Genomic DNA, 115,343 nt, shown 5'->3' with positions numbered 1-115,343 from the left:
GCGAAGACAGCGCCACGCTGCGTCTGCCGTTTTCTGGCGAACTGCGGCATTCGGGCGGCGTGATCTGCGGGCAGGTTTTCATGGCAGCCGCCGATACCGCGATGGTCGTCGCCATTTCGGCTGCGCTCGGCGGCTTCAAGCCGATGACTACCGTCTCGCTCAACATCAGCTTCATGAAGGCGGTCCGCAAGGGCGACGTGCTCATTACCGCGCGGGTGCTGCGCCTCGGCCGCAATCTCGTATTCGGCGAAGTCGAACTGCTCGACGAAGACGGTCGGCTGGCCGTCCATGCCACCACAACCTACGCGCTGCTCGACTGAACCGGGCCGCGCAGTATTCATGACGCGTCGCGGTCGGGGCGGCGCACTGAGGGAAACACTCACGATGTTCGATCAGGTCGTATTCGCAGGCGGCGGAAATCGCTGCTGGTGGCAGGCGGGTTTCTGGGACGTCGTCCAGCCCGAACTGCACATCAAACCGCGCGTGATCGCCGGCATTTCGGCGGGCGCAGCCACGGCGTGCATGCTCTATACGAACGAATCCGACTGGGTGATGCGCTACTACGAGCACGCGCTGCGCGAAAACACGAAGAACGCATACTGGGGCAACCTGCTGCGCGGGCAATCGGTGTTTCCGCACTACCGCATCTACCGGCAGGCGCTGCTCGATATCTATGGCGAGCGTTTCGCGGCGCTCGCGAAAGCGCCCGAAATTCGCATCGGCGTGTCGCATCTGCCGCGCTGGCTGGGCGCGCGGAGCGCCGTCGCGGCGGGACTGATCGCGTACAACATCGAAAAATACGTCCGCAAGACGCTGCATCCGACGCTCGGTCAGACGCTCGGCTTCCATCCGGAATTCGTGCGCGCGCAGGATTGCGCGACCGTCGAGGATCTTGCCGACCTGATCCTGCAATCGTCGAGTACGCCTCCGTTCACGCCGGTTTTGCGACGCAACGGCCGCCCGGTGCTGGACGGTGGAATGGTCGATAACGTGCCGGTCGGCGCGCTCGATGAAACGCCCGGCATGGTGCTCGTGATGGTGACGCGGCTCTACCCGCGGCCGCAGATGTTCGTCGTGCCGCATGGCACGCAGCAGCGTCTATACGTGCAACCGTCGCGCAAGGTGCCGATTTCGAGCTGGGATTACACCAGCCCGTCGCAAATGCAGCACGCATACAACCTCGGTCGCGTCGACGGCGAGCAGTTCCTGCAGCGCATGCCCGAACTGCTGAGCGCCGCCGCTCACGAATGACGCGCGACGTGCCCGAATCCGGACACGTGTTGCGAGTAAAAGCGGGCGGCCCGCTTATCGGCGCCGTCCGCCCTGCAGCGCTTCCGGATTCGCGACGCTCGACGTGTCGCCTCCATCGAATGCGAGGATGTTCTTGAACGCCGCGCCGAAGTACAGCTCGTAGCTCTCGCGTTCGACATAACCGATGTGCGGCGTGCAGATCACGTTCTCCATCCGCAGCAGGCTGTAGCCCTGCAGGATCGGCTCGCTTTCGTACACGTCGATTGCCACCATGCCCGGCCGGTTGTGCGAAAGCGCGCCCATCAGCGCATTTTCTTCCAGCAGCTCGGCGCGGCTTGTGTTCACGAAGAGCGCAGTCGGCTTCATGCGCATCAGGTCGTGCTGCGTGACGATGCCGCGCGTGTCGTCGTGCAGGCGCAGATGCAGCGACAGTACGTCGCTCTGCTCGAACAGCGCTTCACGGCTTTCGGCGACGTTGTAGCCATCTTCCTTCGCCGCCTCGCGCGAATGTTCGCGCCCCCAGATCAGGACGTTCATGCCGAATGCCTTGCCGTAGCCGGCCAGCAGCCGGCCAATCTTGCCGTAGCCCCAGATTCCGAGCGTCTGGCCGCGCAAAACGGTGCCGAGCCCGAAATTCGGCGGCAGTGCCGAGGTCTTGAGACCCGACTGCTGCCAGGCCCCTTGCTTAAGGTTTGCTACGTATTGCGGAATGCGTCGCTGGGCGGCCATGATGAGTGCCCACGTCAGCTCGGCGGGCGCGATCGGTGAACCGCTGCCTTCCAGCACGGCGATGCCGCGTTCGGTACACGCGGCCATGTCGATGTGGCTCGATGCCTTGCCCGTCTGGCTGATCATGCGCAGATGCGGCAATTTATCGAGGAGTTGCGAGCTGATGCGCGTACGTTCGCGAATCAGGACCAATGCGTCGACTTCGGCCAGACGGCTTGCAAGCTGGCCCAGACCGCGAACGGTATTGTTGAAAACCTTGACTTCATGGTCGGCCAGCAACTGGAAGCAATTGAGCTTGCGAACGGCGTCCTGGTAATCGTCGAGGATGGCAATCTTCATGGCGTTGTGTTTTGCGGCGCACCTAATGGGCGCGGAACGGAGTGATAAGCTGAATGTCCCAACATGTGATTCGCACGCATGCTGGTACTGCGGATTGAAGCCCTGTCGAACGGGGGCCGGAACATAGGCCCATTTCAGGCAGGCAGGATTCACCCCTGTTTTTAACAGTTTGTTGCTAAACGATGCAAGCCGCTTTACAGACGGTTTCGAACAACAGGCTGGCGGGCCCACGACGTCATGCACAATCAGGCGGGCCGGAACATCGGCGAAGCTGGGTTGGACGCCTCTCGCGAGCAGCGTTGCTGGGCTGGTTACCGTTTTTCTTTTAATAACAGAACGGAGACAGCTCGATGAATCATCCCGCATTTAATGGTCAGGCAGCCGTCGAGGCACCGGCCTGGATCCGACACCGAAAACTCATCGACTGGGTTCAGCGCGTGGCCGCGCTGACGAAGCCGGAGCGTGTTGTGTGGTGCGACGGCTCGCAGGAAGAGTATGACCGTCTGTGCGCGCAGATGGTCGCGGCCGGCACGCTTACGCAGCTCAATCCGGCAAAGCGCCCGAACTCGTATCTCGCATGCTCAGACCCGTCCGATGTGGCGCGCGTCGAAGACCGCACGTTCATCTGCTCGCAGCGCGAAGAAGACGCCGGCCCGACGAACAACTGGATTGCACCGGCGGAAATGCGCTCGACGCTCGACGGTCTTTTCGACGGCGCGATGCGCGGCCGCACGATGTACGTCGTGCCGTTTTCGATGGGGCCGCTCGGTTCGCCGATTGCGCACATCGGCGTCGAACTCAGCGACAGCCCGTACGTGGTGACAAACATGCGCATCATGACGCGCATGGGCCGCCAGGTGTACGACGTGCTTGGCGAGGACGGCGACTTCGTGCCGTGCGTGCACTCGGTCGGCGCGCCGCTTGCCGCCGGCGCGAAAGACGTGCCGTGGCCCTGCAACGACACGAAATACATCGTCCATTTCCCCGAATTGCGCGAAATCTGGAGCTACGGCTCGGGCTACGGCGGCAACGCGCTGCTGGGCAAGAAATGCTTCGCGCTGCGAATCGCATCGACAATGGGCCGCGACGAAGGCTGGCTCGCCGAACACATGCTGATTCTTGGCGTGACGTCGCCGGAAGGGCGCAAGTATCACGTCGCAGCGGCGTTTCCGTCGGCGTGCGGCAAGACGAACTTCGCGATGCTGATTCCGCCAGAAGGCATGAACGGCTGGCGCATCTCCACCATCGGCGACGATATCGCGTGGATCAAGCCGGGCAACGACGGACGCCTGTACGCAATCAATCCAGAAGCGGGCTACTTTGGCGTCGCGCCGGGCACGAGCGAAAAGACCAACTTCAACGCGATGGCGACGCTGAAGGAAAACGTCATTTTCACGAACGTCGCGCTGACGGACGACGGCGACGTCTGGTGGGAAGGCATGACCGACGAACCGCCCGCGCACCTGATCGGCTGGCAGGGCGAGGACTGGACACCTGCGATCGCGAAGGAAACCGGGCGCAAGGCGGCGCACCCGAACGCCCGCTTTACGGCGCCGGCGTCGCAATGCCCATCGATCGATGCCGACTGGGAGAACCCGGCTGGCGTGGCGATCGACGCGTTCATCTTCGGTGGCCGCCGTTCGACCACCGTGCCGCTCGTCACCGAAGCCCGCAACTGGGTCGAGGGCGTCTACATGGCCGCGACGATGGGTTCCGAAACCACGGCCGCAGCCGCCGGCCAGCAGGGCGTGGTGCGCCGCGACCCGTTCGCGATGCTGCCGTTTTGCGGCTACAACATGAGCGATTACTTCGGCCACTGGCTGCGGACCGGCGAGCGCCTCGCGCGCCTGAACGTGCAGATGCCGAAGATATTCTGCGTGAACTGGTTCCGCAAAGGCGCCGACGGCAAGTTCGCGTGGCCGGGTTTCGGCGAGAACATGCGCGTACTGCGCTGGATGGTCGGCCGGATCGAAGGCAAGGCGAAGGGCGCGGAACACGCGTTCGGCGTTTCGCCGGCCTACGAGGACATCGACTGGAGCGGCCTGGAATTCACGCGCGACCAATACGACGAGGTGATTTCAGTCGACGACGTCGCCTGGCGCGAGGAGCTCGATCTGCACGCGCAACTGTTCGATACGCTGGAGCGGGGCCTGCCGCCCGCGTTGCAGGAGACGCAGACAGCGCTACGTAACCGGCTCGCCGCGTGACAGTGTGAGCACCCGCTTCGCTTTGGAAGCCGCCTTCCGGCGGCTTTTTTGTGTCCACGGTTTGGGAAAATTCTTGCTGCTTTCGGGGCACTTTCGGCAGTTGCGCAATGGCTTTCGGCATTTTGCGCAACGATTGTTTCAGCAGCCACTTACCTTGCATTGTTTCCATCTTGGGAACAATTGAGCAGGGCACTTCCCACTAAAGGGCACAATCGCACAAATTTTTATCTAATCGCCAAGTTTCCAGGCAACTTCTGCAGGATTTCCGGAGTCGGAGGAGAATTCGCCATTCGCAGTTCGCTTCGCCTCTACGGGAAGAAAAAAGCTGTAACACGCAGGAGTTGTCTTATGGATCATTTGCAGTCGATGCGGGTTTTCGTCAAGGTGGCGGATCTCGGTAGCTTTGCCCGCGCAGCCGGTGCGATGGATATCTCGAATGCTGTCGCGACCCGGCATGTGGCCGACCTTGAAGGTCGGCTTGGCACACGGCTTCTCAACCGGACAACCCGTAGCCTCTCGCTGACCGAGTCCGGTCAGGTTTATCTCGAACGCGCGCGCCAGATTCTCGACGAGCTGGAAGACGTCGAACAGATGGTGGTGGCGCGCAATCACGAACCCGTCGGCACGCTGCGCATCGTCGCGCCCGTGGTGTTCGGGCTTCACAACCTCGCGCCGGTGCTGCAGACGTACGCCGAGCGCTATCCGAAAGTGATCCCCGACGTTACGCTGGTCGACCGGCAGGTCGATCTCGTCGAAGAGGGATTCGATGTCGGCGTCGTGATCGCGCGTCATATGCGCAGTGCGAGCATCGTGACGCGGCGCCTGACCACCGGCTGCATGACTGTGTGCGCGACGCCGGCGTACCTGGAAAAGCACGGCACGCCGACGCGTCCCGAGCATCTCGCCGAACATCCGTGTCTCTCGCTGCCCTCCGAATACTGGGGCGACGAGCGCGTCTTCACGGGGCCGGACGGCGAAGTGCGCGTGCGTCCAACGAACGTGATCGTCGCGAACAACACAGAGATGCTGCGCCAGTTCGCGATGCTCGGCATGGGCATCGCGATCCTGCCAAGCTATCTGATTGGCCGGGATACGACACGCGGCAAGCTGGTACGGCTTCTCAGCGATTACCGTTTGCCGCAGGTCGAAATCAACATCGCGTATCCGAGCCGTCGACATCTGCCGGCCAAGGTGCGCACGTTCATCGATCACCTGGTCGAGCACTTCAACCAGACGCCGAACAGCCAGCTTGGCGAGCAATGGGTCAAGGACGGCCTTGTGCGCCCGTCAGCGCCAGCGATGGCGCCTTCGTCGGACCGTATGCCGCCCGAGGCGTTCGACGGCGCTGAGCCTCTGTCAAGCCTGCTGGACAGCGAAGTTCCGGCGGCCAAGCCGATCAAGTCCAGTTTGCGGCCGCGCCCGACGGCGCTATCTCCGCTTTGAGTCGGCGGCCGATGACGTAAAAAAAGCGCAGCCATCAGGCTGCGCTTTTTCATTGCTGCGCGCTGCGTCGAGCCGGCGCGCGCCGTAATGCCTACGAGCCGGTCTTGCGCGCGACAGCCTTCTTCGCCGGCGCTTTCTTTGCGGCTGCGGTTTTGGTTGCGGCGGTCCTGGTCGCGGTCGTTTTGGCCGCCGTTTTCCGTGCCGGCGCAGCCTTGGCCGTAGCGCCTTCTTCCTGCGCTTCGGTTTCCGCGTCGCCGCCAGCACTTGCGGCCTTTTTGGCAGCCGTCTTCGCCGCGGTTTTCGCCGACGGCTCCTTCTTCTCGAACTCGAAGCCAATCTTGCCGTCGCTCTGCTTCACGAGGAACGCCTTGAAGTTGCGACCCGTACGCGACGACTTGAAGTTCGTCAGCAGATCCGTGCGCCCTTCTTCGAGCAACTTCGACATCTGTTCGCGGCTGATTTCCTGCTGAAGGATGACCTTGCCCGAACGGAAGTCGCAGGTTTTCGGATTCGCCACCGAGTTCTCGCAGACGAAGCTCATGCCATGCTCAAAGACGCGCGCCTTGCATTTCGGACAGGCGCCGACCGGTTCCTGCGCGGAGAAATCAGGCGCTTCGCCGTCTTCGCCGCCTGAATCCTGACCGAAATCAAACTCGAGCTTGTAGTTCTTCGTTTCGTCATCGAACGAGAGCTTGAGGATCGCTGAAAACGGGCGCCCCATCTTGCTGCGAAAGCCCGAGAGCGGACCGATCGTCTTGTTCTGCAGCAGTTCTTCGACTTCGGGAATCTCGAACTGACGGCCGCCCGGAATTTTCGAAATCGAGAATTCGCATTTGGAACACGCGAAGCGCCGGTAGTTCTCCTTGACCTGGCCGCCGCAATTTGGACACGGGGTTTCAAGCGTGGCGTAGTCGCCGGGAATCGTGTCCGAGTCGTATTCCTTTGCGCGCTTGACGATGGTTTGCGTCATGCGGGCAATTTCCTGCATGAACTCGTCGCGCTTGAGGTTGCCGCGCTCCATCTGCGCGAGCTTGTGTTCCCACTCGCCCGTGAGTTCTGGCGCAGTGAGTTCCTCGACGCCAAGACCGCGCAGCAGCGTGGTCAGCTGGAACGCCTTGGCAGTCGGAATCAGATCGCGGCCTTCGCGGATCAGATACTTTTCGCCCAGCAGACCTTCGATGATGGCGGCGCGTGTGGCCGGCGTGCCGAGCCCCTTGGCCGCCATCGCCTCGCGCAGTTCGTCATCTTCGACGAGCTTGCCCGCGCCTTCCATCGCCGACAGCAGCGTGGCTTCGTTGTAGCGTGCCGGCGGTTTGGTGACGAGCTGTTGAGCCGCGACCTTGTCGGTCTTGACCTTCTCGTCCTTCTTCACGGGCACGAGGTTCGCGTCTTCGCCGCTGATTTCGCGGCCGTAGATCTGCAGCCAGCCGGGCTCGACCAGCACCTTGCCTTCGGTCTTGAAGTGATGACCGACGACTTCTGTGATGCGCGTCGTCACCTTGAACTCGGCAGCCGGGAAGAACACCGCGAGGAAGCGCTTCACGACGAGGTCGTACAGCTTCTGCTCCGGCTCGGACAGCGCCTTCGGCGCCTGCAATGTCGGGATGATTGCAAAGTGGTCGCTGATCTTCGAATTGTCGAAGATGCGCTTGTTCGGTTTCACCCACCCCTTGTCGAGTACCTGCTTTGCGAACGGCAGGTAGTTGTTGCTCTCCTTCAGCATATCGAGCGTGCTCTTCACGGTCTCGATATAGTCTTCCGGCAGCGCGCGCGCATCGGTACGCGGGTACGTCAGCACCTTGTGCTTTTCGTACAGCGCCTGGGCGAGACCGAGCGTGTTCTTCGCCGAAAAGCCGAAGCGGCCGTTGGCTTCACGCTGAAGGCTCGTCAGGTCGAAGAGCGCGGGCGAGAGTTGCGTCGACGGCTTCGATTCTTCCGTCACCGTGCCGATCTGGCCGCGGCACGCGGCGACAATCGTTTCGGCAGCCGGCAGGCTCCAGAGACGCGAATCGCGTTTTTCCGGATCGAACTCGTCTTTCCTGAATTTCGGGTCGTACCAGCGGCCTTCATAAAAGCCCGCCGAACAGACGAACTCCGCCTTCACTTCCCAATAGTCACGCGGCACAAAGCGGCGAATCTTCTCTTCCCGCTCGACGACGATCGACAGCGTTGGCGTCTGCACGCGCCCGACGGTTGTCAGGAAGAAGCCGCCGCCCTTGCTGTTGAACGCGGTCATTGCCCGCGTGCCGTTGATGCCGACAAGCCAGTCGGCTTCGGACCGGCAGCGCGCTGCATCGGCGAGCGGCTGCATTTCCTCGTCGCTACGCAGACGGGCGAAGCCGTCGCGGATCGCGGCCGGCGTCATCGATTGCAGCCAGAGGCGCTGCACGGGTTGCTTCGCCTTCGCGTGCTGCGCGATCAGACGGAAAATCAGCTCGCCTTCGCGCCCCGCGTCGCATGCGTTCACGAGCCGGTCGATGTCCTTGCGCTTGAGCAGCTTCGTCAGCACCTTCAGCCGCGACTCGCTTTTTGCGATCGGATTCAGATCGAAATGCAGCGGGATGACCGGCAGATTGGCGAAACTCCATTTTCCGCGCTTGACTTCGTATTCCTCGGGCGCCGCGATCTCGAGCAAATGCCCGACCGCCGACGAAAGGACGTAGTCATCGCTTTCGAAGTATTCGTCATGCTTGGTAAAGCCGCCCAAAGCGCGCGCGATGTCGTTCGCGACGGAAGGCTTTTCGGCGATGATCAGTGCTTTGGACATGACTGGGATGTGAGTATGTGGATCGGGTTTGTGGCCCTTTAACGACCGCTTTATAGCACACGCCACTGAAACGGCGATTCTCGTGCTTCAAAAAAGCGGCTCATCATAATGGGGTGTCCGCCAGTCCGGCAAGCGGGGCTCCCGCACCTGCGTGAGATCTGGCAGCCTTGCTGGCTGTGCGTTCTGGCGCCTGGCGCGGCCTCGCTCAGCCCGCCGGCGACCTGCCGTAACGCGTCTTCGCACGGCGCAATTGCTCAACAGTCTCGCCGGCTGGCGATGCTTTCAGGCAACAGCCAGCGCCGGCCGGATTTTTGGCGCGCCTGTGATGCCCGGCAGCGCCGTGGACTCGGCCAGCATGCGCTCGACGATGCCCGCTTGCGGAAGCACGGTGCCGAAAAAGCGCGTGGTATGGGCGTCTTCGATCAGGATCGTCGGAAAATTTTCCACGTCCAGATCGTCGAAACGGTCCGCGTGGGTTTCGATATCGATCCACGCAAAGCAGATATCGGGATGACGGTCCGCCAGCTGGTTGAACGCGTCACGATACTCGCGGCACGTTCCGCACCACTCCGCACACAGACACGCGACAAACAACGTGTCGCGATCATTGATGCGCTCGGCGATCCGGTCCTGATCGGTGTCGAGATTCAGCGCGGGCATGGCAATTCCTTGCGTATTTATGTCAGGTGCTTTGGCGCGAATGTAGCATGGCGCGCCGTCAGGTGTGGCTCGCCCGGACGAAGCGGCCGCCCGGCAATACGCTCAGGTGGCCTGCCAGTTCCAGTTGCAGGAGCGTGGCTTGCAGCGTGGTCCCATCCATTTCGGTGCGTGTGGCGAGAATTTCAAGCGTGGCCGGCGAATGGCCGAGCGCATCGAGCAGCCGTCGGGCTTCCGGGGCGAGCGAAGCCGCGATATCCGGGGCCGCACGGTGCGACGGCGCTGCTGCGGGAATCTCGAACCCGAGTTCTTCGAGGACGTCTTCGGGTGTTTCGACCAGCTTCGCGCCCTGCTTGATCATGCGGTGACAGCCACGCGCGAGCGGCGCGTGAATCGAGCCGGGAATGGCGAACACGTCGCGTCCCATTTCATTCGCGAGACGGGCGGTGATCAGCGATCCGGAGCGCATGGCCGCCTCGACGATGAGCACGCCGCTCGACAGCCCCGCAATGAGCCGGTTGCGTTGGGGAAAGTGAGCGGAGCGGGCCGGCGTGCCGAGCGGCCATTCCGACACGATGACGCCCGACGCTGCGATCTGGTGCGCAAGCTGATGGTTCGCGGACGGATACACCACGTCCGCGCCCGTTCCGATGACCGCGACAGTGCTGCCAGACCCGGCGAGCGCGCTGCGATGCGCGGCGGCGTCGATTCCCAGCGCGAGCCCGGATACGACGGCGAGCCCCGCGTCCGACAGCGCCCGCGAAAAGCGCCCGGCATCTTCGACACCTTGCGGCGTCGCGCTGCGGCTACCGACGACGGCGATACTGCGCGCGTGGAGCAGTTCCAGCCTCCCCTTTACATATAGCAGCGGAGGTGGATCGGGCATCCTCAGCAGAGACGGTGGATATGCCGGATCGCCTAGCGTCAGCACCTGGTTGCCCGACGCTTCACGCCACGCGAGGACGGCGGCGAGTTGCTCGTCGAATCCAGGCGCGGGCGGCGCGAGCACGGCCCGCGCGCACGCTTCGTTACTTGCTGCGGCGATCGCGGCGAAGGACTGGCCCAGCAGTGCCTCGGGAAGCCCGAATGCATCGAGAAGCGTGCGCAATACAGCCGGTTTGAGCCCTCGCGCCAGCGAAAGCCGCAGCCATGCGGCGAGTTCAGTGTCAGTCATCGGCAGGGTGCGCATTGCGTGTCAATCCTTTGCGGGCAGCGGCCGGGCGGTCGCCATGCTAAAATTTTCATCATCCGGAATAAAAGCAGCGCCGCGCCCGCCCGCGCGTGCCTTTCAGTCGTGCGTCCAGCCCTGTGTTGAATCGAACTGGTTCGACCGCATATCCTCCGTATAACCCGATGGGCCCACAAGCTGGCCAGATGGCCATGTATGGGGCCCGGCCCGGTATCAGGCTGGAAGCGGCCGTGACGCGCAGCGCTCACTCACTCTCATCAGAACCATGGCTTTACTGAACATCCTCAACTATCCCGACAAGCGCTTGCACAAGATCGCGAAGCCCGTGGAAGTGGTCAACGACCGCATCCGCCGGCTCGTCTCCGATATGGCCGAAACGATGTACGCGGCACCGGGCGTCGGCCTTGCGGCAACGCAGGTCGACGTACACGAACGCGTGATCGTGATCGACGTGTCCGAAACCCATGACGAACTGCAGGCGTTCATCAACCCGGAAATCATCTGGTCGAGCAACGAGAAGAAGCTTTCCGAAGAAGGCTGCCTGTCGGTGCCCGGAATCTACGACAACGTCGAACGCGCCGAGAAGGTGCGCGTGCGGGCGCTGAACGAAAAGGGCGAGACGTTCGAACTCGACTGCGAGGGGCTCCTCGCGGTGTGCATCCAGCACGAGATGGATCACCTGATGGGCCGCGTGTTCGTCGAATACCTGTCATCGCTCAAGCAGACGCGCATCAAGAACAAGATGAAAAAGCTCGCACACGCGATGTAACGCCTTTCCATCCTGCCAAAGCCCCAGTACATGAGCCATTCGCTGCGCGTCATTTTTGCCGGTACGCCGGAATTCGCCGCCGGGGCGCTTGCCGCGATTCACGCGGCCGGTTTTCCGGTGCCACTCGTTCTGACGCAGCCCGATCGTCCTGCCGGCCGCGGCATGAAATTGCAGGCGAGCCCGGTAAAGCGCTTCGCGCTGGAACATGGCCTCGACGTAGCACAGCCGCCTTCACTGCGCCGAAACGGCAAATATCCGGCCGAGGCCGCCGCCGCCATCGACCAGTTGCGCGCGACGCCGCACGACGTCATGGTCGTGGCCGCGTACGGACTGCTGCTGCCGCAGGAAGTGCTCGATATCCCGCCGCATGGCTGCATCAATATTCATGCATCGCTGCTGCCGCGCTGGCGTGGCGCTGCGCCTATCCACCGTGCGATTGAAGCCGGCGACGCCGAAACTGGCATCACACTGATGCAGATGGACGTCGGCCTCGATACAGGCGCGATGCTTACTGATGCCCGCACGCCCATCCATCCCGACGACACCACGGCAACCCTGCACGACCGGCTCGCGCAGGCGGGCGCCAGGTTGATCGTCGAGGCGCTGGTGGAACTCGAGCGCTCGGGCAAGCTCGCGTCCACGCCGCAACCCGCAGACGGCGCGACGTACGCCGAAAAGATCGCCAAACACGAAGCGGCGCTCGACTGGCGGCGTCCCGCCGTTGAGCTTGCGCGCCAGGTTCGCGCGTTCGACCCGTTCCCGGGCGGCGTAGCGACGCTCGAAGACGGCACCGCGCTGAAGATCTGGGCCGCGGCAGCAGTCGATGTTGCCGCTCCGGCAGGCGAAGCTGCGCCTGGCACGATCGTCGAGGTTTCGCCGGAAGGCGTGGTTGTCGCGAGCGGCAGCGGCGCGTTGCGCCTCACGCAACTGCAGAAACCCGGCGGCAAGCGCCTGCCTGTGCGCGAGTTTCTTGCTGGCGCGACCCTCGAGGCCGGGCAGCGTTTCAAGTTGCCGGAAGCGCAGTAATAGAAGCGCCTGCCAGCGCTCGCGCCCCGGTTTTCCGTCTTTCAAGCAGGATCGTAAGGCGATCGAAGTCGTCGCACCCTATGCCGTTCGGCCAGATCGCGCCGCCTCCTCGCGGCGCGTTAGAATCGTTCGTGCATTCCCCACGCGCCCGAGGTTTCAATGTTTGCCATCACCCATTTCGCTTTTTTCGTCGTCGCCGTTTTTCTGCTGAACGTCACGCCTGGTCCGGACACGGCTTATATCGTCGGGCGCAGCGTTGCGCAGGGGCGCGGCGCGGGGCTGATGTCTGCGCTTGGCATATCGGCCGGGTGCTGCGTGCATTCGCTGGCCTGCGCGTTCGGTCTGACCGCGCTGCTGGCCGCGTCGGCCACGGCGTTCACCGTCATCAAGTTCGTCGGCGCGATCTATCTGATCTATCTCGGGGTACGCCTGATCCTCGCGAAGCCGGCGGCAGAGGTGCCCAATGTGGCGACGAGCGTCCCGTCGCGCGCGCCCGGCGCGCCGAAATCGCTGCGTCAGCTTTTCCTGCAGGGTTTCTGGACAAACGTCCTGAACCCGAAGGTCGTGCTGTTCTTCGTATCGTTCTTTCCGCAGTTCGTTACTGCCGATAGCGAGCACAAAACCCTGGCGTTCCTGGCGCTTGGCGTGGTGTTCGTCTTGATGAGCATGGTCTGGAACAGCTTCGTCGCGTGGATCGCTGGCAGCGTGACGCAGCGTTTCTCCGGAAAGCCCGGCGTGAAAAAGTGGCTCGACCGCGGCGTGGGTAGCGCGTTCGTCGGTCTCGGCATCAAACTCGCCACCGCATCACGCTGATTGAATTTTCCTCGCGCGCCCATATCTAACAAATCGCTTACAATCAGCCGCCGCATTGGGCGGCTTCATAGGTGAACCGCATTCGGGCAAGGAGTACAGGAAATGTTTAACTGGGTGAAAACCGCGATGCTGATGGCCGCGATTACGGCCCTTTTCATCGTGATTGGCGGCATGATCGGCGGCTCGCGGGGCATGATGCTCGCGTTCCTGATCGCCATCGGCATGAATTTCTTCTCGTACTGGTTCTCGGACAAGATGGTGCTGCGCATGTACAACGCGCAGGAAGTCGACGAAACCAGCGCGCCGCAGTTTTACCGGATGGTCCGCGAACTCGCCACGCGCGCCAATCTGCCGATGCCCAAGGTGTACCTGATCAACGAAGACGCGCCGAACGCCTTCGCGACGGGCCGCAATCCTGAGCACGCGGCTGTCGCGGCAACGACGGGCATCCTGCGGGTGTTGTCGGAGCGCGAAATGCGCGGCGTGATGGCGCATGAACTGGCACACGTGAAGCACCGCGACATCCTGATTTCGACGGTGTCGGCGACCATGGCGGGCGCGATTTCGGCGCTGGCGAACTTCGCGATGTTCTTTGGCGGGCGCGACGAGAACGGTCGCGCGTCGAATCCGGTTGCCAGCATTGCCGTGGCGATTCTGGCGCCGATTGCGGGCGCGCTGATCCAGATGGCAATTTCGCGTGCGCGCGAGTTCGAAGCGGATCGTGGCGGTGCGCAGATTTCGGGCGACCCGCAGGCGCTGGCGTCGGCGCTCGACAAGATTCATCGCTATGCGAGCGGAATTCCGTTTGCAACCGCCGAGGCTCATCCGGCAACGGCGCAGATGATGATCATGAACCCGCTCGCCGGCGGCGGCATTGCGAACCTGTTTTCGACGCACCCGGCCACAGAGGAACGCGTCGCGCGCCTGATGGAGATGGCGCGCACCGGGCGCTTCGAATGAGATAACGCGAAGGTGCTTCTCCGGATGAAATGAACCGAAGACAAATACGCGCAGGAAGGCATTCGCGTTCCGCAGCCCGAAGGGCGAGCCAGCAGGCTCGCCCTTTTTGTTTCCCCGCAGGCGTAACGGCGGGCGCGGCCAAAAGCTCAATCGCAAACCCAACCGCCCAGCCAAAAACCTCGACGTAACCAAGCGGTCCTCCTGTCAGCTCGCCCCCACCCCAGGGAACTTCCAAACCCACTCAGACCACACCCACACCATGGGTCCGGCCCCGGCCCGGCGGCGCGCCACGCTACAATGTCTCTTTTGCGCCACGCCGCCCGCGTGGCCCGCCTCTGTCTGATCCATGACTGCCAAGCCTTCCGAGCGATCCGTTTCAAAATCCCCGCGCCCGCGAGAATCGCGTCTGTCGACGTTGCATCTCGCGCCCGAGTCGCTGGGCTTTGCGCTCGATTGCGCGGCGCAGGCCATCGGCGCTGTGCGCCTCGGCGCGGCGCTGCCGGCGGCATTGCAAAGCGTTTTTGTCTCCGCGCCCGAAGGCGCGGCAGCGCGCGGCGCGGTGCAGGACATCGCGTACCGCACGATGCGCCGTCTCGCCACCGCCGAGGCGCTCATCGCGCAACTCGTGCGCAAGGCGCCGCCGCCGCACGTCGGTCATGTGCTTGCATGCGCGCTCGCCTTGCTTGTCGATGACGAAGCGTCGGCCGCGTACACCCAGTTCACCGTGGTCGATCAGGCCGTCAACGCAATCAGCGCACGACGCGAATTCGCGTTCGCAAAGGGGCTCGTCAACGCGGTTCTGCGCCGCTTCCTGCGCGAGCGCGAGGGCCTGCTTGCCACGGTGCAGGCCGACGACGTCGCCCACTGGAACTATCCGCAGTGGTGGATCGACGCCGTTCGCAGCGCGTGGCCGGACAACTGGGAGGCGATCCTCGCCTCCGGCAAGGAACAGGGACCGCTGACGCTGCGCGTGAATGCGCGCCGCTCAACCGTCGCCGACTATCTAAAGGGGCTGGACGAGCATCACATCGCGGCGCGTGCGGCCGGCGAGCATGCGGTACGTCTTGATACGCCGATGCCTGTCGACCGCATTCCGGGTTTCGATGATGGCGTCGTCTCCGTGCAGGACGCGGGCGCGCAGCTCGCCGCGCAGTCTCTCGGCGTGACGGACGGCATGCGCGTGCTCGACGCGTGCGCCGCGCCAGGCGGCAAGACCGGGCATCTGCTGGAACTTGCCGACATCGAACTGATCGCGCTCGAAAGCGACGCGTCGCGTGCGCGGCGCATCGGCGAAAACCTTCAGCGCCTGAATCTCGAAGCCGAAGTGCGCATCGGCGACGCCGGCAATCCGGCGAAGTGGCATGACGGCCAGCCCTTCGACCGGATCCTCGCCGACGTGCCGTGTTCTGCGTCGGGCATCGTGCGGCGTCATCCGGATATTCGCTGGCTGCGTCGCGCGAGCGATATTCCCGCGCTGGTCGCCGAGCAGCGGCGGATTCTCGAAGCGCTCTGGCCGCTCGTCAAACCCGGCGGCGAACTGCTTTATGTGACGTGCTCGATCTTCCCCGAAGAGGGCGAGTTGCAGGCGCAGTGGTTTGGAGGCATCCATCAAGATGCGGTACGATTGGACGCGCCGGGGCAGCTGTTGCCCAAGGTCGCCCGCGCGCCGGCCAGTTCGCCAGGCGCGCCGCGTACCGGGCAGGACACCGACTCGAATTCAGACCACGACGGATTTTTCTACGCGCGCTTTCAGAAACGGTGACCATCAAACGCTTCTTCCCGCTTCGGCTCGCGGCCGTGCTCTGGTTTGCGCTGGCCGTCTGGCTGGGCACCGCCGGATCCGCGTACGCCGACTCGATCGCCGTGCAGCGTGCATCATTGCAGGCCGACGGCAATGGCTGGAATCTCGACGCGCGTTTTGACTTCGACCTGAACAGCAATCTCGAAGACGCGGTCAACAAAGGCATCCCGCTCTACTTCACCACCGATTTCGAATTGAGTCGCCCGCGCTGGTACTGGTTCGACGAGCAGCCGGTCAGCGTTTCGCAAAGCATCCGTCTGTCGTTCCAGCCGCTCACGCGTGAATATCGCGTGTCGTCGGGTGGTCTTCAACTCGGCTTCAGTACATTGAAGGACGCGCTCTCGGTGATCAAGCACGTCACGTCGTGGCACGTGATCGACCGCAATGAAGTGCATGTCGGCGAGACGTATAACGCGTCGGTGCGCATGCAGCTCGACGTCGCGCTGATGCCGAAGCCGTTCCAGATCGACGCGGTCAACAACCGCGACTGGAACCTCGCTTCGGACTGGAAGCGCTTTACCTTCACGGTGACTGAACGTGCTAAATAAAGTGCGCCGCGCCACGACCACCAGCGTCACCGGACTCATCGTCCGCGTGATGGTGTCGACGGTCGCCGTCACCGCTGTTCTGCTGCTTGTGCTGCTCGCCGCCGCGAGCGCGAATACCGAGTTCTTCGATCGCTACTATCAGTGGCTGTACGCGGCGAACGTCGCGGTCGCGCTGATCTTCATGCTGATCGTCGCGGTGCTGGTCGTCGTGATCATCACGCGATTGCGCAAGGGCAAGTTCGGCACGCGGCTGCTCGCAAAACTCGCGTTCTTCTTCGCGCTCGTCGGTGTCGTGCCGGGTGGGATCATCTACGTCGTGTCGTATCAGTTCGTGTCGCGCAGCATTGAATCGTGGTTCGACGTCAACGTCGAAACGGCGCTGACGTCCGGGCTGAATCTGGGACGCGGCATGCTCGATGCCTCGCTGTCCGATCTGCAGACGAAGGGCCGTCTGATGTCCGAGCAGCTTGCGAGCACCGAACCGGGGAGCACGACGCTCACGCTGCTGCGTCTGCGCGACCAGTTCGGCGTGCAGGAGGCGACCATCGTCGAGCCGGTGCGCAGCATGTCGGGCGCGACGCCGGACATGCACGTCGTCGCGCAGGCGTCGGGCAATTACGCGTCACTCGTGCCGAACGATCTGCCGACGCCGCTCATGGTCGAGCAGGCGCGCGGCCACGGTTTTGCCGCCATCGAAGGCGAAGTGGATGGCGATCCACATGAGCGTGGCGCGAAGGGCGCGCTGCGTCTGCGCGTCGTGCAGCGCATTCCGGATTCGAACGCGGCGTTGCTGCAGCCGGCCGAACGCTTCCTGCAACTTACGGTGCCGGTTTCGCCGTCGCTCGCGCGTAACGCCGATGCCGTGCAGCGCGCGTATCGCGAATATCAGGAAAAGGCGCTCGGGCGCACCGGTCTGCGCAAGATGTACATCGGCACGCTGACGCTTGCGCTGTTCCTCGCGACGTTTATTGCGATGATGCTGGCGCTCGCGCTCGGCAACCAGCTCGCGCGGCCGCTGTTCCTGCTCGCGCAGGGCACGAAGGAAGTGACCGAAGGCGACTACACGCCGAAGCGCGAAATCAAGTCGCGCGACGAACTCGGCTTCCTCACGCAGTCGTTCAACGCGATGACGCGCCAGCTTTCCGAGGCGCGCGCGGCGGTCGAGAACAACCGCATCGCGCTTGAACATTCGAAGGCGTATCTGGAAAGTATTCTCGCGAACCTGACCGCAGGCGTTTTTGTATTCGACCGGCGCTTCCGGTTGACGACAGCGAATCGCGGCGCGGAGCGCATCTTCCGCCAGCCGTTCCAGCCGATGCTCGGCTCGCCGCTCGACGACATTGGCGTGCTCGACGAATTCGGCGCGATGGTGCGCAAGGCGTTCGCCGATCGCGAGGCGGCGGGTGGCGATGGGCACGACGATCGCGGACACTGGCAGCAGCAGGTGTCGGTTCAGGTGACGGGCGAAGCCGAACCGCTGACGCTGCTCGTGCGCGGCGCCCGTCTCGTCGCCGCGACCGACGGCGATGCGCAGGACGCGCAGACGTCCGGCTATGTCGTCGTGTTCGACGACATTTCGGACGTGATCTCCGCGCAGCGTTCGATCGCATGGGGCGAAGTCGCACGACGGCTCGCACACGAGATCAAGAATCCGCTGACGCCGATCCAGCTTTCCGCGGAGCGCCTGCAGATGAAGCTCGCCGACAAGCTCACGCCATCGGACGCCGATGTGCTCAAGCGAGGCGCGACGACGATCGTGAATCAGGTCGCGGCGATGAAGCAGATGGTCGACAGCTTCCGCGATTACGCGCGCACGCCGCCGGCGGTGCTCGCGAATCTGCAGTTGAACGACCTCGTGAGCGAAGTGCTCACGCTGTACGGCATCGAAGAAGGCAAGAGCGCGATCGCGGTGGAGCTCGGCGCGCATCTTCCGGTGATTCGCGGCGATGCGACGCAACTGCGTCAGGTGATTCACAACCTGTTGCAGAACGCGCAGGACGCTGTGGCGGACGTCGAGCATCCCCATGTGGTGCTCGAGACGCGGACAGTAGAATATGGCGATCCCGATGCAGAAGGCAAAGCGCGTGTGGCGGTACGTCTGACCGTCTCGGATAACGGAGCAGGCTTCTCCGCGCGCATTCTCACGCGCGCCTTCGAACCTTACGTAACCACCAAGGCCAAAGGAACAGGTCTTGGTCTTGCTATGGTGAAGAAGATCGTCGATGAACACGGCGCGCGAATCGACATTCGCAACCGTATGAAAGCGGGCGATGTGATCGAGGGCGCGCAGATCTCGATCCTTTTCCTTCAAATGGCAGACGACGCGGCGGCGCCGGAAGCGGGGCCACACGGCACGCATGGCGACGCATTGCAGGGAACGACAAAAGCAACCGTGCAGACAAGGGCAGCGTAAATGGCAACCATCCTGGTGGTAGATGATGAAATGGGCATCCGGGAATTGCTCTCGGAGATCCTGAGCGACGAAGGGCACGTCGTGGAGGCGGCGGAAAACGCGCAGGAAGCGCGCGATTTCCGTCTGCGTCAGGCGCCGGATCTCGTGCTGCTCGACATCTGGATGCCGGACACCGATGGCGTCACGTTGTTGAAAGAGTGGGCCGCGCAAGGGCAACTGACGATGCCGGTGATCATGATGTCCGGTCACGCGACGATCGACACCGCAGTCGAAGCAACCCGCATCGGCGCGCTCAATTTTCTCGAGAAGCCGATCGCATTGCAGAAGCTGCTGAAGGCCGTCGAGCAGGGTCTTGCGCGCGGCAACGCGGCGCCCGCCGCCGGTGGCATGGCGATGAAGCCGGTGTTGCCCGTGGGCGTGTCGGCGGTGGCGTCGGCGGCCGCGCTGCCGATGCTCTCCGGCGACAGCATGATCGGCAGCGCGCTGCCGGCGCAGACCGCGTCGATTTCGTTCGATATCCCGCTGCGCGACGCGCGCGACGCTTTCGAGCGCGCTTACTTCGAATATCACCTCGCGCGCGAAAACGGCAGCATGACGCGCGTCGCGGAGAAGACCGGGCTGGAACGCACCCACCTGTATCGCAAGCTGAAGCAGCTCGGCGTCGACCTTGGCAAGAACAAGAGCGAATAAAGCTTCTTGCAGCCCATCCCGATAAATTTCACCAAGGGGCTTGAGGCGGGCGGCCCACTTTGATATACTTTCGCTTCTTCGTTGGCCCGGTAGCTCAGTTGGTAGAGCAGCGGATTGAAAATCCGCGTGTCGTTGGTTCGATTCCGACCCAGGCCACCAGAATTTAGCCCCAGGATAATCGCAAGATTCCTGGGGCTTTCTGTTTTTGTAGTGCCCGGTGCAACATCGGCGGGACGGCTTTGGGGCCAGTGGCGCCGTCAGCGGCATGTGGCGTCGCATGATAAAATCGCGCCAGTTCAAGGACTTGCCACGTTCGATTGACAAGTCCTTTTTCGTTTCAGGCGCCCTGCGGCCTGGCGTTTTGTGCCGGCAGGCGGGCGGTCGATGTTCCCGGAAACGTGCTGGATTGTGGGGCTGCCGCGGGCGGCGTGACGCACGCAAAAGTCACCGGCAGGCAATGAGCGGTATAAGCGCCAGCGACGCTGCGTGCGAAAGGCGCGGCCTATACTGCCTGAGACCGGCCCCAGCGGGCGCCGGCTCAACATTGACCCAGCCCAGGCCCATCATGCGCCACGCTGCTGTTGCCGACACTACACAGCGCGACGCGGGCACTCATCAATCACGGAGTTTCACGGTGACCCGGACAGACGCTAAACACAGCGCCCTCGTGCTCTTCTCCGGTGGTCAGGATTCGGCCACCTGCCTCGCGTGGGCGCTTGAACGATACGAAACGGTCGAGACGCTCGGCTTCGATTACGGTCAGCGGCACCGCGTCGAACTGGAATGCCGCGAGGGGTTTCGCAGCGCGATCGCGCGCGAATTTCCCGAGTGGGGCGCGCGCCTCGGCGACGATCACATGATCGACCTTGGCGTACTCGGCGCCATCAGCGATACCGCCATGACGCGCCAGATCCAGATCGAAGCCGCCGCAAGCGGCCTGCCGAATACGTTTGTGCCCGGCCGCAACCTGATGTTCATGACGATCGCGGCGGCCATTGCATACCGTCGCGGATTGCAGGTTCTGGTGGGCGGCATGTGCGAGACGGATTTTTCGGGCTACCCCGATTGCCGCGACGATACGATGAAGGCGCTGCAGGTCGCGCTGAATCTCGGCATGGACAGCCGCTTCCTGCTCGAAACGCCGCTGATGTGGCTCGACAAGGCCGACACGTGGCGGCTCGCGCTGGAACTGGGCGGCGAGGCGCTTGTCGAGCTGATCCGCGTCGAGACGCACACGTGCTACGTCGGCGAGCGTGCCGAGCTGCACAAGTGGGGTTTCGGTTGCGGCGAGTGCCCGGCCTGCAAGCTGCGCAAGCGCGGCTACGAGGCGTATCTTGCCGGCGAGAAAGTGACGGAACCGGTTTAACCGCCGCAACGCAACGCGGCGCGGATGGTCAACATCTTCAGGATATTCAGGCAGAAAGCAGCATGACGTACGCGGTCAAGGAAATCTTCTACACATTGCAGGGCGAAGGTGCGAATGCCGGGCGCCCGGCCGTGTTTTGCCGCTTCGCCGGCTGCAACCTCTGGTCGGGCCGCGAGGAAGATCGCGCCGACGCCGTGTGCCGGTTCTGCGATACGGATTTCGTCGGCACCGACGGCGAGAACGGCGGCAAATTCCGCACTGCGGACGAACTGGTCGCGATGATCGCGTCGCTGTGGCCGGAAGGCGAAGGCGAGCGCTTTGTCGTCTGTACCGGCGGCGAACCGATGTTGCAGATCGACCCGCCGTTCGTCGATGCGCTGCACGCCGCCGGCTTCGTCATCGCGATCGAAACGAACGGCTCGCTGCCCGTGCTCGAGACCATCGACTGGATCTGCGTGAGCCCGAAAGCCGACGCGCCGCTCGTCGTCACGAAGGGCAACGAGCTGAAGGTTGTCGTGCCGCAGGACAACCAGCGCCTCGCCGATTACGCGAAGCTCGACTTTGACTATTTCCTCGTGCAGCCGATGGACGGTCCGTCGCGCGATGTCAACACGAAGCTCGCGATCGACTGGTGCAAGCGCCATCCGCAATGGCGCCTGTCGATGCAGACCCACAAGTATCTGAACATTCCCTGATCCCCCGTGCTGACGATTACCCGAAAACTTGAATTCGATGCGGGCCACCGCATTCCCGATCACCGCAGCCAGTGCCGTAACCTGCACGGCCATCGCTACGTGCTCGAAATCACGCTGCAAGGCGACCTCGTCGAAACGGAAGGCGCGCCGGACCGCGGCATGGTGATGGATTTCGCCGACGTGAAGTCGCTCGCGAACGAACATCTCGTGGATCTGTGGGACCACGCGTTTCTCGTCTACGAAGGCGACGCGCAGGTGCGCGGCTTCCTCGAATCGATGCCGGGCCACAAGACGGTCGTGCTCGACCGCATTCCTACTGTGGAAAACCTTGCCGCCGTCGCGTTCGATATTCTCGCGAACGTCTACGACGCGCATTACGGTGTGAATCTGCGGCTGCACAAGGTGCGGCTTTATGAAACGCCGAACTGCTGGGCTGACGTCGTTCGCGACTGAACGGGCACGTTATTGTCACGGTATGATCGCTGCGTAACCAGCCGGAGCGAGACATGCCGTACACCACACCGAGAAGCGGGCGCGACTGCCGCCGCGCCGACGTCAAATCCTGTGCTTGCCGCTGCGCCGCGCGCCGGGAGGGAGCGCCGCGATGAGCACGTTCACCAATCCCCTCAAGCTGCGCCTGAAAGAACCTGATCCGCTGTTCGGATTGTGGCTTTCGCTCGGCAGCGACTCCGCCGCCGAAGCGCTCGCGCATGCCGGCTTCGACTGGCTGCTGATCGACATGGAGCATTCGCCGAACGACAGCGTGGACGTCACCGGCCAGTTGCGTGCGATTGCTGCGGCGCATCTTCCGACTGAACCCGTCGTGCGTCTGCCGGCGAGCGAGCCGTGGCTCGTCAAGCGCGTACTCGATGCAGGCGCGCGCACGCTGATGTTCCCGAATATCGAAACGGCCGAAGAGGCGGCGCATGCCGTGCGTCTGACGCAATATCCGGGTGCCGGCAGCGACGGTTTGCGGGGTGTCGCCGGCGCGGTGCGCGCGGCGGCTTACGGCATGCGGCGCGACTACGTGCAGAACGCGAACGCGCAGATCGCGACGATTGTGCAGATCGAGTCGGCGCTCGCCGTTGATAACATCGAGCAGATCGCGGCGACGCCTGGTATCGATTGCCTCTTTATCGGACCGGCCGATCTGGCCGCGAGCCTCGGTCATCTCGGCGACTCGAAGCATCCGGAAGTCATTGCCGCAATCGCGCGTGTCGCCGCCGCGGCGCATCGCGCGAAGCTGGCGACGGGTATCTTCGCCATGGATGTTCAGAGTGCGCGGCAGTATCGCACCGAGGGCTTCCGCTTTATCGCACTTGCTGCCGACGTCATGTGGATGCTGCGCGCGACGCGTCAGGCGCTCCAGGAGGTGCGTTCATGATCCGCGTTTCATTGCAGACCTGGCTCGCGCGCGCGGCATTCGCAGCAACCGTTGTCACCCTCACGGCGCCGATGCTGGCCGACGCGCAGACGATCGTCTCTCCAAAGGCGGCGGATGCTGAAACGCAGACGGCCGTCGCCGACTACAACGCGGGCAATTTTGGCCCGGCGCTCGCCGAATTCCGCAAGGCGGCGCAGCACGGCAGCCGTCTCGCCGAATTCAACTACGCGATGATGCTGCTGAACGGCGAAGGCACCGCGCCCAATGTGGAGGAAGGCAAGAAGTGGCTGCGCAAGGCGGCCGACGCGAACATGTCGCATGCGCAGTACGTGTACGGCAAGATGTATGACGATGGCGAATTCGTCGGCCGCGATCCGGCGGAGGCGCACACGTGGTTTCTGAAGGCGGCGAAACAGGGGCACGTGCAGGCTGAGCTTGCGCTTGCAAACCAGTTCCTCGACGGTCGCGGCACGGCGCGCGACAACCAGCAGGCATTCTTCTGGTACAAGAAGGCGGCCGAAGGCGGCGACATGACCGCGCAGTACGTGACGGGCTCGTTTTACGAGCGGGGAGGCGATGGCGTCGATCGCAACCTGAACGTCGCGCGGGCCTATTACGCAGCGGCGGCGGCGCAGGGTGATCCGGCGGCACGCCTGAAATACCAGCAGCTTACTTCGCAGCTTCAGCAGGAACACGAAGCGAAACCGCAGTAACGCAATGCGCCCGGCGGCCAGCATTTGCCCGCCGCCAGGCATCGGTTTTCAACCGCAGACTAGCTCTGCATCAACCGTTTCTGGCGCGCGACGCTCATGATGAGTCCCGTCGCGACACCGAGCGTAATCAGCGCCGTTCCGCCGTAACTCATGAACGGCAATGGCACGCCGACCACCGGCAGAATCCCGCTCACCATCCCGATGTTCACGAACGCGTAGGTGAAGAACGCCATCGTCAGCGAGCCGGCGAGCAGCCGGCCGAACAGCGTTGCGCCGTTCGCTGCGATGTAGAGCCCGCGCGCGATCAGCAGCATGTAGAGCGTGAGCAGCACGATGCCGCCGGCCAGCCCGAATTCCTCCGAAAACACCGCGAAAATGAAGTCGGTATGCTTTTCGGGGATGAATTCGAGGTGAGCCTGCGTGCCCTTCGTCCAGCCCTTCCCGATCGGACCGCCGGAGCCGATCGCAATCACCGCCTGGATCGTGTGGAAGCCCTTGCCGAGCGGATCTGACGTTGGATCGAGCAGCGTGCAGATGCGGTGTTTCTGGTAATCGTGCATCAGCGGCCAGGTGACCTCCGGCTGGCAGATCTTGTCCTGGAACGCAGCGATCGAACCTACTGCAATCACGGCCGCGATCAGCACCGGCACAATCAGCTTGAAACTCAAACCCGCGAAGTAGATCACGAAGAGCCCCGCGGCAAACACCAGCACCGCCGTGCCGAGGTCCGGCTGTTTCGCGATCAGCCCGACGGGAATCATGAGGATCACGAGGCCGACCAGATAGTCGAACCAGCGCATCACGCCTTCGCGCTTCTGGTAGTACCACGCGAGCATCAACGGCGTCGCGATCTTCATGATCTCGGACGGCTGGATCACCACGCCGACGTTGATCCAGCGTTTCGCGCCCTTGCGCGTGAGACCGAACATCGCCACTGCAACGAGCAGCGCGACGCCGAACGTGTAGAGCGGCAGCGCAAAGCGCATCAGCGTGGTGGGCGGTACGGTGGCGAGCGCCCACATCAGCACGAACGTCAGCATGATGTTGCGCAGCTGGTCTTCGACCTTGCCGGGCATGTCGAGCGTCGCGCTATAGAGCGTCACGATGCCGACGCACAGCAGGAGAAAAACGATCAGCGCCAGCGGCTTGTCGAAGCCGAGGAACATGCTCTTGAGGCGATCGAGCCAGGCGCGCTTGTCGAAATGCATGCCTTTCTCCTTTATTCGTCCATGCCGCCGGTGGCCGGCTGGTTCGGCGACGCCGGCGCCATGCCGGTATCGCGCGAAGGCGCGGCCGCCGTCGTCGGTGTTTCACTGGCCGGGCGCGACGGGCGCGGCGTCTTGCGGGGCGGTTTCACGGCGTCGGAAGCGGCAACCGCATCGGCCGCCGAAGCGCTTCTGGCGGCGGCGCGTGCCGCTTTCGATGTCGACGCTGGCAGCGGCTTTGCCGCACTCGCTGCCGACGATGCCGGCAACGCCCCGGAAGTCGCCAGGGCCGCCGCTGCGTCCAGCGCGGCCGACGCCGCTGCGTCAGGCTTCGGTTTCACCGGCGCGCCCGGAGGCGGCGGCAGCGGCGTATAGCCTGCTGCGACCCGCGTCGGCGTCGCGACTTCTGGCGCTGACGCCGCCGCCTCGCCGATAACGGGCGCCGATGCCTCTTCAGTCGCCGATGCCGCCGCTTCGATGGCGGCCGCTTCTGCGCCCGGCTTCGCGCGATCGACGAGGTAATAGTCGAGCACGCGACGCGCGATCGGACCTGCCGCCTGCGCGCCCCAGCCGCCGTTTTCGACGATCAACGCGACCGCGATACGCGGATGGTCGGCAGGCGCGAACGCAATAAAGAGCGCGTGATCGCGCAGATTCTCGGCGAGCGCGTGACCATGGTATTTCGCGCCCTGCAGCGAGAACACCTGCGCCGTCCCGGTCTTGCCCGCCGCCACATACGCCGCGTTGCGGAATACCTGATACGCCGTGCCCGACGGATTCATCGTCACGTTTTCCATCCCGCGCTTGATGACGTCGATGTCCTGCTGCGCGACGTTGATGCGGCCATCGTCCTTCGGCACGGTCAGATGTGTGTCGTGCGTAATCGGGTTTTCGACCTCTTTCACGAGGTGAGGCTTCATCAGCACGCCGTTGTTGGCGAGCGTCGCAGTGGCGTGCGCGAGCTGCAGGATCGTGTACGAGTTGTAGCCCTGACCGATACCGAGACTGATCGTTTCGCCTTCGTACCAGCGCTGCTGTTCCGGCTTGCGATACGCCTTGCGCTTCCATTCCGTCGAAGGGAGGATGCCGCGCGCTTCGCCGGAAATGTCGATGCCTGTGATCTGCCCGAAGCCCCACGGCTTCATGAAACCGGCAATCGCGTTCACGCCCAGATCGTGCGCGAGCATGTAGAAATACGTGTCGTTCGACACCATGATCGCGCGGTTCATGTCGATCCAGCCCTGACCCTGCGGCACGTCGTTGCGGAACGTGTGGCCCGCGAACGTGTACGAACCCGGATCCTGGAAACCCCAGCTCGGCGTGCGTTTGTGTAACGTGAGCGCGGCGAGCGCCATGAACGGCTTGTACGTCGAGCCCGGCGGATACGTGCCGTGCAGGGGACGGTTCAGCAGCGGGTGATCCGGCGAGTTGTTCAGGTCGTCCCAGGTCTGCTGGTCGATACCGTCGACGAACGAGTTCGGATCGAAGCTCGGCGCCGATACGAACGCGAGTACATCGCCCGTCGCGGGCTCGATGGCGACGAGCGCGCCACGGCGCCCCGCGAACGCCTGCTCCGCGACCTGCTGCAGCCCGATATCGAGCGACAGCACAAGGTTGTTGCCTGGTGTGGCCTGCGTTCGCGACATCGTGCGAACCGGGCGGCCGCCGGCGGTCACTTCCACTTCCTCGAACCCTGTCATGCCGTGCAGTTCGGTTTCGTAGCTCTGCTCGACGCCGATTTTGCCGATGTAGTCCGTGCCCTTGTAGTTGTTGGCGTCAAGGCGCGGATCGTAGTGGTCGGAATCCGAATCGTTCTGATCGCTGGCGTCGTCGATGCGCTCCTGGTCGCGCTGCGAAATGCGCCCGATGTAGCCAATCACGTGTGCCGCAGTCGGACCGAGCGGATATTGACGGAAGAGCCGCGCCCGCACTTCGACGCCCGGAAAACGGAAACGCTGCGCAGTGAAACGCGCGACTTCGTCGTCGGTGAGACGCGTGCGGATCGGCAGGCTCTCGAAGTTCTTCGAGTCTTCCTGCAGCTTCTTGAAGCGGCGACGGTCGCGCGCATCGATCGTAATGACGGTCGCGAGACTGTCGATGACGTTTTCGAGCGAATCGTTCAGCTTCGATGGCGTGATTTCGAGCGTGTAGGCCGAATAGTTCTTCGCCAGCACGACGCCGTTACGGTCGGTGATGATGCCGCGGTTCGGCACGATCGGCGCGACGGAAATGCGGTTTTCGTCGGCCTGCAGCGAATACTTGCTGTAGTGCCAGACCTGCAGGAACAGGAAACGGAAACCGATCAGCCCGAAGCAGACGAACACGAACAACCCCGCCGCTGCAACCCGCAGGCGGAACTTCGAAAGCTGCTGTTGTGTGTCCTTGAATTCGGTCATGCGCGTGTGCAGTGGGCCGGCGGGCGGCCGTCAGGAAAAGCGTGCCCGCAAGCAATGGCGGGCGAAAAAACCATGCGTGGCGCATCGGGCGGGCAGGACGAATGCGTATTCAATCGAGCTCCCGACGCGTGTGGCGGCCTAGATGGGCCGGGTATCGTCCGGATCGGCGGGGCGGCGCTGCGGCATCAACAACAATACGCTTGCGACGGGCCAAAGTGCAGCTTCGACGAAGCCGTCGATCAGATATCCCCACCCCGGGAACGCGGCGCCCGTCAAAAGACGGATCACAAACGGCACGATCTGCGCGCCGACCAGAAGCGGCATGACCGCGAACGTCTGAATACCGATCGACATCCACAGCACGCGCCGGTGAATCGTGATCGCGCCGTACGACAGCAGCGTATAGGCGAGTGCGTGTTCGCCGAGCAGGCTCGCGTTGTGCACGTCCATCAGAAGGCCGAGAAAAAACGCGATGCCCATGCCGACCTTGCGCGGCTGATGGACGTTCCAGAACAGCAGCACCAGCGCGACGAAATCGGGCACGGCGATCATCCGTCCCCACGGCATCAGGTTCAGCAGGAAGGCTGCCGCCAGGCTGAACGCGATGAAATACGGATTGACCGGCTGCAGGATGTATTGCGGGCGGTTCATGGCTTCGTCCCCTGCGCGGCCTTGTCGGTCTTATCTGCCTTTTCAGCCTTTTCGGACTTCTTCGCACCGGCCGTTGCCGAAGCAGGCTGTGCGGCCTTCGCGCCTTTCTCGACCGAGCGGGCTGCGGGCTTTTCAGCCGGCTTTTCCGTGGCCTTCTCCGCGCCCTTTTCTGCGGCTTTTTCCGGTGCTTTCGCGGCGCCTGCGCCCTTTTCGGCAGGCTTTTCAGTCGGCTTTGCGTTTCGCTTCGCCTTCGCTTCTTTTGCTGCAGCGATGGGATCGGGCTCTGCGGGTCGCGGCGGAACGTCGTTCATGTAGTGCAGCACCAGCAGCTGGCGCGCGCCGCGCACCTGCGCGATCGGCACGCAGATCACGCGCGCGAACGCGGTGTCCGCCTGCTTGTCGACGCGCACGACCTTTGCAACGGGTAGACCCGGCGGATAGACGCCGTCGAGCCCGCTCGTGACAAGTTCGTCGCCAGCCAGCACGTCGGCGCTGATCGGCACGAAGCGCAGATCGAGCGAATCGCCCTTCGGCGTGCCGTAGATCACGCTGCGCAGACCCGTGCGCACGATCTGCACGGGTACGGCCTGATCCTTGTCGGTGAGCAGCGTCACTTCCGATTGCAGCGGGAACACGCGCGTCACCTGACCGATGACGCCGTCTTCGTTGACGACCGGCGAGCCGTCCTTCACGCCTTGCTGCGAGCCGCGCCCGATCACGACTTTCTGCGTGAACGGGTCGCGCGTGTCGTACTGGATTTCGGCCGGCGTGGATTGTGTGGTGCTGCGCTGGGACAATTCGAGCAACGCGCGCAGATGGCCGTTTTCAGCGCCGAGTTCGGCGACCTGATTGGCCTGCTGCGACAACTGGAGGTTTTTCGCGCGCAGCCGGTCGTTCTCGCTACGCAGCGTGGTGCTGCTCACGGCCAGATCGGCCGCACCCATGAACAGGTCGCGCGGCACGAGCGCCGCGCGTTGCAAGGGATAAAGGCCCGCGCCGAGGACGCCGCGAACGATCTCAAGGGTTCGGAAGCGTGCGTCGGAGATCAGCAGGGCGAGCGCCAGCACGACGAAGAAGATCAGCCGTGCGAGTGCCGACGGGCCTTGTCTGAACAGGGGCGGCGGACTGTATTCCATGGTCGGCGCCGGGGGCGTGAGCGTGTTGGGTGAGACTGCGGCGCGTCAGATAAGCGCCTGGCGGGCGGCGACGGCGGCTGGCACTGCCAGCCGGTAGGTCCGTGCCGCCTTCATTTATTGGACTCGCTTACTCGTACGAGAAGATGCTGCCGAGCTTGTCCATGCGCTCGAGCGCCATGCCGGAGCCGCGCACGACGCACGTCAGCGGGTCTTCGGCGACGAGTACCGGCAGGCCGGTCTCTTCCGCGAGCAGACGGTCGAGGTCGCGCAGCAACGCGCCGCCGCCCGTCAGCATCATGCCGCGTTCGGCGATGTCGGCGCCGAGTTCCGGCGGCGTCTGTTCCAGCGCGATCTTCACCGACGACACGATCTGGTTCAGCGGATCGGTGAGGGCTTCCAGGATCTCGTTGCTGGAAATCGTGAAGCTGCGCGGAATGCCTTCCGACAGGTTGCGGCCCTTCACTTCCATTTCCTTGACTTCGGAGCCCGGGAACGCGGAACCGATTTCCTTTTTGATCGCTTCGGCCGTCTGTTCGCCGATCAGCATGCCGTAGTTGCGGCGGATGTAGTTGACGATGGCTTCGTCGAACTTGTCGCCGCCGACGCGCACCGAGCCCTTGTACACGATGCCGCCAAGCGAGATCACGCCGACTTCCGTCGTGCCGCCGCCGATGTCGACAACCATCGAGCCCGTGGCTTCCGATACCGGCAGGCCGGCACCGATGGCAGCGGCCATCGGTTCTTCAATGAGGTAGACCTGCGAGGCGCCTGCGCCATGCGCGGCTTCCTTGATCGCGCGACGCTCGACCTGGGTCGAACCGCACGGGACGCAGATAATGATGCGCGGCGACGGCGAGAACATGCGCGATTCGTGAGCGGTCTTGATGAACTGCTTGATCATCTGCTCGGTGACGGTGAAGTCGGCGATCACGCCGTCTTTCATCGGGCGGATCGCCTCGATGTTGCCCGGTACCTTGCCGAGCATCTGCTTGGCTTCCTTGCCAACCGCCTGAATCGTTTTCTTGCCATTCGGACCGCCTTCCTGGCGGATCGACACTACAGAGGGTTCGTCGAGAACGATGCCTTTGCCGCGCATATAAATAAGCGTATTGGCGGTACCAAGGTCAATGGCCAGATCGTTGGAAAAGTAGCTGCGCAAAAAACCGAACATTCAAAAATCCTGTCTCGCTGGGGGCCGGGCCTCGCATCGTACGCGCAGGACGGCAGCGGAAAAAATAACAGCTTCAGGTCGGGCGCGAACATGCCACAAGAGCCTGAAACTGCGAGGGAATCTACCGGAGACCGGAGCAAAGCCGCACGGTTCACTGGAAAATGTCCAGTAAGGCCTTGGTAAGTCGGACCGGGTTTGGGTCGAACGTGTAATGATACCTTATAATTTTGGATGTTTTGGAGTAAACGGACGGTACTTTTTGCCCTCGCCGGCCCCTTTTCGAGGGCGCGCTCCAATGTCGTAACTCGCTGTCGCAGCACTCTTTTTCCGCTCTGCGCCAGTCCACCTCTCTTTCCGGTGACTGCATGGCTCTGACCCTGACCGATGTGAAACGCATCGCACACCTCGCGCGGCTCGAATTGCCCGATGCCGACGCGGAGCACACGCTTGCCCAGCTCAACGATTTTTTCGGTCTCGTCGAGCAGATGCAGGCCGTCGACACCACGGGCATCGCGCCGCTCGCGCACCCGATCGAGCAGATCGAAGACGTCGCGCTGCGCCTGCGCGACGACGCCGCGACCGAAGTCGTGCGCCGCGACGATTTCCAGCGCCCGGCCCCGGCTGTGCAGGAAGGGCTGTATCTGGTGCCGAAGGTCATCGAATAGGCGTTAGCCGCGCGCCCGCCGCGTTCCGGTATCCGGCGGCGGGCATCCAGGGCACGGCAGGCCGGCGGGCAGCCGGACGCCTCCACGGCAGCGCATCGCGCTGTCGCGCTTTCCAGGAATAACGCAATGCATGAAAAAAGTTTGATCGAACTGCGTGCCGCGCTCGATGCGAAGGAATGCTCCGCCGTCGAACTCGCGCAGACGTATCTGCAGCGCATCGAAGCCGCGAAGAGCCTGAATGCGTTCATTCAGGTCGACGCCGATCTGACGCTGGCGCAGGCCAAAGCCGCCGACGCGCGTCTCGCCGCGGGCAACGCAGGTCCGCTGACGGGCCTGCCGGTCGCGCACAAGGACGTGTTCGTGACGCGTGGCTGGCGCTCGACCGCCGGCTCGAAGATGCTCGCGAACTACGAAAGCCCGTTCGATGCGACGGTCGTCGAGCGGCTCGCGCGCGCGGGCATGGTGTGCGTCGGCAAGACGAACATGGACGAATTCGCGATGGGCTCGTCGAACGAAAACTCGCATTTCGGCCCCGTGCAGAATCCGTGGGACCGCAAGGCTGTGCCCGGCGGCTCGTCGGGCGGGTCGGCCGCCGCGGTCGCCGCGCGCCTCGCGCCCGCTGCAACGGGCACCGACACCGGCGGCTCGATCCGCCAGCCGGCGTCGTTCACCGGCATCACCGGCATCAAGCCGACGTACGGCCGCGTCTCGCGTTACGGGATGATCGCGTTTGCTTCGTCGCTGGATCAGGGCGGCCCGTTTGCGCAGACGGCAGCCGACTGCGCGACGCTGCTCAACGCAATGGGTGGCTTCGACGAGCGCGATTCCACGAGCCTCACACGCGACGACGAAGACTACACACGCTATCTTGGCAAGACGTGGTCCGCCGACGCAGGCGCACACAAGCCGCTCGCCGGCCTGCGCATCGGTCTGCCGAAGGAATACTTCGGCGCGGGTCTCGCCGATGACGTCCGTGCATCAATCGACGCTGCGCTGAAGCAGTACGAAGCGCTTGGCGCGACGCTCGTCGACGTGTCGCTGCCGAAAACCGAGCTGTCGATTCCCGTGTACTACGTGATCGCGCCGGCGGAAGCGTCGTCGAACCTGTCGCGTTTCGATGGCGTGCGTTATGGCCATCGCGCCGCGGAATATCGCGATCTGCTCGACATGTACAAGAAGTCGCGCGCAGAAGGTTTCGGCCCGGAAGTGAAGCGCCGCATTCTGGTCGGCACGTACGTGCTGTCGCACGGCTACTACGACGCGTATTACCTGCAGGCGCAGAAGATCCGCCGCATCATCGCGCAGGACTTCCAGGAAGCGTTTAAACAGTGCGACGTGATCATGGGTCCTGTATCGCCGTCGGTCGCGTGGGATCTCGGCGCGAAGGGCGACGATCCGGTGCAGATGTACCTCGCGGACATCTACACGCTGTCGGTGAGTCTCGCCGGGTTGCCGGGCATGAGCGTGCCGTGTGGTTTCGGCGCGGGCGCGAATGCAGAGCGTCCGGTGGGTCTGCAGATCATCGGCAACTATTTCAACGAAGCCCGCATGTTGCAGGTCGCCGACGCGTTCCAGCGCGCGACCGGCTGGCATCGTAAATCACCGGCAGGAGTGTGAATCCATGACCACGCAATGGGAAGTCGTTATCGGTCTTGAGACGCACGCGCAGCTGTCGACCGTCTCGAAGATTTTCTCCGCCGCCTCCACGCAGTTCGGCGCCGCGCCGAACACGCAGGCCGCGCCCGTCGATCTCGCGTTGCCGGGCACGCTGCCGGTGATGAACCGCGGCGCCGTCGAGCGCGCGATCCAGTTCGGCCTCGCGATTGGCGCGACGGTCGCGCCGCGCAGCATCTTCGCGCGCAAGAATTATTTCTATCCCGATCTGCCGAAAGGCTATCAGATCAGCCAGTACGAGATTCCGGTCGTGCAGGGCGGACAGGTCACAATCCAGGTGCCCGCGAACGAAAAGGCAGGCAAGCCGGCGTATGAAAAGACCGTGAACCTGACGCGCGCCCACCTCGAAGAAGACGCGGGCAAATCGCTGCACGAAGACTTTGCCGGCATGACGGGCATCGACCTGAACCGTGCCGGCACGCCGCTGCTGGAAATCGTGACCGAGCCGGAAATGCGCAGCGCCGCCGAAGCGGTCGCGTATGCGAAGACGCTGCACACGCTCGTCGTGTGGCTCGGCATCTGCGACGGCAACATGCAGGAAGGCTCTTTCCGTTGCGATGCGAACGTGTCGGTGCGTCCGGTCGGGCAGGAGAAGTTCGGCACGCGCGCGGAGATCAAGAACCTGAACTCGTTCCGCTTCCTCGAAGAAGCGATCCAGTACGAAGTGCGCCGTCAGATCGAGCTGATCGAAGACGGCGGCACAGTGGTGCAGGAAACGCGTCTGTACGATCCGGACAAGCGCGAAACACGATCGATGCGCAGCAAGGAAGACGCGCACGATTACCGCTATTTCCCCGATCCCGACCTGATGCCGCTGATGATCGACGCCGCGTGGATCGAGCGCGTGAAGGGCGAGATGCCGGAACTGCCGGAAGCGATCCAGACGCGCTTTGTCGGGCAGTACGGTCTCACGCCATATGACGCAGGCGTGCTGACGTCGAGCAAGGCAACGGCCGCATACTATGAAGCGCTCGTCGCGAAACTCGGCGCGGCGCAGGCGAAGGTCGCGGCGAACTGGCTGAACGGCGAAGTGTCGTCGCAGCTGAACCGCGAAGGGCTCGATATCGCGCAAAGCCCTGTTTCGGCCGCGCAGCTCGCGCTGCTGCTGCAACGCATCATCGACGGCACGATCTCCAACAAGATCGCGAAGGAAATCTTCCTCGCGATCTGGGAAGAAAAAGCCACCGACGAAGCCGCCGCGGATCGCATCATCGAAGCGAAGGGCCTCAAGCAGATTTCGGACGTCGGCGCGCTCGAAGCGATCATCGACGAAGTCCTCGCGGCGAACGCGAAGTCGGTTGAGGAGTTCCGCGCGGGTAAGGAAAAGGCGTTCAACGCGCTGATCGGTCAGGCGATGAAGGCCACGAAGGGCAAGGCCAATCCACAGCAGGTCAACGATCTGTTGAAGAAGAAGCTGGGCTGACCGGAAAAGAAGGTGTCGCCGGCGTGTTTTCTGTTGTCGGAAAACACTGCCGGTCATGACGGGCTGTTGCCGGACGAAGGTTGAGGCAGCGGCCCGTTTCCTTTTGTCGACTCCAATTAACAGCGTCCGCAAAGAGATCCGCATGGCAAAGAAACCTGAGCTGGATGATTTCCGCGTTCCGTTTTTCGACGATAAAGGCAAGCCGGCGAAATTCTCGCTTGGCGATTTCGATCCGGGCGTGAAGCCGTTTTCGAGCGGCTCGAAAGAAGGCGACCGCGCGCGTCTTGCGGAAATCGGTGCACAACTCGACGGCCTGCAGGAACGTTTGCATGCACAGCAGGTCCGCCGCGTCCTGCTCGTTTTGCAGGGCATGGATACGAGCGGCAAGGACGGCACGATCCGCGCGGTCTTTCATGAAGTCGATCCGCTGGGTCTGCGCATCGTGCCGTTCAAGGCGCCCACGCCCGTCGAAGCGGCGCACGACTTTCTGTGGCGCGTCCACGCGCAGGCGCCGGCTGCCGGCGAACTGACGATCTTCAATCGCAGCCACTACGAAGATGTTCTGGTGCCCGCCGTGCTCGGCAGCATCGATGCCGACGAATGCACGCGCCGCTATCGTCACATCCGCGAGTTCGAAGCGCTGCTTGCCGACAGCGGCACGACGATCATCAAATGCATGCTGCACATCTCGAAGGACGAGCAGCGCGAGCGCCTGCAGGCGCGCATTGACGATCCGACGAAGCACTGGAAGTTCGACGTCTCCGATCTCGATGCACGCAAGCAGTGGGATAAATATCAGAGCGCCTATCAGGACGCGCTCGCCGCGACTTCGACTGAGTACGCGCCGTGGTACATCATTCCGGCCGATTCGAAGACACATCGCAACGTGATGATCGCCGAGTTGCTGCTGCGCGCATTCGAAGGACTGGCGCTCGAATTTCCGCCGGCGAAGGCGTCGCTGAAGGGCGTGAAAATCGACTGACGCCAGCTTCCACTGGCACGCTGCAAACCCTCCACTAACAGGAAAACGACATGTTGCGTGTGATTACCGCCAACCTCAACGGCATCCGCTCGGCGGCCAAAAAAGGCTTCTTCGACTGGTTCCGCGACCAGAATGCCGACGTGCTTTGCGTACAGGAAATCAAGTGTTCGCAGGACGACATGACGCCTGAATTTCTCGCGCCGCACGGCTATACCGGCTACTTCCAGCATGCGGTGAAAAAGGGCTACAGCGGCGCGGGCGTGTACACGCGCGTCGAGCCGGACGAGGTCGTGATCGGCTTCGGCAGCGAGGAATTCGACGCCGAGGGACGCTACGTCGAAGTGCGTTTCGGCAATCTGTCGGTGATTTCGGTGTATGTGCCGTCGGGGTCGAGCGGCGAGGAACGGCAGCTTGCGAAGTACCGCTTCATGGACGTGTTCATGCCGCATCTCGACGCGCTGCGCAAGAAACGCGAAGTGATCGTATGCGGCGACGTGAACATCGTGCACAAGGAAATCGATATCAAGAACTGGAAGGGCAACCAGAAGAACTCAGGCTGTCTGCCGGAAGAGCGCGCGTGGCTCACAAAGCTGTTCGACGAAGTGGGCTACGTCGATGTATTCCGCACGCTCGACCAGCGCCCGGAACAGTACACGTGGTGGAGCAATCGCGGTCAGGCGTATGCCAAGAACGTCGGGTGGCGGATCGACTACCAGATCGCGACGCCGGGTATCGCCGGCAAGGCGAAGCGCACCGATGTGTTCCGCGATATCAAGTTCAGCGACCACGCACCGGTGACGGTCGACTACGACCATCCGGCCTGACGTATCGCGAGACGGGTTTCAGTCGGCCGCGAATTTGCGCTTCGGGCGACCGATGCCGGCGTAATCCGGCAGTGCGTCGACCGTCTTGCCGATTGCCTTCGCGTAGAGCGGCAGCATGTCGGGCAGGCGTTTCATGATGTCGGCGCGGCGCGCCGGCGTGTAGGGATGCACGTAGATGAAGCCCTGCTCCCGGTTGTTGCGCGTCGCGACCGCGAGCTTGTCCCACAACGTAATGGCGGCACGCGGATCGAAGCCGGCGCGTGACGCGATATCGCTGCCGATCACGTCGGCTTCGGTTTCGTCGGTACTCTCGTATTTCATTTCGAGTAGCTGTGTGCCGATGCCAAGCGGCGCCGCACCCAGATCGGCAAGGCCGAAGAGCTGCGGAATCGGCCCGGAGACGATCTGCGCGGCCTGCTGTTCGCCAAGCCGCTCGCGCGCATGCTCGCGCAATGCGTGCGCGATTTCGTGGCCGAGCAACATGCCAAGCTCGTTATCGTTCAGACGCACGCGGTCCAGCAGACCGCCATACACCACCACCTTGCCGCCCGGCAGACAGTACATGCGGATGTCCGGCGACTTCACCACCGCGACATCCCACTTCCAGCCTTTCGCGCGCTCGTTCCACTTCAGCGAGAACGGAATCAGCTGATCGAGCGTCGTGCGTATGCGTTTGGTGCGGGCGTCCGTCGGCGGATAAAGCTTGTTGGCGTGGCTTGCGCCGCGGGCGATTTCGTCGAATTCGGCCGACGCCTGCGATTCGAGCATCGGCGACGGAATCAGATTGCGGAACGCCGCCGGGTTACCGTAGCGGATCGATTGACTCGGACCGTATGCGGTTTGCGAGCCGTATGCGGGTGTGGCGCCCGGCGCCGACGCAGCAGAAGCACTGGACGCGCCCGTCGCAGCGGAAGCGCCCGAAACGGGCGTCGCGGCGGCCGCCGACCGTGGCGTAGGCGCGCTCGTCGCCTCTGCCGCGCTCGCAGCCGCATTGGCGGGTGGATTCGCGGGCGTACTGGTGGGCGCATCGGCCGCGAACGCCTGTTGTGCCGGGAACAGCAGGCCGCCTGCACACACGCATGCACCCACGCGTGCCGCGTGTGCGGTGCGCCGGAGCATCGTGAGCAGGGCGGCGGATGCAGTCACGACTGCGATCTCCAGGGAGCGATCCGGAACAAAAGTAACATGCCCGGTATGGCGAGCGCCGTACACACGATGAAGTACGTGAACCAGCCGATCTCTGCGACAACGTAACCGCTCGCCGCCGAAGCCAGCGTACGCGGCACCGAAGCGAGGCTCGTGAAGAGCGCGAACTGGGTAGCGGTATAGCGCGGATCGGTGGTGCTGGCGATATACGCGGTGAAGGCCGCCATCGTGAGGCCGGTCGCGAAGGTTTCGAAGCCGTAGACAAGCGCAAGCGCGACCGAACGCGGATCGAGCTGGACGGTCCAGTCGATGCCGACCCACGAGAGCAACTTCGTCGTGCCCTGGCTGGTCGCGACGGCGAAGTCATAGATAGCGGCCAGCGCGTGCGAGTCCGGACCCAGCTGCGCGAGCCATGCAAAACCGAGTGTCGATACCATCTGCAGCAGGCCGAAAATCCACAGGCCGCGGCCGATGCCGATCTTCATCAGCCACACGCCGCCGACGATGCCGCCCGCGAGACTCGCGCCAAAGGCGGTCGTCTTCGCGATCACGCCGATCTGCGTGCGCGAAAAACCGATATCGAGGAAGAACGACGTTGAGAGCGTGGTCGCCATGACGTCGCCGAGCTTGTACAGGAAGATGAAGCCGAGCACGAACAGCGCGCCCTTCCAGCCGTCGCGCAGGATGAATTCGCGAAACGGCAGCACGATCGCGTCGCGCAGGTTCTTCGGGGGCGCGCCGTGTACTTCAGGCTCACTGACGAGCAGCGTCATCACCATCCCGGGCAGCATGAATGCCGCGGTCACGATGAAGACGGTGGTCCACGGCAGGTGGTCCGACAGGATCAGCGCGAGCGAGCCCGGCACAAGCGCCGCGATCTTGTATGCGTTCACATGGACCGCGTTGCCGAGGCCCTGCTGCGTGTCAGTAAGCAGTTCGCGCCGGTAGGCGTCGATCACAATGTCCTGGCTCGCGCCGAAGAACGCGACGAGCGCGGTCAACGCAGCGACGGTCCAGATCTCGTCGCGCGGCGACACGAAACCGAGCGTCGCAATCGCGCCCGCGACGAGGATCTGCGTGACGAGCATCCAGCCGCGTCTTCTGCCCGGGCGCCAGCCCGGCAGACGCGGCAGATAGCGGTCCATCAGCGGCGCCCAGACGAATTTCCATGTGTACGGAAACTGGATCAGCGCGAAGAGGCCAATTTCCTTCAGGTTGACACCTTCGGAGCGCAACCAGGCCTGAACAAGATAAACGAGCGTGAAAAGCGGCAACCCCGACGTAAAGCCGAGGAAGACGCATATCAGCATGTGTCTGTTGAAAAACGCACGCCAGCCGGGGTGGTCTTCGTGTGCGGTAAGTGCAGGCGCCTCGTGTGGCGGGTTCGACATGTGGATAGTCTGCGTTAGCTTTTCTTGACCCGATAGACCGCAAGACTACCACGCCAGTTCTCGCCCCAACGGACGGCCTGGCCGCCGTGCAGCACCACGCGATCGAGGATTTCGATGCCGACTTCCGGTGCCAGCGCCTCGAAGTCCTTGATGGTCAGCACGCGCACGTTCGGCGTGTTGTGCCACTGGAACGGCAGCGATTTCGAAACCGGCATCCGTCCCTGTAACACGGACAGCCGGTGCGGCCAGTACCCGAAGTTTGGAAACGACACGATGCATTCCTTCCCGACACGCACCGTCTCGCGCAGGATCGCGGCGGTCTGGTGAATCGTCTGGAGCGTCTGCGAGAGGATCGCGAAATCGAAGCTGCCGTCTTCGAAGAGACGCAGCCCGTCTTCCAGATTTTGCTGGATGACGTTGACGCCGTTTTTCGTCGACGCGAGCACGCCGGCGTCGTTGATCTCGATGCCGTAGCCGGAGACGTCGAGCTCCTCCGTCAGGAGCGAGAGCAGCGAGCCGTCGCCGCAGCCGAGATCGAGCACGGTCGAGCGCGGCTCGACCCAGCGGGCAATCGCGCGGAAGTCGGGCCGCGTCGCAAGATAATCGAGCGCGCGCTGGTTCATGCGTTCACCTCGTTGGCAATGCGTTCGTAGTAGGCGCGCATCAGGTTGTGATAGCGGGCGTCGTCGAGCAGGAAGGCGTCGTGGCCGTGCGGCGCGTCGATTTCGGCGTACGTCACCGTGCGCTTGTGGTCGAGCAGCGCCTTGACCAGTTCGCGCGAGCGTGCGGGCGCGAAACGCCAGTCCGTCGAGAAACTGGCGACGAGATACTTCGCCGTCGTGTGCGCGAGCGCGGCCGTCAGGTCGCCATCGAACGCTTTCGCCGGATCGAAGTAGTCGAGCGCGCGGGTGATCAGCAGATACGTGTTCGCGTCGAAGTAGTCGGCGAATTTGTCGCCCTGATACCGCAGATACGATTCCACTTCGAACTCGACGTCGAAATTGAAGTTGTAGGCGTCGTGCGCGCCTTCGGCGCGACGCAACGCGCGGCCGAACTTGGCGGCCATGTCGTCGTCGGAGAGATACGTGATGTGGCCGATCATCCGCGCGACCCGCAGGCCACGCTTCGGCTTCACGTTGTGCGCGTAATAGTTGCCGCCGTGGAAGTCCGGGTCCGACAGGATCGCCGAGCGCGCCACTTCGTTGAACGCGATGTTCTGCGCGGAGAGCTTCGGCGTCGAAGCCACGACGATGCAGTGCGCGACGCGCTCCGGATACATCATGCTCCACGCCAGCGCCTGCATGCCGCCGAGGCTGCCGCCCATCACGGCTGCAAAGCGCTCGATGCCGAAGATGTCGGCGACACGCGCCTGCGCGTTCACCCAGTCTTCGACGGTGACCACCGGAAAGCTCGCGCCGTACGGCTGCTGCGTCGACGGATTGATGCTCATCGGGCCTGTCGAGCCGAAACATGAGCCGAGATTGTTCACGCCGATCACGAAGAAGCGGTTGGTATCGAGCGGCTTGCCCGGACCGACCATGTTGTCCCACCAGCCGACGTCCTTCGGGTCATCCGCATAGACGCCTGCTACGTGATGCGACGCGTTGAGCGCGTGACAGACGAGCACCGCGTTGCTGCGCGCGGCATTGAGCGTGCCGTAGGTTTCGACCATCAGGTCGTAACCGGCGAGCGAGCTGCCGTTCTGCATGAGCAGCGGCTCGGAGAAATGCATTTTCTGGGGAGCGACGATGCCGATCGATTCCATTCATTCCGCCTTTTAACGACTCTGGGCGGCTAGATGGTGTCGGCGGTGCGCGAATGAATGACGATGTGCGCGGCTGACGACCTCTTTAGCCGCATTTGTAGTGAACCGCGGGAACCCTCCCGGCAGTTCGCGCGCCCGCAATCGAGTCAGCAAATCGGCGCGTCATTCATCCTGCACGTTACGGCATCCGCTATCTCAGCGAATACCGCAATCTGGCGCAAATTATAGCGGAAAGTTTTAGAGATAGCGGCGTGCGCTGTCCTGCGGGAACGCGAAGCGGGCGGCGTGGACGCGCCCGCTTCGCGTTCAGGCCGTCAACCGCCGCTGGAAACGCCGCAACTGGGCGGCCGCGCAGGTCATCAGGATGCCGTACGCGATCGCGTAGCCGCCGGCGAGCCACGCGACCGATATCACGCCGTCCGGATAAAAGAACATCACGATAACGAGGCCGATCACGACCGACAGGAATCCCGACAGGCCGACGAGCCAGGGATGCGCCTGCGCGCGACGGTACTGGATCGCGTAGATGATCTCGCAGATGCCAGCGATCAACGCCCAGTAGCCGACGATCATCATGAAAGCAACGATCGCGATGCTCGGCCAGAACAGCGCGGCGAGACCGGCCACAATGCCTGTCAATCCGACCAGCACATACATCCAGCGACGGCGGCCGGCACCGCCGATGCCGTAGACCAACGCAAATGCGCCATCGACGACGGCATACGCGCCCCACACGACCACGAGCGAGGCTAGCGTCAGGTCCGGCCAGACGAAGGCAAGGATACCGAAGGCGACTGCGGCGATGCCGCGAAACAGAAGCCATCCCCAGTGAGCGGACAACGTGGACAGGCCTGGCGGCAGTTCGGAAAGGACCGGATGTTTCAACATGATGTGTTCTCCCAGGTTTTGTGACGCGGCGCGCGAGGCCGCTGCGCATCGTTGCACAAGGCGCGATGCGTCGATCTCAAAAACGGGGAACGGGGTGGCGCGTTACTGAAGGATCAGCAGCAACTGCGCTTCGGCGTGTTCGGCGGGCAGGCGCGCGAAGCCGCTGCGGGCAAAGCGGTGCCAGCGTCCGATGATGTAGCTCACCAGCAGGCTTGCGCGAATGGCGGGATCGTAGTCTCCCGGCAGCGGCACGGGGGCGCTGACGGCCTGGGTGTGGGCATCCATCAACCCGAGCCGCAGGCACTGCTTGAGCGATGCCTCGACGCGCTCCAGCATCTGGTTCACGCGTTCCGCCAGCCGTTCGTGTTCGCCGACGAGCGCCTCGCCTGTCAGCACGCGTGTCATGCCGGGATTCTTTGCGGCGAAGTTGAGCAGCATGAGCGCGATCGCGCGCGCCTGAAGCACGCCGTTTGGCTCCTTCGACACAATCTGGTTGATGAGCCCGAAAATGGATTGCTCGATGAATTCGATCAACCCTTCGAACATCTGCGCCTTGCTGGCGAAGTGCCGGTACAGCGCGGCTTCCGAGACGCCGAGCCGCGCGGCGAGCGCCGCAGTGGTGACTTTTTCGCTCTTGGGCGCTTCCAGCATGGCGGCGAGCGTCTGCAGGATATGAACGCGCCGCTCGCCAGGCCTGAGGCGCGTCGCGCGGGTGCTGCTGGTGTCGTGATGCGTTTTTTCTACCGGCGGGTCAGGTCTGTCAGTCGGCTGCATGGATGTCGCCTTTTCAGTCGCCCCGAGCGGGTGCCCGATCGCAATGATTTTAACGAACGAATCGACCAGTCGACATAGTGGGGACGGCCTGTGCCCGGAAGGCGCGCCGGCACGCCCTCTGCGCGGTGGTGCGCCGGCAGGTGGCCGGTGATCCACACCGTGCGGATGCCGAGTCGCCGGTAGTTTTTCAGATGGCTGCGCGTGTCTTCGACGAGGACGGCGTCGGCGAGACTGACGTGTGCGTCACGCATGGCACGACGCAGCATCGCCGGATCGGGCTTTGCCCGCCAGGCGCGCCGGTCCCGCATGTGCTCGATCGCGATCACGCGCTCGAACAGCCGCCCGATGCGCAGTTCGTCGAGCACCGCCCGCGCGTACTTTTCGGGCGCGTTGGTCAGCACGATCTTGCGGCCCGGCAGCGCCCTGATGAGACGCGCGAGGCCGCGTTCGGCGCGCAGCATCGCGGGCAGATCGGGGAACGTGTGCACGACCTTGAGAAAGTCGTGCGGATCGACAGGATGATGGCGCGCCAGACCCAGCAGCGCCGCGCCGTAGCGCTGCGTGTAGCCGGTGCGCAGACGGTTCGCCTCGTCGCGCTCGACCTGCAGCGCGTCGATGATGTATTGCGTCATCGCCTGATTGATCGCCGGGAAGATCGCGTGCGACGCGTGATGCAGCGTGTTGTCGAGGTCGAAGAGCCACACAGGCGTGCCGCCACCGACATGCGGCCGACGGCGTTTGGGACGGGAAGGACGCGTCATGCTGGCAATGGAAACGAAAGAGGCCATGCGGGAGGCCTGTTTGACAGCCTGCCCAGGCGCCGGGAAGCACCGGTCAAGGCGTGAAATTCGATGAACCAGAAGATCATCGGAGGGTGAAACGCCGCGCGGCCGCCGCACGCGGGCGACGCACCTTGCGGCACGGCACGCGCGCGGAGGCGCGCACCGCGGTTCGTGCCGTACTCAATGTGAGCGGATCATCGTGCCGAACGGCTGTTCGGTCAGGATTTCCAGCAGCACCGAGTGCTCGATCCGGCCATCGATGATGTGCACCGAGCGCACGCCGCTCTTTGCCGCATCGAGCGCCGACGAGATTTTCGGCAGCATGCCGCCCGAGATCGTGCCGTCCGCGAACAGGCCATCGATTTCGCGTGCCGACAGATCGGTCAGCAGGTTGCCTTCCTTGTCCATCACGCCCGGGATGTTGGTCATCATGACGAGCTTCTCGGCGTTCAGCACGACCGCCAGTTTGCCCGCGACCAGATCCGCGTTGATGTTGTACGACAGCCCGTCTTCGCCGAAGCCGATCGGTGAGATCACCGGAATGAACGCGTCGTCCTGCAACGCTTTCACGACCGCCGGGTTGATCGCCTCGACTTCGCCGACCTGGCCGATATCGACGTACTGGCCCGGATTGTCGCGATCCGGCATCAGCATCTTGCGTGCGTGGATGAGGCCGCCGTCCTTGCCTGTCAGGCCCACCGCATGGCCGCCAAAGTGGTTGATGAGCGTGACGATGTCCTGCTGCACTTCGCCGCCGAGCACCCATTCGACGACTTCCATCGTCTCTTCGTCGGTGACGCGCATGCCCTGGATGAAGGTGCCCTGCTTGCCGATTTTCTTGAGCGCCTGGTCGATCTGCGGGCCGCCGCCGTGCACGATCACCGGGTTGATACCGACCAGCTTCAGCAGAATGACGTCGCGCGCGAAGCCCTGCTTGAGGCGTTCTTCGGTCATGGCATTGCCGCCGTATTTGATCACCACGGTCTTGCCGTGATACTGGCGGATGTAGGGTAGCGCCTCGGCCAGAATTTCGGCTTTCAGGGTGGGCGCAATCTGCGAAAGGTCTGGGATATCGGACATGGCGGCAGAGTCAGGCAGGGCAGTTGAAACAAGGGCGAATTGTACAGGAGTGGCGCGCTGCAACAGGGTTTTCGACACGCGCCGTGGCGGCGCGCCGGACGCCTCTCGTGCAGTGCGCAACGCGGGGGCGCCGCGCGGCGGGATAACGCCGGCCTGGCGCAGCATGAGATGGATTTTCCCGTGCCGCTGCGACATCGAAAAGCTGGCCGAACGGCCGGTTACTGTCATGGGCAAGACGTGGCATTATTCCTGTCATTCCTCGACAGATTCATCATTTCGCCATGAGCGCGTCAGGTTCTTCCCTGCAGGATGTCGTGAGCGTGCGCTGTCCGCGCTGCGGCCACGCCTTCGACTGCGGCGCGCGGGCGAAAGACGTCGCGTGCTGGTGCCGCGCGATGCCGGCGTTGCCAGTCGAGCGACTCGCGGCGGGAAGCGGGTGTCTGTGCCCCGAATGTCTTGTCACTGAAATCGCAAGCGTCCAGCAAAGCGGCGCGCCGGGTGCCCCAGGCCGCTGACTGACGGGTAAACTGGCGGCATGCACCGCATAACCAACACTGGCAGGGTCAACCTCGGGCATCTTTTCTGGCTGCGAAGCTTTGCCATCATCGGGCAGCTTGGCACGATCGCGGTTGTCCAGTTCCTGTTCGGCGTCCATCTGCCGCTCCCCGCGATGCTGCTCGTGATCGCGCTCGAGGTCATTTTCAACGGTTTGACGTGGATTCGCGTAGCGCGCGAAAAGCCCGAGTCCAATCTGGAGTTGTTCGGCCAGATCTGGGTCGATCTGGGCGCCCTGTCGGCGCTGCTGTTCCTGTCGGGTGGCACGACCAATCCGTTCGTATCGCTCTATCTGCCTTCTCTGGCGATTGCCGCGGCCGTGCTGCCCTGGTATCTGATGGCGTGGCTCGCCGCGTTTGCGGCGGCCTGTTACGCCGTGCTCGGCTTCGATTCGGTACCGCTCAATCTCGACAACCCGGCGAATCTCTTCGAGTACTACCGCGCCGGCATGTGGGTGAACTTCATGGTGAGTGTCGGCCTGATCGCCTGGTTCGTGGCCCGGATGTCGCGCGCCCTGCGGCAGCGCGACGCCGCGCTCGGCGACGCCCAGGAGCGGCTGCTCCGCGATGAGCGCGCCGTGGCGCTCGGGGTGCAGGCCGCGACCGTCGCACATGAAATCGGCACGCCGCTCTCGACGATCGCAATGCTCGCGGAAGAACTGCGTGACGCGGCGCGCACCGATCAGGGGCTCGCGCCCTACTCGGCGGATATCTCCCTGCTCGAACAGCAGATGGCGTTATGTACGTCGGCGCTCGCGCGACTGCGCAGCCGCGCTTCGTCGCCGGGTAGCCGGCTTACGGTCGGCGAGTGGCTCGCTTCGTTCGTCGAGCAGTGGCGCCTGCGCCATCCACACGTCAAATTCGAGCGTCAAGGCACGCCGCCCGACCACGTCAGCCTTGACGATACGGTCGCAGTCGGCCAGATTCTCACGATCCTGCTGGATAATGCGGCGCGCGCAAGTCGGGACCACGTCACGCTGACCGCCCGGCTGACGGAGCGCGCCGATACGGTCGAGTTCGAAGTGAGCGACGCCGGGCCCGGTATTCCGCCGGCGCTGCGTCACTCGCTGGGCACAATGCCGGTCGATAGTACGCAGGGCGGCCACGGGGTCGGCCTTTATCTGGCGTTTTCCGCTGCGACGCGTCTGCACGGCTCGATCGAATTACGCGATATCAACGAAACGAAGCCGCGCGGCACGCGCGCTGTGCTGCGACTGCCGGTGGCTGACGACGGACAATCCGGCGCAGGAAAGCCCGGCACTACGCAGGCGGCTGCTGGCCCGACGGACGCGAACCGCAACGGTTCGGCACCCACCAACACGGAGAAACAGGCATGAGCGACAAGAATTTTCTGGTCATCGACGATGACGAAGTGTTCTCCGGTATCCTCGCGCGGGGCCTCACGCGGCGCGGCTTCACGGTCGCCGAGGCGCACAGCGCCGACGAGGCGATCAAACTCGCGAATCAGCAGAAGTTCGGTCAGATCACGGTTGACCTGCATCTGGGCAACGACTCCGGCCTGAATCTGGTCGCGCCGCTGCGCGAACTGCAGCCCGATGCACGCATGCTCGTGCTGACGGGCTACGCGAGTATCGCGACGGCCGTGCAGGCGGTGAAGGACGGTGCCGACAACTATCTGGCGAAGCCGGCCAACGTCGAGTCGATTCTTTCCGCGCTGCAAAGCGAAGCGAGCGCGCTTCAGGCCGAAGAGGCGCTGGAACATCCGGCGCCGCTTTCCGTCGCGCGGCTCGAATGGGAGCATATCCAGCGCGTGCTGGCGGAAAACGGCAACAATATTTCCGCGACGGCACGGGCGCTGAACATGCACCGCCGTACGCTGCAGCGCAAGCTGGCCAAGCGGCCGGTGCGGCAGTGATTTTTGGTGCAGCGAGACAGGCAACCTGAAACGCCTCGAACGCATGACGTAGATGACAAAGACGACAAAACGGGCGACCTCTCACGAGGCCGCCCGTTTTGTTTTTGCGTGATGCCGCGAGACTGATCGGGCGAGTGACGCGGGAATCACATCACAGCACGTAACGCGACAGGTCTTCGTCTTCAGCGACTTCGTTCAACGCACGATCGACATAGGCCGCATCGATCATGACATTCGTGCCCGCATGATTGCCGGCGGAGAACGACACTTCCTCTAGCAGCTTTTCGATCACTGTATAGAGACGGCGTGCGCCGATGTTCTCGGTTTTCTCGTTCACTGAAAACGCGATCTCAGCCAGACGACGAATACCGTCTTCAGCGAAGTCGAGGTGCACGTCTTCGGTCGCGAGGAGTGCCTGATATTGCTTGACGAGGCTCGCGTCCGTTGCGACCAGAATCGATTCGAAGTCTCCCACCGACAGTGAGTCGAGTTCAACGCGAATCGGGAAACGACCCTGCAGCTCGGGAATCAGGTCGCTCGGCTTGGCCAGATGGAACGCTCCGCTCGCGATGAACAGCACGTGGTCCGTCTTTACCATGCCGTACTTCGTGTTGATCGTGGTGCCTTCGACGAGCGGCAGGAGATCCCGCTGCACGCCCTGGCGCGAGACCTCTCCACCACCGGCTTCGTTGCGCGACGCGATCTTGTCGATCTCGTCGAGAAACACGATGCCGTTCTGCTCGACGTTGCGTACAGCCATGGCCTTCACTTCTTCGTCGTTGAGCATCTTGCCGGCTTCTTCGTCGGTGAGAAGCTTCAGCGCTTCCTTGACCTTCAGTTTGCGACGCGTCTTCTTGCCGCCGCCGATGTTCGCGAACATCGAACGGATCTGCTCGGTCATGTCTTCCATGCCCGGCGGCCCCATGATGTCCATGCCGACCTGCGGCTGCTCGACGTCGAGTTCGATTTCCTTGTCGTCGAGAAGACCTTCGCGCAGACGCTTGCGGAATGTCTGACGCGTGGTGCTGCTTTCGTCGACGGTGTCAGCCGCGTTCGAGCTTGCGCCAAAACCAACCGGGCGCGCCGTGGGCAGCAGGATGTCGAGAATGCGGTCTTCGGCCTGATCTTCGGCCTTCGTGCGAACCTTGCGCATTTCCGTTTCGCGCGTCTGCTTGATGGAGATTTCCATCAGGTCGCGCACGATGCTGTCGACGTCGCGGCCGACGTAACCCACTTCCGTGAATTTCGTGGCTTCGATCTTGATGAACGGTGCGTCGGCGAGCTTCGCCAGGCGGCGCGCGATTTCGGTTTTGCCGACGCCTGTCGGCCCGATCATCAGGATGTTCTTCGGCGTGATTTCCTGGCGCAGCGGTTCGTCGACCTGCTGACGACGCCAGCGATTACGCAGCGCAACGGCGACCGCCTTCTTCGCACGGCCCTGACCAATGATGTGTTTGTCGAGTTCCGAGACGATCTCGGCGGGAGTCATGGTGCTCATCGTGGGTCCTTACTCGATCGTCTCGATGACGCGGTTATGGTTCGTGTAGATGCACATGTCGCCCGCAATCTCGAGCGCCTTTTCGACGATCTCGCGCGGGGAAAGGTCCGTGTTCGCCAGCAGTGCCGCAGCCGCCGCCTGCGCGTACGCCCCGCCCGAGCCGATGGCGCAGATGCCGCCTTCAGGATCGAGCACGTCGCCGTTGCCGGTGATGACGAGGGTTGTGTGTGCGTCAGCGGTGATCAGCATGGCTTCGAGCCGGCGCAGCATGCGGTCGGTGCGCCAGTCTTTGGCGAGTTCGACGGCTGCCCGCGTGAGGTTACCCTGATGTTTTTCGAGCTTGGCTTCGAAGCGGTCGAGGAGCGAAAAGGCATCCGCAGTGCCACCGGCGAAACCGACCATCACCTTGCCGCCGTAAATGCGCCGGACTTTTTTGGCACCGCCTTTCATGACGATGTTGCCCAGCGTCACCTGGCCATCGCCGCCGAGCGCGACCTTGTCGCCGCGCCGCACGGAAACGATCGTCGTGCCGTGAAATTGCTCCATATGCGTTCCTTTTGCAAAAACGGGAAGGACGCAGTAGCGCTGTGCGCCACTACTTGAATCCGGGTAAGCGGACGGCGCGCAACGCAGAGAAACCAACGAGGGCGCGCGCTCGTGCAACGCATGTCCGATTTATTTTAGGGCGTGCGCCGGCATATCAAGAGTCGGCCAGATGGCTAACGGCGGAAAAAGACGGGATAAAGCAGAAAAAAGCGCGTAAAAAGATGGGGCCGAAACGCCCGGAACGGCTGTGCGGGAGGGCGCGCTCCAGAAGAAAAAAGGCGCACGGAACACGTGCGCCTCTCGACGAAGCAGCGTATTGGGGCGCGGGCCGACACCGCGCCGGGGCGATCAGTCGCCGAACAGCTTCTGGCGCAGCTCGCGACGTTCCTGCGCTTCAAGCGACAGGGTTGCCGTGGGGCGTGCGAGCAGGCGCGGAACGCCAATCGGCTCGCCGGTTTCTTCGCACCAGCCGTAGTCGCCGGAATCGATGCGTGCGAGCGATTGCTGAACCTTCTTCAGCAGCTTGCGTTCGCGGTCGCGCGTGCGCAGTTCCAGCGCATGCTCTTCCTCGATCGTCGCGCGGTCGGCCGGGTCCGGCACGATCACGGTTTCACGCAGGTTTTCTGTCGTCTGGCCGGCATTGCGGAGAATTTCCGCCTGCAGCTGTTCGAGCTTGTTCTTGAAGAAAGCGAGCTGATCCTCATTCATGTAATCCTTGTCGCTCATCTTCAGGATTTCGGCTTCGGTCAAGAGTCGTTTCGTCGTCATCTGGCTTGCTTCTTCAATGTGAGGCAAAACTCATACATATTGCCCGCTCTTTCGTGTTGCCCGCAAAAGACGCCTTTATTAACGCTCATTCGAGCGACGGCGAACACGGACGGTGGGCTGTCGTGACGCCAAAGGCGCCGATGCGGGGCCGAACTCCTCTGGAAACCGGTCTACAGATGCTCCTGAGGCATGATCTTTCTACCGGCAGCGCGCTCCCCGAAACCGGTGTGCCAACCGGCATGTCGGCGTTTAATTCCGGATGAGATTTTCCGGCGCCGTGTGTTTCCGGTAGTGCCCGGTACGGGCTGCAATGTCCCGGGCATTTCGTTGTCATTCTCCAGTGGGCACGTATTGTAACTGAATCACAATACGGGACGACAACCGGGGGAAATCCCTGCTGCCACTGCCGATATCGTGAAAATATAACGCGCTAACGACCAAAAAGCGATGGTCGTTCACGGTTTTACGCAACAGGGTTTTCACGCGCCTTTCATATATGCCGCATTTTTAAGCGGCCCAACCGTACTGACTGACCAGATTTACCGGTTTTGGGCCGCTTCCTGTTTTGCGCGGCGTGGGCGCCTCAGGCGAGGCAGGCGTCGAGGCCGTCGGTGATCAGGTCTTGCGGGAGTTCGATGCCAATAAACACCATCTTGCTGTTTTTCTTTTCAATCGGCTGCCATTTGGACGCAAGATCGCTACCCATCATCTGGTGCACGCCCTGGAATACCACCTTGCGATCGACGCCTTTCATATAAAGCACGCCCTTGTAGCGCAGCAGGCGCTCACCGTATATCTGCAGGATGCCGCCGAGGAAGTCTTCGAGCCGGTTCGGGTCGAACGGGCGTTCGCTGCGATAGACGAACGACTTGATCTTGTCGTCGTGGTGCGCGTGATGATGGTGCGCGTGACCGTGGTCGTGACCTTCGTGGTCGCACTTGCCGTGGTCGTGGTCGCAGTTCGCGTGATCGTGATCATGTCCGTGATCGTGGTCATGATGCGCGTGGTCGTGGTCGTGGTCGTGGTCGTCTTCGGCGAGGAACTCCGGGTCGATCTCGAGCTTTGCGTTCAGGTTGAAGCCGCGCAGGTCGAAGATTTCCTTGATGTCGGCTTCGCCAAAATTGACGACCTTGATCGCCGCCTTCGGGTTCATGTGCAACAGGCGGTGACGCAGGTCGCCAAGCGCCTTTTCGTCGACGAGATCGGACTTCGTGACGAACAGGCGGTCGGCGAAACCGACCTGACGCTGCACGACTTCGTGTTCGTCGAGCTGGTGGTCCGCATGCTTTGCGTCGACGAGCGTGATGATCGCGTCGAGCAGGAATTCGTCGGCGATCTGGTTATCCATGAAGAACGTCTGCGCCACCGGGCCCGGATTGGCGAGGCCCGTGGTCTCGATCACGACGCGGTCGAAATCCAGTTCCCCAGCCTGCTTTTTCGCGGCCAGGTCGCCAAGCACGCGGGCAAGGTCGCCGCGGATCGTGCAGCAGATGCAGCCATTGCTCATCTGGATGATCTGCTCGTTCGCGTCCTGCACGAGGATTTCGTTGTCGATGTTCTCTTCACCGAACTCGTTTTCGATCACGGCGATCTTCATGCCGTGCTTTTCGTTCAGGATGCGCTTGAGCAGCGTGGTTTTGCCGCTGCCGAGAAAGCCGGTCAGAATGGTAACGGGAATCATGGTGTGTGCCTGTTAAATGCGTGAAATCAGGTGCAGGGCCGCCCGCGGGCGGCCACTCGATCGGTCAGTTATTGAAACATATCTGTCAAGGCGCCGCTTGCGGCCGTTTGGCCAGCGGCATTCCGCCGGCATCCGGCGACGCCAAATATCACGAAACTATGGGCGATCAGGCGATTTGCAACAATAGGCCTTTCAGATACTCGCCTTCCGGAAACGCGGTCAGGAGCGGATGATCGACGCCCGCGCCGAGCCGCTTCAGGATGCGTGCGTCGATGCGTGCGTCGGAGGCTGCGCTGGAGACGATCTTCTGGAACAGTTCGGCGTCGATCGCGCCGGAGCACGAATACGTGAACAGCAGGCCGCCCGGCCGGAGCAGCTTCAGCCCGGTCAGATTGATGTCCTTGTAAGCGCGTGCTGCACGATCCACGTGTTCGCGCGACGGCGCGAATTTGGGCGGATCCAGCACGATCAGGTCGAAACGTTCGCCTTCGTCGTGCAGGCGGCGCAGCGTCTTGAACGCATCGGCATCGAGCCAGGTGGCGCGCGCCGCGTCGAAACCATTCGCCGCCACATTTTGCTGCGCAAGCGCGAGCGCTTCGCCGGACGAATCGATCGACACCACGCGCTCAGCGCCCCCCTTGAGCGCGGCCAGCGAAAAGCCGCCGGTGTAGCAAAAGCAGTTCAGCACGTCGCGCCCCCGTGCGAACTGCTGCACGAGCGCGCGGTTGTCGCGCTGATCGACGTAGAAGCCCGTCTTGTGGCCGTTGCGCACGTCGACGTGATAGCGCACGCCGTTTTCCGACGCGATCAGCGTGGCGGGCGGTTCGTCGCCGGCCAGCACGCCGGTCGTTTGCTCGAGGCCTTCCTTCTCGCGAATCGACACGTCGGAGCGTTCATAGACGTTTGGACAACCGGTTGCACCCGTCAGCGCCGTGACGATCGCTTCTTTCCACGCCTCGACGCCCGCCGCCATGAACTGGCAGACAATCTGGCCGCGCTGCGTTTCGTCGTCGGCGATGTAGTAGTCGACGACAAGACCGGGCAAGCCGTCCGCCTCGCCGAAAATCAGCCGCATGGCGCCCGTGTTCTGCACCATCTTCTGGCGATGCGCGAGCGCACGCTGCACGCGGCGTTTGAAGAACGCATGGTCGATGGGTTCGGCTTCGTCGAAGCTCCACACGCGCGCCCGGATCTGCGACCGGGCGCTATACGCCGCGCGCGCGAGAAAGCGGCCGTCGTGGGCGCGAACAATGACAGTTGCGCCCGAAGCCGGCTCACCGTCGACGCGATCGATCGCATTCGCGTAGACCCACGGATGGCGGCGCAGCAGCGACTTCTCTTTCGACGGTTTCAGCGTAACGGTGATCATGATTTGACTTTGCGAGGGGCATTGCACGCGGGCGACCGGGCGGGATGACGTGACCCGGGCGCGGCAGGAAGATGCATTGATATGGCCGGCGCGCGTCAATCGGGCGCCGGAAAGAGTGTTTAGTCGCGCTTTTTGGCGCGCGGATGGGCCTGATCGTAGACGCGCGCGAGATGCTGGAAATCGAGCGCCGTATAAACCTGCGTGGCGGTGATGCTGGCGTGCCCGAGCAGTTCCTGCACCGCGCGCAGGTCGCCGCTCGACTGCAGCACGTGCGTGGCGAACGAGTGGCGCAGCACGTGCGGATGCACGTTCGCCGGAATGCCCGCTAGCATCGCGGCCCGCTTCACGCGATCGCGCACGACGTTCGGTGACATCCGGTTGCCGCGCGACGAAAGAAACAGCGGATGCGGATCGTGTTTTACGAGTTTGTCGCGCACGGCGATCCAGGCGCGCAGCGCGTCGAGCGCTTTCGCGCCGACCGGCACGACGCGCCGCCGGTCACCCTTGCCGAGCACTTCGACCTCAGTCGCGTCGAGCTTGAGCCAGCCCGCCGAGCGATAGCCGTCGCGATCGGCGAACGCGACGTCCAGCCCGACCAGCTCCGACAGTCGCAGTCCCGACGAGTAGAACAGTTCCAGCATTGCGTGATCGCGCAGCCCTTCGGCGGTGCCCACGGCGGGCGCTTCCATCAACGTGTGTGCGTCGTCGACGGACAGTGCCTTCGGCAGCGTTTTCGCCTGCTTTGGCGCGCGCACGGTCGCAACCGGATTTACCGGCAGGTCGATCCGCCCGGCAAGCCAGCGGTAGAACGCACGCCACGACGAAAGACGATGGCTGATCGAGCGCGCCGACAGACCGCCCGCATGCGCCCGCGAGACAGCGCCGCGAATATCGGTGACGGTGAGTTGCTCGAGCGGGCGTCCGTTCGCGAGCTTCTTCAGTTCGTCGAGTTCGTGCGCGTAGCCGCGCAGCGTGTGCTCCGACAGCCGCCGCTCATGCTCGAGGTTCGAGATATAGGCGGCGACGGGATCGGCGAGGTTCACGGTCGAAGGGGTGATGGTTGACGCTGGCAGGCGTTAGCGCGACAACAAACGGCTCAGCGCCGCGCTGGCGAGCGCGCCGATCTGCGTGAGGAAATCGGTCGCCATGCCGTCGTGAAAACGCCGGGCGTCGGGCGAACCCATCACGAGCAGACCGAAAGCGCTTGCGTCGATGGCGGCATCAGGATCGCGCAGCGCGAGGAGTGCGATAGAGCCAGCGGACTGCGCAGCGGCGTCTTCGGTCGATGCGTTGTCGTCCGGGACGGCCGCGACCGCGGGCGCGAGCCACTGCGCGGCTTCGAAACCGGTGTTCGCGCCGCAGTACGGCGTAGCGAGACTGTTCGTGAAGATGCGGACTTCTTCGCCGACGTGGCGCGCGAAGTCGGCGTGCGCGTACGGCTCGGCGACGTCCCAGACACGTAGCGCTGCCTGCGGCACATCGAAGATATCGCGCAGGCCGTTGGCGATCGTGCGCGGCAGCGCGTGCGGGTCGCGCTCCGACATCACGCGCGTTGTCCAGCGGCTGAACTTGGCCGCGATGCTGTCGTTTTCGTGACCGTAGCGCAGCAGTTCAGCGAGACGCCGTTCAAGGTGTTTGTTCTTGTCGCGCAGCATGTCCATCTGCCGTTCCTGCAGGGACACCGCTGCCTTCCCGTGCGGATTCGCCAGGCGGATGGTCGCGAGCATTTCCGCGTGTTCGGCGAAAAAATCGGGGTTGGCAAGCAGGTATTCGGCGACTTCGCGATCGTTCATGGTTTCGGCTTAAGTGATGCGCGGGGCGTGGAGTGGGTGATTATGGATTCTGTTTGCAGCTAGTCGGCCAGTTCGATCTCGCCTTCGAACACGGTCGTGGCCGGGCCTGCCATCGTGAGCGGCGCAGCCTCATTCTGTGCGCCGTTCCACGTGATGGTCAGCGCGCCGCCATGCGTGTGCACCTTGACGGGCGAATCGAGTAGCCCGCGACGGATGCCCGCCGCGACGGCCGCGCATGCGCCCGTGCCGCACGCGAGCGTTTCGCCCGCGCCGCGCTCATAGACGCGCAGCCGGATTTCGTTGCGCGTGACGATCTGCATGAAGCCGGCGTTCACCCTCTGCGGGAAGCGCGGATGCTTTTCGATCACCGGGCCGTCGGCACCGACAGCGAACGCCTCGACGTCGCCGACGATCTGAACCGCGTGCGGGTTGCCCATCGTGATAACTGAAATCTCACGGGTGGCGCCGTTCACGTCGAGTGGCCAGAGCGTGTCGTTGCCTTCGCGACGACCTTCGAGTCCGCTCGCATCGAATGGCACGCGCGCAGGCTCGAACACCGGCGTGCCCATATCGACAGACACGTCGCCGTTTTCCTGCATGGTGAGCGTGGCCAGACCGTTCTGCACCTGCACGCGCACGGTGTGTTTATCTGTCAGGCGCGCATCGCGCACGAATTTGACGAAGCAGCGTGCGCCATTGCCGCAATGCTCGACCTCTCCGCCGTCGCAATTGAAGATGCGATAGCGGAAGTCGACGCCTTCGACGGTGGGCCGCTCGACCAGCAGCAACTGATCAGCGCCGATGCCGAAATGACGGTCCGCGAGCGCGCGCACCTGTGCCGCCGTCAGCGAGACAGGTTGCGTGTAGCCGTCGAGCACGACGAAGTCATTGCCCGCGCCGTGCATTTTGGTGAATTTGAGTTTCATCCCACTATTGTAAGGGACACGCGTGAATGCGCGTGGATGCCGGTTGCGACGTTAGCCATCTGGCCAGGGTGCTGCACGCTGACCGCCAGCCACCGTCAATAAAAGCTCGGTTCGCCGGGCGGGCGCGTCTTGAAGCGTTTGTGCACCCAGTAGTACTGCTCCGGCATGCCGGGAATCTGCTCTTCGAGAAACGCGTTCATGCGGCGTGCGTCGAGGTCGTCGTCACCAGTGGGGTAGTTGTCCCACGGTTTGAATACCCTCAGCCTATAACCCTTGTAGTTCGGCAACACCTCGCCGATGAACGGCACGACCTGCGCGCGGCCCACTTTCGCCAGCCGGCCCACGGCGGTCAGCGTGCACGTCGGCACGCCAAAAAAGGGCACGAAGGTCGAGTTGCGCATGCCGTAGTCCATATCGGCGCCGAGCATCACGGGTTTGCGGTCGCGCAGCCAGCGCAGCACGATGCGCGCGCTGTCGGCGCGGCTCGCCATCTCGGCATCGAAACGGCCGCGCGCGGCCTTGGCGACGGCTTCGAGTTCCGGATTCGTCATCGGCTGATAGAGCGAGCCGCACGTGCGGTGCAGCGAATAGTTCAGGAAAATCGAACCTGCCTCGATACCGACGAAATGCAGGCCGAGAAACAGCGTCGGGGGCAGATCGGGGTCGTTCAGGTCGATTGCGCTCTCGACCTGCACCAGCTTTTCCAGTTTCCGCGCCGAGCCGAACCACTGGACGCTGCGCTCCAGATAGCTGCGGATCGCGTGACGGAAGTGCTTCTGCGCGACATCTTTGCGACGTGCGTCGCTCCATTCCGGAAAGCACAGCTTCAGATTGATATGAACAATGCGCTTGCGGTTACTCGGGATCTGATACAGCAGCCAGCCGAGGCCGTCGCCGAGACGCGCGACAAAACCGTACGGCAGCAGCGCAAATAATTTCAGCAGCGCGATCGCGAATTTCGCCCCATAGCGGCTCAGCATGCGGCTTCCCCGTGTGGGGCGTAGCACGGAAGGGCCTTCAGGAAATCAGTAAAAAGGACGTAATACATCACGCGAGGGCACTCTGTGACAATCTGAGGAAGTCGCTATAATAAGGGCTTCGCCGAGTTAATAGACAACTTGCGGGGCGAAGCTGACGGGCGCCAACTCAATGTTTGCGCGCCTGACGGTCTGTAAATCCGCTAAAGCGTCGCCGCTTCAGGCTCCCGAAGCTGGCTACGTGAAACTCAACCGTAACCACATAACAGGAGTCTGCAACGTGGCAAACGATTACTTCTTCACCTCCGAATCCGTTTCTGAAGGCCATCCGGACAAGGTCGCCGACCAGATTTCGGACGCGATTCTCGACGCCATCCTGACACAGGACAAATATTCGCGTGTTGCAGCGGAAACGCTGTGCAACACCGGTCTTGTCGTGCTGGCTGGCGAAATCACCACGACGGCTAACGTCGACTACATCCAGGTCGCGCGCGAAACGATCAAGCGCATCGGCTACGACAACACCGATTACGGCATCGACTACCGCGGTTGCGCGGTGCTGGTCGCGTACGACAAGCAGTCGCCGGACATCGCGCAGGGTGTGGACCGCGCGCACGACAACAACCTCGATCAGGGCGCGGGCGACCAGGGCCTGATGTTCGGTTACGCGTGCGACGAAACACCTGAACTGATGCCGCTGCCGATCCACCTGTCGCACCGCCTCGTCGAGCGCCAGGCCAATCTGCGCCGCGACGGCCGTCTGCAGTGGCTGCGTCCGGACGCGAAGTCGCAGGTCACCGTGCGCTACGTCGACGGCAAGCCGCACGCCATCGACACCGTCGTGCTGTCGACGCAACATTCGCCGGACATCGAACTGTCGACGCTGCGCGAAGCCGTGATCGAGGAAATCATCAAGCCGACGCTGCCGGCTGAACTGATCAAGGGCGACATCAAGTTCCTCGTGAACCCGACTGGCCGGTTCGTGATCGGTGGCCCGCAAGGCGACTGCGGCCTGACCGGCCGCAAGATCATCGTCGATACGTACGGCGGCGCGGCCCCGCACGGCGGCGGCGCGTTCTCGGGCAAGGATCCGTCGAAGGTCGACCGTTCGGCGGCTTATGCCGGCCGTTACGTCGCGAAGAACATCGTCGCTGCCGGTCTGGCTTCGCGCTGCCTGATTCAGGTGTCGTACGCCATCGGCGTGGCACAGCCGACTTCGGTGATGGTCAACACGTTCGGCACGGGTCGCGTGTCGGATGCAACGATCACGCGTCTGGTCCTGGAACACTTCGACCTGCGTCCGAAGGGCATTGTCCAGATGCTCGACCTGCTGCGTCCGATCTACGAGAAAACCGCTGCTTACGGTCACTTTGGCCGCGAAGAGCCGGAATTCTCGTGGGAAGCGACCGACAAGGCGCTGGCGCTCGCAGAAGCCGCCGGCACCGAACCGGTTGCCGCGCTGGCCTGATCGCGCGTCCCGCGAAACTGGCTTCGCACGCAGAAAACCCCGCCGGCTTGCGCCGCGCGGGGTTTTTTATTGCTACCTGAAATGGCTGCCGACCTGGCGTTCGCGTCTATGGCCGGTGTGCGACGCAACTCGATGTAGCTCAGCCGGAAAATCGCGTCCGCGGCCTCGCCCCGTTATGCGATTGTCGCGTTGTCGTTGCTATCGCGGCGACATCGCGCGATCAACCTAGCGCGTCGCGAACGCGAACCATCCCGTACTCGTCACCGATACGCGGCGCGGACGACGGCTCGTGCTGCGCACCGCCGGCACCGGACGTGCGTTCAGCGAACGGAGCGTCGTCGGCTTGCGTAGCAGGGTGCGCAGCGAAAAACGATGCGAGCCGCTCTTCACGCGCAATGCCGCGAAAAACGAGTGAAACCACATACGGATGCCGTCGACGGGCTTCGCGTCGCGCCACTGTCCGGCGAGCGCGCGCGTGCGCGCTGAGTGATGACGCAGCGCACGCATGACATGGCGGCGCGCGGGACGCGCTGCCTTCAATGCTGCGCGGGTAAGACCGGTGCTCAGTAGGGTGTGCATGGTTTCAGTCAGAAGGAATAGGGCATCAGACAGGCGGCGTCAGGCGCGCTAAAAGCAGCACCAAATATGCCAGCGGGGTCGATGGAGAAACCGGAGGACGCGTGGATCGGTATTGCAGCAGCCGTCACAGGCCGCGCATGCACCGCAGAGGCGGGGTTGGCAATCAACATGCAGGCAGACTACACGCGATTCGTGACGCCCGGAAGTCGGGTTTTTCCCCTTGAGAAAGCGGGGTAGTGCCGTTTCAAACGCTGGCAATGACCCGCAATCGCGCGCAGGCGACCGTTTTTCGTGCAGGTGCTGCCCCGCGCGCGTGCGATGCGTCAAGTCAACCCACGCACTGCCGTCGATCGCGCACGCAGCGGGATCGGGTACGTTTTACAATCCGGTATTAGCCAGCCGAACCGGAATGTCTCCATGTCAGTTCAGTCGCATGCTTCGCTTCATTCGAAAAAAGAACAGGTACAGATGCTGCGTGAACGCGGCTTCGTGATCGTTCCGGGCCTGCTTTCACCCGAGCGTTGCGCGCAGATGAAGCAGGTCGCCCAGCGCCAGTTGCTGGAGGCCGCTGCGCCGCTCGAGTTCGAGGCCGATCTGCGTTATCCCGGCGCGCCCGAATCGAAGCATGCGCCGGGGGGGCACACCGTGCGGCGTCTGCTCGACGCCTATCAGCGCGATCCGCTCTTTCGTGAATGGGCGACCGCGCCGGAAATCCGCGGCTGGATGGAACTGTATTTCGGCGAGGAGCCGCGCCTTTCGCGCACGCATCACAACTGCATGATGACGAAGCACCCCACGTACGGGAGCCTCACAGGCTGGCATCGCGACGTGCGGTACTGGTCGTTCGAACGGGACGATCTGGTCTCGGTGTGGGTCGCGCTCGGACCGGAAACGGTCGACAACGGCGCGCTCTGGTTTGTGCCGCTGTCGCACACGGCGCCGTTCACATCCGATCGCTTCGATCAGGCGAAGTTTTTCCGCTCGGATCTGCCTGAGAATCAGGCGCTGATCCAGACCGCGATCTCCCCGGAACTGCAGGCCGGCGACGTCGTGTTCTTCCATTGCAACACGCTGCATTCGGCCGGCAAGAATATCAGCGACGACGTGAAGTTTTCGCTCGTGTTCACGTATCACGGCGCGAGCAATGTACCGCTGCCGGGATCGCGGTCGGCTTCGATCCCCGAAGTCGCGTTCTGAGTCCCGACCGGCGGTCTTCAACCGGAAACCACGGGCGATGAGCGGTCTTTCAGTCACCGCTCATCGTATGCGGATCTAGCGCTTGCCCGACACGACGAGGCCGGTGAGCCCGGCCAGTGTCGCGACCACGCCGCCGGCGATCAGAAAGATCGTCTTGCTGGTCGGTGCGCCGGTGAAGACGCGCGAGACGTCGTTGCTGAACGAGTTGAACGACTGGCCGCCGAAGTACAGCAGCACCACACCGCCAACGATCAACGCAAACGAGATCGCTCTGGTCATGAAAATCCCTCATCGTTAAACATGGTCGCCGCAGTGTAGGTGAGCGACGTGATGACGTCCATCGTTCGTCCCGGAGTCTGGGGCGATGCAAGCCGCGCACCGATTGGCTACCATACACAGTTCAGCGTGGCGCGCATCGCGATGCGCCTTTTCAGCCTCTACAAGGGAATTCAAGCAATGGCCTACGAAGCAGCATCAGAACGCTATTCGGATATGCAATACCGCGTCTGCGGCAAATCGGGGCTCAAGCTGCCCGCGCTGTCGCTCGGTCTGTGGCACAACTTCGGCGATACGACGCCGTTCTCGACGCAACGCGACATCTTGCGCACCGCGTTCGATCTCGGCATTACGCACTTCGATCTGGCGAACAACTACGGGCCGCCGTACGGCAGCGCGGAAACGAATTTCGGCCGCCATTTCAAGGACGATTTCAAACCGTATCGCGACGAACTGCTGATCTCGTCGAAGGCGGGCTGGGATATGTGGCCGGGCCCGTATGGTCAGGGCGGCGGCTCGCGCAAATACGTGCTGGCAAGTCTCGATCAGAGCCTGCAGCGCATGGGCCTCGACTACGTCGACATTTTCTATTCGCATCGTTTCGACGCCGACACGCCGCTTGAGGAAACCGCTGGCGCGCTCGCCACGGCCGTGCAACAGGGCAAGGCGCTGTACATCGGCATTTCGTCGTATTCGCCGGCCAAAACGCGTGAAATGGCGAAGCTCCTCGGCGAGTACAAGGTGCCGCTGCTGATCCACCAGCCGGCGTACAACATGCTGAACCGCTGGGTCGAGCATGAACTGCTGGATACGCTCGAAGGCATCGGCGCGGGCAGCATCGCGTTCACGCCGCTCGCGCAGGGTCTGCTGACCGGCAAGTATCTGAACGGCGTGCCGGACGATGCGCGCGTCAACAAGGCGGGTGGCGGATCGCTCAAACAGGAGCATCTGAGCGCGCAGAACATCGAGCACGTGCGCAAGCTGAACGACATCGCGCAGCGCCGCGGCCAGAGCCTCGCGCAGATGGCGCTTGCGTGGACGCTGCGCGGTGGCCGGGTGACGTCTGCGCTGATCGGCGCGAGCAAGCCGGAGCAGGTGCGCGAGAACGCCGGTGCATTGAAGAACCTGGCGTTTTCGAAGGAAGAACTGGCTGAAATCGATCGCTACGCGACCGAAGGCGGCATCAACCTGTGGGAAAAGCCGTCGACCGATCAGAAGGTTTGACCGGCTGGCGCTTCATCGCGCAGGGAAACAGGGAAAGCCGCCGCGAGGCGGCTTTTTCACGTGGGCGCCGATATGCAGGCGCGTCTGGCAATTGGCGTGACCGTGGTGTGACCGGATAGCTAGACCAGAGCCGGTAGCCCTTCGACCAGCAGCACCGCGACGACAACGCCGAGTAGTGCGCCCAGAACGCGCAGTACGTTATGCCTGAACTCGGTTGCACAGGGGCACGCGCCAAGGAAGAGCGCGCCGGCCAGCGCCATCGGAATGACCAGAATAAAATCGCCGATCGTGAAATAGGTCGTCATACCCGTCTCCTGTGGACCCGGGTTAGCGCTTTAGCGCTTACTCGGGTCACATGCAAAATGTTTGCTTTATGTTGCTTCACGGCGCGCTGTAGTTGTGATGTAAGCGGAGCAGCCGCGTGATTTGAGTATAGGCGACGGTTGAACGGCCGGCGCGCCGCAATGCGGCGCTGCAGCGTCGCTTTTCGCATAGCTGGAGCCGCGTCCGGTGGGGCCTTGCGTGAGGCAACGCATGTTTGAAGCGGCGACAAAAAACCGTGACGGCGACTTGCAAAAACCTTTCGGCGTGCGTCATGGATCGTGGTTTACGCGAGGCCTTTTCGTTCACGCGTGCGCAACCACCACGCGCCCGCAATGCCGCACACCAGCAGCAACGCGACGAGCAGGACGACGCCATTCCAGCCATGCCTGGCCCATACATGTCCGCCGTACGAACCCACCACGCTCGATCCGAGGTAATACGCAAGCAGATACAGTGCCGCGGCGTGGCCTTTTGCCGTTTTCGCCATCCGGCCGACCCAGCCGCTTGCCACCGCGTGCCCCGCGAAAAAGCCGAACGTCAGGCACGCGATGCCCGCAGCGATCGCGGCGATGGGTTGCAGCATCGTCAGTCCTGCGCCGGTCAGCATGAGTAAGAGACTGGCGATCAGCACGCGTGCCCGGCCAAAGGTATCGGCCATCCTTCCCGACCAGGGCGACGCAACCACGCCCGTCAGATACACGACGAAAATTGAGCTGATCTCGGCCTGGCTCAGTTGATACGGCGGCGCGAGCAGCCGGTAGCCGATGTAGTTGTAGAGCGTGACGAAACTGCCCATCAGCACGAACGCCATCAGGAATACGACGGGCAGTCCGGCAGTCGCGAAATGCTTCGCGAGCGCGGCGCGATGATGCGAAAAACCGAGCCCGCGACGCGGCACGAAATGGCGCGACGGCGGCAGCAGCGTGCGAAACGCGAGCATCGCCACCAGGCCGAGCACGCCGATAACTGCGACCGACACGCGCCAGCCAGACAGATTCGCGACGACGCCTGTAATCACGCGCCCCGCCATGCCCCCGATCGCCGTGCCGCCCACGTACAACCCCATCGCGAGGCCGAGGCCGTCCGGATGCACTTCCTCCGCGAGATACGCCATTGCAACGGCGGGCACGCCGCCGAGCGCGAGTCCTTCGAGCGCGCGCAGCACCAGCAACTGATGCCATTGCGGTGCGAACGCAACCGCAAGCGTGAGCACCGACGACGCCGTGAGCGAAGCGGTCATCAGGCGATGCCGGCTCCAGCCTTCCGACACGAACCCTGCGACGAAGATCGCGAACGCGAGCGCCGTTGTCGTCAATGAGAGCGAGAAACTGCTTTGCGCAGGGCTGACGCCGAACGTCGTCGAGAACGCGGGCAGGAGCGGCTGCACGCAGTAGAGCAGCGAGAAAGTGGCGTAACCGGCGAACAGCAGCGCGAGACTTGCGCGCCAGTAGGTGCGCGTGCCGCGCTCCAGGTACGGAGTGCTGGCAGTGTTGTCCGATGAATGACCCTGAGCAGGCGAAGCAGAAGACGAAGATGAAGCCGACCGGGCAGCAGTTGAAGGATCCGCCGGATCAGGCATCCGGTCAGGTTCCTGTGAAGCGTTCACGAAGCGGTCTCCCGGAAAAGCAAAGACCTCAACGATACGCCGGTCGCGCGGGTGACGTCGTCGGCGCGGGCAATCGACGGCGTTTGCGTGGCGGCGCAAAACGCCCGTCGCGCAGCGCGTCCACTGCAGCGCCGCACACCACGTACGCCGCTAGCCGCGTGTTACCGGCGCGCCGGACGCCGCACCGCTCGGCGCGTCCGGATGCACGATCTGTTCGTCAGTCGGCAGTTGCGATGCGTCCCAGCCGCCGCCCAGCGCCTTGATCAGCGCGACGCTTGCGGCCATCCGGCGGCGCGCGATCGCAACCGACTGGCGTTCGTTCGACAGCGCCGTGGTTTGCGCGACGACGACGTCGAGATAGGTGATCGCGCCGTTCTTGTAGCGGTTCGAGATCACGGCGAGCGCGCGTTCCGCGGCGCTCACGGCGTCGTTCTGCGCGAGCGCTTCCTGTTCCAGCACGCGCAGCGCGGCGAGATTGTCCTCGACGTCGCCGAACGCGCCCAGCACCGCCTGACGGTAGTTCGCGACGCTTTCGTCGTAGTGCGCCTGCGCCTGTTCCTTGACGGCCGCGCGTCCGCCGAAGTCGAGCAGCGTACCCGCGAGCGTCGGCCCAAGCGACCAGAAGCGCGACGGCGCCATCAGCCACGAACTGAAGTTCGTCGCCTCAAGACCGCCTGTGACGGACAGCACCAGGTTCGGAAAGAACGCCGCAGTCGCGACGCCGATCTGCGCGTTCGTCTGTGCCATCTGGCGTTCGGCCGCGGCAATATCAGGGCGGCGTTCGAGCAGCGCCGAAGGCACGCCCGTCGGCGCCACGACCGGCACCGCGACGAGCGGTGCGATGGGCAGCGAGAACGCCGACGGATTCTGGCCCGTCAGGATCGCGATTGCGTGTTCGAGTTGCGTGCGCTGCACGTCGAGGTCGATCGCCTGCGCTTCGGTGGTCCGCAACTGCGTTTCCGCCTGCGCGACGTCGGCGTCGGTGGCGATGCCGCCCGCCCTCCGATGCTGCGTCAGGTCGAGCGCGTCGCGGTACGCCTTGATCGTGTTGTCGAGCAGTTGATGTTCCTGATCGATGCCGCGCAGCTCGAAGTAGTCGGTGGCGAGTTCGGCCTGCATCGAGAGCAGCGCGGACTGCGCATCGGCGGCGCTTGCCTGCGCGCCGGCTTTCGCGCCTTCGACGCTGCGCGAAATGCGGCCCCACAGGTCGGGTTCCCACGATGCATCCGCCTGCACGAGATAGTCGTTGAGCGTGAGACCGGCGGTCGACTTGTGCAGCACGTTGGCCGACGATCGCGCGCGCGAATAGTCGCCGGACGCGGTCACGAGCGGGAAGAAGCTGGAGCGGAACTGCGCGACCGCGGCGCGGGCCGCGCGAAAACGCGCCTGCGCTGCCTGCACGTCCTGGTTTTCGGTGGCGACGCGCGCTTCGAGCGCATTCAGCGCCGGGTCGTCATAGACTTCCCACCACGCGCCGCGCGTGCCGAAGTCGGCCGGTTGCGCGGGCTTCCAGCCGGTGCCTTCGAGTTCCTTGTATGTCGAAGCAGTGGTCGAAGTGGGCTTGACGTAATCCGGACCGACGGCGCAACCCGCGAGCATCGATGCCGCTGCAATCGCCGAAAGCGAAAGACGTAGCGCGCGTCGCCGGGATGAACGATGAAGTCGCATGGTCACTGCCCGGCCTGCCCTGACGAAGCGCCTTCCGCGCCGGCCGTCGCGGTACCTGCATCTGCACCGCTCGCACCCCTGGCCGGGCCTGCGTTCTTCGGCGGGACGATCCGCACGGGTGCGCCGTTGACGATCGAATCCTGCGGATTGAGGATCACCTTCTCGTCGCCCTGCAAACCGGATGCGACGGCTACGCGGGTGCCGAAGTCCGTCCCGAGCGAAACGGTCAGCAGTTTCACGCGGCTATCGGGCGTCACGGTGGCGACCTTCACGCCGTCCGGCCGGAACAGGAACGCGTTGCCCGGCAGCGTGAACGGCGCGGCGCCCGCGCCGAGCGCGAAGTGCACCTGCGCGTACGCGCCCGGCAGCAGATCGCCGTTGCGGTTGTCGACGTCGACTTCCACGAGCATCGTGCGCTGCGTCGCATCGACGGAGCCAGCGGTGCGCGCGACCTTGCCCGGATAGTGTTTCGCCGGCGTTTCGGTGAGCGTGAGGTAGGCGTTCTGCTGCGCCTGCACCTGTTGCGCGTAAGCCTGCGGCACGTTGACGTAGACCCGCAGCCGGTCTGCCTGCGCGATGTGGAACAGCTCCTTTGCCGGGCCGCCCGAACTGCCCGCATCGATCAGCGCGCCGACATCCACGTTGCGCGCGGTGACGATGCCGTCGAACGGCGCGAAGACCTTCTGGAACGACTGCGTCTTTTCAAGCCGCGCGACATTGAAACGTGCGGCGTCGAGCGTCGCTTTCTTTGCAAGCATGTCGCCGACCTTCTCGTCGGTTTCCTGCTTCGAGACCGAGTTGCTTTTCAGCATGTCGGTCCAGCGGTCGGCGGTCGTTCTGGACAGCGCGTAATTCGCCTGCGCGTTCGCGAGATCGGCGCGCGCCGCGCGCAACTGGTCGTCGACTTCCGGTGTGTCGATCTCGGCGAGCAGCTGGCCGGCCTTTACGTGCGCGCCGATGTCGGCGTACCACTTGCGCAGATAGCCGTTCGTGCGCGCGTAGATCGGTGTGTCGAGAAACGCCTGCACGTTGCCCGGCAGCACGAGATCGAGTGCTGCATCCGACTTCTTCGGCAGCACGACTTCGACGCTCGTCTGGCTCGCATGAACCGCATCGCGCTCGAGCGCGGCATGCGCGCTGCGACGCGACCAGATGCCCTGCACCGCGAGCAGAACCACGACGACGACCGCGACCACGACGGGCCAGCGCGCGCGCTTCGGCGTCGCCGTCGCCTTCGTCTTCAGGTGCGCGTCGTCGTGACGCTCAGGACCTTTGCCTTCCATCAATGCCCCACATCAGGATGTTTTTGAACCACGTTTTCCGACGCGCGCAGACGCCGCGCCGCGAGTCGTCGATAGATCAGCGAGAACACCACCGGCACGAAAATCAGCGTCGCGAGCGTGCCGACCGTCAGGCCGCCGATCACCGCGCGGCCAAGCGGCGCGTTCTGCTCGCCGCCCTCGCCGAGGCCGATCGCCATCGGCACCATGCCGATCACCATCGCGAGCGCGGTCATCAGCACCGGCCGGAAGCGCGTGAAACCCGCCTCGATGGCGGCGCGGGTCGCATCGCCGTGTTCGAGCAGCTGTTCGCGCGCGAAGCTGATCACGAGAATCGAGTTGGCGGTCGCGATGCCGATACACATGATCGCACCCGTCAGCGCCGGAATCGACAGCGTAGTGCCGGTGAGGAACAGCATCCAGACGATGCCCGCGAGCGCGCCCGGCAGCGCGGTAATGATGATGAACGGATCGAGCCACGACTGGAAGTTCACCACGATCAGCAGATACACCAGCACAATCGCGAACACGAGCCCGGCGAAAAGCCCGGAGAACGAATCGTTCATCGTCTGCACCTGGCCGCGCAGTTCGATCGTCGAGCCCTTCGGCAAGTCTGCCTTCGCTTCGGCGATGATCTTCGAGATGTCGTCGGAGACCGCGCCAAGGTCGCGACCATCGGCCGTGCCATAGATATCGATCGTCGTTTGCGCGTTGTAGTGGTTGATGACTGCGTTGCCGGCTTCGCGGTGCATCGTTGCAAGCGAGCCGAGGATGTTGCTCTTGCCATTCGCGTTAAGCGGAATATTCGCGAGCGACTGCAGCGAATCGATCGTGTACTGGGGCGCTTCCGTGATCACGTTGTAGCTCACGCCATTGCGCGGATTCAGCCAGAACGTCGGCGTCGTCTGCTGGCTGCCCGAGAGCGTGATCAGCAGGTTGCTCGCGACGTCTTTCTGCGTGAAGCCGGCCTGCTGCGCGCGCGTGCGGTCCACGTCGATGAAAATGCGCGGCAGGTCGGAAGGCTGCTGGATGCGCGCATCGGCGAAACCGGGCACGGTGCGCAGGCGGTCGAGCAGACGCGCGGCGAACGCCCGGTTGCCGTCGACGTCGCGCCCCACGACCTGGATATCGATCGGCGACGGCATGCCGAAGTTGAGCGTCTGGCTCACGATATCCGCAGGCAAAAACGCGAACTGCACGCCCGGGAATTCGTCGCTGAGCGTACGGCGCAGTGTGCGCACGTATTCAGCGGTCGGATGATGATTTTCGTTCAGCGTAATGAGCACGTCGGCGTCCGATGTGCCGATCGTGCCGGTGTTGCTGTATGACAGGTTGATGCCCGACACCGGCAGGCCGATATTGTCGATCAGCGAATGCAGTTCGGCAGGCGGAATCAGCTGACGAATCCGCGTATCGACGCGATCGGTGACGACCGCCGTTTCCTCGACCCGCATGCCGGTTTTCGCGCGCAGGTGCAGCGCGATCGTGCCCGCGTCGACCTGCGGGAAAAAATCGCGGCCGAGAAACGGCATCAGCAGCATCGAGCCGCCGCAGCATGCCAGAAACACGATCACGAACACGCCCGGCCGCGCGACGCGCGCTTCCAGAAACACGCGATAGCGGCTGCGCACGTTCTCGAAGCCGCGCTCGAACGCCAGATGGGCGCGCATGAACGGATTGCGCGTCGTTTCGCTCGCGTGCAGGTCTTCCTTGCGATGGTGGTTGCGCAGCAGATATTTCGCGAGCGTCGGCACGAGCGTCCGCGAAAAGAAGTACGACGCGAGCATCGCGAAGACGACCGCCTCGGCAAGCGGAATGAACAGATAGTGCGCGACGCCTGTCAGCAGGAACATCGGCACGAACACGATACAGATCGACAGCGTCGAAACGAGCGTCGGAATTGCGATCTGATGCGCGCCATCGAGAATCGCCTGTTCCAGATTCTTGCCCTGCTCCAGCTGATGGCTGATGTTCTCGATCGCGACGGTCGCGTCGTCCACCAGAATCCCGACCGCGAGCGCGAGCCCGCCGAGCGTCATGATGTTGATGGTTTCACCGAGCGCGGACAGCGCGATGATCGACGTGATCATCGAAAGCGGAATCGACACGGCGATGATCAGCGTCGCGCGCCAGTTGCCGAGAAAGAGCAGGATCATGAGGCCGGTGAGGCCGGCGGCGATCAGCGCTTCGCGCAGCACGCCCTGCACCGAGGCGCGCACGAACAGCGACTGGTCCGCGACGGGATCGATGTTGAGCGACTCGGGCACGAGATTGCGCAGCGTCGGCATCATGTCCTTGATGCGCTGGACGATTTCCAGCGTCGACGTGTTGCCGCTCTTGTTGATCGTGAGGAGCGATGCGCGCTGGCCGTTCACGCGCACGATGTTCGTCTGCGGCTGGAAGCCGTCGCGCACGTGCGCGACGTCGCGGATATAAACGGTGCCGTTCGCCGTGGATTTGATCGGAATATTGTTCAGGCCAGCGAGCGAATCCGGGCTCGCGTTCATCTGCACCGAATATTCGGTCGAACCAATTTTCGCGGTGCCCGACGGCAGGATCAGGTTCTGCGCGGTCACCGCGTTCACCACGTCCATCGGCGACAGATTGCGCTCCTGAAGCTTGCGCGAGTCGATGTCGACCATGATCTGGCGCTGCTTGCCGCCATACGGTAGCGGCGCGGACGCGCCTGGCACGGTGGCGAGCTGCGTCTTCAGGAAGTTATTGCCGAAGTCGAACAGTTCCTGCTCGGTAAGCGAGGGCGACGACAGCGACAGCCGCAGGATCGGCACCGTCGACGCGTTGTAGCGCAGGATGTTCGGCGGCGTGATGCCAGGCGGCAGCGAACGCAACTGGGTTTGCGACAGCGCGGTGACTTCGGCCAGCGCCTCGTCGATATTCGCGTGCGGCTGGAAGAAGATCTTGATGACCGCGATGCCGTTGTGCGAAGTCGATTCGACGTGCTCGATATCGTTCACCGCCACCGAAAGCCCGCGCTCGTAGTTGAGCACGATGCGCTTTTCCATCTCGTCTGCAGGCAGCCCGTTGTACGACCAGATCACCGAGAGCACCGGAATGTCGATGTTCGGGAAGATGTCCGTAGGCGTGCGCATGATCGTCAGCGGCCCGACGATCAGCAGCAGCAGGGCGAGGACGATGAAGGTATACGGGCGCCGTAGCGCGAGTCGAACGATCCACATGGAACGGCGCGAGTCTGGGGAGGTCGGGTGAAAGCCGGGCTGGCTGCGCCGCGTGCGTGGCCTGCGTTGCGCTAACGATGGCTGCGCCCGGCATGCGCGACAGGAATATAACGCGTATCGTAGTCCTCATGCATCATTTTCGGATACGCGTTCCGCAAGGTTTATGATGGACCTGTTACGACGCATTACACGCGCGGCCGCTGGTTGGGGTTTCGTAAGTCGAATGTACGAATTGGGGGGTGTTGGGCCCTTTTTTTTCGCTTTCCCAAGCGGTACAAAACGTGAACAATGAGTTTGAAGGCCTCTTCCGCGTTCCACGCGATGCAGGTTAGGTGCGCACGCAACGTTTCTGGCAAAGCGGCGCTTTTATCGCCACACGACCGGCGCTTCATCCGAGCCGGCAAAGAGAACGGGGAAACATCATGCAAGTCGGTTCTATCGTCCGCTCCGTGCATATCGCCGTGCCCCAGGGTGCGCGCGGTATCGTCATGCGAATTCTTGGCGACATGGCCATGGTGGCGTGGTACGCCGGTGAACCCGGTACGTCGATCCAGCTGAATACCGAACCTTTCTTCCTTGAAGACCTGATCGACACGGGCGAGCAGGTTCGCCCCGCCAGCGCGCAGATGCACTGAATGCGGTGACGCGCGCCGCCCATCGACGCGGCGCGCAGTTGAGGATTGCGGAATGTCCGGGGCGCGGACGGCGCCGGCGGCTCGCGCGCCCGTCGCCAGCGTGACAGACGCGCCGATACGTCCTGAGATTGCCTGATATGCCGCTGTGACAGGTGCGTCACGCGTCTCGCTCGTCATCGCGGGCGGCGCGGCGCACAATGCGGGCATGAACGACGACACCCCTGATCTCCAGGACGGCGCTTCCCGCACTGTCCCTTTCGCCCGGCTGACGCCGGAATGCGTGCTCGACGCGATCGACAGCGTCCTGATTCCCGCCGGCCAGCGCACCGATGGCCGCATGCTCGCGCTCAACAGCTACGAAAACCGCGTCTTTCAGGTGGGCGTCGAAGACGGGCCGCCGGTTGTCGCGAAGTTCTATCGTCCCGAACGCTGGACCGACGAAGCCATTCTCGAAGAGCATGCTTTCGTCGCGCAGCTGGCCACGCGCGAGATTCCGGCGGTGCCGGCGCGCGTCGACGACGGCCGTTCGCTGCATACGTTCGATGGCTTTCGCCTCGCGATCTTCGAGCGCCGTGGCGGACGCGCGCCCGATCTCGATCGCAGCGACACGCTCGAATGGCTCGGCCGCTTTGTCGGACGCATTCACGCGGTGGGCCAGATCGAGCCGTACATGTCACGCCCGGTGCTCGACATCCAGAGCTTCGGCTATGAGCCGCGCGATTTTCTGCTCGAACAGCGGTTTGTCCCCGATGACGTCCGGACAGCGTGGGAAACGGCGGTGAATCTGGCACTGGAGGGCGTCGAGCGCGCATTTGAACGCGCCGGCGATATCCGTCTGCTGCGCGTTCATGGCGACTGTCATCCGGGCAACGTGCTGTGGACCGACGCCGGCCCGCATTTCGTCGACTTCGACGACAGCCGGATGGCGCCCGCTATCCAGGATCTGTGGCTGCTGTTGCCGGGCGAACGCGCGGCGGCATCGCGTGCGTTGACGGATCTGCTGGCCGGATACGAGGACTTCTGTGAATTCGATCCGCGTGAACTGTATCTCGTCGAAGCGCTGCGCACGCTGCGGTTGATTCACTACTCGGCGTGGCTCGCCCGACGCTGGGACGACCCCGCGTTTCCCGCGGCGTTTCCGTGGTTCAACACGCAGCGTTACTGGGAAGACCGCATCCTCGAACTGCGCGAGCAGATCGGCGCGATGCAGGAGGGGCCGCTCTGGCCCGTCTGATTTTTTACGCCGGGCAGGCGCTCAGGGTGCGCTGATTGCGACGCGCGCGCCGTCGAGCGTCGATTTCACGATGATCTGTGCGCGCACGTCGCGACTGACGATTTCCATCGCCGGGCGCATCTGCGCGAATTGATCCGGCGAGCAGACGTCGCTGTCGAAATGCGTGCTGCCGTCACGCGTGACCTCGATGACCCGCGTCTGTGGGTCGAACGTGTACTGCGAGCGGAAATCGAGGAAACGGTCCTGCGTCTGCGCCGGTTCCGGCATGTCGAGCACGCGGAAATTTGCCGGCAGCGTGATCCGTGTGTGCTCGTGCAGTTCGATGTTGCGGCACACGAACGGCTGCGTGCGCTGGCGTTCGCCCAGCCAGTAGCGCGTATCCGATTCGAAGCCGCCAGCGAGGCTCGTGAGCGTCGGAATCGAAGCCGCTGCGCCCGGCACGACGAGACTTTCCAGCGTGCCGCGCATCGTGAGGACGAGCGGGCCGTCGGCGGCGGCGAGGTTGCTGGTGGTGAGTGTTGCCGCACCACGCAGGTTCGCGTTGCGCAATTCGCCCTGAAGCGATTCCTCACGCTGCGCGGGCGTCTGCATGCGCAGCATCGTGCGGCCCTGCTCGGCCGCCCAGCCTGTCGCTTCCACCCGGTACACGAACGTCGCCGAGCCGTCCGGCGTCATGACAATCGAAAGATCCGTGCGACGTGCCATCGCCGCCGTCGAGGGCGTGTGCGCAAGCACGCCTTCGTTGACCAGCAGCGCCGGGCGGTTCATGTCCGTCGAAGGCAGGAAACCGAACTCGACGTTCGTCGCCGTGGAATCGGCGTACAGCTGCAGGTCGGGCAACCACGAAATCACATGATTGATGACGCCGTAGCCGGGCACCGTCGGCAGCGAATAGATGGTGCCGCTGTTGATGAGCGCCGGCTCGCTGCGGATGCCGACCGCGTCGAGCAGCGCGCCGTACAGCGCGACGTGGTCCTTGCAGTCGCCATAGCGGTAAGCGAGCACCTCGCTCGCGCGATGCGGGATCACCGCGCCCCGTCCGACGTTGATCGCGACGTAGCGCACGTTGCGGCGCATCCAGTCGTAGAGCGTCTTGGCCTTCGCGCGCGGGGTGGGGTCGTTCGCGGTGAGCGTGCGGGCCAGCGCGACGACCGCAGGATCGGCCGCACTCGCATCGACCGACGAAGCACGGTACGTCGCCGCGAACGCCGCGTAGTCGGGAAACGTCGACACCATCAGGCGGTCGCCATACGACACGTACGCCACCGAGCCGTATTCGAGCCGCCCGAAATGCGCCTTGTCATAGCGGAATTCATAGCGCGTGCGTCCATGATCGGTGACGGGCGCGATCGTCGTGAATCCGCGCGCGTCCGCGTAGAGCGGCTTTACGGCGGGCAGGTCGTAGATGAGGCTGAAATTGTGCGTCGGCGCGAGGTCCGGCGGCGTGAAGTCGCTGAAATGGCCCGGCACGATCGGCACCTTCTGCGTTTTCCGGTACGTGAGGTGCACGCGTGCGCCCGGTTCGACTGCCGGAAAGACGATCACCTTTTCCTGGATGTCCTGAAACATCGGCGCATCGAACGAACGCGCCTCCTGCACGTCGCGCACCTGCTCCGGTCCGACGTCGTGACGCGTGCCGTCCGCGCCTGTCGTATACGCCTCGACGATCGCGACGTCCGCCATGTTGCGGTTGAACCAGATGTACTGCTGCGCAACCCGCGCGACGCCTGCCTCGTTGTTGACGAGCAGCGTCATCGAATCGAGCTTGGTATAGGAGCCGTCTTCGTTGACGGTGAACGTCTGCGTTTCGCCTTCATTGGTGTACGGCTCGACCGGCTGGGCCGAAGGCGTGGCGAAGACGGCGCGGGCAGCCGTCGACCAGACGAACGTCAGGATGCAGGCAAGCTGAAGGAAGCGCATGGTGGGTTCTGGCATCCAGACGAACGGCGACGACGGTTATGGGGCAGTCCCGTCTACTTAAAGGTCTGACGAAGGCAAAGTCAAGCGGCCACCCCGCATAGCGCGAACGATCGTTTTCGGGTGAGAGCCAGCGGCGCTGACTGCCCCGACGCAGGCCGCCCTGACGTGGGCCGCCCTTTCGCGGGCCGCCCGTTTGTCATACGGCGTAACGGCAACGTAATGCAGGCTGGATTGAGAAAAATCACGGACTATGTAATGATAGCCATTCTCATTTGAAAGGCATCGCCAGCCACTGTCACATTTCTCCTCTGTGTGATGGCCAGCCAGCTACGCCTTTTGCCGGATGCGGCCGCTGTTCCAGTCTTGCCCGTCTGATGCAATCCACCCAGATTCACGCCAGTGGCGCGCCCCCGTAAGGATCTCGCCGCGAGCTGGTCGTGAGCTTTTGCCATTGCGCCTGGAGCCTGATGTGAACGCGCCTGAATCGATCGAAGCACAACCCGCCGCGCCTGCTGGCGCGACGCACTACAAGCCGCACGCCGTCGAACCGGACCATCATCTGATGGACGACGCCCAGCAGGCTGCGCGCCGCCAGCGTTCGCGTCGCGCGACGTTTATCAAGTGGCTACGCAAGGTGCATGGCTGGGTCGGCCTGTGGGGCGCGGTGTTGGGGCTGATGTTCGGCTGCACCGGCTTTCTGCTGAACCATCGGGCGGGGCCGCTCAAGGTGTCGACCGGCGAACCGCAGGTCGAGCAGCTGCAGATCGCGCTGCCGGAAGGTAGCAAGTTCAAGACGCCGATGGATATGGCGCACTGGCTGAAGAGCGAACTGAAGATTGACGGTAAGCCTGGCCGGCCCCGTCGCGAGCCGGCGCATCCGGTGGCATGGGGCGACCATAGCGTCGTCCAGCCGGAGTTCTGGCAGGTCGGCATTGCCGGCCCGAAGAACGGCGTGCAGGCCGAGTACTGGGTAGGCAACGGCTACGTGACCGTCAAGCGCACGGAAAACTCGTTCCTCGCGACGATGACCAATCTCCACAAGGGCGTTGGACTGAGCATCGGCTGGGTGCTTCTGATCGATACGATCGCGGGCAGCCTGATCCTGCTGTCGCTCACCGGCGTGCTGTTGTGGACGGAGCTGAACCGCCGGCGCACGATCGGTGTCGTGCTGGTGCTGGGGTCGATCGCGGCGGCGGTGCTTGCGGGCACGTTCTAGGGGGCGTTGACGCCGTTCTTACACGCTGCAGGTTGCGTTGCCGCCTGCCGCGACTTCCCGGGCGGCCTTCGCGCCTTCCACCTGAAGCAGCGTCGGCAGCGAGACGCCGTTCTTCGCCGCCGTCACCTCAGCGAGAATCGATACGGCGATCTCCGGCGGCGTGCGGCTGCCGATGTAGATGCCAACCGGCCCGTGCAGTCGCGCGAGTTCGGTTTCGTTCAGATCGAACTCCTTTAACCGCTCGCGCCGCGCGGCGTTGTTGCGCCGCGAGCCGAGGGCGCCGACATAGAACGCGGGCGTTTTCAGCGCTTCCATCAGCGCGAGATCGTCGAGCTTCGGATCGTGCGTGAGCGCGATCACGGCGCAGCGTTCGTCGAGCTTCATCTCAAGCACCGTATCGTCCGGCATCGTGCGGACGATCTTCGTGCCCGGAATGTCCCACTCGTCGGTGTACTCTTCGCGCGGGTCGCACACGGTGACCTGATAGTCGAGCCCGACCGCGATGTTGCAGAGGTAGCGCGAGAGCTGCCCCGCGCCGATCACCAGCATGCGGTAGCGTGGGCCGTGAATCGTCAGAAGGCGCCGTTCGTCGAAATCGACGCCGTCGGTGGCCTGCGCCGGCATGAGGCGCACCGCGCCCGTCGCCATGTCGACCGTACGCGCGACGAGTTGCCCGCGTTCCACCGAATCGCACAGTGCGGCGATGCCGCTTTCCTTCGTCAGCGGTTCGAGTACGAGCTGGATCGTGCCGCCGCACGGCAGGCCGAAGCGGTGGGCTTCCTCGGCGGTGATGCCGTATTTGACGGCTTCCGGCCGCGTCTGCTCGATGCCGCGCTGACGCACGCGATCGATCAGATCGTCTTCGATACAGCCGCCCGACACCGAGCCGACGACGAGGCCGTCGTCGCGCACGGCGAGCATCGCGCCCTCGGGACGCGGCGACGAGCCCCACGTCTTCACGACCGTCACCAGCAGCGCGCGATGCCCCTGTTCGAGCCAGCGGGCGCTGGATTTCAGGACTTCGAGATCCACGCTTTCCATGATTTCTTCCTTTTCCCTGCGTCTTCCCCGGCTGCGGCGTCGGGAGATTCCGCATCTTCGCCTGATTCTAGCGGGGCTGCTTCGGACGCGCTGGCGTCGCCGGATTCGCCCGGCTCGCCCGCACCTCCCTCGCCTGTCACTTGCGCCGTGAAGCGCTTGAAGAACTCGCCCGCGATCTTGCGCGCCGCGCCGTCGACGAGCCGCGAGCCGATCTGCGCGAGCTTGCCGCCCACCTGCGCGGTGGCGGTATACGAGAGCTTCGTCGACGCTTCGCTGTCCGCTTCGAGCGTGACGTGGGCGCTGCCCTTGCCGAAGCCGGCAGCGCCGCCCTGTCCTTCGAAGACGATCGTGTAGGTATTCGGCGCATCGATGTCGGTGAGCAGCATGCGGCCCTTGAAGCGTGCCTTCACCGGCCCGACCGATGCGCTCATCGACACCGCGTAGGCGTTCTCGCCGTCAGGCTCGATGCTGTCGCAGCCGGGAATCGACGCGCGCAGGATCGCGGTGTCATTGAGCGCCTCCCACGCGCGTTGCTGCGGGACTGGCAGCGTATAACTTTCGGTCAGTTCCATGCAAATGCTCCTCCTGTCCCATCCAGGCTGGTAGTGGTTATTGTCGCTGCACGCGTCGCGCGGGGCGCGCGTGTGAGCTGTGCGAGATCGCGGCCAAAAGCCGCGAGGCTCTCCAGATTGTGGACCGGCCGGTGTGCGTCCACATACGGCAGCATCGCCTGCACGCCGCGTGCGCGCGGCGCGAATTCGCTGTACCGCAGCAACGGGTTCAACCAGACAATGCGATGCGCGAAGCGGTGCAGTCTTGCCATTTCGGTCTGCAGCACGTCGATCGCTTCGTGATCGAGGCCGTCGGTCACGAGCAGCACCGTGGCTCTGCCCGTCAGCACGCGTCGTGCCCAGCGGCGGTTGAATTCGGCGAGCGCCGCGCCGATGCGCGTGCCACCGGACCAGTCCACGACCTGTTCCGCGATGGTTGCAATCGCAACGTCAGGATCGCGTTCACGCAGCGCGCGCGTCGCGTTCGTGAGGCGCGTGCCGAACAGGAACACCTGCAGCCGTTCGCGCGATTGCAGGAGCGCGTGGCAGAAGTACAGCACGGCGCGCGAATAGCTGCTCATCGAGCCGGAGATGTCGAGCAGCAGAACGAGGGGCGGTTTGCGCTCCACGACGGCGCGGTATTTCCACACGGTCCAGTCGCCGCCCGCGCGTACCGCGTGGCGCGCGCTGGCGCGCAGGTCCGCATGCGTGCCGCGCGACGAAGCCTTGAGGCGACGGGTCCGTTCCGTCGCGAGCGGCAGGCGCTGGCCGCGTATCAGATGGCGCAGCGTGCGCCATTCGTCGGCAGTGAGCGTATCGAAGTCGCGGTGGCGCAGGCGTTCTTCGGCGCTGAAGGTCACGTGCGCGTGCAGTTCGTGCTGTTCGGTTTCCTGCGGCTGGTGACCGGCCTTCGATGGCGGCGGCCGCACCGCGAGCGCATCCGCGAGGCGATTGTTGCGGCGCGGTGGCGGCAGGCCGCCACGCACCTTCGGCAGCAGCAGCGCGCGCAGCTTGCCTTCCCAGTCGGGGTCGCGCCAGAAGAGGTCGAAAGCTGCGTTGAAGAGGTCGCGCTCGTCGGGCGCGGACACGAGCAGCGCGGAGAGCGCCGCGCGCACGTCGTCGCGGCGTTCCAGGTCGATCCAGCGCAGCGCTGCGAGCGCGTCGACGGCCTGGGCGGGCGACATCGGCAGGCCCGCGCCGCGCAGCACGCGCACGAAATGCACAACGTTGTGCGCCAGCGTGGGGACGTCCTGCGCGCCTTCCGCGTTTGCCTTGAGCGCTGCGAAAGCAAGGTCGCGCGTCGACATGCCGGCGGCATCGGGCGGACGGGAGGGGCGCGGGTCTGGCATCGCCATTACTCCGGCACCGCGAGACATTGCGCAATCTCCTGCGCGTCGATCCTCGCCAGATCGTCCTGATACTTGAGCAGCACGCCGAGCGTGTTCTGGACAGATTGCGGATCCAGTTCCGTCACGCACAGCGCGGAAAGCGCGCGGCACCAGTCGATCGTTTCGGCGATGCCGGGCGCCTTGAACAGGTCCATGCCACGCAACCGGTGCACGAAATCGACGGCGCGTCGTTGCAGATCCGCCGAGGTTTCGGGCGCACGCGCGGCAACGATGGCCCGTTCCCGGTCGCGGTCGGGATAACCGATCCACTGGTACAGGCAGCGGCGCTTCAACGCATCGTGCACTTCACGCGTGCGGTTCGACGTCATCACGACAAGCGGCGGCTGTGCGGCGCGCACCGTGCCGTATTCAGGAATCGACACCTGGAAATCGGAGAGCAGTTCGAGCAGGAACGCCTCGAACGGTTCGTCGGCGCGGTCGATTTCGTCGATGAGCAGCACGCGCCGCGCGCCCGGGTGATGTTCGTCGGGCATCAGCGCCTGCAGGAGCGGACGCTTGAGCAGGAATTCGCTGCGATAGAGCGTGTCGTTGCCGGGGCGCTCGCCGGCGGCTTCGGCGAGCCGCAGCGCCATGATCTGGCGCGGGTAATCCCACTCGTACAGCGCGCTGGCCGTGTCGAGCCCTTCGTAGCACTGCAGACGCAGCATTGTCGTGCCGAGCATGCCTGCTGCGGCCTTCGCGAGTTCGGTCTTGCCGACGCCCGGCTCGCCTTCGACGAAAAGCGGCCGCTCCATGCGCAACGCGAGATAGAGCGCCGTCGCAAGCTCGCGGCTCGCGAAGTATCCCTGAACGGTGAGTGCTTCCAGGGTGGCGTCGATGGAATCGGGCTGCGTGGTTGTCATCGGTGAGCTCATGGCGCGGCGATATTGCGAAACGGCGGATCGGGCGGCGAGGCGGTGAGCGACGGGCGACGGTTGACGTACAGCGCCCGGCGCGGATCCATGTTACCGCTGGACCCGCGCCGCCCGCTGGCGACCGCAGCTTTCGGTCATTCGTCAGTTACCCGCCGCTTGCCGCGTAAAAGACTTCAGCCGCTGCTACTGTCCCCGCCGATCGCCCGCGCCGCCAGCACCGGAATCAGATGCGCGCGATAGTCGGCGCTCGCGTGCATGTCGGTGTTGAGGTTGCTGGCGTCGATTGTGACCCCGCGTGCCGCTGCCTGCGTGAAGTTCGCGCTGAGCGCCTGCTCCAGCGCCGTCGCGCGAAACACGGACGAAGCCGCGCCCGTCACAGCCACACGCACGCCGTCCGCGCTTTTCGCCACGAACACGCCCACCAGCGCAAAGTGCGACGCCGGGTTGCGAAACTTCTCGTAGGCGCTGCGCTCGGGCACCGGGAACTCGACGGCGGTGATCAGCTCGTCCGGTTCCAGCGCGGTCTCGTACATGCCGACGAAGAAATCGTCAGCGGTGATCCTCCGCCTGTCCGTGACGACGGTCGCATTGAGGCCGAGCACCGCGGCCGGATAGCACGCCGCCGGATCGTTGTTTGCGAGCGAGCCGCCGATCGTGCCGAGCGCGCGCACCTGGCGGTCGCCGATGTGCGCGGCGAGCCCGGCGAGCCCCGGCAGCACGCGCTGGATGTCGGCGTTGCCGGCGACATCCGCGTGACAGACCGCGGCGCCGATCGTCACCGTTTTCGCGTCGACCTTGATCTCCTTCAACGCGGCAATGCGCGTGACGTCGATCAGTTGCGAAGGTTGCGCGAGGCGCAGGCGCATCGTTGGCAGCAGGCTTTGTCCGCCCGCGAGGTATTTGGCGTCGCTGTCCGCGTTCAGGGCCGAAACGGCGGCTTTCGCGTCGGATGCGCGTTGATAGTCGAATGCATACATGTCGGCTTCCTCCGCTTATGTCGTCGGGTTTTGAGCGGCGCGGATCGCGGACCATACGCGATGCGGCGTCGCGGGCATTTGCAGGTCCGTCACGCCGAGCGGCGCGAGCGCATCGAGGATCGCGTTGATCACCGCCGGCGGCGAACCGATTGCGCCCGCCTCGCCGCAGCCTTTCACGCCGAGCGGGTTATGCGTGCACGGCGTGCCCTTCGAGGTCTCGACGGTGAAGCTCGGCAGATCGGACGCGCGCGGCATCGCGTAGTCCATGTACGAACCGGAGAGCAGCTGGCCGCTCTCGTTGTCGTACACGCAGCGCTCGAGCATCGCCTGGCCGACGCCCTGTCCGATGCCGCCGTGCACCTGCCCTTCGACGATCATCGGATTGATCACGTTGCCGAAGTCGTCCACGGCCGTGAACTGCTGGATGCGGCATTCGCCGGTGTCGACATCGACTTCCATTTCGCAGATGTACGCGCCCGCCGGATACGTGAAGTTCGTCGGATCGTAGAAAGCGCTTTCGTCGAGGCCCGGTTCGAGTTTGTCGAGCGGGTAGTTGTGCGGCACGTACGCCGCAAGCGAGATGTCGGCGAAGGCCTTCGTGCGGTCCGTGCCCGCGACGCGGAACACGCCGTCCTTGAACTCGATGTCTTCGGCGGCCGCTTCGAGCAGGTGTGCGGCGATCTGTTTGGCCTTCTTCTCGATCTTGTCGAGCGCCTTCATGATCGCCGAGCCGCCCACCGCGATCGAGCGCGAGCCGTACGTGCCCATGCCGAACGGAATGCGTCCCGTGTCGCCGTGGACGATCTCCACGCTTTCGAGCGGAATGCCGAGCCGGTCGGAAACCACCTGGGCGAACGTCGTTTCGTGACCCTGGCCGTGGCTGTGCGAACCGGTGAAGACTGTGACGGAGCCGGTCGGGTGCACGCGGATCTGGCCGACTTCGAAGAGACCCGCGCGCGCGCCGAGCGCGCCCGCGATGTTCGACGGCGCGAGGCCGCACGCTTCGATGTAGCACGAATAGCCGAGGCCGCGCCGCTTGCCGTTCTTCTCCGATTCCTGCCGGCGCGCGGCGAAGCCTTTCACGTCGGCGAGTTCGATCGCGCGGGCGAGAAGGGGTTCGTAGTCGCCGGTGTCGTAGGTGAGACCGACCGGCGTCGCATACGGAAACTCATGAATGAAGTTGCGCCGGCGGATTTCGGCCGGGTCGAGCTTCATTTCGCGCGCCGCCGTTTCGACGAGCCGCTCGACCACGTACGTCGCTTCCGGGCGGCCGGCGCCGCGGTAGGCGTCGACCGGCACCGTGTTCGTGAAGACCGCTTTGACTTCGGCGTAGATCGCGGGGGTCGCGTACTGGCCGGCGAGGAGCGTCGCGTAGAGGATCGTCGGCACGCTGGAGGCGAACGTCGACAGATACGCGCCCATGTTCGCGATCGTGTGGACGCGCATCGCGAGGAATTTGCCGTCGGCGTCCATCGCCAGTTCGGCTTTCGTCACGTGATCGCGGCCGTGCGCGTCGGAGATGAAGGCTTCCGAGCGTTCCGCGGTCCACTTCACCGGACGGCGGATTTTCTTCGAAGCCCACGTGAGCGCGACGTCTTCGGCATACAGGAAGATTTTCGAGCCGAAGCCGCCGCCCACGTCCGGCGCGATGATGCGCAGTTTCGATTCAGGCAGGCCGAGCACGAATGCGGCCATCAACAGGCGCTCGACGTGCGGATTCTGGTTCGCGACGTAGACCGTGTAGCTGTCGTCCTGCTGCGACCAGCTCGCGTTGACCGCGCGCGGTTCGATGGCGTTCGGGATCAGGCGCTGGTTGACGATGTCGAGGGTCGTGACGTGCGCGGCTTTGGCGAAGGCGGCGTCGGTGGCCGCCTTGTCGCCGTGGCCCCACGTGTAGCACGTGTTGTCGGGCACTTCGTCGTGAACTGCGGGCTGGCCGGGGTCGGCCGCGTGCGCGGTGTCGACAGTGGCGGCCAGCACGTCGTAGTCGACGTTGATGAGTTCGGCGGCGTCTTTGGCGGCCTTGATCGAATCGGCGATCACGAGCGCGACCTGGTCGCCCACGTGGCGGGCCTTCGTGTGAGCGATGACCGGATGTGGCGGCTCGTTCATCGGCTTGCCGTCGACGCTGTGGATGAGCCAGCCGCATGGCAGGCCGCCGACGCTGTCGGCGGCCATATCGGCGCCGGTAAAGATGGCGACGACGCCGGGCGACGCTTTGGCCGCGGCCGTATCGATGCTTTTGATGCGTGCGTGCGCGTGCGGCGAGCGCAGGAAGACCGCGTACGTCTGCTGCGGCAGAACGACGTCATCGGTGTACTGGCCGTTGCCGGTCAGGAAGCGATAGTCCTCCTTGCGTTTGACGGAGGCGCCGATCATGCGATGGGTATCGGGTGCGTTCATCGTCGGCTCCTCAGGCGGTGACTTTGGCGGATGCGTCTGCTCTGGCGTTGCTGCCGGCGGATTTCATGCCGGCGGCGCCTTCGAGGACGGCCTTGACGATGTTGTGATAGCCCGTACAGCGGCACAGGTTACCGTCGAGCTGGCGGCGCACATCGGCTTCAGTGGCGTCGGGATGGGACTGAACGAGCGCGGTGGCGCTCATCACCATGCCGGGCGTGCAGAAGCCGCACTGGAGGCCGTGGCAGTTACGGAAGGCTTCCTGCATCGGATGGAGCGCGCCGTTTGCGGCGAGGCCCTCGATCGTCGTGATGCTGGCGCCTTCCGCCTGGACTGCGAGCATGTTGCAGGACTTGATGGCGCGACCGTCGAGGTGCACCGTGCAGGCGCCGCACTGGGCCGTATCGCAGCCGATGTGCGTACCGGTGAGGCGAAGCTGGTCGCGCAGGAACTGGACTAGCAGGGTGTGGGGCTCGATTTCGGCGGTTACCGGTGCGCCGTTTACTGTCAGGCTGATGCTGATTGCCATTGACTGTCTCCTTGGGGGATAGAGACCGGTACGAAGCTCACATTGCCACTACCTGTTCCGACTGCCTGCTGTGAGGTTCGTGCGGGTTTGGTCTGGTTTTTATGCTTGCAGCGAAAAGTAGATCACAAATCGGGGGCAGGGGGTATCGGGGTTTGGGGCCCGTTTCCTGGCCCTGGGTTGGTTTTGTTGTTCTGCGGTTCTTTGGCGTTGCCTTTTTATCGCTTCGGTCACTTTGTGTTGCCCTTTTGGCGGGGCGGCATTTCGGTTTTTCGCGCCGAAGCTGGGTCTTTGCTTTTGGCCTTTCCTTGAATTCGTGTCGGTCTATTGGTGTTGCCCCTGTGCGGGGCGGCACTTACTTTTCTTTGTCCCCCAAGGGGACTTCCTTCGGGGCGTCTTCCAAAGAAAAGTAAGCAAAAGAAAGGCGCTTCGAAAACTTGCCTCTTCCAGGTGTGTCATCGCCGGGGAATGGCCACCCATGAAGTGTCGCCCCCACACATCATGGGACATAGGTCCTCGCGCGATCCCAGCCCGCGCGCATTCCACCCCTGTGACATGGCCGTCATCCACCCGACTCCGCGCTACGCGCGTCGTCGACCGGCATAACCCTTCCTCGCCTCTGGTTCGCGCCAGTCGCTTGGCCCATCGCAGCCCGAATCCGGCGGCGCTGAGCGGCCGCACCGCGACGCACGGAGTGCGGAGTGGGATGAATGAGCCCTGTGTCACGGGCGGTGCTGTGCGGAAGATCAGATCGTGCGCGGACCGATACGGCTTCACGCGCGGGGGCGACACCTCACGGGTTGCCATTCACCGCGAGTGACACACCGAGAAAAGCTGAGTTTTCGAAGCGCCTTTCTTTTGCTTACTTTTCTTTGGAAGACGCCCCGAAGGAAGTCCCCTTGGGGGACAAAGAAAAGTAAGTGCCGCCCCGCAGAGGGGCAACGCCAATAGACCGACACGAATACAAGGAAAGGCCAAAGCAAAGCCCCAGCTTCGGCGCGAAAAACCGAAACGCCGCCCCGCACAGGGGCCGACAAAACCATTAATGATTCAACTTCGACCGCTTCCTTGAATACCCAAAATAAATCACCATCCCAATCACGAGCCAGACAACAAACGCGATCCAGGTAATGGCCTGAAGATTGATCATAAGAAACAGACACGAAGCAACCGCAAGCACCGGCACAACCGGCACACCGGGGCACCGGAAAGCCCTCGGCAACTCCGGATGGGTCCGCCGCAAAACAAGAACGGCCACAGACACCATCGAAAACGCCGCCAGCGTGCCAATATTGATCAGCTCTGCAAGCACGTTCAACGGCACCAGCGCCCCAATCAGACCAAAGAAAATCCCGACGATCCACGTCGTCAGAAACGGCGTCGCAAACTTCGGATGCACCTTCGAAAGCGCCGCCGGCAACAACCCGTCCCGCGACATCGCGAATATCACCCGCGTCTGCCCATATCCCATCACCAGGATCACGGTCAGCATCCCAAGCACCGCACCAAGATCGATAAACCCCGCCACCCACTTCTGTCCGGCAACCTGTAGCGCATACGAAACCGGGTGCGAAATGTTGGCGAACTGCGCAGACGGCACAATCCCCGTCACCACCGCCGCCACGGCCACGTACAGCACCGCGCACACACCCAGCGAGGCAATGATCCCGATCGGCAGGTCCCGCTTCGGATCGCGCACTTCCTCAGCCGCCGACGACACGGAATCGAAGCCGATAAACGCAAAGAACATGACCGCGGCCGCGCCAAATACGCCGTTCCAGCCGTTCGGCATGAACGGATGCCAGTTCGCCGGCGTGACGTGAAACACCCCCACCCCAATCACCAGCAGCACAACGGTCACCTTGATCGCGACCATCACGTTATTGATGCGCGTCGATTCACGCACGCCAATCGACAGCAGCGTCGTGATGGCCATCATCACGAGAAACGCAGGCAGGTTGAAGAGCGTCGCGACGCCCGGCACGGCGCCCGGCGCGGCCGTCAGCGCGACCGGCAGCGAAATGCCGAAGCCCGCCAGCAGCGATTGCAGATAGCCCGACCAGCCAACCGAAACGGCCGAGGTCGCGAGGCCGTATTCCAGCATCAGGTCCCAGCCGATGATCCACGCGGCCAGTTCGCCAAGCGTCGCGTACGAATACGTGTAGATGGAGCCCGCAACCGGAATCGTCGAAGCGAACTCGGCGTAGGCGAGCGCCGCAAAGCCGCACGCGACGGCGGCAACGAGAAAGGAAATCATCAGCGCCGGGCCAGCCTGTACGGCACCCGTGCCGGTCAGCACGAAAATCCCCGTGCCGATAATGGCGCCCACGCCAAGGAAAGTCAGGTCCAGCGCGCCCAGCGCCTTCTTGAGGCCAGCGTTCCGGGCGCCGGCCAGCATGTGTTCGACGCTCTTCTTGCGGAAAAGAGACATTGGCGAAGTTCTCCTGAAAAGCACGCAATCCGCGCGCCGAATGTCGGGGAAAACCCGCAATTCTAGCGGACGCGCGCCAGGATCCGTCGCGAAGCTGCAGCCCGCATGACAAGGCGTAAAAAGGGAAATGCGTGAGATCGCCCGGAATTGGGGCGCGCATTTTCGCGACAGGCAACCGCGCCACGATTTTCCGCTCGCTATCTGGAGCGGATCGGCAGGAAGTAACCTTTAACTGCGTGTGACGAGCAACCGTTGCAAAGGCGTGTGCTTAACCCGCCATCGCGGGGTTGAGGTCGACGAGGCGGTTGCTCATCACATAGAACGTGAGCTCGGCGTTGTTGTTCAGCTTCATCTTTTCGAGCAGACGCGTGCGGTACACGCTGACTGTCTTCACCGACAGCGACAGCGCGTTGGCGATGTCGGTCAGCCGCTTGCCGGACGCGAGCATGCACAGCGTCTGGTATTCGCGGTCGGAGAGTTTCTCGTGCGGCATCTGTTCGCCGTCGAACGAGACGTAATCGGCGAGCGCCTCGGCCATCGCGGGGCTGACGTATTTGCGGCCGGCGGCGACCTGCTGAATGGCGGCGATCATCTGCGCGGCATCGACCGTCTTCGACAGATAGCCCGAAGCGCCGGCCTTGAGTGCCCGCACGGCGTATTGATCCTCGCGATACATCGAAAACATCATCACAGGTACGCGCGGCACCTTGCGTTTGACGCGCTTCAACACTTCGACGCCGTTCATGTCGGGCAGCGAAATGTCGAGCAGGACGATGTCGAACGCGTGCTTCGAGACGGCGGCGAGCGCTTCGCCGCCCGTTTCGGCCTCGGCGACGTCGCTCGCCACGCCGCGGTCGAGCAGCAACTGCCGCACGCCCTGGCGAACCACGGCATGGTCTTCGACAAGCAGGATGCGCAGGCTTTTCATCGGCAGCTCAGCAGGACAGCACGTGATGCGCGTCGTGGGACGGCGATTCGGCCAGCAGCGCGTCCCACGCGAAACGCGCCCGTACGGTTGTGCCGCGTGTGCCCATTGTGCCGCCCGTGCCGTTCATGCTGCGTGCGCCGGCGGCGTCGCCGCGATCGCTCGCTTTGCGCCGCAAGCCCGGTTCCGCGCCCGCGACGATCCGCAGCGTGCCATCGAACGCCGCGCACCGGGCGCGCATGCCTGCGAGGCCGAAGCCGCCCTGGTCGTCGCTGCGCGGCATGGCGGCGCGGCGGGAAATGCCGATACCGTCGTCGGCGATGGTGAGTGTCAGGTGACGCCGTGAGCTTTCGAGCCGGACGTCCGCAGCGCTTGCCTGGGCGTGCTTCGCGACGTTGTTGAGCGCTTCCTGCGCCGCACGGAATACGGCGAGCGAAGCGGCGGCGGGGAGTTGCGTGAGCCGCACGTCGGCCGCGCAGACAAAACTGGTGCGCAGGCCCGTGCGGGCGGCGAACTCGTTCACCCACTGCGACAGCGTGCCGACGATACCCGCTTCCATTTGCGGACCATGCAGATCGGCGACGGTGCGGCGCGTGGCTTCGCACACGGCATCGAGCGAGCGTCTGACGGCTGCGAGCGCGGCCACGCATTGCGGCGGCGCATCGGCGGGTAGCCATGTATCTACGTTCGCAAGCGCGAAACGTGTGGCGGTCAGTTCGGCGCCGACGCCGTCATGCAGTTCGCGTGCGAGCTGGCCGCGCGTGCGTTCCTGCGCCTCGATCAATTCGGCCGCCAGTTCCCGCACGCGCGCATGAAGCTGCGCGAGCTCGCGGGTAGCGGCTGCCGGGACGGCGTCCGCCGCCATCTGGAGCGACGTGGAAGCGACATGTGCCGCGGCTGCAAGCGCGTCGGCTGAAGAAGACAGGTCGAAAATGGCCGCGCTGCAGGCTTCCCGCGCGGCGGGAGCCAGCGCATTCGCGTTCATCGAAATCACTGTCGACGTATCCATGACCCTCCCATTCAGGAAGCAGCTTCAACGGCACTCGCGTGCACGAGACGGCAACCGCAGACAAACGGCATCGGAATGTCTGATAAATGCGCATCCCGGCATAGCGGCCATGACGGAAAATTACCACGTCTTGATGTCACAAAATTTACATTCAGTAACATCGACTCTGGTCCTTTTTCCCATGAACGCCACTGCGCCGCAATAATATCTCAAAATAGGGAAAAATGCAGGCCCGGCAAGCCGTATTCATTGTCTTTCATGCAATGATCTGCTCCACGTCGCCGCGGTATTTGTAGGAATAATACTGACATGCCAGGTAAGTATTGCGTGCGAATATGCCGCGCGAAACAAGGGAAAACGCGTAGGCATCGAATGATGAAAACGGTGCCTTGGGCGCGGTAAACAGCAGCGTCGGTTTACCCCGTCGAACCCGCTTCGAATGGCTTTCAACTGCAGGGAATTGCGCGCAGCCCGGGCTCGGGGCGCGGAAAAACAGAAACCGGAGCGCGAGGCTCCGGTTTCTGTTTGTAGCGAGGGCGACACAATGCGGCCGGACGGCCGCAGCGGTGCGGGTTCGAAGGACTTAGCCCACGAACGCCTTTTCGATGACGTAGTGGCCCGGCTTGTTGTTGCTGCCTTCCTGGAAGCCCATGCTGTCGAGCAGTTCGCGCGTGTCGCGCAGCATGTGCGGGCTGCCGCAAAGCATTACGCGATCGTTGTCGAGCGAGAAATGCGGCAGGTCGACGTCGTCGAACAGCTTCTTCGTTTCGATCAGTTCGGTGATCCGGCCGCGGTTGTGAAACGCTTCGCGCGTGACGGTCGGGTAATACACCAGCTTCTCCTGGATCAGCTCACCCAGATGCTCGTGCGCCGGCAGGTGGTCCGTGATGTATTCCTTGTACGCGAGTTCGTCGACGAAACGGCAGGTGTGCGTCAGCACGACCTTCTCGTAGCGGTCGTACACGTCCGGATCCTTGATGATCGACATGAACGGCGCGAGGCCCGTGCCGGTGGACAGCAGCCACAGCGTCTTGCCCGGCAGCAGGTTATCGGCCATCAGCGTGCCCGTCGGCTTCTTGCCGATCAGCACCTGGTCGCCCACCTTCAGATGCTGCAGGCGCGACGTCAGCGGGCCATCCTGCACCTTGATGCTCAGGAATTCGAGGTTCTCTTCGTAGTTCGCGCTCGCCATGCTGTACGCACGGATCAGCGGCTTGCCGTCGACTTCGAGGCCCACCATCGTGAACTGGCCGTTTTCGAAGCGGAACGACGCATCGCGCGTGCAGGTGAAGCTGAAAAGCGTATCGGTCCAGTGATGGACGCTCAGGACGGTTTGTGGATTCAGGTTGCTCATGGCTTCTGGAATAGTGCGAAAACAGGACTGCCAGACGAACACGCCGGCCGGCACGGCAAGGGCGATGCAGCGCGAACCCGCTTGGGGGAACGATGCGCAATCCGCTATTTTACCGCGCCTGCACCTGGAGGGTGGCGACACGGCATCTGCGCGGAATCAGGCGAAGTCGAACACACGCCGAACGCATGACCGGCACCCGGTACACCGGCTGCGGCAGGCTGCAACGACAATGCGACGAAGGTGAAGCCAGGGTAGCGCGGAAGATGGCCAAACCACGCGTACGTGTCCGCCATCCGGAGCCCACGCGGATGAGCACGCATGCAGGCAACGACCCGGCCGATGATACCGAATCCGGCGATGCGTCGCAGCATAAACCCTGCTGCCGGCAGGCCAACAGCGCCGTAAAAGCGCCCTTTTCCGCCTTTTTAGTCCCGATTTGCGGCTTCTTCCCAACACAACGGACGGCAGCCGGAACATCAGGGCGGGCGCAATGACGTCGGGAATCAGCTTTCCGCAGCCAGCTTCGCGCCGAGACCAACCAGCGCCGCGCCGCAGAAGCCGTCGATCGGGCGGCGCAGCCGGCGGTAGCCGCGCTGCGTGCGCTCCGTGGCGAACATCAGCGCGACGCTGCCGTACCAGCCCGCCGAAAGCGTTGCGATCATCGCCAGCACCACGCCGTAGAACCACAGCGGCGCATGTTGCGGGAACATCGTCGCGAAGACGCTGGTCCAGAACGCGCACGATTTCGGGTTCGTGAGGCAGGTGACGAGCCCGGTGCGCCACGCGCGAACGTGTGCGGCGGCATCGGCGGCGGGCGGCGCCGTGTCGACGACCACGGGCGCCTCGTCGCGCCGTGTAGCCGCGCGCAGCAGCTTGAAGCCGAACCAGATCAGATACAGCGCGCCTGCGATCCGGATACCGTTGTACAGCCAGTCGATCTTTTGCAGGACAGTGGCAAGGCCAAGCATCGCGAGCGCGGCCCAGATTGTCGAAGCCGTGCCGACGCCGAGCGCCGAAGCCGCGCCCAGCCGGCGACGGCCCGCCAGCGAAAGCTGCGTGATCATGAAGAAGTTCGGGCCGGGGCTGATCGCCGCAATCAGGTAGACGACGGCAATCTGCAGCAGGATCGGAAGATAGTGGACGTGCATGTCGGTTCGCAGAAAGAGCCCGGACGCGGGGCGTTCCGGCGCGCGGGAAGCGTCAACGCGCGGCAAGGGGAAGCGCGATTTTACTGCGATTCGCTCCGTGACCGGCGTGGTGTCTGCACCGTCAACTGGCCGCCGCGCTGCCTTTTGTGCCGCGCTGCTTCAGTACGCGCGCCTGCAGCACGATCACGAGCAGCAGAAATACACCCCGAATCACCGACTGCCAGTACGCCGACAGGCTGATGAACCCGAGGCCGTTCTCGAAGTTCAGCAGGTTGAACACGAGCCCCAGCAGCAGCACGCCGGCAATCGTCATCGCGATCGAGCCTTCGCCGCCCGTGAGCAGCGTGCCGCCCAGTACGACCGCCGAGATCGCGAACAGCTCCCAGCCAACGCCTTCGTTCGGCTGCCCGGCGCCAAACTGCGCGGCGAGGATCGCGCCGGCGAGGCCCGCCAGCAGTCCGCTCGCGGCATAGGCGGCGATCAGCGTGCGATCGACGTTCAGGCCCATCAGGCGCGCTGCTTCCTCGCTGCCGCCGATCGCGAGCGAGTGTCGTCCGAAACGTGTGCTGCGCAGCGCAAGCCAGCCGATCACGGCGGCCGCGAGCGCCACGAGCCCCGGAATCGGCAGCCCGAACAGGTCGCCCTGACCGAAGTCCGCGAAATTCGACCCGGCCGAGATCGACACCGCGTCGTTGCGGCCGAGCAGCAGCGCAAGACCGTGCGCGCCGAGGCTGGTAGCGAGCGTGGTGATGAACGGCAGGATCTTGAGACGCGTGATGATGACGCCGTTCAGCACGCCGACGGCGAGGCCGGCGAACGCGCCGGCCAGCACCGCGACCCAGCCGCCGTACGGGCTCGCCAGCGCCGCGACGACACTTGAGAGCGCCGCGACGGTGCCCACCGACAGATCGATGCCGCCCGTAATGATCACGAACGCCATGCCGACGGAGATCAGCGCGAACATCGAGTTGTAGCGCCAGAACGACGTGATGTTGTACGCCGACGCAAAGTGCTCATAACGCACGACGCCGAGCACGAGCAGCAACCCGAGCGCCAGCAGAATCGGAAGGTTCTTTTTCATCGCTATGGAATCCCGTGAGGCGGTCAGCGCGCGCGGCGCTGCACATACACTGCGGCAATGATGATGCCGGCCTTCACCACGAGCGCAGCGGCATCGGGGATGCCGTGCGCGAGCAGCGTGTAGCGCAGCAACTGGATGATGAGCGCGCCGATCAGCGTGCCGCCGATGTAGGCCTTGCCGCCCGTCAGCGCCGTGCCGCCGACCGCAACAGCCGCAATCGCGTCGAGTTCGCTGCCAAGCCCGACGACATTCGCATCCGACGACGAATTCACCGAAATCGAGATCAGCCCGGCCAGACCGGCAAGCGCCGCGCAGATCGTGTACGCGATCAGCTTCACGCGCGCCGTCGGCACGCCGCACAGGTATGCCGCTTTCTCATTGCCGCCGGTGACAAGCAGATACTGGCCGAACAGCGTCTTGCGTACGATCCACACGAAAAGACCCACCAGCGCGAACATCAGCAACACCTGAAACGGCACGCCGCCCACCTTGCCGAGCGCGATCCACTGGAACGCCGGGTTGTTGAACGCCTGCAGGCTGCCGTCGGTGACGACCTGCGCAACGCCGCGTCCGGCGATGAACAGCACCAGCGTCGCGACAATCGGCTGCACCGACAATCGCGTGACGAGCAGGCCGTTGAAGACGCCGCACACGGCCGCCGCGAGCACTGGCAGCGTGAACGCGAGCACGATGCCGGGCGGCCCGTCGATGTTCATGAAGAGCATCGGCGCGAGCGCGCCGGAAATCGCCATCGAAGCGCCCACAGAAAGATCGATGCCGCCCGTCGCCACCACCAGCGTCATGCCGATGCCGACGATCACGATCGTGACGACCTGCGTCAGGTTCACGTTGAACGTCTGCAGCGACCAGAAGTGCGGCGTGAAGATCAGGTTGAACACGACCATGGCGAGCAGCACGACGATTTCGCGCTGGATCGGAATGCGGCGGCGCGCCCTGGTCTTCGTGTCCGAACTGGGGGCCGACGCCGAAGTCACGGGTGCGGCAGGCAGCGGCGCCGCAGGCTCGTTACGCAACGACTCATGCGCCATGGCGTGGGCCCTCCACTGCGTCTTCCACGTGCGCCGCGCTGACGGCCTCCACCAGTTGCGACGGGCCGTCGCTGCCGTACGCAATTGCGTCCATGATCGATGCCTCACTCATTTCGCCGCCGTTCAGTTCGGCGACCGTGCGACCGTCGCGGATCACGACGGCGCGGTCCGCCACGGCGGTCAGTTCTTCCAGTTCCGATGCCGACATCAAGACCGCGAGCCCGGAGTCGCGCAGCTCGCGCACGATCTTCGCGACGTCCGCTTTCGCGCCGACGTCGATGCCGCGTGTCGGTTCGTCGAGCAGCAGCACGCGGGGCTGCGTCGCGAGCCAGCGCGCGAGCAGCACTTTCTGCTGGTTGCCGCCCGACAGTTCGCGGATCGGCTGGTCCGGCGAGCGCAGCTTGATGCCCAGCGATGCAATGAAGCGGTCCACGATCTCCTGCTGCTTTTTCACATCGACGATGCCGTGTTTCGACAGCGTGCGCAGGCAAACGAGCGTGAGGTTGTCCCGCACCGACAGCTCGGGGACGATGCCTTCGAGCTTGCGGTCTTCGGTGAGATACGCGAGGCCGCGCGCGATGGCGTCCTGTGGCGACCTGAGCGCCACCGTCTTGCCGTCGATGTCGAGCGATCCCTGCGCCGACGGATCGGCGCCGAACAGCAGACGCATCGTTTCCGTGCGTCCCGAGCCGAGCAGACCGGCGAGGCCGACGGCTTCGCCCGCGTGGACGTCGAGCGACACGTCGTTCACCTTTGGATGCGCGGCGAGATGCTTCGCCGAGAGCGTTTGTGCGCCGCGCCGGGCGAGATTCGCCTCGCGCGCAGCGGCATCGTCGTGCACGACGGCGGCGAGCGTGCGGCCGAGCATTGTCGTCACGAGCTGCAGCTTGTCCATGTCGGCCATCGCGCTTTGCGCGACCGTCTGGCCGTCGCGCATCACGGTGACGCGGTCGCACAGCGCGTACAGTTCGTCCAGCCGGTGCGACACGAAGATCACCGCGCGGCCGTCGTCGCGCAGTTTGCGCACGACGTCAAAGAGCAGTTCTACTTCGCGCTCGTCGAGCGACGAAGTCGATTCGTCCATGATCACCATCTTGGCGTCGGACGACACGGCGCGAGCCAGCGCGACCATCTGCTGGATCGCAGTCGAATAGCTGCTGACGGGCTTCTTCACGTCGATCTGCAGGCCAAACGATTCGAGCAGCGCGGCGGCGCGCTGCTGCACCGCGCGCCAGTCGATGAGACCAAAGCGGCGCGGCTCGCGGCCGAGGAAGATATTTTCCGCGACCGAGCGGAACGGCACGAGGTTGATTTCCTGATAGATCGTGCTGATGCCCGCTTCACGCGCTTCCTTCGGCGTGCGGAAATCGATCTCGCGTCCTTCGAAGCGCACGGTGCCCCCCGAGCGACGATACGCGCCGGTGAGGATCTTGATCATCGTCGACTTGCCGGCGCCGTTCTGGCCGATGAGGGCATGCACCTCGCCGGCGGCCACGCTCAACTGCGCGCTGCGCAACGCGGGTACGCCGCCGAAGCTGATCTGGATGTCCTGCATCTCCAGCAGGGGCGGCTGCCCAGGCTGTGGCCCGGTGGCCTGAAATCCGGTACCGGTATGCGTCACGTGTGTCTCCTGATGCGTGCTTCCGTTCCGCGCGGCGCGTGGCCGGTAACGGGTGTGCGCAGATGCTTGAATGCGTGGATGATCGTCAGCGCACGGGTGCCGGCAGGGCGGCGCGCGGCGATCCCTATTCCATCGACCGGCAATGATCGGGATGCGGCGGGCGGCGACCGGACTGGCGTGCAGCCCCAGTATTGCGCGAGTCGCGGGCCGGCGCAAAAGAGCGTTGCGGTGTGCGCCGCACAGGCCGGTTCGACGCGCCAACCGGCGTCTGCCAGATGCCGTGTGCCGGCACGCTGACAAAGCGAAGCGACGTTCCGCCATGACGCGGACACGTCGCCTCGAACCTTCCCGTTGACCGGACGCCGCGGCGCCCGGTTACAGGTCCTGCCCGGAACGGACACCTCCGGTTCACCTTCCTTCGTTTCCTGATCCGGCCAGCCAGACGAATACGCCTAGTAGCCGTACTGCATGCTTTCCTTGACGTTGCCCTTGTCGTAGAAGCGGTCGGACACCTTCACCCACGTCGGGATCTTTTCGCCCTTGGCGTAACGTTGCGCGACGTCACAGGCGAGCGGGCCGAAGAACGGGCTCGACTGCACGCTTGCGCCGAGTTCTCCGGCTGCGATGGCGTCCATGCCGCCCTTCGTGCCGTCGATCGTCACGATCTGGATGTCCTTGCCCGGCTGCTTGCCGGCGGCCTTGATGGCGGCAATCGCGCCCAGCGCCATTTCGTCGTTGTGGGCGTAGACGGCGGTCACGTCCGGATGCGCCTGCAGCAGCGTTTCCATGACCTGGCGACCCTTGTCACGCGCGAAGTCGCCGCTCTGCGAAGCGATGATCGTCATGCCCGGATTCTTCGCGATGATTTCGTCGAAGCCTTTCTTGCGGTCGTTCGCAGCGGATGCGCCCGTCGAGCCTTCGAGTTCGATGATCTTCGCCTTGCCGCCCGTCGCCTTGACGAGCCAGTCAGCGGCGCGGTGGCCCTGATCGATGAAGTCCGAACCGATGAACGTGATGTAGTCGCGGCCAGCCTTCGCAACCGACTGGTCGACGTCACGGTCAACCAGGATCACCGGAATGCCGGCCTTCTTCGCCTGCAGCACGACCGGTGCGAGCGGCTTTTCTTCGCGCGGCGGGAAGACCAGCAGGTCGACGTGCTGCGCGATCATGCTTTGAATGTCCGAAACCTGTTTCGCGGGCGAGCTGTTGGCATCCGTCAGGACGAGCTGCCAGCCGCATTTCGCGGCCACTTCCTTGAAGCTTTTCGTTTCCGCGAGACGCCATGGGTTGTTGCTTTCGGTCTGCGCGAAGCCGACCTTCAGCGGAGTTTTGCTGGGCAGTTTGGGCAGGGCGTCGTCGGCGTGCGCCGCCTGGATGCCGAAGCCGATTGCCAGTGCCAGAACCGATCCGACGAGCGGACGAACCCGCTGCGGACGCTTTTGCTTGAGCGACGCCATGTCTTCCTCCAGTGCTTTGGTTTAATTGCTTTTGCTTTTGTGCCGCACCGGTCCTGGCGACGCGCTTTTCACTGCGCGTCGCCAGGACCGGGTGTGTCGATTATTCCATCGCGAATTATTATTAGTCAATCACTAATAATATTAACTGCTGGCGAATTTTCTTCAGTAATTACCCTAACCGAGGCGCGTTCGACGAGCGGTCCGTCGAGCTTCACCATGCGATGGCGGACGGGCGCGCCGGCGGCGCGGTTGTGCTCGTCCTGCAGCAGCGTTTCGACTGCCCAGCGACCGAGCTCATAGTTCGGCAACACGACGGTTGAAAGCGGCGGATGCGTATGGCGTGCGATTTCCTGGTCGTCGTAGCCGAGCACGGAAACGTCCTCCGGCACACGCAGCCCGAGCTGCTTCAAGGCCTCGATGGCGCCGAGCGCCATCAGGTCGTTCGCGCAGAAAATCGCGGTGGGTGGACTGGATTCCCGCATCAGCGAAAGCGTGTGTTCGAAGCCGGTGCCCGAGCTCCAGTCGCCGTCGCGAACCATCTCCTGCGCGAATGGCAGATCGGCCGTGGCGAGTGCGGTGCGATAGCCCTTGAGGCGGTCTTTCGCGGCGTCCTGCCAGTGTTCACCATTGATGTAGCCGATGCGCCGGTGTCCCGCGCGCAGCAGATATTCGGTCGCGACGTGACCGCCCGCGACCTCCGCCGGCACCACCGAAGAGAAGCCGCCTTCGCTCGTGTAGCAGTTGAGCAGAACCGTCGGAACCTGCGACAGCGCGGCCGGCGGGCTGACCTTGCGCGTGTACACCGTGGCATAGATGACGCCGAATACGTTCGAGCTCGAGAGTGCGGCTTCGAGCACCTGCTGTTCGATGTCGGCGTTGCCGTGCGTCGAGTAGACCGCGAGCATTTTGCCGTGGGCATACGCCGCATCGCGCGCCCCGTCGATGTTCACGACCGGATGCGGGCTCGTCGAGATTTCGTCGGCGATGTAGACGATCAGGCTGCGTTCGTCCTTCGACGGCTGGACGGCATCGCGCGTCGACAGACGGTAGCCGAGATCGGCCGCGGCCTTCAGCACCTTGCTGCGCGTGGCTTCGGAAAATTTGGCGCCGGTGGCGTTGTTGAGAACGAGTGAGACAGTGGACTGCGACACGCCAGTGAGCTTGGCGATGTCGGTCATCGTCGGACGTCGTTGAGTCGATTTTTTCATTGAGCAGGCCGCGGGCGACAGCGGCAGAAAGCAGGTGACGCCGAAGGCGTCGGCGGTCTGACGGTACCACTAATAATATGCATCGGGCAACGCGCGCTAACCCGTGAGGGCCGGGTCCGTGAAGGGATTCCGGCCGGCGTGTCGGTGCGCGAGATTATTACTAATAATATTGACGAAAGGCGCCGACCCGTGCGATTCTCGGTCGCGCGAGCCTGTGGGGCGCGCCGGCCGCGCCTGTCGCGAGGCACGTAACAGTAGACAACGAGAGGCGTCTGCCGTCTTTCGGGACCAACCATGCGCGATGCTTCCCTGAATTCCTCTTCCGCCGTCGCATCCGGCGACGCGGCGCTCGACGACCCGTCGCTCGTCGCGCTTCGCAGCGGCAATACGGAACTGCGCGTGGCGCCGCAGATCGGCGGCTCGATCGCGGCGTACTTCGAAGCGACCGAGGCGGGCCCGGTTCACTGGTTGCGCCCGGCGACCCGCGCCGCGCTCGACGCGCGCAACCCGCTGCAGATGGCGAGCTTTCCGCTCTTTCCGTATTGCAACCGTATTCGCGACGCGCGCTTCGATTTCGACGGTCAGTCGATCGATCTCTCGGGCGACGGCAACGCGTTCGCGCATGCGCTGCACGGCAACGCGTGGCGGCGTGCATGGCGCGTCGGCGCGCGAAGCGCGACTTCCGTGGAACTGCATCTGGAACACACGCCCGACGCCGCGATTGCGGGCGACTGGCCATTCGCGTATCAGGCGCAGCAGACGATCGAACTGGTCGGCGACGTGCTGCGTGTCACGCTCACCGCGCGCAACCTGGCCGATCGTCCGATGCCGTTCGGCATGGGACACCATCCGTATTACCCGCGCACCGCGGATACGGTCGTGACGGCAGCCGTCGATGCCATGTGGCACGCCGACCTGGATGTGCTGCCCACGCATCTCGGTGCGCATCCCGCTGTCGAGGCGCTGCGCCACGGCATGCCTGCGGACGCCTTCGACCTCGACAACAATTTCACGGGCTGGAAACGCGAGGCGGTGATCGCGTGGACGGACGAGCGCCGGAAAGTGACGCTGAGCGCCGACGCGACGTTCGGACAGATGGTGGTGTTCGCACCCGCGAGCGAGGCGCTGCTGTGTGTCGAGCCGGTGTCGAACACGACCGACTGCTTCAATTCGCCCGCTGACGCGCGGGAGAACGTCGGCGGCGCTGTGCTGGCACCCGGCGAAACGATCACCGGCGTGCTGCACTGGACACCCGCGAGATACTGACGCGAGTGCCGCTAGCGGACTATGGGGCTTAACCTACCTGCAGCCGCGCCATATAAGGCAAATGATCCGAGAGCCACGCGGTTTCCTGCGCTGGCTGGATCCATTCGATCGGCTTCATGTCGCGCACGAACATCTTGTCGAGCGCGAGTGCGGGCGAAAACGCCGGGAACGTGCGCGCCGGCTCACCAAGCAACGTCGCTACTTCGTGCAGCCCGTGTTCCGCGAAAAGCGGCACGGAATCGTTGCGCCAGTCGTTGAAATCGCCGGCGAGCACGAGCGGGCCGGTCGGCGCTTCCTTCGCGATCCAGTGCGCGATCCAGTTCATCTGACGTAGCCGGGCGGCGCGTGTGAGCGCGAGGTGCGCGCACAGCAGCGTCACCGAATGACCGGCAAACGTTGCGCGCGCAACCAGCAGGCCGCGCCGCTCGAAGCGGTGAGCGGAAATGTCCCAGCGTCCGCCGAGATCAAGCGGATGCGGCGACAGAATGGCATTGCCGTGCCGCCACGAAGGCTTGAACACATTGGTGCCGAGCGCGATCTGCAGTTGCAGCGAACTCGCGATTTCGGTTGCCTGGCAATGCCAGATATCGTCGACGGGTTCGCCCAGCGGGGCGCCGAAATTCGACGAGAGCACCGGCGACGGCATCCGTCGCGCCATGGCTTCCTGCAGAAAATAGGCGTCCGCGTGGGTCGACTGGACCCAGCGTTGCATCGCCTGCCAGGCCTGAAGGCCAAGCGGCGAGCGACCTTTGTGCAGGTTCCAGCTCACCGCGATGAAGTCCTTGGGATGGGCGCTGTCGCGTATCAGTTCTTCGGGGTTTCGCATGCCGCGTTATCCACTTCTTCTTTCGTCAATGTCAGGGGGTGTTCGCGAGGCTGGCCTTGATACGGTAGACCAGTGTCGGGTTCCTGTCGACGATGGTCCAGGTGACCCACTGGCCGTTCGGCACCGCGAGGCCCGGGTGGCTCGCCGCAACCTGACGCGGCTGCGGCGGCAGCTTGCAGCCGGTGTCGGTCTGGCGCGCAGTGGGGTCTTCGATGGTTTCCTGCGACTCGATCGCGAGCGTCACGTCGGTCGCCGAAGCCTGCAGCGGCGAAACCGTCACCGTGCGGGAAAGATCGATGCTGCCGCCGGGCGCATCCTTGCAGCCGACGTTATGCGTCACCACGCGGTGATGCGTATCCGTGCGCGCCTGGCCGACGGTGGTCGTGCCGTCGAACGCGTCGACCTGCTGGCCGTCGCTCACGACCTGCAACTGCCACTGCACCGACTGCTGCGCGGGACGCTGCTGCGCCTGCGCCTGGGTCATGAACGACGCAGTGCCGAACATCACGGCAACGACGCTGGTTTTCCACATGAAGAATCTCCGGGAAGGCTGCTTCCGGCGGGATGGGCAGGCGCCCATCTTACGCCCGATCAGGCGATCAATTTCTGACACAGGATACGGGGCCGGGTTCAGCAACGGACTATTTCAGATGGTGACGTAACGGCCGCACTTCAACTGTTCGGGCCCCGATCCACCGTTCCCGCACGCGGTGTTCCTGGTTTCGCGCATGGCTTTGGGCGCGGCTTCCGGCGCACCTGTGAGGTCTCTCACGTTGTTAGCAGCAAACACACCCGGCTGCTCGCTTGCCAGCGAATATGGCCTCGCTACACTGAAAATCAGGCGACGTTATGCCGGTGTCGCCGCAGCGGTAAAGCCAGGCACATACGCACAAATACGGGGTGAGCGATGACAACAGCCATGGTCAAACAGGAAATCGCGGTGGCGTCGTTCAGCCAGGTCTACGACCTCGACCGGGTCGAGACGGCGCTGAACGATCTCAGCGAAGGCGCGAACGACGCGCTGCGCGCCACCTACGAAATGATGCTGAAGGTCGGCAACCTGCGCTTTTGCGTGAAGCCGAACCGGATGCCGTCGATCGACGACCTGATCGGCGCGCTGCCCAACTTCGCGGAACCGCTCGACGACGTGCGCCGGCAGGTCGCGCTGTGTCTCGAAACCGAAGACCGTCTGGAGTTGATGCCCATACTGCTGCTCGGTGAGCCGGGCATCGGCAAGACACATTTTGCGAAGCAGCTGTCGAGACTGCTCGGCACGTCGTATCACTACGTCGCGATGAGTTCGCTGACGGCCGGCTGGATCCTGTCGGGCGCGTCGTCGCAATGGAAGAACGCGAAGCCGGGCAAGGTGTTCGAGGCGCTCGTGCGCGGCACATTCGCGAACCCGGTGATCGCCGTCGACGAAATCGACAAGGCCACGGGCGACTCGCAATACGACCCGCTCGGCGCGCTCTATGCGCTGCTGGAGCACGACACCGCGCAGACTTTCATCGACGAATTCGCCGAAGTGCCGATCAACGCCGCCCACGTGATCTGGATCGCGACGGCCAACGACGCGCGCAGCATTCCCGAGCCGATCCTGAACCGCATGAACGTGTACGAGATTCCGCCGCCCGACCGCGATGGCGCGCGCCGGATCGCGCAGGCGATCTATCACGAGATCCGCTCCGCGCACGGCTGGGGCCAGCGGTTCCCCGCCGAACTCGGCGAGGCCACGCTCGACGCGCTTGCGCACGCTTCGCCGCGCGAGATGCGTCGGGCGATCCTCAACGGTTTCGGCGCGGCGCGCCTCGACAGCCGCGATGAGATCGGCGTCGTGCATATCCGGCTTGACTCAGGCGCCCGTCGCAAACCGATCGGATTTCGTCAAACCTGACGTTTTCCCGCGGGTTTACGTTCTTTTTGTGCAAAAAACCGCCTTCGGGCGGTTTTTTTCTTGCAGGTACCCGGATTCGTGCGCTTTTCGGCGCTTCGGAGAGCGGATTATCCTTCTGGCAGAAACAGTCAATTCATTTAATCGGTATGGTTTTTTGATAGTCGACCTCTAGAATCTTCTGACCGAAGTGCCTGTGCATTTCCGCATCGACGAAACCACTTCAACGACTTCAGGAATCCACCATGAGAACCAGTTCTTTTGCATTGCTGTTTTCTGCCGCGGTCGCCGCGCCCGTGCGTACGTCCATTGTTGAGACGGCGCCGTCGGGCGGCCCTGTCGCATCGTCCGCGCCGGGCAATGCGTCCGGTACGACTGAAGCACAGCGCGCCACCACGATCAGCGAGCCCACATCGCGCGTCTGATCGGGTTTCTGCCCCGTCCCCGGCGCACCTATGAGGCGCGCCCGGTCAAATTGAATGCCCGCCGTCCACAAGATCGCGGGCATTCTGCATTCTGAAGCCGACGTACAATTTTGGTCAGTACAGGAGATACGTTCGACAACGCGCGGTGCGACGCGCAAACCGGCCGCATCCTGTTTCTCGGAATTCATCGGTCGATCAGGTAGCGCGGGCAAAAGTCGCGTCAAGGGACATGGACCAAATCGAATGTGTAGTGATCGGCGCAGGCGTGATTGGCCTCGCCGTGGCGCGCGCGCTGGCCGCGCGCGGACGCGAAGTGATCGTGCTCGAAGCGGCTGAAGCCATCGGTGTCGGCACAAGCTCGCGCAACAGCGAAGTGATTCATGCGGGCCTCTATTACCCGCGCGGCTCGCTCAAGGCGTCGCTCTGCGTGCGTGGCCGTGAAATGCTCTACGACTATTGTGAGACGCATGGCGTGCCGCATCAACGCTGCGGCAAGCTGCTTGTCGCGACGGCGCGCAACCAGGTGCCGCAGCTCGACAGCATTCTCGCGCGCGGCAAGGAAAACGGCGTGTTCGATCTCGTGCGCATCAGTGGCGACGAGGCGCGCGCGCTCGAACCCGCGCTCGAATGTGTGGAAGCGGTGTTCTCGCCGCAGACAGGCATCGTCGACAGCCATCAACTGATGCTCGCGCTGCAGGGCGACGCCGAACGCAGCGGCGCGGTGTTCGCGTTTCACGCACCGGTCGACGCCATCGAGGCGAACAACGGACGTTTCGTCATCAAGGTCGGCGGCGCCGCACCGACGACGATCAGCGCCGCATGCGTCATCAACAGCGCGGGGCTGCAGGCAAACCGGCTCGCATGCAGTATCCGCGGCCTCGATGCGCGGCACGTGCCGCCGCTCTATCTGGCGCGCGGCAACTACTTCAGCATTTCCGGGCGCGCACCGTTCAGCCGGCTGATTTACCCGATGCCGAACGATGCCGGACTCGGCGTTCATCTGACGATCGATCTGGGCGGCCAGGCGCGTTTCGGTCCGGACGTCGAATGGGTCGATACGATCAACTACGATGTCGATCCGCGTCGCGCGGAGTCGTTTTACGCTGCAATTCGGGCGTACTGGCCGCAATTGCCGGATGGCGCGCTGCAGCCGGCCTATGCGGGCATTCGTCCGAAGCTCTCCGGACCCGGCGAGCCGGCCGCCGATTTCATGATCCAGGGGCCCGCGGCCCATGGTGTGCGCGGGCTCGTCAACCTGTTTGGCATCGAGTCGCCCGGACTGACGGCATCGCTTGCGATCGCACAGCGCGCCTGCGAGCTGGCCGGGCGCGCCTGAAAAGTCCGAAAGGCACTGATATGCCGCAGACGCACGCATAGCCTTCAGACGGCGCCACACCGCGCTGGCGTGGCGTGCGTGCGTGGTTAAAGTGTCCGCTGCGAATTCGCTTATTCACAAGATTTGGATAAATGGACACGCTTCATTGTTATTCTTGGAGAACCGCTGTCGTTAGAACGGCGTTTAGTTCAATAACATGGAGTGAGTCCCCCATGAAGTCATCTCGTCGTACGTTTCTGATTACGAGCCTCGGCGTTGCGTCGTCGCTCGCCCTCTCCCGCCAGGCGTTCGCCGACGCTCCGAAAGTCAGCGAAAGCGATCCGACCGCGCAGGCGCTTGGCTACAAGGCAGACGCCAGCAAGGTCGACAAGGCGAAATTCACCAAATACGCAGCCGGCCAGGATTGCGGCAACTGCAGCTTTTATCAGGGCAAGGCGAGCGACCCGTATGCCGGTTGCCCCATGTTCGCCGGCAAGCAGGTGGCCGCAACTGGCTGGTGCAGCGCGTATAACAAGAAGGCCTGAGCGTCTCGCAGGCCGCGCTGCTGCTGCATCTTGCTGAAAAACAGAGCCGGGTCGCACCCGCGAAGCGGTTTCGCAGGATCGGCAGGCGCCGGTCGCGCAACGCGACCGGCGCTTTTTTCCAGTTGAAAACACCAGGGACGATCTTTACACTCGCAGGGCATTTGCGATGGACGCGCTCGCCGGCGGCAAGACCCGCCAGCAGCAACGCACGACGGAACACCTTACGCAGCCTGGAGATCCGGATGGCACACGCGTCAAAAGAAGCGTCGAGACAAACGCCGAAGGGTGCGAGGAAACGCGCGTCGAAAAGCGCGTCGAAAAAAGCAGCGAAACAGGCGTTGAAAAGCCTCAACACGCGCGCGGTAATCGCGGCCGTCATCGGCAATGCGCTCGAATGGTACGACTTCGTCGTATTTGGCTTTCTCACAGTCGTTCTCGCCGAACTGTTCTTTCCTGCTGACAGCGAATATTCGTCGCTGCTTCGCACGACCGCGACCTTTGGCGTCGCGTTTGTCATGCGGCCGGTCGGCGGCATCGTCCTGGGTCTGTACGCGGATCGCGCGGGTCGCAAGGCGGCACTCTCACTCGTTATCGCGCTGATGACGCTCGGCATTTTCCTGCTGGCGATTGCGCCACCCTATTCGGCGATCGGCATCGGCGCGCCGATCATGATCGTCGTGGGCCGGCTTTTGCAGGGCTTCTCGGCAGGTGGCGAATTCGGTAGCTCGACGGCGCTTCTCATCGAAGCCGCGCCGTTTTCGAAGCGCGGCTTTTACGGCAGCTTCCAGATGGCGAGCCAGGCCGCCGCGCTCCTGCTCGGCGCAATCGTGGCCGCGGCGGTGACGCGCGGCCTTTCGCCTGAAGCACTCAAATCGTGGGGCTGGCGCGTGCCGTTCATCGTCGGACTCGTGATCGGGCCGATCGGGTTTTATATCCGTCGCAATCTCGCCGATTCCGAAGCGTTTTTGCACGCAAAACAGACCGCGCGCCGCGCGACGCTAGGCGAAGTCTTCAAAAGCCACAGCCGCGAAATCCTGTGCGGACTCGGCTCGGTGATCGCGTTGACGGTGACGATCTATGTGCTCATCAGCTATCTGCCGACGTTTGCCGTCGTGCAGCTGAAACTGCCGTACGCTGACTCGTTCCGCGCGCTGATTGTGGGCAATCTGCTGCTGACCGTGCTGTGTCCGGTTGCTGGCGCGCTTTCCGATCGCATCGGACGCAAGGGGTTGTCGTTGTGGTCGCTGATCATCACGCTCGTGATCATCTATCCGCTATTCGCGTGGCTCGAAGCGGAGCCGGGCATCGCGAAGCTGATTCTCGTGCAGGCGATTCTTTCGGTCGTGCTGTCGGGCTACTTCGGTCCGTTCGGCGCGATGATCGCGGAGCTGTTCCCGGCGAACGTGCGCTCGACCGGTTTATCGCTCGCGTACAACATCGCGGTGATGGTGTTCGGCGGCTTCGGACAGTTCTTCGTGATCTGGCTTGTCAAGACGACCGGCACACCGCTCGCGCCGACGTACTACGTGATGGGCGGTCTTGCGATCTCAATCATCGCGGTGGCATGTATTCCCGCCATGCGCCACGCCGACCTCGACGCGCGGCGCATCGCCGGCCTGAAAACCCGACCGCCGCGCGGCGCGCGAACGCAGCGTCATTAACCCACGCCCGTCAATCGCGCGCCTGCATCAGCGGCGGACGACGATCGAACCACGGACGCGCCGCCTCGAGCTGCGCAGCAAGACGAAAGAGCGTTGCTTCGCCGCCGTCGCGCGTTGCGAACTGCACGCCGACAGGTAGCCCGCGCGCATTCCAGTAGAGCGGCACCGACATCGCGGGTTGCCCGGTCAGATTGAACAGCTCGGTGCAGCCGGCCCACGCAAACGCCTTGTTCGACGCTTCGGCCAGCATCTTCTTCATCAGCGCTTCGACGGGCATCGTGGTGAGCGCGTGCATCTGCATCCGTTCGATCTGAGTCGGCAGCATTTCGCCGATCTTGATCGGTGCCGCAGCGAGCGTCGCGCACAGGATCACGTCGTAGCGCGTCAACAGATCGGCCATTTTCGCGGTGATGCGCTGCTGTTCTTCCAGCGCTGCGGGCAACGCGCGCTCGCCGAGCTTGCGCCCGATATGCGCCATTGCCCACGAAGCAATTTCGAAGTCGCCGCGTTGCGGTTTGCGTCCCGTCGTGCGCTCTGCATTGAGCACGACTTCTTCCGCGATCACGGACCAGATCGTCAAAAACGCATGACGGACAGCGTCGAAATCGATCCCGAGCGAAACCGGTTCGACATGGTGACCGAGCGACGCGGCGAGCTGCGCGGCGTCTTCGAGCGCGGCGCGCGCGTCGGCCGACAATGACGGCGCGAGCATCGGGTCGGTGACGTAGGCAATGTGAAGCGGTTTGCACGGCTCGCGCGTGGCGCCGAGAAAGGTGCCCGGCGCACCCTGCGGCAATGTGGCGTTGCCTGCGGTGAGATCGAGCAGCAACGCGCTGTCGCGCACGCTGCGCGACACGACGTGATCGACGCCGAGTTCACCCGGCATCTGCACGGGCGCGGGCGGCTGTCTTCCGCGTGAGGGCTTGAGGCCGAAGAGCCCGCAACACGACGCAGGAATGCGGATCGAGCCGCCGCCGTCGGACGCATGTGCGATCGGCACGATGCCCGCGGCGACCGCGGCCGCCGCGCCGCCGCTCGAACCGCCGGGCGTGTGATCGAGGCTCCACGGGTTGCGGCACGGGCCGAACAGTTCGGGCTCGGTGTAGGGCATCTGGCCGATCTCGGATGTGCTCGTCTTGCCGAAGATGTTGAGGCCCGCGGCACGGCTCAGCGTGACGATCGGCGCGTCTTCGGCGGGCACGAAATAGCGGTAGTGGCGGCTGCCGAGCGACATCCGCAGTCCGGCGACAGGCGCGAGATCCTTGATCAGATAGGGCACGCCGGCGAGCGCGCCGCGCGCCTCACCGTTGGCATGGGCCGAACCGTCGGCGCCGTTCATCGCATCGGCCGGGACAGACGCGGACGCACGCTGGCGCGCGGCGTCGTAATCCTTCAGCACGAGCGCGTTGATCGCGGGATTGACTGCTTCGGCGCGGGAGATCGCGGTGTCCACCAGTTCGCGCGCGGTGACTTCGCGCTTGCGCACCAGTTCGGCGAGACCGATGGCGTCGTGAGACAGGTAGTCGGATTGCACGGCCGGCGCCCCCGCGAGTGAGAGGTAAGGTGTATGGCGTCGAAATGACGTCTATATGAATAGTGGCACGCGGGCGTGCCGTCAGCGGTATGACGAATCATGCCGCCGACGGTTCCCGCGAGATACAGGTCACGCGTACGTCACTAACGCAATGAAAACGGCTTACAGATGCTCGCCGAGGAACGTCAGCGTGCGGCCGTGTGCGAGCGCTGCAGCGCGTGGATTGTATGAATCGCGGTCTGTGCAGTTAAAGCCGTGGTCGGCGTTCGGATACAGATGGAATTCGACGTCGTTACGGCCGGCGAAGCGCTCTTTCACCTGGCCTACCGCATCGATCGGAATACCGTGATCGAGTTCGGCGTAATGAAACTGCATCGGCACCTTGATCTTCGATGCTTCTTCGAGGCGGTTCTGGATGCCGCCGCCGTAATAGGCGACGCCGGCATCGATGGTGCCCTGCGCGGCCGCGAGATACGCGAGCCGGCCGCCGAAACAGTAGCCGATTGCTGCGATTTTGCCTTTCACTTCAGGCAGCGCGCGCAACGCCGCGGCGCTCGCCCCGATGTCAGCGACGGCGAGGTTCACGTCGGTCTTTTGCAGGATCTCGATGCCCTTGTCGCGGTCCGCGCCGGTATACGTCAGCTCGACACGCGGCTGCGTGCGCCAGAAGATGTCCGGCGCAAGCGCGACGTAGCCGTCCTGCGCATACTGATCAGCGACAGCCCGGATGTGGCTGTTCACGCCAAAAATCTCCTGAATGATGATGACGGCAGGCCCCGATCCGCGCTTCGGCAGCGCCAGATAGCCCTGAAAGCTGTCATTGCCGGCAGCGATGTCGATCCATTGGGAAGTCACGCTCACGTCGATCTCCTTGAAGGGGTTGAAGCCATGGCGGCAAAAGCGGGCGGTCAGTGTGCCACCAAACGCAGCCGGTTGCAGCGGCACCTGGCGCGCTGCGTCCTGCCTTCTGCCGGGCGCGCGCGAAAGTGGCAACAGCGCGGCGTGATCCGCGTCGCAACAGCGAAATTCGTCGCAATTGCACAGTGATCGAGCCAGTGCGCGCGCATTCGAAACATTAACGGTAATGGCGCCGCCAACCTTTAGCGAATTCTTTATAGAGCAAACCCTCATATCGCCAGAACCCGCACGGGCTGTACGTTTTCGGGGACTCCGCGAAGTTGCCGTTTTAGACCCGTGGGATAAACGCTATTAGTAGTGATCCCACTTTCTCAAAAAATTCCCGCAAATTAATTTGATGGCCTACACTTGCGCGCAAGTACGGGTAGCCGCCTGTCAAAAACAGACCGGCTGACGTACTGGCCAAGTGCATGAACGATGCAACCGGCGTGATCGTCCACGGGATGAAGACACGTGCAGGAAGCGGGGAACACAGGGCGATTACGTTGTTTTTGGGACCGAAACTGGAGACTTACATGAACATCAAGATTCAAAAGCTGTTGCCGATCAGCGCTGCGGCGATGCTGTTCGCAACGTTGGCAACATCGGCTGCAGCCGACACGGTCGTCAAGATCGGTCACGTTGCACCGCTGACGGGCGGTATCGCCCACCTGGGTAAGGACAACGAAAACGGCGCGCGCCTCGCAGTTGAAGAAATCAACGCGAAGGGCCTGACGATCGGCGGCCAGAAGGTCACCCTCGAACTCGACCCGCAAGACGACGCAGCTGACCCGCGTACGGCTACGCAGGTTGCGCAGAAGCTGGTCGACGACAAGGTCGTGGCAGTGGTGGGCCACCTGAACTCGGGTACGTCGATTCCGGCATCGAAGATCTACAGCGATGCAGGCATCGTGCAGATCTCCCCGTCGGCAACGAACCCGGCGTACACGCAACAAGGTTTCAAGACGACGTACCGCGTTGTTGCGACCGATGCACAACAAGGTCCGGCGCTGGCTAACTACGCAGCCAAGGGTCTGAAAGTGAAGAGCGTCGCGATCGTCGACGACTCGACCGCTTACGGCCAGGGTCTCGCAAACGAATTCGAGAAGACCGCCAAGTCGCTCGGCCTGAACGTGATGTCGCATGACGCGACGAACGACAAGGCTGTCGACTTCCGCGCGATTCTGACGAAGATCAAGGGCGAAAACCCGGACGCGATCATGTACGGCGGTATGGATGCAACCGGCGGCCCGTTCGCCAAGCAAGCCAAGCAGCTTGGCCTGCGCGCGAAGGTGCTGGCAGGTGACGGCGTGTGTACCGACAAGCTGTCGGACCTCGCCGGCGACGCGACGGACAACATCGTCTGCTCGGAAGCCGGTATGGCGCTCGAGAAGATGGCTGAAGGCCCGGCGTTCCTCGCCAAGTATCAAAAGCGTTTCGGCCAGCCGATCCAGATCTACGCTCCGTTCACGTATGACGCTGTGTACATCATCGTTGACGCGATGAAGCGTGCAGGCTCGACGGATCCGGCGAAGATCCTGGCAGCAATGCCGAACACCGACTACAAGGGTGTGATCGGTGAAACCACGTTCGACTCCAAGGGCGACCTGAAGCACGGCGTGATCTCGCTGTACAACTACAAGTCGGGCAAGAAGACGCTGCTCGACGTAGTCAAGATGTAATACCGGCGTTCGATGTGGACCTGGCTTGCCTGGTCTCACGCGAAGTCATTGAAGGCACGCGAAGCGCAAGTTTCGCGTGCCTTTTGTTTTGCGCGGACCGGTGAAGGGCTGCGTAGCTAAAAGGAACGACCGGGAAGACCTCTCGCGGCTCCATCAAAGCGCGCGGTAGCGATCACTGCATCAATGCATCCAGTCGATGACCTGCGACTGGCGCCGCTGGATTGCCGCGCACCGGTTACCGGCCTGGCCACCGGCATTCAGACTTTCAGCCAGCGCAGCACCTTGGGGCCGGTGATCGCGACGAGCGCCGCGCACAGCGCAACCACCGAAAGCCCGAGCGGCAGATTCGTCACCTGCGCCACACCGCCGATAACGACCGGGCCAAGCAGCAAGCCGAAGTATGCGAGTCCCGCCACATGCGCGAGCCCTTCTGCCGCGTGGACACCTTCCACGCGCGCGGCCGCCGCGAACAGCACCGGCATCATGTTCGCGAGCCCGAGGCCCATCAGCGTGAAGCCGGTCAGCGCGGCCACCGGATACGGCAGCAGCAGTGCGCCGATCATGCCGGCGCACGCGAGCGACGCGCTCGCCATGATCAGCTGCGGCGCGCCGAAACGGGCACGCACGGCGTCGCCCGCGAAGCGTGCCGCGGCCATACCGCCCGAAAACGCCGCGTATGCCGCGCTCGAGACAGCGGGCGTCGACAGTACGACGTCGCGCATGTAGACCGTCGCCCAGTCATACATTGCGCCTTCGGCGACGAGCGCAATGAGCGCGATGCCGCCGAGTGCCCACAATGCCGGTGAGCGCCAGCGGTTCACGCGCGGCGTGCCGGCATCCACGCGTTCGTGATGCGGCACGTGCGGCAGCACGGCGGGACACGCCACCACCAGCACCAGCGCGCACAGGCCGCCCGCGAGCAGCAGATGCACGGCAGGCGCCATGCCCCACGAGAGCACCGCGCCACCCGCCACCGCGCCCGCCATCCCGCCCACGCTGAACACGCCGTGCAGCGACGACATAATGGGTCGCGCGAGCGCTTCCTCGACTGCGCTGGCTTCGGCGTTCATGGCCACGTCGAGCGTCGCCATCGCCGCGCCGAACACGGCCAGTACGGCCAGCAACATCCAGTACATCGGCACGACCAGAATCAGCATGCCCGCAAACGACATCACGAGTCCACCGGTCAGACACGCCCGCCGCGTGCCGACGCGCGCAATCCATTTCGCGTTGGTCGCCATCGCGACAATCGATCCGACCGCGACGGCCAGCAGCGCAAACGACAGCATCGCCGGATTCAGGTGAAAACGGTCGCGCACGGTGGGCACGTGGACACCCCACGAGCCGTACATCATGCCGGCGACGACGAAGAGCGCCATCGTTGCATAGCGTGCGCGTTCGCGCGCGGCGTCCGGCAGATTGCTGTGAGCGGCGGGCGGCGTGGCGAATGTGGAAGGGCGGTCTGACACGGAATTTCCGTTCTAAAGGAGAAAGCGCGCTGAAAGCGAAATGACGATTCTATCGAAGCGGGCGGACCCACGTGTGAATCCGCTGAACTACTATCTACTTCTACGTCGAACCGCCCGCACACGTTGTGATCCGGATTCGGTCCACCGGCGGTTTTCACGCTCCTTCCCGAGGTCGTCCGCTTGAACATTCCCTCACACGCGCCGCTGCATCTGCTTCATCAGGTCGCCGTCGGTACGCTTGCCACGCACGCGCGCCAGCCTCAAGGGTATCCCTATCCGACCGTGCTGCCGTTTGCACCCGATGCGCATCACCGGCCGATGATCCTCGTCAGCCGTCTCGCGGAGCACACGCGGAACCTGGAGCACGACCCGCGAGCCGGGTTCCTCGTCGTCCACGCACCCGAAGACGATGTGCTGAACAGCCCGCGCGTCACGCTGCTCGGCGCGTTCGAGGCGGTCGATCCTGCGCCGGAACGCGTGCGGCGCTACCTGCGCTATCACCCGGACGCCGGCAAGTATCTGGCGCTGGGCGATTTCGCGTTCTGGCAGATGTCGCTGGAGCGCATACGCTATATCGGCGGCTTTGGCGCAATGGGCTGGCTCGACGCGACCGATCTCGATCCGCTCGATCCGCTCTCATCCAGCGAGGAAGCCGCACTGACCGAATTCTTCGATCGTCATCCACGACGTGGCGGCGAACTCGACCTGGCCGGTATCGACCGTTACGGCGCCGACCTGAAAATCGGCGGGCATCGCACCCGCTTTATGTTCGATGCGCCGAAAACGGATTCCGGAAGCTTGCATGACGCGCTGGCGGATTGCATCGAACGACACGCTGATTAAATCGTTTGTTTCGGGAAAACACCTAAACAAGCGATTTGAAGGTTAGTACTCGCATCGCTAATTATCTGGATGCTGAGGAAAGTTCTCATGAAATGAAATGTTCGGGTTAAATATCCGGATTTATTTTCATGATTTGAGAAGTAACGCATTATTCATGAGACGACTCGCAAACTTCGTCAGTGAAATATGAAAAGCGGGCAAATGCCACATTTGTGAACGCGAAGGCGGTGCGTGAAGCAATTTGAAATGGCTGATAATAATTTTCTTCTACGGCTTTTCTCCAGTTTCTATTTTGTGTTAATCTCGCCAGCAAAATTCCGAGGCATCAACATCAACATACAGCGAGCAGGCAAAAGACCGGCCGCCGATTAACCGAACCACAAGGGAATCTATGTCTTCATACAAGGAACTACTCGCTCAGCGAGAGAAGCTGGAAAAGCAGATCGAAGAAGCGAAGTCGCGTGAATATGCGGAAGTGCTGAACGAAATCAAGCAGAAGATGGCGGACTACGGCATTACGCTGGCCGAACTCGGCGGCGGTCGTGGAAAGGCTGCAAAGGTTGGCCGCCCGCGTGCTGGCGTGGCGCCGAAATATCGTGATCCGGATAGCGGCAGCACGTGGTCTGGCCGTGGCAAGCCGCCGCGCTGGATTGCAGGCAAGGACCGCGAAAAGTTTCTGATCGCACGATAAGCATTTCGAGTTTCGACCCGTTGCCATGCAGGGTCCGAAACGCTAAACGTTTGCCGCTTCTGGAAAACCGCGCTACCGCAGGGAGCGCGGTTTTTTATTGCTCGCGTTTTGACGCGTGGGCGCATGCCAGGCGTTTCTTCTCGATCGGAATACGAATGCTTCGTGTTTTTATAACCAGCTGATTTGAAAGGGAAATTTTCATAATTAACTTCCGTGTCATGCGATGCCCGGTAAAATGAACGTGTTCAACATTCTTTTTTCCTTTCATATGTCGCTTGCTGTCGGCGATCCCTCTGTGGAAAAGCATCAGGTTGCACGCCGGAGCACGTTCGTCAGTATCGTGCTCAATGCCGTGCTGATGTCGCTCCAGATTGCGATTGGTGTGATTGCCCATTCGCAGGCGCTCGTCGCGGACGGCGTGCATTCGCTTGCCGATCTCATTTCGGACTTTGTCGTCCTGCTGGCGAACCGGCATAGCGGCGCGAAACCCGACGCCGATCACAACTACGGTCACAGCCGTTACGAAACCGTGGCGTCGCTCTTTCTTGGCGGACTGCTGATCGCCGTAGGCGTCGGCATGTTGTGGCGCGCCGGAACGCGTCTCGCCCATCTCGACGATATTCCTGCCGTTCACATGAGCGCGTTTGTCGTGGCGGCAGTGGTGCTCGTCTCGAAGGAAAGCCTCTTTCGCTACATGCTGCGTGAAGCGCATCGCGTGCGTTCGGCGATGCTGGTCGCCAATGCGTGGCACGCGCGTTCTGACGCGGCGTCGTCGCTTGTCGTCGCGCTCGGCATTCTCGGGAGCCTCGCGGGCGTGCGTCTACTCGATCCGATCGCGGCGGCGATCGTCGGTTTCATGGTGGCGCGCATGGGCTGGGTGTTCGGCTGGGAGGCGCTCCAGGATCTGTCCGACCGCGCGCTCGACGAAGCATCCGCCGACGACGTCCGCGCGCACCTGATGGCGACGCCTGGCGTGCGCGACGTGCACGAACTGCGTACACGCAAGATGGGCGACTTCGCGCTTGTCGACGCGCACATTCTGGTGGACCCGGGCATTTCGGTTTCGGAAGGGCACTACATCGCGGAATCGGCGCGCATCAGGGTGCTGAAGGACCACCGTGTGCTCGATGCGCTGATTCATGTCGACCCGGAAAACGATGCGCTCGCAAGGCCGCCTGTGAATCTTCCGCCGCGTGCGCAGATTGTGTCCGAGATCGAAGCGGCATTCGCGGCGCATCAGATGAAGCCGCTGGCAATCAATCTCCACTATCTCAGCACGGGGCTCGACGTCGAAGTGACGTTGCCACCCGCTACGGACGCAGGGCACGACGCGGAAGCTTTTGCGCTCGTTGAATCGCTCGATCTGACGGACCTGAAGCAGAAGCTGGGTGCGCGCAGCCTGCGCGTCGCGCGGGCGCTGACTTCTGTCGAAGCCTCAGCGCCGACGCGTGTTTAAAGCGGCAACTGCGTATCGAACTTGATTTCGCGCAACACGACGCTCGTACGCACCTGCGCGACGGCGGGAATCTTGAAGATGCGGTCGTGCAGAAATGCGTCGTAAGCCTTGATATCGGGCGCGACGATTTTAAGGATGTAGTCGGATTCGCCGGTCGTGCTGTAGCACTCGGTCACTTCGGGGCAGGTCGCGATTTCTCGCTCGAACTGTTCGACGCCGCCCTCGGTATGACGGGTGAGATGGATATGCGCGAGTGCGCAGACGTGGAGGCCGAGTTTTTCGCGATCGAGGAGCGCCGTGTAACGCTGGATCACACCGGACTGTTCCATGTCCTTGATCCGCCGCCAGCAGGGTGTGCTCGAGAGCCCGACCTGGTCGGAGATTTCCTGCACGGAACGGCGTGCGTCAAGCTGCAAGAGGCGCAGGATTTTTTGCGAGAACGTATCGAGTGTCAACTGCGCCTCCGTTTTTGCGACGCCATGTTCCTGAATCTGAATGGTAGAGGTCGCGAAAACGAAACGCAATGTAAAACGCGATTGTCGAGGGAAATTCCCTAATTTGCCGGTTCGCCGGCGACGTTTTGTCCTGAGGCGTCCCTATCAGCGACCTGCGCGGCCGCTTGTTGCGTCGCTCGCAACTCTGCCAGCATGTTGCAGAAAAGCGCGCCCTGTTCGATTGCATCATCGAGCGCGACATGGGTGTGCGGATGGTCGTCGAACCAGTGCTTCGGAAAGCGCGGCTTGATGCATTTGCGGTACGGCAGGCCTGTCATCGCGAACGCCAGCGTCTTGATATCGAGCGCGGACCACGAGAACGGACAGCGGCCCGTGAAGCGCATCATGTACCAGAACATGAATGTGAAATCGAAGCCGGCGGGCATTGCCACAAACACCGGTTTGCCAGGCAGCGCCTCAACCCACTCGACGTATGCATTCAGCGCCGTTTCCGGTTGCTGCAGATCCTTGCGGCATGCGGCCCACGCATCCGGCTGCGTTTGCCACCACGCGGCCTGCACCGGATGCGGCGCTGCGCCTTCCAGTAGCGCCAGGTTCGCTGAAAACGTGGCGATCAGCTTTTTATCCGCGGTGTAGGCCGCCGAGGCGAAGCTCAACATCGAGTGCGGACCGGGAATCGGGCCGTCCGCTTCGACATCGGTGCTCACATAGATTTCGACGGTCATGCGCTGGCTCCGTCCGCGACGTACGGATTCGTGCGACGTTCGGCGCCAAATGTCGACGTTGGCCCGTGACCGGGAACAAATGTCACGTCATCACCAAGCGGCCAAAGTTTTTCGCGGATCGCGCGGATCAGATCGCCGTGGTTTCCGCGCGGAAAATCGGTGCGACCGATCGAACCTGCGAACAGCACGTCGCCGACGATCGCCAGCCGATGTTCGCGGCTAAAGAAGACCACGTGACCGGGCGTATGCCCCGGGCAGTGATAAACCTCAAGCGTTTCATTGCCGAAGCGCACTGCTTCGCCGTCCAGCAACCAGCGGTCAGGCACGAACGCCTGCGCCGCGGGAAAACCGAAGCGCGCGCTCTGGGCCGGCAGCTGATCGATCCAGAAACGCTCATCTTCGTGCGGGCCCTCGATCGTCACGCCGAAGTGATCGGCCAGCGTTTTTGCGCCGGCGCAGTGATCGATGTGGCCGTGCGTCAGCAGCACCTTTTCAACGGTCACGTTCTGCCGCTCGACTTCGCGCTGGATGAGGTCGAGGTCGCCGCCCGGATCGACCACGGCAGCGCGGCCGGTCGCTTCGCAGACAAGCAGGGAGCTGTTCTGCTGGAACGGGGTGACAGGAATCAGGGTGACTTTCATAAGGACGCAACGCCGCTCAAAAGCCCGATTGTACCGGCCGCTCGAAGCCTCCGCCGCCTGGCCAGACGGCATATCGACAATGCCCATTTTTGCATCCATAGTGAAAATGAATGACGGATTGAGGTGGTCCGGGGCGCGGCAGATGTGTTTTGGGTATAATGGGTCCATCGTGCACGGAAACCGTGCTGTCAACTGGCGATGTGTCACCCTTTTTTGAGCGGGTGTTTTAATCGCCGTCAAGTTTGTGCCGTGCTGTTTTGACGGCAAATCAAGCATCGACTGAGGTCGATGCGCACGTCTTGTCCAGCCAGGCGCACCGCGCCTGCAACGGCCTCGCTGCCGTGACGCTGGATGGGGCCTACGCCGCCGTTCCTGCCCGCCGTTTGTGGCGCGCAAGAACGTGTTTGCCACGTTCGATGGCGGCTTGTGGGGTCTGGTCAGGCTGCCGGGGACAGGTTGCGCCAGACGTGAAAACTAACCGTGCGGTAGCGGCAGATTGTGTCGCATCCGGGCTTTCGAAGCTCTGCGCAAACAGGCGCAGCGTTTTGCATTGCTCTTGCCGCCGGAGTCGCAGGCAACTCGCAGCTATCGCGAGATGCGGCTCGACAATGTGAATACACGTCTTATGAATGCTCGACTACCTCGACGTATCGGGAGTCTTTTTGCTTTTCTGGTCATGACCGGGTGCGCGATGCCGCCTGGTCCGGCCACGCAGACCAGCGGCACGCCGCTGGCGACGAAGGATGCGCGCACGGCCAGCAACGGCGCGCCGCAGTCGTTCGGTACGACGACGACCTTCACCAACCGGTCCGGCGATAACGGCAAGTCGCTTGCCGATGCCGATCCGCTCGGCGACAAGGGTCCCGACGTTTCAGATTTCCGCCAGACCGGACGTGCGTCCTGGTATGGCCGCTTCTTCCATGGTCGCAAGACGGCCAATGGCGAGCGTTACGACATGCACGCGCTCACGGCGGCTCACAAGACGCTGCCGCTCGGTTCGTATGTGCGCGTGACGAATCCGGAGACGTCGAAGTCGGTCGTGGTGCGAATCAACGACCGCGGTCCCTATGTGCGTAGCCGTGTGATCGACCTGTCGTATGCTGCCGCGTCGATGCTCGATATGCGGCACGCCGGCACCGCGCGCGTGACGATCGAAGGGTTGTCGCCGCAGGAAGCGCGCGCCGCGCTGGGTGACGAAACGCTCGCCATGAATGCCTCCAGCACGGAGAAGTAATCTGGGCACGCTGGCTCGCTGAAATGGACGTCAGCGGGTGAACGCTTCACCGAAGGGCCGCCGCTGTGCGGCCCTTAGTCTTTCTTGAGCGCAAGTGCGCGCGTGTACAGTGCGTTGCGCGACGCGCCAGTGATCGCAGCCGCCACTTTCGCCGCGCTGCTCACCGACATTTCTTCCATCAGGATGCCGAGCAGCGCATCGTGATCGGTCTCGCCCGACGCTTCGCGCGGTGCGCCTTCCACCACCACTACGAACTCGCCACGTTGCCGGTTCGGATCGGCCGCGAGCCACGTTGGCCCTTCGGCCAGGGTGCAGCGGTGTAGCGACTCATGTAACTTCGTCAGCTCACGTGCGATGAGCAGCCGGCGGTTTCCGCCGAACGCCTCGACGAGCGCTTCGACTGTTTCGACGATGCGATGCGGCGCTTCATAGAACACCAGCGCGTGAGGGTGCGCGGCAAGTTCGGCGAGCGCGGTCGCGCGCTGCTTTGCCTTGGGCGGCAGAAAGCCGATAAACGAAAACGTCGCGACCCAGTCGCCGGCGGCGCTGAGTGCCGTGGCGAGCGCGCTTGCGCCCGGCACTGGAATGACGGGATAGCCGGCTTCGCGAACTGCGTCGACGAGTTTTGCGCCGGGGTCCGAAATGCCGGGCGTGCCGGCGTCCGACACGCACGCTACGCGTTCGCCCGCCTGCAGATGCTCGATCACGCGTTGTGCGGCGGCGCTCTCGTTGTGCTGATGCAAGGCGATGAGCGGCTTCGAGATGCCATAGCGCGCGAGAAGCTGACCCGTGTTGCGCGTGTCTTCGGCGGCGATGCGGTCCACGAGTCCCAGCACGTACAGCGCGCGCACCGTGATGTCGGCCACGTTGCCGATCGGTGTCGCGACTACATACAGCGCGGCGGCAGGATATTGCTGCCCTTGCGCAAGTTCGGTGAGAGGAGTCATGAAGCAGAAGACACAGACAGACGAAGCAAGGCCGACATTGTGCCACGCGCCGCCGCACATTCCCGGGCGCTCACGCGAGCCGGCCGGTGCGCCCCGCGCCGCGGACAACTTTTCGGGATACGGGCGGTCCAACGTCGTCGGAGCGGCATTCGAAGCGCACGCGCTCACTTTCCTGCAGCGTCAGCGTCTGCGCTTCGTTGCACGCAACGTGTTGTGTCGAGGCGGCGAGATCGATCTCGTGATGCGTGATCGTGATGGCACGCTGGTTTTCGTC

At 63.5% G+C, this 115,343-nt stretch carries 103 protein-coding genes and 1 tRNA gene (2 of these 104 cut by a window edge); 43 read left to right on the top strand and 61 right to left on the bottom strand.

Translation table 11 applies throughout. The features are described 5' to 3' along the window. Nucleotides 1-320, top strand: the 3' portion of a protein-coding gene (locus tag LPA36_RS07850; RefSeq protein ID WP_228875551.1) for a PaaI family thioesterase. Its footprint begins 85 nt before the window's first position; 320 of the gene's 405 nt are visible here — the last part of the coding sequence; the start codon falls outside the window, past its left edge; the stop codon is at nt 318-320. Between the two features lie 64 nt (nt 321-384). Beyond that, nucleotides 385-1,251 carry a patatin-like phospholipase family protein gene (locus tag LPA36_RS07845; RefSeq protein WP_228875653.1) on the top strand — a complete coding sequence of 289 codons (867 nt, stop codon included), beginning with the start codon at nt 385-387 and terminating at the stop codon, nt 1,249-1,251. A 54-nt stretch (nt 1,252-1,305) separates the two neighbouring features. On the opposite strand, the gene LPA36_RS07840 is transcribed toward LPA36_RS07845, so the two are convergent. Continuing rightward, on the bottom strand, nt 1,306-2,319 hold the full coding sequence (locus LPA36_RS07840) for a D-2-hydroxyacid dehydrogenase family protein (RefSeq protein ID WP_228875550.1): 1,014 nt from the start codon (nt 2,317-2,319) through the stop codon (nt 1,306-1,308). 350 nt (nt 2,320-2,669) lie between these two features. On the opposite strand from LPA36_RS07840, the gene LPA36_RS07835 reads away from it, so the two are divergent. Beyond that, nucleotides 2,670-4,526 carry a phosphoenolpyruvate carboxykinase (GTP) gene (locus LPA36_RS07835; RefSeq protein WP_228875549.1) on the top strand — a complete coding sequence of 619 codons (1,857 nt, stop codon included), beginning with the start codon at nt 2,670-2,672 and terminating at the stop codon, nt 4,524-4,526. Nucleotides 4,527-4,874: 348 nt separating this feature from the next. Further along, nucleotides 4,875-5,969 carry a LysR family transcriptional regulator gene (locus tag LPA36_RS07830; protein ID WP_228875548.1) on the top strand — a complete coding sequence of 365 codons (1,095 nt, stop codon included), beginning with the start codon at nt 4,875-4,877 and terminating at the stop codon, nt 5,967-5,969. Between the two features lie 91 nt (nt 5,970-6,060). On the opposite strand, the gene LPA36_RS07825 is transcribed toward LPA36_RS07830, so the two are convergent. The 3 genes from LPA36_RS07825 to dprA all read right to left on the bottom strand — a co-directional run bounded on the left by LPA36_RS07825 (nt 6,061) and on the right by dprA (nt 10,582). Next, nucleotides 6,061-8,736, bottom strand: coding sequence for a DNA topoisomerase III (locus tag LPA36_RS07825; RefSeq protein WP_228875547.1), 2,676 nt, complete (start codon nt 8,734-8,736; stop codon nt 6,061-6,063). Nucleotides 8,737-9,018: 282 nt separating this feature from the next. Further along, nucleotides 9,019-9,396, bottom strand: coding sequence for a thioredoxin family protein (locus tag LPA36_RS07820; protein WP_228875546.1), 378 nt, complete (start codon nt 9,394-9,396; stop codon nt 9,019-9,021). 58 nt (nt 9,397-9,454) lie between these two features. After that, nucleotides 9,455-10,582 (bottom strand): DNA-processing protein DprA, encoded by a 1,128-nt coding sequence (gene dprA / locus LPA36_RS07815; RefSeq protein ID WP_228875545.1) that lies wholly within the window; start codon nt 10,580-10,582, stop codon nt 9,455-9,457. A 265-nt stretch (nt 10,583-10,847) separates the two neighbouring features. Between dprA and def the strand changes: the two genes are divergently transcribed. From def to LPA36_RS07745, 14 genes are all read left to right on the top strand, one after another. Then, nucleotides 10,848-11,351, top strand: a complete 504-nt coding sequence (gene def, locus LPA36_RS07810; RefSeq protein WP_228875544.1) for a peptide deformylase — start codon at nt 10,848-10,850, stop codon at nt 11,349-11,351. Nucleotides 11,352-11,381: 30 nt separating this feature from the next. Beyond that, complete coding sequence (fmt, locus tag LPA36_RS07805; RefSeq protein ID WP_228875543.1) at nt 11,382-12,377, top strand: methionyl-tRNA formyltransferase; 996 nt, start codon at nt 11,382-11,384, stop codon at nt 12,375-12,377. Between the two features lie 159 nt (nt 12,378-12,536). Beyond that, on the top strand, nt 12,537-13,190 hold the full coding sequence (locus tag LPA36_RS07800; RefSeq protein WP_228875542.1) for a LysE family translocator: 654 nt from the start codon (nt 12,537-12,539) through the stop codon (nt 13,188-13,190). Nucleotides 13,191-13,292: 102 nt separating this feature from the next. Further along, nucleotides 13,293-14,150, top strand: a complete 858-nt coding sequence (gene htpX, locus LPA36_RS07795) for a zinc metalloprotease HtpX (RefSeq protein WP_228875541.1) — start codon at nt 13,293-13,295, stop codon at nt 14,148-14,150. A 346-nt stretch (nt 14,151-14,496) separates the two neighbouring features. Further along, complete coding sequence (rsmB, locus tag LPA36_RS07790) at nt 14,497-15,912, top strand: 16S rRNA (cytosine(967)-C(5))-methyltransferase RsmB (RefSeq protein WP_228875540.1); 1,416 nt, start codon at nt 14,497-14,499, stop codon at nt 15,910-15,912. Beyond that, nucleotides 15,909-16,499 (top strand): DUF4390 domain-containing protein, encoded by a 591-nt coding sequence (locus tag LPA36_RS07785; protein WP_228875539.1) that lies wholly within the window; start codon nt 15,909-15,911, stop codon nt 16,497-16,499. The genes rsmB and LPA36_RS07785 overlap by 4 nt, the downstream gene beginning before the upstream one ends. Next, nucleotides 16,489-18,912: a sensor histidine kinase gene (locus LPA36_RS07780; protein ID WP_228875538.1), complete on the top strand. Its 2,424-nt coding sequence runs from the start codon at nt 16,489-16,491 to the stop codon at nt 18,910-18,912. The genes LPA36_RS07785 and LPA36_RS07780 overlap by 11 nt, the downstream gene beginning before the upstream one ends. Then, entirely contained in the window at nt 18,913-19,602 is a 690-nt protein-coding gene (gene esaR, locus LPA36_RS07775; RefSeq protein WP_228875537.1) for a response regulator transcription factor EsaR, read from the top strand. Between the two features lie 83 nt (nt 19,603-19,685). After that, a tRNA-Phe gene (locus tag LPA36_RS07770) sits at nt 19,686-19,761 on the top strand. 475 nt (nt 19,762-20,236) lie between these two features. Continuing rightward, nucleotides 20,237-20,968, top strand: coding sequence for a 7-cyano-7-deazaguanine synthase QueC (queC, locus tag LPA36_RS07765; RefSeq protein ID WP_228875536.1), 732 nt, complete (start codon nt 20,237-20,239; stop codon nt 20,966-20,968). 62 nt (nt 20,969-21,030) lie between these two features. Beyond that, nucleotides 21,031-21,663 carry a 7-carboxy-7-deazaguanine synthase gene (gene queE, locus LPA36_RS07760; RefSeq protein ID WP_228875535.1) on the top strand — a complete coding sequence of 211 codons (633 nt, stop codon included), beginning with the start codon at nt 21,031-21,033 and terminating at the stop codon, nt 21,661-21,663. Between the two features lie 9 nt (nt 21,664-21,672). Beyond that, a complete protein-coding gene (gene queD / locus LPA36_RS07755) occupies nt 21,673-22,116 on the top strand; it encodes a 6-carboxytetrahydropterin synthase QueD (protein ID WP_228875652.1) in 444 nt (147 codons plus the stop codon). A 151-nt stretch (nt 22,117-22,267) separates the two neighbouring features. Beyond that, nucleotides 22,268-23,047: an HpcH/HpaI aldolase family protein gene (locus LPA36_RS07750; RefSeq protein ID WP_228875534.1), complete on the top strand. Its 780-nt coding sequence runs from the start codon at nt 22,268-22,270 to the stop codon at nt 23,045-23,047. 71 nt (nt 23,048-23,118) lie between these two features. Next, nucleotides 23,119-23,760, top strand: coding sequence for a tetratricopeptide repeat protein (locus tag LPA36_RS07745; protein WP_228875651.1), 642 nt, complete (start codon nt 23,119-23,121; stop codon nt 23,758-23,760). Between the two features lie 59 nt (nt 23,761-23,819). Here the strand turns inward: LPA36_RS07745 and rodA are convergent, their stop codons facing one another. The 5 genes from rodA to LPA36_RS07720 form a co-directional block, all read right to left on the bottom strand. Beyond that, nucleotides 23,820-24,968 (bottom strand): rod shape-determining protein RodA, encoded by a 1,149-nt coding sequence (gene rodA / locus LPA36_RS07740; RefSeq protein WP_228875533.1) that lies wholly within the window; start codon nt 24,966-24,968, stop codon nt 23,820-23,822. Nucleotides 24,969-24,979: 11 nt separating this feature from the next. Continuing rightward, on the bottom strand, nt 24,980-27,361 hold the full coding sequence (mrdA, locus tag LPA36_RS07735; protein ID WP_228875532.1) for a penicillin-binding protein 2: 2,382 nt from the start codon (nt 27,359-27,361) through the stop codon (nt 24,980-24,982). A 138-nt stretch (nt 27,362-27,499) separates the two neighbouring features. After that, complete coding sequence (gene mreD / locus LPA36_RS07730; RefSeq protein ID WP_228875531.1) at nt 27,500-28,012, bottom strand: rod shape-determining protein MreD; 513 nt, start codon at nt 28,010-28,012, stop codon at nt 27,500-27,502. Next, nucleotides 28,009-29,148 carry a rod shape-determining protein MreC gene (gene mreC / locus LPA36_RS07725; RefSeq protein ID WP_228875530.1) on the bottom strand — a complete coding sequence of 380 codons (1,140 nt, stop codon included), beginning with the start codon at nt 29,146-29,148 and terminating at the stop codon, nt 28,009-28,011. Before mreC ends, mreD begins: the two co-directional genes overlap by 4 nt. A 127-nt stretch (nt 29,149-29,275) precedes the next feature. Beyond that, nucleotides 29,276-30,319 carry a rod shape-determining protein gene (locus LPA36_RS07720; RefSeq protein ID WP_004189550.1) on the bottom strand — a complete coding sequence of 348 codons (1,044 nt, stop codon included), beginning with the start codon at nt 30,317-30,319 and terminating at the stop codon, nt 29,276-29,278. Nucleotides 30,320-30,684: 365 nt separating this feature from the next. On the opposite strand from LPA36_RS07720, the gene gatC reads away from it, so the two are divergent. The 5 genes from gatC to LPA36_RS07695 all read left to right on the top strand — a co-directional run bounded on the left by gatC (nt 30,685) and on the right by LPA36_RS07695 (nt 35,887). Beyond that, nucleotides 30,685-30,984, top strand: coding sequence for an Asp-tRNA(Asn)/Glu-tRNA(Gln) amidotransferase subunit GatC (gene gatC, locus LPA36_RS07715; RefSeq protein ID WP_228875529.1), 300 nt, complete (start codon nt 30,685-30,687; stop codon nt 30,982-30,984). 126 nt (nt 30,985-31,110) lie between these two features. Next, nucleotides 31,111-32,601, top strand: a complete 1,491-nt coding sequence (gene gatA / locus LPA36_RS07710; RefSeq protein ID WP_228875528.1) for an Asp-tRNA(Asn)/Glu-tRNA(Gln) amidotransferase subunit GatA — start codon at nt 31,111-31,113, stop codon at nt 32,599-32,601. 4 nt (nt 32,602-32,605) lie between these two features. Continuing rightward, nucleotides 32,606-34,081, top strand: coding sequence for an Asp-tRNA(Asn)/Glu-tRNA(Gln) amidotransferase subunit GatB (gene gatB / locus LPA36_RS07705; RefSeq protein WP_228875527.1), 1,476 nt, complete (start codon nt 32,606-32,608; stop codon nt 34,079-34,081). A gap of 142 nt (nt 34,082-34,223) precedes the next feature. Next, on the top strand, nt 34,224-35,063 hold the full coding sequence (locus tag LPA36_RS07700; RefSeq protein ID WP_228875526.1) for a PPK2 family polyphosphate kinase: 840 nt from the start codon (nt 34,224-34,226) through the stop codon (nt 35,061-35,063). Between the two features lie 50 nt (nt 35,064-35,113). Then, nucleotides 35,114-35,887, top strand: a complete 774-nt coding sequence (locus tag LPA36_RS07695) for an exodeoxyribonuclease III (RefSeq protein WP_228875525.1) — start codon at nt 35,114-35,116, stop codon at nt 35,885-35,887. Between the two features lie 18 nt (nt 35,888-35,905). Here the strand turns inward: LPA36_RS07695 and LPA36_RS07690 are convergent, their stop codons facing one another. From LPA36_RS07690 to argB, 8 genes are all read right to left on the bottom strand, one after another. Further along, nucleotides 35,906-37,006 carry a M48 family metallopeptidase gene (locus LPA36_RS07690; protein WP_407674239.1) on the bottom strand — a complete coding sequence of 367 codons (1,101 nt, stop codon included), beginning with the start codon at nt 37,004-37,006 and terminating at the stop codon, nt 35,906-35,908. Between the two features lie 23 nt (nt 37,007-37,029). Beyond that, nucleotides 37,030-38,424, bottom strand: coding sequence for an AmpG family muropeptide MFS transporter (locus tag LPA36_RS07685; RefSeq protein ID WP_228875523.1), 1,395 nt, complete (start codon nt 38,422-38,424; stop codon nt 37,030-37,032). 14 nt (nt 38,425-38,438) lie between these two features. Next, a complete protein-coding gene (metW, locus tag LPA36_RS07680; RefSeq protein ID WP_228875522.1) occupies nt 38,439-39,047 on the bottom strand; it encodes a methionine biosynthesis protein MetW in 609 nt (202 codons plus the stop codon). After that, a complete protein-coding gene (gene metX, locus LPA36_RS07675) occupies nt 39,044-40,189 on the bottom strand; it encodes a homoserine O-succinyltransferase MetX (RefSeq protein ID WP_228875521.1) in 1,146 nt (381 codons plus the stop codon). Before metX ends, metW begins: the two co-directional genes overlap by 4 nt. Nucleotides 40,190-40,495: 306 nt before the next feature. After that, complete coding sequence (locus tag LPA36_RS07670; protein WP_228875520.1) at nt 40,496-41,077, bottom strand: HdeD family acid-resistance protein; 582 nt, start codon at nt 41,075-41,077, stop codon at nt 40,496-40,498. A 102-nt stretch (nt 41,078-41,179) separates the two neighbouring features. Then, nucleotides 41,180-41,851, bottom strand: coding sequence for a nucleoid occlusion factor SlmA (slmA, locus tag LPA36_RS07665; RefSeq protein ID WP_228875519.1), 672 nt, complete (start codon nt 41,849-41,851; stop codon nt 41,180-41,182). Further along, nucleotides 41,818-42,639, bottom strand: a complete 822-nt coding sequence (locus LPA36_RS07660) for a pyrimidine 5'-nucleotidase (RefSeq protein WP_407674226.1) — start codon at nt 42,637-42,639, stop codon at nt 41,818-41,820. Before LPA36_RS07660 ends, slmA begins: the two co-directional genes overlap by 34 nt. A 174-nt stretch (nt 42,640-42,813) precedes the next feature. Next, nucleotides 42,814-43,713 (bottom strand): acetylglutamate kinase, encoded by a 900-nt coding sequence (gene argB, locus LPA36_RS07655; RefSeq protein ID WP_228875518.1) that lies wholly within the window; start codon nt 43,711-43,713, stop codon nt 42,814-42,816. A 281-nt stretch (nt 43,714-43,994) separates the two neighbouring features. On the opposite strand from argB, the gene LPA36_RS07650 reads away from it, so the two are divergent. The 3 genes from LPA36_RS07650 to LPA36_RS07640 are packed head-to-tail and all read left to right on the top strand — an operon-like array spanning nt 43,995 to nt 46,143. Next, complete coding sequence (locus LPA36_RS07650) at nt 43,995-44,228, top strand: cysteine-rich CWC family protein (protein WP_228875517.1); 234 nt, start codon at nt 43,995-43,997, stop codon at nt 44,226-44,228. A 20-nt stretch (nt 44,229-44,248) separates the two neighbouring features. Then, entirely contained in the window at nt 44,249-45,604 is a 1,356-nt protein-coding gene (locus tag LPA36_RS07645) for an ATP-binding protein (RefSeq protein WP_228875516.1), read from the top strand. After that, complete coding sequence (locus LPA36_RS07640) at nt 45,601-46,143, top strand: response regulator transcription factor (RefSeq protein WP_228875515.1); 543 nt, start codon at nt 45,601-45,603, stop codon at nt 46,141-46,143. Before LPA36_RS07645 ends, LPA36_RS07640 begins: the two co-directional genes overlap by 4 nt. A 151-nt stretch (nt 46,144-46,294) precedes the next feature. Here LPA36_RS07640 and hslU read toward each other — a convergent pair whose 3' ends face one another. The 9 genes from hslU to LPA36_RS07595 form a co-directional block, all read right to left on the bottom strand. Then, the gene (gene hslU, locus LPA36_RS07635) at nt 46,295-47,641 is read right to left on the bottom strand and encodes an ATP-dependent protease ATPase subunit HslU (RefSeq protein ID WP_228875514.1); all 1,347 of its coding nucleotides are present in this window, start codon (nt 47,639-47,641) and stop codon (nt 46,295-46,297) included. A 9-nt stretch (nt 47,642-47,650) separates the two neighbouring features. Continuing rightward, nucleotides 47,651-48,187, bottom strand: coding sequence for an ATP-dependent protease subunit HslV (gene hslV, locus LPA36_RS07630; RefSeq protein ID WP_228875513.1), 537 nt, complete (start codon nt 48,185-48,187; stop codon nt 47,651-47,653). A 348-nt stretch (nt 48,188-48,535) separates the two neighbouring features. Then, nucleotides 48,536-48,955: an RNA polymerase-binding protein DksA gene (gene dksA / locus LPA36_RS07625; protein WP_228875512.1), complete on the bottom strand. Its 420-nt coding sequence runs from the start codon at nt 48,953-48,955 to the stop codon at nt 48,536-48,538. A gap of 583 nt (nt 48,956-49,538) precedes the next feature. Beyond that, nucleotides 49,539-50,636, bottom strand: coding sequence for a CobW family GTP-binding protein (locus tag LPA36_RS07620; RefSeq protein WP_228875511.1), 1,098 nt, complete (start codon nt 50,634-50,636; stop codon nt 49,539-49,541). A gap of 166 nt (nt 50,637-50,802) precedes the next feature. Then, on the bottom strand, nt 50,803-52,005 hold the full coding sequence (locus LPA36_RS07615) for a class I SAM-dependent rRNA methyltransferase (RefSeq protein ID WP_228875510.1): 1,203 nt from the start codon (nt 52,003-52,005) through the stop codon (nt 50,803-50,805). Between the two features lie 119 nt (nt 52,006-52,124). Next, entirely contained in the window at nt 52,125-53,048 is a 924-nt protein-coding gene (gene xerC / locus LPA36_RS07610) for a tyrosine recombinase XerC (protein WP_228875509.1), read from the bottom strand. Between the two features lie 33 nt (nt 53,049-53,081). Next, nucleotides 53,082-53,798 carry a DUF484 family protein gene (locus LPA36_RS07605; RefSeq protein ID WP_228875508.1) on the bottom strand — a complete coding sequence of 239 codons (717 nt, stop codon included), beginning with the start codon at nt 53,796-53,798 and terminating at the stop codon, nt 53,082-53,084. A gap of 59 nt (nt 53,799-53,857) precedes the next feature. Then, nucleotides 53,858-54,724 (bottom strand): diaminopimelate epimerase, encoded by an 867-nt coding sequence (gene dapF, locus LPA36_RS07600; RefSeq protein ID WP_228875507.1) that lies wholly within the window; start codon nt 54,722-54,724, stop codon nt 53,858-53,860. Between the two features lie 95 nt (nt 54,725-54,819). Further along, nucleotides 54,820-55,704 carry a lipid A biosynthesis lauroyl acyltransferase gene (locus tag LPA36_RS07595; protein WP_228875506.1) on the bottom strand — a complete coding sequence of 295 codons (885 nt, stop codon included), beginning with the start codon at nt 55,702-55,704 and terminating at the stop codon, nt 54,820-54,822. A gap of 277 nt (nt 55,705-55,981) precedes the next feature. Here LPA36_RS07595 and metK point away from each other — a divergent pair, with 277 nt between their 5' ends. After that, nucleotides 55,982-57,169, top strand: coding sequence for a methionine adenosyltransferase (metK, locus tag LPA36_RS07590; protein ID WP_228875505.1), 1,188 nt, complete (start codon nt 55,982-55,984; stop codon nt 57,167-57,169). A 225-nt stretch (nt 57,170-57,394) separates the two neighbouring features. Here the strand turns inward: metK and LPA36_RS07585 are convergent, their stop codons facing one another. Next, complete coding sequence (locus tag LPA36_RS07585; protein WP_228875504.1) at nt 57,395-57,748, bottom strand: hypothetical protein; 354 nt, start codon at nt 57,746-57,748, stop codon at nt 57,395-57,397. Nucleotides 57,749-58,165: 417 nt separating this feature from the next. Here LPA36_RS07585 and LPA36_RS07580 point away from each other — a divergent pair, with 417 nt between their 5' ends. Further along, on the top strand, nt 58,166-58,945 hold the full coding sequence (locus tag LPA36_RS07580) for a phytanoyl-CoA dioxygenase family protein (protein WP_228875503.1): 780 nt from the start codon (nt 58,166-58,168) through the stop codon (nt 58,943-58,945). Between the two features lie 75 nt (nt 58,946-59,020). Here LPA36_RS07580 and LPA36_RS07575 read toward each other — a convergent pair whose 3' ends face one another. Continuing rightward, the gene (locus LPA36_RS07575; RefSeq protein WP_228875502.1) at nt 59,021-59,224 is read right to left on the bottom strand and encodes a DUF3185 family protein; all 204 of its coding nucleotides are present in this window, start codon (nt 59,222-59,224) and stop codon (nt 59,021-59,023) included. 177 nt (nt 59,225-59,401) lie between these two features. On the opposite strand from LPA36_RS07575, the gene mgrA reads away from it, so the two are divergent. Continuing rightward, nucleotides 59,402-60,445 carry an L-glyceraldehyde 3-phosphate reductase gene (gene mgrA, locus LPA36_RS07570; RefSeq protein WP_228875649.1) on the top strand — a complete coding sequence of 348 codons (1,044 nt, stop codon included), beginning with the start codon at nt 59,402-59,404 and terminating at the stop codon, nt 60,443-60,445. Nucleotides 60,446-60,564: 119 nt separating this feature from the next. Here mgrA and LPA36_RS07565 read toward each other — a convergent pair whose 3' ends face one another. The 5 genes from LPA36_RS07565 to LPA36_RS07545 form a co-directional block, all read right to left on the bottom strand. Beyond that, on the bottom strand, nt 60,565-60,750 hold the full coding sequence (locus LPA36_RS07565; RefSeq protein WP_090534779.1) for a hypothetical protein: 186 nt from the start codon (nt 60,748-60,750) through the stop codon (nt 60,565-60,567). A gap of 302 nt (nt 60,751-61,052) precedes the next feature. After that, a complete protein-coding gene (locus LPA36_RS07560; protein WP_228875648.1) occupies nt 61,053-62,348 on the bottom strand; it encodes an MFS transporter in 1,296 nt (431 codons plus the stop codon). A gap of 177 nt (nt 62,349-62,525) precedes the next feature. Beyond that, complete coding sequence (locus tag LPA36_RS07555; protein WP_228875501.1) at nt 62,526-64,043, bottom strand: efflux transporter outer membrane subunit; 1,518 nt, start codon at nt 64,041-64,043, stop codon at nt 62,526-62,528. A 2-nt stretch (nt 64,044-64,045) separates the two neighbouring features. Next, nucleotides 64,046-65,326 (bottom strand): efflux RND transporter periplasmic adaptor subunit, encoded by a 1,281-nt coding sequence (locus tag LPA36_RS07550; RefSeq protein ID WP_228875500.1) that lies wholly within the window; start codon nt 65,324-65,326, stop codon nt 64,046-64,048. Further along, complete coding sequence (locus tag LPA36_RS07545) at nt 65,326-68,520, bottom strand: efflux RND transporter permease subunit (protein ID WP_228875499.1); 3,195 nt, start codon at nt 68,518-68,520, stop codon at nt 65,326-65,328. The genes LPA36_RS07550 and LPA36_RS07545 overlap by 1 nt, the downstream gene beginning before the upstream one ends. Before the next feature lie 422 nt (nt 68,521-68,942). On the opposite strand from LPA36_RS07545, the gene LPA36_RS07540 reads away from it, so the two are divergent. After that, nucleotides 68,943-69,155 (top strand): hypothetical protein, encoded by a 213-nt coding sequence (locus tag LPA36_RS07540; RefSeq protein WP_090534767.1) that lies wholly within the window; start codon nt 68,943-68,945, stop codon nt 69,153-69,155. Between the two features lie 205 nt (nt 69,156-69,360). After that, entirely contained in the window at nt 69,361-70,389 is a 1,029-nt protein-coding gene (locus LPA36_RS07535; RefSeq protein ID WP_228875647.1) for a serine/threonine protein kinase, read from the top strand. Between the two features lie 21 nt (nt 70,390-70,410). On the opposite strand, the gene LPA36_RS07530 is transcribed toward LPA36_RS07535, so the two are convergent. Then, nucleotides 70,411-72,309 carry a DUF3857 domain-containing transglutaminase family protein gene (locus tag LPA36_RS07530; RefSeq protein ID WP_228875498.1) on the bottom strand — a complete coding sequence of 633 codons (1,899 nt, stop codon included), beginning with the start codon at nt 72,307-72,309 and terminating at the stop codon, nt 70,411-70,413. A gap of 469 nt (nt 72,310-72,778) precedes the next feature. On the opposite strand from LPA36_RS07530, the gene LPA36_RS07525 reads away from it, so the two are divergent. Beyond that, nucleotides 72,779-73,525, top strand: coding sequence for a PepSY-associated TM helix domain-containing protein (locus tag LPA36_RS07525; protein ID WP_228875497.1), 747 nt, complete (start codon nt 72,779-72,781; stop codon nt 73,523-73,525). A gap of 18 nt (nt 73,526-73,543) precedes the next feature. On the opposite strand, the gene LPA36_RS07520 is transcribed toward LPA36_RS07525, so the two are convergent. The 17 genes from LPA36_RS07520 to LPA36_RS07440 form a co-directional block, all read right to left on the bottom strand. Continuing rightward, a complete protein-coding gene (locus tag LPA36_RS07520; RefSeq protein ID WP_228875496.1) occupies nt 73,544-74,566 on the bottom strand; it encodes an XdhC family protein in 1,023 nt (340 codons plus the stop codon). Next, entirely contained in the window at nt 74,539-75,138 is a 600-nt protein-coding gene (locus tag LPA36_RS07515; protein ID WP_228875495.1) for a CoxG family protein, read from the bottom strand. Before LPA36_RS07515 ends, LPA36_RS07520 begins: the two co-directional genes overlap by 28 nt. Continuing rightward, nucleotides 75,129-76,424, bottom strand: a complete 1,296-nt coding sequence (locus tag LPA36_RS07510) for a vWA domain-containing protein (protein ID WP_407674238.1) — start codon at nt 76,422-76,424, stop codon at nt 75,129-75,131. The genes LPA36_RS07515 and LPA36_RS07510 overlap by 10 nt, the downstream gene beginning before the upstream one ends. Before the next feature lie 47 nt (nt 76,425-76,471). Further along, complete coding sequence (locus tag LPA36_RS07505; protein ID WP_228875493.1) at nt 76,472-77,368, bottom strand: AAA family ATPase; 897 nt, start codon at nt 77,366-77,368, stop codon at nt 76,472-76,474. 185 nt (nt 77,369-77,553) lie between these two features. Then, the gene (locus LPA36_RS07500; RefSeq protein ID WP_228875492.1) at nt 77,554-78,357 is read right to left on the bottom strand and encodes an FAD binding domain-containing protein; all 804 of its coding nucleotides are present in this window, start codon (nt 78,355-78,357) and stop codon (nt 77,554-77,556) included. 15 nt (nt 78,358-78,372) lie between these two features. Then, nucleotides 78,373-80,760, bottom strand: a complete 2,388-nt coding sequence (locus tag LPA36_RS07495) for a xanthine dehydrogenase family protein molybdopterin-binding subunit (protein ID WP_228875491.1) — start codon at nt 80,758-80,760, stop codon at nt 78,373-78,375. Nucleotides 80,761-80,770: 10 nt separating this feature from the next. Then, a complete protein-coding gene (locus LPA36_RS07490) occupies nt 80,771-81,286 on the bottom strand; it encodes a (2Fe-2S)-binding protein (protein ID WP_228875490.1) in 516 nt (171 codons plus the stop codon). 1,039 nt (nt 81,287-82,325) lie between these two features. Further along, nucleotides 82,326-83,714 (bottom strand): amino acid permease, encoded by a 1,389-nt coding sequence (locus tag LPA36_RS07485; protein WP_228875489.1) that lies wholly within the window; start codon nt 83,712-83,714, stop codon nt 82,326-82,328. 268 nt (nt 83,715-83,982) lie between these two features. Next, nucleotides 83,983-84,642, bottom strand: a complete 660-nt coding sequence (gene rqpR / locus LPA36_RS07480) for a response regulator transcription factor RqpR (RefSeq protein ID WP_228875488.1) — start codon at nt 84,640-84,642, stop codon at nt 83,983-83,985. Between the two features lie 7 nt (nt 84,643-84,649). Beyond that, nucleotides 84,650-85,648, bottom strand: a complete 999-nt coding sequence (locus tag LPA36_RS07475; RefSeq protein WP_228875487.1) for a sensor histidine kinase — start codon at nt 85,646-85,648, stop codon at nt 84,650-84,652. Between the two features lie 583 nt (nt 85,649-86,231). After that, nucleotides 86,232-87,002: a ferredoxin--NADP reductase gene (locus LPA36_RS07470; protein ID WP_228875486.1), complete on the bottom strand. Its 771-nt coding sequence runs from the start codon at nt 87,000-87,002 to the stop codon at nt 86,232-86,234. Nucleotides 87,003-87,505: 503 nt separating this feature from the next. Then, nucleotides 87,506-88,150, bottom strand: coding sequence for a LysE family translocator (locus LPA36_RS07465; protein ID WP_228875485.1), 645 nt, complete (start codon nt 88,148-88,150; stop codon nt 87,506-87,508). A gap of 121 nt (nt 88,151-88,271) precedes the next feature. Further along, nucleotides 88,272-89,231, bottom strand: a complete 960-nt coding sequence (locus tag LPA36_RS07460; RefSeq protein WP_228875484.1) for an ABC transporter permease — start codon at nt 89,229-89,231, stop codon at nt 88,272-88,274. A gap of 23 nt (nt 89,232-89,254) precedes the next feature. Continuing rightward, on the bottom strand, nt 89,255-90,280 hold the full coding sequence (locus LPA36_RS07455; RefSeq protein ID WP_228875483.1) for an ABC transporter permease: 1,026 nt from the start codon (nt 90,278-90,280) through the stop codon (nt 89,255-89,257). Then, nucleotides 90,270-91,835 (bottom strand): sugar ABC transporter ATP-binding protein, encoded by a 1,566-nt coding sequence (locus LPA36_RS07450; protein ID WP_228875646.1) that lies wholly within the window; start codon nt 91,833-91,835, stop codon nt 90,270-90,272. Before LPA36_RS07450 ends, LPA36_RS07455 begins: the two co-directional genes overlap by 11 nt. A gap of 518 nt (nt 91,836-92,353) precedes the next feature. Next, complete coding sequence (locus tag LPA36_RS07445; protein ID WP_228875482.1) at nt 92,354-93,358, bottom strand: ABC transporter substrate-binding protein; 1,005 nt, start codon at nt 93,356-93,358, stop codon at nt 92,354-92,356. Between the two features lie 125 nt (nt 93,359-93,483). Continuing rightward, on the bottom strand, nt 93,484-94,566 hold the full coding sequence (locus LPA36_RS07440; RefSeq protein WP_228875481.1) for a LacI family DNA-binding transcriptional regulator: 1,083 nt from the start codon (nt 94,564-94,566) through the stop codon (nt 93,484-93,486). A gap of 294 nt (nt 94,567-94,860) precedes the next feature. Between LPA36_RS07440 and LPA36_RS07435 the strand changes: the two genes are divergently transcribed. Continuing rightward, nucleotides 94,861-95,832: an aldose 1-epimerase gene (locus tag LPA36_RS07435; protein ID WP_228875480.1), complete on the top strand. Its 972-nt coding sequence runs from the start codon at nt 94,861-94,863 to the stop codon at nt 95,830-95,832. A 28-nt stretch (nt 95,833-95,860) separates the two neighbouring features. Here LPA36_RS07435 and LPA36_RS07430 read toward each other — a convergent pair whose 3' ends face one another. After that, a complete protein-coding gene (locus LPA36_RS07430; protein WP_228875479.1) occupies nt 95,861-96,658 on the bottom strand; it encodes an endonuclease/exonuclease/phosphatase family protein in 798 nt (265 codons plus the stop codon). A 31-nt stretch (nt 96,659-96,689) separates the two neighbouring features. Further along, entirely contained in the window at nt 96,690-97,190 is a 501-nt protein-coding gene (locus LPA36_RS07425) for a hypothetical protein (protein ID WP_228875478.1), read from the bottom strand. Nucleotides 97,191-97,565: 375 nt separating this feature from the next. Between LPA36_RS07425 and LPA36_RS07420 the strand changes: the two genes are divergently transcribed. Next, nucleotides 97,566-98,552 (top strand): AAA family ATPase, encoded by a 987-nt coding sequence (locus tag LPA36_RS07420; protein ID WP_228875477.1) that lies wholly within the window; start codon nt 97,566-97,568, stop codon nt 98,550-98,552. A 229-nt stretch (nt 98,553-98,781) separates the two neighbouring features. On the opposite strand, the gene LPA36_RS07415 is transcribed toward LPA36_RS07420, so the two are convergent. Then, entirely contained in the window at nt 98,782-99,162 is a 381-nt protein-coding gene (locus LPA36_RS07415; protein ID WP_228875476.1) for a hypothetical protein, read from the bottom strand. Nucleotides 99,163-99,203: 41 nt separating this feature from the next. Here LPA36_RS07415 and LPA36_RS07410 point away from each other — a divergent pair, with 41 nt between their 5' ends. From LPA36_RS07410 to LPA36_RS07400, 3 genes are all read left to right on the top strand, one after another. Further along, nucleotides 99,204-100,310: an NAD(P)/FAD-dependent oxidoreductase gene (locus tag LPA36_RS07410; RefSeq protein WP_228875475.1), complete on the top strand. Its 1,107-nt coding sequence runs from the start codon at nt 99,204-99,206 to the stop codon at nt 100,308-100,310. Nucleotides 100,311-100,522: 212 nt separating this feature from the next. Beyond that, complete coding sequence (locus LPA36_RS07405) at nt 100,523-100,834, top strand: high-potential iron-sulfur protein (RefSeq protein WP_228875474.1); 312 nt, start codon at nt 100,523-100,525, stop codon at nt 100,832-100,834. A 242-nt stretch (nt 100,835-101,076) separates the two neighbouring features. After that, nucleotides 101,077-102,495 carry an MFS transporter gene (locus tag LPA36_RS07400; protein WP_228875473.1) on the top strand — a complete coding sequence of 473 codons (1,419 nt, stop codon included), beginning with the start codon at nt 101,077-101,079 and terminating at the stop codon, nt 102,493-102,495. 10 nt (nt 102,496-102,505) lie between these two features. On the opposite strand, the gene LPA36_RS07395 is transcribed toward LPA36_RS07400, so the two are convergent. Next, nucleotides 102,506-104,029 carry an amidase gene (locus tag LPA36_RS07395; RefSeq protein ID WP_228875472.1) on the bottom strand — a complete coding sequence of 508 codons (1,524 nt, stop codon included), beginning with the start codon at nt 104,027-104,029 and terminating at the stop codon, nt 102,506-102,508. 162 nt (nt 104,030-104,191) lie between these two features. Then, nucleotides 104,192-104,890, bottom strand: coding sequence for a dienelactone hydrolase family protein (locus LPA36_RS07390; RefSeq protein WP_228875471.1), 699 nt, complete (start codon nt 104,888-104,890; stop codon nt 104,192-104,194). Between the two features lie 572 nt (nt 104,891-105,462). On the opposite strand from LPA36_RS07390, the gene LPA36_RS07385 reads away from it, so the two are divergent. Beyond that, entirely contained in the window at nt 105,463-106,608 is a 1,146-nt protein-coding gene (locus tag LPA36_RS07385) for a branched-chain amino acid ABC transporter substrate-binding protein (protein WP_228875470.1), read from the top strand. 257 nt (nt 106,609-106,865) lie between these two features. Here the strand turns inward: LPA36_RS07385 and LPA36_RS07380 are convergent, their stop codons facing one another. Next, nucleotides 106,866-108,077, bottom strand: a complete 1,212-nt coding sequence (locus tag LPA36_RS07380; protein ID WP_228875469.1) for an MFS transporter — start codon at nt 108,075-108,077, stop codon at nt 106,866-106,868. Between the two features lie 180 nt (nt 108,078-108,257). On the opposite strand from LPA36_RS07380, the gene LPA36_RS07375 reads away from it, so the two are divergent. The 3 genes from LPA36_RS07375 to LPA36_RS07365 all read left to right on the top strand — a co-directional run bounded on the left by LPA36_RS07375 (nt 108,258) and on the right by LPA36_RS07365 (nt 111,067). Further along, nucleotides 108,258-108,920 carry a HugZ family pyridoxamine 5'-phosphate oxidase gene (locus tag LPA36_RS07375; protein ID WP_228875468.1) on the top strand — a complete coding sequence of 221 codons (663 nt, stop codon included), beginning with the start codon at nt 108,258-108,260 and terminating at the stop codon, nt 108,918-108,920. Between the two features lie 391 nt (nt 108,921-109,311). After that, nucleotides 109,312-109,611: an H-NS histone family protein gene (locus LPA36_RS07370; RefSeq protein WP_090527228.1), complete on the top strand. Its 300-nt coding sequence runs from the start codon at nt 109,312-109,314 to the stop codon at nt 109,609-109,611. A 268-nt stretch (nt 109,612-109,879) separates the two neighbouring features. Further along, nucleotides 109,880-111,067 carry a cation diffusion facilitator family transporter gene (locus tag LPA36_RS07365; RefSeq protein WP_228875645.1) on the top strand — a complete coding sequence of 396 codons (1,188 nt, stop codon included), beginning with the start codon at nt 109,880-109,882 and terminating at the stop codon, nt 111,065-111,067. Here the strand turns inward: LPA36_RS07365 and LPA36_RS07360 are convergent. From LPA36_RS07360 to LPA36_RS07350, 3 genes are all read right to left on the bottom strand, one after another. Beyond that, nucleotides 111,064-111,522: an Lrp/AsnC family transcriptional regulator gene (locus tag LPA36_RS07360; protein WP_008352298.1), complete on the bottom strand. Its 459-nt coding sequence runs from the start codon at nt 111,520-111,522 to the stop codon at nt 111,064-111,066. The genes LPA36_RS07365 and LPA36_RS07360 overlap by 4 nt on opposite strands. Before the next feature lie 98 nt (nt 111,523-111,620). Then, a complete protein-coding gene (locus tag LPA36_RS07355) occupies nt 111,621-112,247 on the bottom strand; it encodes a 3'-5' exonuclease family protein (RefSeq protein ID WP_228875467.1) in 627 nt (208 codons plus the stop codon). Further along, entirely contained in the window at nt 112,244-112,888 is a 645-nt protein-coding gene (locus LPA36_RS07350; protein WP_228875644.1) for an MBL fold metallo-hydrolase, read from the bottom strand. Before LPA36_RS07350 ends, LPA36_RS07355 begins: the two co-directional genes overlap by 4 nt. Nucleotides 112,889-113,513: 625 nt before the next feature. Between LPA36_RS07350 and LPA36_RS07345 the strand changes: the two genes are divergently transcribed. Then, nucleotides 113,514-114,122, top strand: a complete 609-nt coding sequence (locus LPA36_RS07345; protein WP_407674225.1) for a septal ring lytic transglycosylase RlpA family protein — start codon at nt 113,514-113,516, stop codon at nt 114,120-114,122. Between the two features lie 74 nt (nt 114,123-114,196). On the opposite strand, the gene rsmI is transcribed toward LPA36_RS07345, so the two are convergent. Next, nucleotides 114,197-115,069 (bottom strand): 16S rRNA (cytidine(1402)-2'-O)-methyltransferase, encoded by an 873-nt coding sequence (rsmI, locus tag LPA36_RS07340; protein ID WP_228875465.1) that lies wholly within the window; start codon nt 115,067-115,069, stop codon nt 114,197-114,199. A 37-nt stretch (nt 115,070-115,106) separates the two neighbouring features. On the opposite strand from rsmI, the gene LPA36_RS07335 reads away from it, so the two are divergent. Next, a protein-coding gene (locus tag LPA36_RS07335; protein WP_407674237.1) for a YraN family protein crosses the window boundary here: on the top strand, nt 115,107-115,343 show its 5' portion. It continues 204 nt past the right edge of the window; 237 of the gene's 441 nt are visible here — the first part of the coding sequence; it begins with the start codon at nt 115,107-115,109; its stop codon lies off the right edge, out of view.

Origin of the sequence: Paraburkholderia saeva, assembly GCF_907164555.1 — a bacterium.
In the GTDB taxonomy this organism is placed as follows: Bacteria; Pseudomonadota; Gammaproteobacteria; order Burkholderiales; family Burkholderiaceae; genus Paraburkholderia; species Paraburkholderia saeva.
Note: the sequence above shows the minus strand (reverse complement) of the source record. Positions and strands in the feature narration are given on the sequence as shown.

Bases quoted from the DNA above. Each gene is read 5' to 3' on its own strand.
- LPA36_RS07845 (WP_228875653.1), top strand. From the start codon at position 385: ATGTTCGATCAGGTCGTATTCGCAGGCGGCGGAAATCGCTGCTGGTGG.
- LPA36_RS07840 (WP_228875550.1), bottom strand. From the start codon at position 2,319: ATGAAGATTGCCATCCTCGACGATTACCAGGACGCCGTTCGCAAGCTC.
- LPA36_RS07835 (WP_228875549.1), top strand. From the start codon at position 2,670: ATGAATCATCCCGCATTTAATGGTCAGGCAGCCGTCGAGGCACCGGCC.
- LPA36_RS07830 (WP_228875548.1), top strand. From the start codon at position 4,875: ATGGATCATTTGCAGTCGATGCGGGTTTTCGTCAAGGTGGCGGATCTC.
- LPA36_RS07825 (WP_228875547.1), bottom strand. From the start codon at position 8,736: ATGTCCAAAGCACTGATCATCGCCGAAAAGCCTTCCGTCGCGAACGAC.
- LPA36_RS07820 (WP_228875546.1), bottom strand. From the start codon at position 9,396: ATGCCCGCGCTGAATCTCGACACCGATCAGGACCGGATCGCCGAGCGC.
- dprA (WP_228875545.1), bottom strand. From the start codon at position 10,582: ATGCGCACCCTGCCGATGACTGACACTGAACTCGCCGCATGGCTGCGG.
- def (WP_228875544.1), top strand. From the start codon at position 10,848: ATGGCTTTACTGAACATCCTCAACTATCCCGACAAGCGCTTGCACAAG.
- fmt (WP_228875543.1), top strand. From the start codon at position 11,382: ATGAGCCATTCGCTGCGCGTCATTTTTGCCGGTACGCCGGAATTCGCC.
- LPA36_RS07800 (WP_228875542.1), top strand. From the start codon at position 12,537: ATGTTTGCCATCACCCATTTCGCTTTTTTCGTCGTCGCCGTTTTTCTG.
- htpX (WP_228875541.1), top strand. From the start codon at position 13,293: ATGTTTAACTGGGTGAAAACCGCGATGCTGATGGCCGCGATTACGGCC.
- rsmB (WP_228875540.1), top strand. From the start codon at position 14,497: ATGACTGCCAAGCCTTCCGAGCGATCCGTTTCAAAATCCCCGCGCCCG.
- esaR (WP_228875537.1), top strand. From the start codon at position 18,913: ATGGCAACCATCCTGGTGGTAGATGATGAAATGGGCATCCGGGAATTG.
- queE (WP_228875535.1), top strand. From the start codon at position 21,031: ATGACGTACGCGGTCAAGGAAATCTTCTACACATTGCAGGGCGAAGGT.
- LPA36_RS07750 (WP_228875534.1), top strand. From the start codon at position 22,268: ATGAGCACGTTCACCAATCCCCTCAAGCTGCGCCTGAAAGAACCTGAT.
- LPA36_RS07745 (WP_228875651.1), top strand. From the start codon at position 23,119: ATGCTGGCCGACGCGCAGACGATCGTCTCTCCAAAGGCGGCGGATGCT.
- rodA (WP_228875533.1), bottom strand. From the start codon at position 24,968: ATGCATTTCGACAAGCGCGCCTGGCTCGATCGCCTCAAGAGCATGTTC.
- mrdA (WP_228875532.1), bottom strand. From the start codon at position 27,361: ATGACCGAATTCAAGGACACACAACAGCAGCTTTCGAAGTTCCGCCTG.
- mreD (WP_228875531.1), bottom strand. From the start codon at position 28,012: ATGAACCGCCCGCAATACATCCTGCAGCCGGTCAATCCGTATTTCATC.
- mreC (WP_228875530.1), bottom strand. From the start codon at position 29,148: ATGGAATACAGTCCGCCGCCCCTGTTCAGACAAGGCCCGTCGGCACTC.
- LPA36_RS07720 (WP_004189550.1), bottom strand. From the start codon at position 30,319: ATGTTCGGTTTTTTGCGCAGCTACTTTTCCAACGATCTGGCCATTGAC.
- gatC (WP_228875529.1), top strand. From the start codon at position 30,685: ATGGCTCTGACCCTGACCGATGTGAAACGCATCGCACACCTCGCGCGG.
- gatA (WP_228875528.1), top strand. From the start codon at position 31,111: ATGCATGAAAAAAGTTTGATCGAACTGCGTGCCGCGCTCGATGCGAAG.
- gatB (WP_228875527.1), top strand. From the start codon at position 32,606: ATGACCACGCAATGGGAAGTCGTTATCGGTCTTGAGACGCACGCGCAG.
- LPA36_RS07700 (WP_228875526.1), top strand. From the start codon at position 34,224: ATGGCAAAGAAACCTGAGCTGGATGATTTCCGCGTTCCGTTTTTCGAC.
- LPA36_RS07695 (WP_228875525.1), top strand. From the start codon at position 35,114: ATGTTGCGTGTGATTACCGCCAACCTCAACGGCATCCGCTCGGCGGCC.
- LPA36_RS07690 (WP_407674239.1), bottom strand. From the start codon at position 37,006: ATGCTCCGGCGCACCGCACACGCGGCACGCGTGGGTGCATGCGTGTGT.
- LPA36_RS07685 (WP_228875523.1), bottom strand. From the start codon at position 38,424: ATGTCGAACCCGCCACACGAGGCGCCTGCACTTACCGCACACGAAGAC.
- metW (WP_228875522.1), bottom strand. From the start codon at position 39,047: ATGAACCAGCGCGCGCTCGATTATCTTGCGACGCGGCCCGACTTCCGC.
- metX (WP_228875521.1), bottom strand. From the start codon at position 40,189: ATGGAATCGATCGGCATCGTCGCTCCCCAGAAAATGCATTTCTCCGAG.
- LPA36_RS07670 (WP_228875520.1), bottom strand. From the start codon at position 41,077: ATGTTGAAACATCCGGTCCTTTCCGAACTGCCGCCAGGCCTGTCCACG.
- slmA (WP_228875519.1), bottom strand. From the start codon at position 41,851: ATGCAGCCGACTGACAGACCTGACCCGCCGGTAGAAAAAACGCATCAC.
- LPA36_RS07660 (WP_407674226.1), bottom strand. From the start codon at position 42,639: ATGGCCTCTTTCGTTTCCATTGCCAGCATGACGCGTCCTTCCCGTCCC.
- argB (WP_228875518.1), bottom strand. From the start codon at position 43,713: ATGTCCGATATCCCAGACCTTTCGCAGATTGCGCCCACCCTGAAAGCC.
- LPA36_RS07650 (WP_228875517.1), top strand. From the start codon at position 43,995: ATGAGCGCGTCAGGTTCTTCCCTGCAGGATGTCGTGAGCGTGCGCTGT.
- LPA36_RS07645 (WP_228875516.1), top strand. From the start codon at position 44,249: ATGCACCGCATAACCAACACTGGCAGGGTCAACCTCGGGCATCTTTTC.
- LPA36_RS07640 (WP_228875515.1), top strand. From the start codon at position 45,601: ATGAGCGACAAGAATTTTCTGGTCATCGACGATGACGAAGTGTTCTCC.
- hslU (WP_228875514.1), bottom strand. From the start codon at position 47,641: ATGAGCACCATGACTCCCGCCGAGATCGTCTCGGAACTCGACAAACAC.
- hslV (WP_228875513.1), bottom strand. From the start codon at position 48,187: ATGGAGCAATTTCACGGCACGACGATCGTTTCCGTGCGGCGCGGCGAC.
- dksA (WP_228875512.1), bottom strand. From the start codon at position 48,955: ATGACGACGAAACGACTCTTGACCGAAGCCGAAATCCTGAAGATGAGC.
- LPA36_RS07620 (WP_228875511.1), bottom strand. From the start codon at position 50,636: ATGATTCCCGTTACCATTCTGACCGGCTTTCTCGGCAGCGGCAAAACC.
- LPA36_RS07615 (WP_228875510.1), bottom strand. From the start codon at position 52,005: ATGATCACCGTTACGCTGAAACCGTCGAAAGAGAAGTCGCTGCTGCGC.
- LPA36_RS07605 (WP_228875508.1), bottom strand. From the start codon at position 53,798: ATGAACGATCGCGAAGTCGCCGAATACCTGCTTGCCAACCCCGATTTT.
- dapF (WP_228875507.1), bottom strand. From the start codon at position 54,724: ATGAAACTCAAATTCACCAAAATGCACGGCGCGGGCAATGACTTCGTC.
- LPA36_RS07595 (WP_228875506.1), bottom strand. From the start codon at position 55,704: ATGCTGAGCCGCTATGGGGCGAAATTCGCGATCGCGCTGCTGAAATTA.
- LPA36_RS07585 (WP_228875504.1), bottom strand. From the start codon at position 57,748: ATGCACACCCTACTGAGCACCGGTCTTACCCGCGCAGCATTGAAGGCA.
- LPA36_RS07580 (WP_228875503.1), top strand. From the start codon at position 58,166: ATGTCAGTTCAGTCGCATGCTTCGCTTCATTCGAAAAAAGAACAGGTA.
- LPA36_RS07575 (WP_228875502.1), bottom strand. From the start codon at position 59,224: ATGACCAGAGCGATCTCGTTTGCGTTGATCGTTGGCGGTGTGGTGCTG.
- mgrA (WP_228875649.1), top strand. From the start codon at position 59,402: ATGGCCTACGAAGCAGCATCAGAACGCTATTCGGATATGCAATACCGC.
- LPA36_RS07565 (WP_090534779.1), bottom strand. From the start codon at position 60,750: ATGACGACCTATTTCACGATCGGCGATTTTATTCTGGTCATTCCGATG.
- LPA36_RS07560 (WP_228875648.1), bottom strand. From the start codon at position 62,348: ATGCCTGATCCGGCGGATCCTTCAACTGCTGCCCGGTCGGCTTCATCT.
- LPA36_RS07555 (WP_228875501.1), bottom strand. From the start codon at position 64,043: ATGCGACTTCATCGTTCATCCCGGCGACGCGCGCTACGTCTTTCGCTT.
- LPA36_RS07550 (WP_228875500.1), bottom strand. From the start codon at position 65,326: ATGGAAGGCAAAGGTCCTGAGCGTCACGACGACGCGCACCTGAAGACG.
- LPA36_RS07545 (WP_228875499.1), bottom strand. From the start codon at position 68,520: ATGTGGATCGTTCGACTCGCGCTACGGCGCCCGTATACCTTCATCGTC.
- LPA36_RS07540 (WP_090534767.1), top strand. From the start codon at position 68,943: ATGCAAGTCGGTTCTATCGTCCGCTCCGTGCATATCGCCGTGCCCCAG.
- LPA36_RS07535 (WP_228875647.1), top strand. From the start codon at position 69,361: ATGAACGACGACACCCCTGATCTCCAGGACGGCGCTTCCCGCACTGTC.
- LPA36_RS07530 (WP_228875498.1), bottom strand. From the start codon at position 72,309: ATGCGCTTCCTTCAGCTTGCCTGCATCCTGACGTTCGTCTGGTCGACG.
- LPA36_RS07520 (WP_228875496.1), bottom strand. From the start codon at position 74,566: ATGGAAAGCGTGGATCTCGAAGTCCTGAAATCCAGCGCCCGCTGGCTC.
- LPA36_RS07515 (WP_228875495.1), bottom strand. From the start codon at position 75,138: ATGGAACTGACCGAAAGTTATACGCTGCCAGTCCCGCAGCAACGCGCG.
- LPA36_RS07510 (WP_407674238.1), bottom strand. From the start codon at position 76,424: ATGTCGACGCGCGACCTTGCTTTCGCAGCGCTCAAGGCAAACGCGGAA.
- LPA36_RS07505 (WP_228875493.1), bottom strand. From the start codon at position 77,368: ATGACAACCACGCAGCCCGATTCCATCGACGCCACCCTGGAAGCACTC.
- LPA36_RS07500 (WP_228875492.1), bottom strand. From the start codon at position 78,357: ATGTATGCATTCGACTATCAACGCGCATCCGACGCGAAAGCCGCCGTT.
- LPA36_RS07495 (WP_228875491.1), bottom strand. From the start codon at position 80,760: ATGAACGCACCCGATACCCATCGCATGATCGGCGCCTCCGTCAAACGC.
- LPA36_RS07490 (WP_228875490.1), bottom strand. From the start codon at position 81,286: ATGGCAATCAGCATCAGCCTGACAGTAAACGGCGCACCGGTAACCGCC.
- LPA36_RS07485 (WP_228875489.1), bottom strand. From the start codon at position 83,714: ATGTCTCTTTTCCGCAAGAAGAGCGTCGAACACATGCTGGCCGGCGCC.
- rqpR (WP_228875488.1), bottom strand. From the start codon at position 84,642: ATGAAAAGCCTGCGCATCCTGCTTGTCGAAGACCATGCCGTGGTTCGC.
- LPA36_RS07475 (WP_228875487.1), bottom strand. From the start codon at position 85,648: ATGGATACGTCGACAGTGATTTCGATGAACGCGAATGCGCTGGCTCCC.
- LPA36_RS07470 (WP_228875486.1), bottom strand. From the start codon at position 87,002: ATGAGCAACCTGAATCCACAAACCGTCCTGAGCGTCCATCACTGGACC.
- LPA36_RS07465 (WP_228875485.1), bottom strand. From the start codon at position 88,150: ATGCACGTCCACTATCTTCCGATCCTGCTGCAGATTGCCGTCGTCTAC.
- LPA36_RS07460 (WP_228875484.1), bottom strand. From the start codon at position 89,231: ATGAAAAAGAACCTTCCGATTCTGCTGGCGCTCGGGTTGCTGCTCGTG.
- LPA36_RS07455 (WP_228875483.1), bottom strand. From the start codon at position 90,280: ATGGCGCATGAGTCGTTGCGTAACGAGCCTGCGGCGCCGCTGCCTGCC.
- LPA36_RS07450 (WP_228875646.1), bottom strand. From the start codon at position 91,835: ATGCAGGACATCCAGATCAGCTTCGGCGGCGTACCCGCGTTGCGCAGC.
- LPA36_RS07445 (WP_228875482.1), bottom strand. From the start codon at position 93,358: ATGGCGTCGCTCAAGCAAAAGCGTCCGCAGCGGGTTCGTCCGCTCGTC.
- LPA36_RS07440 (WP_228875481.1), bottom strand. From the start codon at position 94,566: ATGAAAAAATCGACTCAACGACGTCCGACGATGACCGACATCGCCAAG.
- LPA36_RS07435 (WP_228875480.1), top strand. From the start codon at position 94,861: ATGCGCGATGCTTCCCTGAATTCCTCTTCCGCCGTCGCATCCGGCGAC.
- LPA36_RS07430 (WP_228875479.1), bottom strand. From the start codon at position 96,658: ATGCGAAACCCCGAAGAACTGATACGCGACAGCGCCCATCCCAAGGAC.
- LPA36_RS07425 (WP_228875478.1), bottom strand. From the start codon at position 97,190: ATGTGGAAAACCAGCGTCGTTGCCGTGATGTTCGGCACTGCGTCGTTC.
- LPA36_RS07420 (WP_228875477.1), top strand. From the start codon at position 97,566: ATGACAACAGCCATGGTCAAACAGGAAATCGCGGTGGCGTCGTTCAGC.
- LPA36_RS07415 (WP_228875476.1), bottom strand. From the start codon at position 99,162: ATGAATTCCGAGAAACAGGATGCGGCCGGTTTGCGCGTCGCACCGCGC.
- LPA36_RS07410 (WP_228875475.1), top strand. From the start codon at position 99,204: ATGGACCAAATCGAATGTGTAGTGATCGGCGCAGGCGTGATTGGCCTC.
- LPA36_RS07405 (WP_228875474.1), top strand. From the start codon at position 100,523: ATGAAGTCATCTCGTCGTACGTTTCTGATTACGAGCCTCGGCGTTGCG.
- LPA36_RS07400 (WP_228875473.1), top strand. From the start codon at position 101,077: ATGGCACACGCGTCAAAAGAAGCGTCGAGACAAACGCCGAAGGGTGCG.
- LPA36_RS07385 (WP_228875470.1), top strand. From the start codon at position 105,463: ATGAACATCAAGATTCAAAAGCTGTTGCCGATCAGCGCTGCGGCGATG.
- LPA36_RS07370 (WP_090527228.1), top strand. From the start codon at position 109,312: ATGTCTTCATACAAGGAACTACTCGCTCAGCGAGAGAAGCTGGAAAAG.
- LPA36_RS07365 (WP_228875645.1), top strand. From the start codon at position 109,880: ATGTCGCTTGCTGTCGGCGATCCCTCTGTGGAAAAGCATCAGGTTGCA.
- LPA36_RS07355 (WP_228875467.1), bottom strand. From the start codon at position 112,247: ATGACCGTCGAAATCTATGTGAGCACCGATGTCGAAGCGGACGGCCCG.
- LPA36_RS07350 (WP_228875644.1), bottom strand. From the start codon at position 112,888: ATGAAAGTCACCCTGATTCCTGTCACCCCGTTCCAGCAGAACAGCTCC.
- LPA36_RS07345 (WP_407674225.1), top strand. From the start codon at position 113,514: ATGAATGCTCGACTACCTCGACGTATCGGGAGTCTTTTTGCTTTTCTG.
- rsmI (WP_228875465.1), bottom strand. From the start codon at position 115,069: ATGACTCCTCTCACCGAACTTGCGCAAGGGCAGCAATATCCTGCCGCC.